Origin of the sequence: Methylobacterium sp. C25 (assembly GCF_021352225.1) — a bacterium.
GTDB lineage: Bacteria > Pseudomonadota > Alphaproteobacteria > Rhizobiales > Beijerinckiaceae > Methylobacterium.
Map to the genome: position 1 here is coordinate 496,451 of NZ_JAAUVI010000002.1, position 112,822 is coordinate 609,272.

The 112,822-nt window shown below is 66.0% G+C and carries 109 protein-coding genes and 1 riboswitch (2 of these 110 cut by a window edge); of the genes, 53 read left to right on the forward strand and 56 right to left on the reverse strand.

Features of this window, described 5'->3' with window-relative positions:
• From cheB to serA, 5 genes are all read left to right on the forward strand, one after another.
• Nucleotides 1-61, forward strand: partial view of a chemotaxis-specific protein-glutamate methyltransferase CheB gene (gene cheB, locus HCU64_RS08690; RefSeq protein ID WP_233383666.1) — the 3' portion only. It extends 992 nt beyond the left edge of the window; only the last 61 of its 1,053 coding nucleotides appear in the window; its start codon lies off the left edge, out of view; the stop codon is at nt 59-61.
• A complete protein-coding gene (locus tag HCU64_RS08695; RefSeq protein ID WP_233383431.1) occupies nt 58-1,782 on the forward strand; it encodes a response regulator in 1,725 nt (574 codons plus the stop codon). Before cheB ends, HCU64_RS08695 begins: the two co-directional genes overlap by 4 nt.
• The gene (locus HCU64_RS08700; protein WP_233383432.1) at nt 1,779-3,644 is read left to right on the forward strand and encodes a response regulator; all 1,866 of its coding nucleotides are present in this window, start codon (nt 1,779-1,781) and stop codon (nt 3,642-3,644) included. Before HCU64_RS08695 ends, HCU64_RS08700 begins: the two co-directional genes overlap by 4 nt.
• 184 nt (nt 3,645-3,828) lie before the next feature.
• Complete coding sequence (locus HCU64_RS08705) at nt 3,829-5,001, forward strand: phosphoserine transaminase (RefSeq protein WP_233383433.1); 1,173 nt, start codon at nt 3,829-3,831, stop codon at nt 4,999-5,001.
• A 201-nt stretch (nt 5,002-5,202) separates the two neighbouring features.
• Nucleotides 5,203-6,795, forward strand: a complete 1,593-nt coding sequence (serA, locus tag HCU64_RS08710; RefSeq protein WP_233383434.1) for a phosphoglycerate dehydrogenase — start codon at nt 5,203-5,205, stop codon at nt 6,793-6,795.
• A gap of 91 nt (nt 6,796-6,886) precedes the next feature.
• Here the strand turns inward: serA and HCU64_RS08715 are convergent, their stop codons facing one another.
• Both HCU64_RS08715 and HCU64_RS08720 read right to left on the reverse strand, forming a co-directional pair.
• Nucleotides 6,887-8,446, reverse strand: coding sequence for a serine hydrolase (locus HCU64_RS08715; RefSeq protein WP_233383435.1), 1,560 nt, complete (start codon nt 8,444-8,446; stop codon nt 6,887-6,889).
• 178 nt (nt 8,447-8,624) lie between these two features.
• On the reverse strand, nt 8,625-8,939 hold the full coding sequence (locus tag HCU64_RS08720) for a DUF2853 family protein (RefSeq protein WP_233383436.1): 315 nt from the start codon (nt 8,937-8,939) through the stop codon (nt 8,625-8,627).
• A 175-nt stretch (nt 8,940-9,114) separates the two neighbouring features.
• On the opposite strand from HCU64_RS08720, the gene mtnA reads away from it, so the two are divergent.
• Both mtnA and HCU64_RS08730 read left to right on the forward strand, forming a co-directional pair.
• Nucleotides 9,115-10,212 (forward strand): S-methyl-5-thioribose-1-phosphate isomerase, encoded by a 1,098-nt coding sequence (gene mtnA, locus HCU64_RS08725; protein ID WP_233383437.1) that lies wholly within the window; start codon nt 9,115-9,117, stop codon nt 10,210-10,212.
• Nucleotides 10,213-10,324: 112 nt separating this feature from the next.
• Nucleotides 10,325-10,618, forward strand: a complete 294-nt coding sequence (locus tag HCU64_RS08730; protein WP_233383438.1) for a hypothetical protein — start codon at nt 10,325-10,327, stop codon at nt 10,616-10,618.
• Nucleotides 10,619-10,718: 100 nt separating this feature from the next.
• Here the strand turns inward: HCU64_RS08730 and HCU64_RS08735 are convergent, their stop codons facing one another.
• The 4 genes from HCU64_RS08735 to HCU64_RS08750 all read right to left on the reverse strand — a co-directional run bounded on the left by HCU64_RS08735 (nt 10,719) and on the right by HCU64_RS08750 (nt 14,044).
• Nucleotides 10,719-12,023, reverse strand: a complete 1,305-nt coding sequence (locus tag HCU64_RS08735) for an MFS transporter (RefSeq protein ID WP_233383439.1) — start codon at nt 12,021-12,023, stop codon at nt 10,719-10,721.
• Between the two features lie 105 nt (nt 12,024-12,128).
• Entirely contained in the window at nt 12,129-12,509 is a 381-nt protein-coding gene (locus HCU64_RS08740; protein WP_233383440.1) for a tautomerase family protein, read from the reverse strand.
• A 50-nt stretch (nt 12,510-12,559) separates the two neighbouring features.
• Nucleotides 12,560-12,922, reverse strand: a complete 363-nt coding sequence (locus HCU64_RS08745) for a MarR family winged helix-turn-helix transcriptional regulator (protein ID WP_233383441.1) — start codon at nt 12,920-12,922, stop codon at nt 12,560-12,562.
• 132 nt (nt 12,923-13,054) lie between these two features.
• A complete protein-coding gene (locus tag HCU64_RS08750) occupies nt 13,055-14,044 on the reverse strand; it encodes a MaoC family dehydratase (RefSeq protein ID WP_233383442.1) in 990 nt (329 codons plus the stop codon).
• 253 nt (nt 14,045-14,297) lie between these two features.
• Here HCU64_RS08750 and HCU64_RS08755 point away from each other — a divergent pair, with 253 nt between their 5' ends.
• Nucleotides 14,298-14,816, forward strand: coding sequence for a septal ring lytic transglycosylase RlpA family protein (locus tag HCU64_RS08755; protein WP_442785930.1), 519 nt, complete (start codon nt 14,298-14,300; stop codon nt 14,814-14,816).
• A 157-nt stretch (nt 14,817-14,973) separates the two neighbouring features.
• Here the strand turns inward: HCU64_RS08755 and ychF are convergent, their stop codons facing one another.
• From ychF to HCU64_RS08770, 3 genes are all read right to left on the reverse strand, one after another.
• On the reverse strand, nt 14,974-16,071 hold the full coding sequence (gene ychF / locus HCU64_RS08760; RefSeq protein WP_233383443.1) for a redox-regulated ATPase YchF: 1,098 nt from the start codon (nt 16,069-16,071) through the stop codon (nt 14,974-14,976).
• A gap of 64 nt (nt 16,072-16,135) precedes the next feature.
• The gene (pth, locus tag HCU64_RS08765; RefSeq protein ID WP_233383444.1) at nt 16,136-16,756 is read right to left on the reverse strand and encodes an aminoacyl-tRNA hydrolase; all 621 of its coding nucleotides are present in this window, start codon (nt 16,754-16,756) and stop codon (nt 16,136-16,138) included.
• A 93-nt stretch (nt 16,757-16,849) separates the two neighbouring features.
• Nucleotides 16,850-17,545, reverse strand: a complete 696-nt coding sequence (locus tag HCU64_RS08770) for a 50S ribosomal protein L25/general stress protein Ctc (RefSeq protein ID WP_233383445.1) — start codon at nt 17,543-17,545, stop codon at nt 16,850-16,852.
• Between the two features lie 373 nt (nt 17,546-17,918).
• Between HCU64_RS08770 and HCU64_RS08775 the strand changes: the two genes are divergently transcribed.
• The gene (locus HCU64_RS08775) at nt 17,919-18,167 is read left to right on the forward strand and encodes a hypothetical protein (RefSeq protein ID WP_233383446.1); all 249 of its coding nucleotides are present in this window, start codon (nt 17,919-17,921) and stop codon (nt 18,165-18,167) included.
• Nucleotides 18,168-18,369: 202 nt separating this feature from the next.
• Complete coding sequence (locus tag HCU64_RS08780) at nt 18,370-19,872, forward strand: phosphomannomutase/phosphoglucomutase (RefSeq protein ID WP_233383447.1); 1,503 nt, start codon at nt 18,370-18,372, stop codon at nt 19,870-19,872.
• Nucleotides 19,873-19,945: 73 nt separating this feature from the next.
• Here the strand turns inward: HCU64_RS08780 and HCU64_RS08785 are convergent, their stop codons facing one another.
• Nucleotides 19,946-20,509 (reverse strand): pilus assembly protein N-terminal domain-containing protein, encoded by a 564-nt coding sequence (locus HCU64_RS08785; RefSeq protein ID WP_233383448.1) that lies wholly within the window; start codon nt 20,507-20,509, stop codon nt 19,946-19,948.
• 455 nt (nt 20,510-20,964) lie between these two features.
• Between HCU64_RS08785 and HCU64_RS08790 the strand changes: the two genes are divergently transcribed.
• Nucleotides 20,965-21,180: a hypothetical protein gene (locus HCU64_RS08790; RefSeq protein ID WP_233383449.1), complete on the forward strand. Its 216-nt coding sequence runs from the start codon at nt 20,965-20,967 to the stop codon at nt 21,178-21,180.
• Nucleotides 21,181-21,184: 4 nt separating this feature from the next.
• On the opposite strand, the gene HCU64_RS08795 is transcribed toward HCU64_RS08790, so the two are convergent.
• A complete protein-coding gene (locus tag HCU64_RS08795; RefSeq protein ID WP_233383450.1) occupies nt 21,185-22,045 on the reverse strand; it encodes a hypothetical protein in 861 nt (286 codons plus the stop codon).
• Nucleotides 22,046-22,136: 91 nt separating this feature from the next.
• A complete protein-coding gene (locus tag HCU64_RS08800) occupies nt 22,137-24,236 on the reverse strand; it encodes a M3 family metallopeptidase (protein WP_233383451.1) in 2,100 nt (699 codons plus the stop codon).
• 604 nt (nt 24,237-24,840) lie between these two features.
• On the opposite strand from HCU64_RS08800, the gene HCU64_RS08805 reads away from it, so the two are divergent.
• Nucleotides 24,841-25,530 (forward strand): extensin-like domain-containing protein, encoded by a 690-nt coding sequence (locus HCU64_RS08805; RefSeq protein ID WP_233383452.1) that lies wholly within the window; start codon nt 24,841-24,843, stop codon nt 25,528-25,530.
• Between the two features lie 120 nt (nt 25,531-25,650).
• Nucleotides 25,651-26,721, forward strand: coding sequence for a L,D-transpeptidase family protein (locus tag HCU64_RS08810; RefSeq protein WP_233383453.1), 1,071 nt, complete (start codon nt 25,651-25,653; stop codon nt 26,719-26,721).
• 95 nt (nt 26,722-26,816) lie between these two features.
• On the opposite strand, the gene HCU64_RS08815 is transcribed toward HCU64_RS08810, so the two are convergent.
• The 3 genes from HCU64_RS08815 to HCU64_RS08825 are packed head-to-tail and all read right to left on the reverse strand — an operon-like array spanning nt 26,817 to nt 29,589.
• A complete protein-coding gene (locus HCU64_RS08815; RefSeq protein WP_233383454.1) occupies nt 26,817-27,536 on the reverse strand; it encodes an ABC transporter permease in 720 nt (239 codons plus the stop codon).
• Entirely contained in the window at nt 27,533-28,714 is a 1,182-nt protein-coding gene (locus HCU64_RS08820; RefSeq protein WP_233383455.1) for an ABC transporter permease subunit, read from the reverse strand. The genes HCU64_RS08815 and HCU64_RS08820 overlap by 4 nt, the downstream gene beginning before the upstream one ends.
• Nucleotides 28,711-29,589, reverse strand: a complete 879-nt coding sequence (locus HCU64_RS08825) for a glycine betaine ABC transporter substrate-binding protein (RefSeq protein WP_233383456.1) — start codon at nt 29,587-29,589, stop codon at nt 28,711-28,713. Before HCU64_RS08825 ends, HCU64_RS08820 begins: the two co-directional genes overlap by 4 nt.
• A gap of 294 nt (nt 29,590-29,883) precedes the next feature.
• Between HCU64_RS08825 and HCU64_RS08830 the strand changes: the two genes are divergently transcribed.
• Nucleotides 29,884-30,273, forward strand: coding sequence for a response regulator (locus tag HCU64_RS08830; RefSeq protein ID WP_233383457.1), 390 nt, complete (start codon nt 29,884-29,886; stop codon nt 30,271-30,273).
• Between the two features lie 4 nt (nt 30,274-30,277).
• On the opposite strand, the gene HCU64_RS08835 is transcribed toward HCU64_RS08830, so the two are convergent.
• Nucleotides 30,278-30,649 (reverse strand): YraN family protein, encoded by a 372-nt coding sequence (locus HCU64_RS08835; protein ID WP_233383458.1) that lies wholly within the window; start codon nt 30,647-30,649, stop codon nt 30,278-30,280.
• Nucleotides 30,636-31,583 carry a 16S rRNA (cytidine(1402)-2'-O)-methyltransferase gene (gene rsmI / locus HCU64_RS08840; RefSeq protein WP_233383459.1) on the reverse strand — a complete coding sequence of 316 codons (948 nt, stop codon included), beginning with the start codon at nt 31,581-31,583 and terminating at the stop codon, nt 30,636-30,638. The genes HCU64_RS08835 and rsmI overlap by 14 nt, the downstream gene beginning before the upstream one ends.
• A 119-nt stretch (nt 31,584-31,702) precedes the next feature.
• On the opposite strand from rsmI, the gene HCU64_RS08845 reads away from it, so the two are divergent.
• On the forward strand, nt 31,703-32,920 hold the full coding sequence (locus HCU64_RS08845) for a penicillin-binding protein activator (protein ID WP_233383460.1): 1,218 nt from the start codon (nt 31,703-31,705) through the stop codon (nt 32,918-32,920).
• 13 nt (nt 32,921-32,933) lie between these two features.
• Here HCU64_RS08845 and HCU64_RS08850 read toward each other — a convergent pair whose 3' ends face one another.
• The 5 genes from HCU64_RS08850 to rph all read right to left on the reverse strand — a co-directional run bounded on the left by HCU64_RS08850 (nt 32,934) and on the right by rph (nt 36,710).
• Entirely contained in the window at nt 32,934-33,695 is a 762-nt protein-coding gene (locus tag HCU64_RS08850; protein WP_233383461.1) for a Crp/Fnr family transcriptional regulator, read from the reverse strand.
• Between the two features lie 186 nt (nt 33,696-33,881).
• Nucleotides 33,882-34,118, reverse strand: coding sequence for a DUF6894 family protein (locus HCU64_RS08855; RefSeq protein ID WP_233383462.1), 237 nt, complete (start codon nt 34,116-34,118; stop codon nt 33,882-33,884).
• Nucleotides 34,119-34,180: 62 nt separating this feature from the next.
• A complete protein-coding gene (gene hemW / locus HCU64_RS08860; protein ID WP_233383463.1) occupies nt 34,181-35,368 on the reverse strand; it encodes a radical SAM family heme chaperone HemW in 1,188 nt (395 codons plus the stop codon).
• The gene (rdgB, locus tag HCU64_RS08865; RefSeq protein WP_233383464.1) at nt 35,365-36,000 is read right to left on the reverse strand and encodes an RdgB/HAM1 family non-canonical purine NTP pyrophosphatase; all 636 of its coding nucleotides are present in this window, start codon (nt 35,998-36,000) and stop codon (nt 35,365-35,367) included. The genes hemW and rdgB overlap by 4 nt, the downstream gene beginning before the upstream one ends.
• The gene (gene rph, locus HCU64_RS08870) at nt 35,997-36,710 is read right to left on the reverse strand and encodes a ribonuclease PH (protein ID WP_233383465.1); all 714 of its coding nucleotides are present in this window, start codon (nt 36,708-36,710) and stop codon (nt 35,997-35,999) included. Before rph ends, rdgB begins: the two co-directional genes overlap by 4 nt.
• 336 nt (nt 36,711-37,046) lie before the next feature.
• On the opposite strand from rph, the gene ssb reads away from it, so the two are divergent.
• The 8 genes from ssb (at nt 37,047) to HCU64_RS08910 (ending at nt 45,838) form a co-directional block, all read left to right on the forward strand.
• Nucleotides 37,047-37,622 carry a single-stranded DNA-binding protein gene (gene ssb, locus HCU64_RS08875; RefSeq protein WP_233383466.1) on the forward strand — a complete coding sequence of 192 codons (576 nt, stop codon included), beginning with the start codon at nt 37,047-37,049 and terminating at the stop codon, nt 37,620-37,622.
• Nucleotides 37,623-37,888: 266 nt separating this feature from the next.
• Entirely contained in the window at nt 37,889-39,577 is a 1,689-nt protein-coding gene (locus HCU64_RS08880) for a methyl-accepting chemotaxis protein (RefSeq protein ID WP_233383467.1), read from the forward strand.
• A 224-nt stretch (nt 39,578-39,801) separates the two neighbouring features.
• A complete protein-coding gene (gene gyrA, locus HCU64_RS08885) occupies nt 39,802-42,561 on the forward strand; it encodes a DNA gyrase subunit A (protein ID WP_233383468.1) in 2,760 nt (919 codons plus the stop codon).
• 175 nt (nt 42,562-42,736) lie between these two features.
• The gene (gene coaD / locus HCU64_RS08890) at nt 42,737-43,237 is read left to right on the forward strand and encodes a pantetheine-phosphate adenylyltransferase (RefSeq protein WP_233383469.1); all 501 of its coding nucleotides are present in this window, start codon (nt 42,737-42,739) and stop codon (nt 43,235-43,237) included.
• Between the two features lie 23 nt (nt 43,238-43,260).
• On the forward strand, nt 43,261-43,803 hold the full coding sequence (locus HCU64_RS08895; RefSeq protein WP_233383470.1) for a peptidylprolyl isomerase: 543 nt from the start codon (nt 43,261-43,263) through the stop codon (nt 43,801-43,803).
• An 8-nt stretch (nt 43,804-43,811) separates the two neighbouring features.
• Nucleotides 43,812-44,285: a hypothetical protein gene (locus HCU64_RS08900; RefSeq protein ID WP_233383471.1), complete on the forward strand. Its 474-nt coding sequence runs from the start codon at nt 43,812-43,814 to the stop codon at nt 44,283-44,285.
• A 278-nt stretch (nt 44,286-44,563) separates the two neighbouring features.
• Complete coding sequence (locus HCU64_RS08905; RefSeq protein ID WP_233383472.1) at nt 44,564-45,025, forward strand: peptidylprolyl isomerase; 462 nt, start codon at nt 44,564-44,566, stop codon at nt 45,023-45,025.
• Nucleotides 45,026-45,097: 72 nt separating this feature from the next.
• Nucleotides 45,098-45,838, forward strand: a complete 741-nt coding sequence (locus HCU64_RS08910) for a spermidine synthase (RefSeq protein WP_233383473.1) — start codon at nt 45,098-45,100, stop codon at nt 45,836-45,838.
• Between the two features lie 148 nt (nt 45,839-45,986).
• Here HCU64_RS08910 and HCU64_RS08915 read toward each other — a convergent pair whose 3' ends face one another.
• Nucleotides 45,987-47,378, reverse strand: a complete 1,392-nt coding sequence (locus tag HCU64_RS08915) for an aminotransferase-like domain-containing protein (protein WP_233383668.1) — start codon at nt 47,376-47,378, stop codon at nt 45,987-45,989.
• Nucleotides 47,379-47,556: 178 nt separating this feature from the next.
• Between HCU64_RS08915 and HCU64_RS08920 the strand changes: the two genes are divergently transcribed.
• Together HCU64_RS08920 and HCU64_RS08925 are read left to right on the forward strand one after the other, a co-directional pair.
• Nucleotides 47,557-47,940 (forward strand): DUF983 domain-containing protein, encoded by a 384-nt coding sequence (locus HCU64_RS08920; protein WP_233383474.1) that lies wholly within the window; start codon nt 47,557-47,559, stop codon nt 47,938-47,940.
• A gap of 83 nt (nt 47,941-48,023) precedes the next feature.
• Nucleotides 48,024-48,548 (forward strand): GlcG/HbpS family heme-binding protein, encoded by a 525-nt coding sequence (locus tag HCU64_RS08925; RefSeq protein WP_233383475.1) that lies wholly within the window; start codon nt 48,024-48,026, stop codon nt 48,546-48,548.
• A gap of 26 nt (nt 48,549-48,574) precedes the next feature.
• On the opposite strand, the gene pncB is transcribed toward HCU64_RS08925, so the two are convergent.
• The gene (pncB, locus tag HCU64_RS08930; protein WP_233383476.1) at nt 48,575-49,867 is read right to left on the reverse strand and encodes a nicotinate phosphoribosyltransferase; all 1,293 of its coding nucleotides are present in this window, start codon (nt 49,865-49,867) and stop codon (nt 48,575-48,577) included.
• A 140-nt stretch (nt 49,868-50,007) separates the two neighbouring features.
• Between pncB and HCU64_RS08935 the strand changes: the two genes are divergently transcribed.
• From HCU64_RS08935 to HCU64_RS08960, 6 genes are all read left to right on the forward strand, one after another.
• On the forward strand, nt 50,008-50,349 hold the full coding sequence (locus HCU64_RS08935) for an ArsR/SmtB family transcription factor (RefSeq protein WP_233383477.1): 342 nt from the start codon (nt 50,008-50,010) through the stop codon (nt 50,347-50,349).
• The gene (locus HCU64_RS08940) at nt 50,349-50,855 is read left to right on the forward strand and encodes an SRPBCC family protein (protein ID WP_233383478.1); all 507 of its coding nucleotides are present in this window, start codon (nt 50,349-50,351) and stop codon (nt 50,853-50,855) included. The genes HCU64_RS08935 and HCU64_RS08940 overlap by 1 nt, the downstream gene beginning before the upstream one ends.
• A gap of 231 nt (nt 50,856-51,086) precedes the next feature.
• Entirely contained in the window at nt 51,087-52,211 is a 1,125-nt protein-coding gene (locus tag HCU64_RS08945) for an Mrp/NBP35 family ATP-binding protein (RefSeq protein ID WP_233383479.1), read from the forward strand.
• A gap of 12 nt (nt 52,212-52,223) precedes the next feature.
• Nucleotides 52,224-52,961 (forward strand): molybdenum cofactor guanylyltransferase, encoded by a 738-nt coding sequence (mobA, locus tag HCU64_RS08950; protein ID WP_233383480.1) that lies wholly within the window; start codon nt 52,224-52,226, stop codon nt 52,959-52,961.
• Nucleotides 52,962-53,138: 177 nt separating this feature from the next.
• Nucleotides 53,139-53,951 (forward strand): inositol monophosphatase family protein, encoded by an 813-nt coding sequence (locus HCU64_RS08955; RefSeq protein ID WP_233383481.1) that lies wholly within the window; start codon nt 53,139-53,141, stop codon nt 53,949-53,951.
• 90 nt (nt 53,952-54,041) lie between these two features.
• On the forward strand, nt 54,042-54,587 hold the full coding sequence (locus HCU64_RS08960; RefSeq protein WP_233383482.1) for an adenine phosphoribosyltransferase: 546 nt from the start codon (nt 54,042-54,044) through the stop codon (nt 54,585-54,587).
• Nucleotides 54,588-54,764: 177 nt separating this feature from the next.
• On the opposite strand, the gene purQ is transcribed toward HCU64_RS08960, so the two are convergent.
• The 5 genes from purQ to guaA form a co-directional block, all read right to left on the reverse strand.
• Nucleotides 54,765-55,445, reverse strand: coding sequence for a phosphoribosylformylglycinamidine synthase subunit PurQ (gene purQ, locus HCU64_RS08965; RefSeq protein ID WP_233383483.1), 681 nt, complete (start codon nt 55,443-55,445; stop codon nt 54,765-54,767).
• Nucleotides 55,445-55,687: a phosphoribosylformylglycinamidine synthase subunit PurS gene (gene purS, locus HCU64_RS08970; protein ID WP_233383484.1), complete on the reverse strand. Its 243-nt coding sequence runs from the start codon at nt 55,685-55,687 to the stop codon at nt 55,445-55,447. Before purS ends, purQ begins: the two co-directional genes overlap by 1 nt.
• 144 nt (nt 55,688-55,831) lie before the next feature.
• On the reverse strand, nt 55,832-55,999 hold the full coding sequence (locus HCU64_RS08975) for a hypothetical protein (RefSeq protein WP_233383485.1): 168 nt from the start codon (nt 55,997-55,999) through the stop codon (nt 55,832-55,834).
• 57 nt (nt 56,000-56,056) lie between these two features.
• Complete coding sequence (locus tag HCU64_RS08980) at nt 56,057-56,473, reverse strand: MAPEG family protein (protein ID WP_233383486.1); 417 nt, start codon at nt 56,471-56,473, stop codon at nt 56,057-56,059.
• Between the two features lie 76 nt (nt 56,474-56,549).
• Nucleotides 56,550-58,121: a glutamine-hydrolyzing GMP synthase gene (gene guaA, locus HCU64_RS08985; RefSeq protein ID WP_233383487.1), complete on the reverse strand. Its 1,572-nt coding sequence runs from the start codon at nt 58,119-58,121 to the stop codon at nt 56,550-56,552.
• 273 nt (nt 58,122-58,394) lie between these two features.
• Here guaA and HCU64_RS08990 point away from each other — a divergent pair, with 273 nt between their 5' ends.
• A complete protein-coding gene (locus HCU64_RS08990) occupies nt 58,395-59,420 on the forward strand; it encodes an alpha/beta fold hydrolase (protein WP_233383488.1) in 1,026 nt (341 codons plus the stop codon).
• Nucleotides 59,421-59,562: 142 nt separating this feature from the next.
• Here HCU64_RS08990 and HCU64_RS08995 read toward each other — a convergent pair whose 3' ends face one another.
• The 6 genes from HCU64_RS08995 to thiO all read right to left on the reverse strand — a co-directional run bounded on the left by HCU64_RS08995 (nt 59,563) and on the right by thiO (nt 64,748).
• Nucleotides 59,563-60,315, reverse strand: a complete 753-nt coding sequence (locus tag HCU64_RS08995) for an AAA family ATPase (RefSeq protein WP_442785931.1) — start codon at nt 60,313-60,315, stop codon at nt 59,563-59,565.
• Between the two features lie 172 nt (nt 60,316-60,487).
• Nucleotides 60,488-61,375 (reverse strand): hypothetical protein, encoded by an 888-nt coding sequence (locus HCU64_RS09000; RefSeq protein ID WP_233383490.1) that lies wholly within the window; start codon nt 61,373-61,375, stop codon nt 60,488-60,490.
• A gap of 348 nt (nt 61,376-61,723) precedes the next feature.
• Entirely contained in the window at nt 61,724-62,491 is a 768-nt protein-coding gene (locus tag HCU64_RS09005) for a thiamine phosphate synthase (protein WP_233383669.1), read from the reverse strand.
• Nucleotides 62,491-63,294 (reverse strand): thiazole synthase, encoded by an 804-nt coding sequence (locus tag HCU64_RS09010; RefSeq protein ID WP_233383491.1) that lies wholly within the window; start codon nt 63,292-63,294, stop codon nt 62,491-62,493. Before HCU64_RS09010 ends, HCU64_RS09005 begins: the two co-directional genes overlap by 1 nt.
• Before the next feature lie 24 nt (nt 63,295-63,318).
• A complete protein-coding gene (gene thiS, locus HCU64_RS09015; protein ID WP_233383492.1) occupies nt 63,319-63,528 on the reverse strand; it encodes a sulfur carrier protein ThiS in 210 nt (69 codons plus the stop codon).
• A complete protein-coding gene (thiO, locus tag HCU64_RS09020) occupies nt 63,525-64,748 on the reverse strand; it encodes a glycine oxidase ThiO (RefSeq protein ID WP_233383493.1) in 1,224 nt (407 codons plus the stop codon). The genes thiS and thiO overlap by 4 nt, the downstream gene beginning before the upstream one ends.
• 63 nt (nt 64,749-64,811) lie before the next feature.
• Nucleotides 64,812-64,932: riboswitch (TPP riboswitch) on the reverse strand.
• Nucleotides 64,933-65,251: 319 nt separating this feature from the next.
• Here thiO and HCU64_RS09025 point away from each other — a divergent pair.
• The gene (locus tag HCU64_RS09025) at nt 65,252-65,644 is read left to right on the forward strand and encodes a retropepsin-like aspartic protease family protein (protein WP_233383494.1); all 393 of its coding nucleotides are present in this window, start codon (nt 65,252-65,254) and stop codon (nt 65,642-65,644) included.
• A gap of 36 nt (nt 65,645-65,680) precedes the next feature.
• On the opposite strand, the gene HCU64_RS09030 is transcribed toward HCU64_RS09025, so the two are convergent.
• From HCU64_RS09030 to dnaG, 3 genes are all read right to left on the reverse strand, one after another.
• A complete protein-coding gene (locus HCU64_RS09030; RefSeq protein WP_233383495.1) occupies nt 65,681-67,012 on the reverse strand; it encodes an adenylate/guanylate cyclase domain-containing protein in 1,332 nt (443 codons plus the stop codon).
• 401 nt (nt 67,013-67,413) lie between these two features.
• Nucleotides 67,414-69,426, reverse strand: coding sequence for an RNA polymerase sigma factor RpoD (gene rpoD / locus HCU64_RS09035; RefSeq protein ID WP_233383496.1), 2,013 nt, complete (start codon nt 69,424-69,426; stop codon nt 67,414-67,416).
• A gap of 160 nt (nt 69,427-69,586) precedes the next feature.
• Nucleotides 69,587-71,512, reverse strand: a complete 1,926-nt coding sequence (gene dnaG, locus HCU64_RS09040) for a DNA primase (RefSeq protein ID WP_233383670.1) — start codon at nt 71,510-71,512, stop codon at nt 69,587-69,589.
• Nucleotides 71,513-71,839: 327 nt separating this feature from the next.
• Between dnaG and HCU64_RS09045 the strand changes: the two genes are divergently transcribed.
• Nucleotides 71,840-72,112: a PilZ domain-containing protein gene (locus HCU64_RS09045; RefSeq protein ID WP_233383497.1), complete on the forward strand. Its 273-nt coding sequence runs from the start codon at nt 71,840-71,842 to the stop codon at nt 72,110-72,112.
• On the opposite strand, the gene HCU64_RS09050 is transcribed toward HCU64_RS09045, so the two are convergent.
• From HCU64_RS09050 to HCU64_RS09060, 3 genes are all read right to left on the reverse strand, one after another.
• Nucleotides 72,093-72,473 carry a VOC family protein gene (locus HCU64_RS09050; protein WP_233383498.1) on the reverse strand — a complete coding sequence of 127 codons (381 nt, stop codon included), beginning with the start codon at nt 72,471-72,473 and terminating at the stop codon, nt 72,093-72,095. The genes HCU64_RS09045 and HCU64_RS09050 overlap by 20 nt on opposite strands.
• Before the next feature lie 32 nt (nt 72,474-72,505).
• Entirely contained in the window at nt 72,506-74,272 is a 1,767-nt protein-coding gene (locus HCU64_RS09055) for a peptidase domain-containing ABC transporter (RefSeq protein ID WP_233383499.1), read from the reverse strand.
• Between the two features lie 103 nt (nt 74,273-74,375).
• Nucleotides 74,376-74,840 carry a GatB/YqeY domain-containing protein gene (locus HCU64_RS09060; protein ID WP_233383500.1) on the reverse strand — a complete coding sequence of 155 codons (465 nt, stop codon included), beginning with the start codon at nt 74,838-74,840 and terminating at the stop codon, nt 74,376-74,378.
• A 250-nt stretch (nt 74,841-75,090) separates the two neighbouring features.
• Here HCU64_RS09060 and carA point away from each other — a divergent pair, with 250 nt between their 5' ends.
• Both carA and HCU64_RS09070 read left to right on the forward strand, forming a co-directional pair.
• Nucleotides 75,091-76,320, forward strand: coding sequence for a glutamine-hydrolyzing carbamoyl-phosphate synthase small subunit (carA, locus tag HCU64_RS09065; RefSeq protein ID WP_233383501.1), 1,230 nt, complete (start codon nt 75,091-75,093; stop codon nt 76,318-76,320).
• Between the two features lie 170 nt (nt 76,321-76,490).
• On the forward strand, nt 76,491-76,868 hold the full coding sequence (locus HCU64_RS09070; protein WP_233383502.1) for a hypothetical protein: 378 nt from the start codon (nt 76,491-76,493) through the stop codon (nt 76,866-76,868).
• 74 nt (nt 76,869-76,942) lie between these two features.
• On the opposite strand, the gene HCU64_RS09075 is transcribed toward HCU64_RS09070, so the two are convergent.
• Complete coding sequence (locus tag HCU64_RS09075; protein WP_233383503.1) at nt 76,943-77,386, reverse strand: pseudoazurin; 444 nt, start codon at nt 77,384-77,386, stop codon at nt 76,943-76,945.
• Between the two features lie 309 nt (nt 77,387-77,695).
• Between HCU64_RS09075 and carB the strand changes: the two genes are divergently transcribed.
• The 7 genes from carB to HCU64_RS09110 all read left to right on the forward strand — a co-directional run bounded on the left by carB (nt 77,696) and on the right by HCU64_RS09110 (nt 85,850).
• Nucleotides 77,696-81,169 carry a carbamoyl-phosphate synthase large subunit gene (carB, locus tag HCU64_RS09080; RefSeq protein WP_233383504.1) on the forward strand — a complete coding sequence of 1,158 codons (3,474 nt, stop codon included), beginning with the start codon at nt 77,696-77,698 and terminating at the stop codon, nt 81,167-81,169.
• A 126-nt stretch (nt 81,170-81,295) separates the two neighbouring features.
• Nucleotides 81,296-81,772: a transcription elongation factor GreA gene (gene greA, locus HCU64_RS09085; protein ID WP_233383671.1), complete on the forward strand. Its 477-nt coding sequence runs from the start codon at nt 81,296-81,298 to the stop codon at nt 81,770-81,772.
• Between the two features lies 1 nt (nt 81,773).
• Nucleotides 81,774-82,295, forward strand: a complete 522-nt coding sequence (locus tag HCU64_RS09090; RefSeq protein WP_233383505.1) for a hypothetical protein — start codon at nt 81,774-81,776, stop codon at nt 82,293-82,295.
• 27 nt (nt 82,296-82,322) lie between these two features.
• The gene (locus HCU64_RS09095) at nt 82,323-83,339 is read left to right on the forward strand and encodes a mitochondrial fission ELM1 family protein (protein ID WP_233383506.1); all 1,017 of its coding nucleotides are present in this window, start codon (nt 82,323-82,325) and stop codon (nt 83,337-83,339) included.
• Nucleotides 83,340-83,394: 55 nt separating this feature from the next.
• Nucleotides 83,395-84,372 carry a thioredoxin-disulfide reductase gene (gene trxB / locus HCU64_RS09100; protein WP_233383507.1) on the forward strand — a complete coding sequence of 326 codons (978 nt, stop codon included), beginning with the start codon at nt 83,395-83,397 and terminating at the stop codon, nt 84,370-84,372.
• Between the two features lie 255 nt (nt 84,373-84,627).
• Nucleotides 84,628-85,518, forward strand: a complete 891-nt coding sequence (locus HCU64_RS09105; RefSeq protein ID WP_233383508.1) for a LysR family transcriptional regulator — start codon at nt 84,628-84,630, stop codon at nt 85,516-85,518.
• Nucleotides 85,519-85,583: 65 nt separating this feature from the next.
• The gene (locus HCU64_RS09110; RefSeq protein ID WP_233383509.1) at nt 85,584-85,850 is read left to right on the forward strand and encodes a YARHG domain-containing protein; all 267 of its coding nucleotides are present in this window, start codon (nt 85,584-85,586) and stop codon (nt 85,848-85,850) included.
• A 7-nt stretch (nt 85,851-85,857) separates the two neighbouring features.
• On the opposite strand, the gene HCU64_RS09115 is transcribed toward HCU64_RS09110, so the two are convergent.
• The 3 genes from HCU64_RS09115 to HCU64_RS09125 form a co-directional block, all read right to left on the reverse strand.
• The gene (locus HCU64_RS09115) at nt 85,858-87,564 is read right to left on the reverse strand and encodes an AMP-binding protein (RefSeq protein WP_233383510.1); all 1,707 of its coding nucleotides are present in this window, start codon (nt 87,562-87,564) and stop codon (nt 85,858-85,860) included.
• Nucleotides 87,565-87,648: 84 nt separating this feature from the next.
• Nucleotides 87,649-88,350, reverse strand: a complete 702-nt coding sequence (locus tag HCU64_RS09120) for a hypothetical protein (RefSeq protein ID WP_233383511.1) — start codon at nt 88,348-88,350, stop codon at nt 87,649-87,651.
• Complete coding sequence (locus HCU64_RS09125; RefSeq protein WP_233383512.1) at nt 88,347-89,843, reverse strand: leucyl aminopeptidase; 1,497 nt, start codon at nt 89,841-89,843, stop codon at nt 88,347-88,349. Before HCU64_RS09125 ends, HCU64_RS09120 begins: the two co-directional genes overlap by 4 nt.
• A 208-nt stretch (nt 89,844-90,051) precedes the next feature.
• On the opposite strand from HCU64_RS09125, the gene lptF reads away from it, so the two are divergent.
• The 6 genes from lptF to HCU64_RS09155 all read left to right on the forward strand — a co-directional run bounded on the left by lptF (nt 90,052) and on the right by HCU64_RS09155 (nt 97,679).
• Entirely contained in the window at nt 90,052-91,221 is a 1,170-nt protein-coding gene (gene lptF / locus HCU64_RS09130) for an LPS export ABC transporter permease LptF (protein WP_233383513.1), read from the forward strand.
• A gap of 8 nt (nt 91,222-91,229) precedes the next feature.
• A complete protein-coding gene (lptG, locus tag HCU64_RS09135) occupies nt 91,230-92,318 on the forward strand; it encodes an LPS export ABC transporter permease LptG (RefSeq protein ID WP_233383672.1) in 1,089 nt (362 codons plus the stop codon).
• Nucleotides 92,319-92,373: 55 nt separating this feature from the next.
• Nucleotides 92,374-94,968 carry an LPS-assembly protein LptD gene (locus HCU64_RS09140; protein ID WP_233383514.1) on the forward strand — a complete coding sequence of 865 codons (2,595 nt, stop codon included), beginning with the start codon at nt 92,374-92,376 and terminating at the stop codon, nt 94,966-94,968.
• 27 nt (nt 94,969-94,995) lie between these two features.
• Nucleotides 94,996-96,012 carry a 4-hydroxythreonine-4-phosphate dehydrogenase PdxA gene (pdxA, locus tag HCU64_RS09145; RefSeq protein WP_233383673.1) on the forward strand — a complete coding sequence of 339 codons (1,017 nt, stop codon included), beginning with the start codon at nt 94,996-94,998 and terminating at the stop codon, nt 96,010-96,012.
• Nucleotides 96,009-96,869, forward strand: coding sequence for a 16S rRNA (adenine(1518)-N(6)/adenine(1519)-N(6))-dimethyltransferase RsmA (gene rsmA / locus HCU64_RS09150; protein WP_233383515.1), 861 nt, complete (start codon nt 96,009-96,011; stop codon nt 96,867-96,869). The genes pdxA and rsmA overlap by 4 nt, the downstream gene beginning before the upstream one ends.
• 411 nt (nt 96,870-97,280) lie before the next feature.
• Nucleotides 97,281-97,679, forward strand: a complete 399-nt coding sequence (locus HCU64_RS09155) for a hypothetical protein (protein ID WP_233383516.1) — start codon at nt 97,281-97,283, stop codon at nt 97,677-97,679.
• Between the two features lie 59 nt (nt 97,680-97,738).
• Here the strand turns inward: HCU64_RS09155 and HCU64_RS09160 are convergent, their stop codons facing one another.
• The 3 genes from HCU64_RS09160 to HCU64_RS09170 all read right to left on the reverse strand — a co-directional run bounded on the left by HCU64_RS09160 (nt 97,739) and on the right by HCU64_RS09170 (nt 101,633).
• Nucleotides 97,739-98,101: an STAS/SEC14 domain-containing protein gene (locus HCU64_RS09160; protein ID WP_233383517.1), complete on the reverse strand. Its 363-nt coding sequence runs from the start codon at nt 98,099-98,101 to the stop codon at nt 97,739-97,741.
• A gap of 59 nt (nt 98,102-98,160) precedes the next feature.
• Nucleotides 98,161-100,353 (reverse strand): primosomal protein N', encoded by a 2,193-nt coding sequence (locus HCU64_RS09165; protein WP_233383518.1) that lies wholly within the window; start codon nt 100,351-100,353, stop codon nt 98,161-98,163.
• Between the two features lie 107 nt (nt 100,354-100,460).
• Nucleotides 100,461-101,633 carry an MFS transporter gene (locus HCU64_RS09170; protein WP_233383519.1) on the reverse strand — a complete coding sequence of 391 codons (1,173 nt, stop codon included), beginning with the start codon at nt 101,631-101,633 and terminating at the stop codon, nt 100,461-100,463.
• A 215-nt stretch (nt 101,634-101,848) separates the two neighbouring features.
• Between HCU64_RS09170 and HCU64_RS09175 the strand changes: the two genes are divergently transcribed.
• The 3 genes from HCU64_RS09175 (at nt 101,849) to HCU64_RS09185 (ending at nt 104,251) form a co-directional block, all read left to right on the forward strand.
• The gene (locus HCU64_RS09175) at nt 101,849-102,478 is read left to right on the forward strand and encodes a DUF7379 domain-containing protein (RefSeq protein ID WP_233383520.1); all 630 of its coding nucleotides are present in this window, start codon (nt 101,849-101,851) and stop codon (nt 102,476-102,478) included.
• 150 nt (nt 102,479-102,628) lie between these two features.
• Complete coding sequence (locus HCU64_RS09180; RefSeq protein WP_233383521.1) at nt 102,629-103,783, forward strand: complex I NDUFA9 subunit family protein; 1,155 nt, start codon at nt 102,629-102,631, stop codon at nt 103,781-103,783.
• Between the two features lie 42 nt (nt 103,784-103,825).
• Nucleotides 103,826-104,251, forward strand: coding sequence for a cupin domain-containing protein (locus HCU64_RS09185; protein ID WP_233383522.1), 426 nt, complete (start codon nt 103,826-103,828; stop codon nt 104,249-104,251).
• Between the two features lie 42 nt (nt 104,252-104,293).
• Here HCU64_RS09185 and HCU64_RS09190 read toward each other — a convergent pair whose 3' ends face one another.
• Nucleotides 104,294-104,923: a Crp/Fnr family transcriptional regulator gene (locus tag HCU64_RS09190; RefSeq protein ID WP_233383523.1), complete on the reverse strand. Its 630-nt coding sequence runs from the start codon at nt 104,921-104,923 to the stop codon at nt 104,294-104,296.
• A gap of 91 nt (nt 104,924-105,014) precedes the next feature.
• Nucleotides 105,015-106,331: a flavin monoamine oxidase family protein gene (locus HCU64_RS09195; protein ID WP_233383674.1), complete on the reverse strand. Its 1,317-nt coding sequence runs from the start codon at nt 106,329-106,331 to the stop codon at nt 105,015-105,017.
• Nucleotides 106,332-106,459: 128 nt separating this feature from the next.
• Between HCU64_RS09195 and HCU64_RS09200 the strand changes: the two genes are divergently transcribed.
• Entirely contained in the window at nt 106,460-106,567 is a 108-nt protein-coding gene (locus HCU64_RS09200) for a DUF2380 domain-containing protein (protein WP_233383524.1), read from the forward strand.
• Nucleotides 106,568-107,088: 521 nt separating this feature from the next.
• Here HCU64_RS09200 and gatB read toward each other — a convergent pair.
• From gatB to HCU64_RS09230, 6 genes are all read right to left on the reverse strand, one after another.
• Complete coding sequence (gatB, locus tag HCU64_RS09205; protein ID WP_233383525.1) at nt 107,089-108,561, reverse strand: Asp-tRNA(Asn)/Glu-tRNA(Gln) amidotransferase subunit GatB; 1,473 nt, start codon at nt 108,559-108,561, stop codon at nt 107,089-107,091.
• A gap of 147 nt (nt 108,562-108,708) precedes the next feature.
• Nucleotides 108,709-110,106, reverse strand: a complete 1,398-nt coding sequence (locus HCU64_RS09210) for a GntP family permease (protein WP_233383526.1) — start codon at nt 110,104-110,106, stop codon at nt 108,709-108,711.
• A gap of 147 nt (nt 110,107-110,253) precedes the next feature.
• Nucleotides 110,254-110,745: a GNAT family N-acetyltransferase gene (locus HCU64_RS09215; RefSeq protein ID WP_233383527.1), complete on the reverse strand. Its 492-nt coding sequence runs from the start codon at nt 110,743-110,745 to the stop codon at nt 110,254-110,256.
• Nucleotides 110,738-111,715, reverse strand: a complete 978-nt coding sequence (locus tag HCU64_RS09220) for a DUF6925 family protein (RefSeq protein ID WP_233383528.1) — start codon at nt 111,713-111,715, stop codon at nt 110,738-110,740. The genes HCU64_RS09215 and HCU64_RS09220 overlap by 8 nt, the downstream gene beginning before the upstream one ends.
• Nucleotides 111,712-112,512, reverse strand: a complete 801-nt coding sequence (locus tag HCU64_RS09225) for an ABC transporter ATP-binding protein (protein WP_233383529.1) — start codon at nt 112,510-112,512, stop codon at nt 111,712-111,714. The genes HCU64_RS09220 and HCU64_RS09225 overlap by 4 nt, the downstream gene beginning before the upstream one ends.
• Nucleotides 112,512-112,822 carry the 3' end of a FecCD family ABC transporter permease gene (locus tag HCU64_RS09230; protein WP_233383530.1) on the reverse strand. It continues 715 nt past the right edge of the window, so only the last 311 of its 1,026 coding nucleotides appear in the window; its start codon lies beyond the right edge, outside the window — the gene reads right to left on this strand; its stop codon occupies nt 112,512-112,514. Before HCU64_RS09230 ends, HCU64_RS09225 begins: the two co-directional genes overlap by 1 nt.

Genomic DNA, 112,822 nt, shown 5'->3' on the forward strand with positions numbered 1-112,822 from the left:
GCCCCTCGACGAGATCGCGCAGCAGGTCCTGCGGCTCTCTCTGTCCGAGGCTGGGCCATGAGCGCCGCGGTGACCGCGGCGAAAGCGCCGGCGCATCTCCTCCTCGTCGAGGATTCGGAGACGCAGGCGCTCGAACTTCGGCTATTGCTCGAAGCGAACGGCTTTGCTGTCGAGCGCTGTGCGACGGCGGAAGCGGCACTCGAACGACTCAATGAGGGCCTGCCTGATCTCGTGGTCGCCGATTACCACCTGCCTGGCATGAACGGAGACGAGTTCACTCGGCAGATGCGCCTGTCTCTGCGCACCCGCGCGCTGCCAGTGCTGATGCTGACGGGCGCCCAGGATGGCGAGCGCCAGGGGCTAGAGAGCGGAGCCGACGCCTATATTGCGAAGTCGACCGACCGGGATCTCTTGGTCCTACGGATCCGAGCGCTGCTGCGCGAGCGCAAGGCGAGCGTTCATTCCGAAGCGGCCGGCGGCTCGGCGTTTCGGCGCGGGCGCATCCTCGTCATCGACGGCAGCGCAACCTACCGTACTTTTTTCGCCGGCCTCCTCAGCCAGGACGGCCACGCCGTCGAGACCGCCGCGAGCCGCGAGGCGGCACTAATCGCCCTCGACACACCGGGTGCAGCCTTCGACTGCGTCACCGTCGATCTGAACGGCCACACCTACGATGGCCGCGCGCTCTGTCGTGAGATCGCCGAGCGCCGTCACGCGGCGTCCGATGCCAGCGGCCATCAAGCCTTCCATCTCGTTTGCGTCGCCGGGAATGCTCCTGACAAGGAACTGCTTGTCGAAGCCTTCTCGGCAGGTGCCGACGACATCGTCGTCAAAACGGATGGCGAACTCCTGGCCATGCGTGTGCGCGGGCTCGTACGTCGCCGTTTGCTGGAAGAGGATAACCAGCGGGTATCGGGCGCCTTTGGCGCACGCGAGCGAGCTTTGGAACGTGCGCGTGCCGAAGCGGAGGCGGCAGAAGCGCGCGCGGCGCTTGCCGATGCGCTGGAACAGGCCAACCGCGATCTCGCAGACGCCAACCGCCGGCTCACCGACGCGCAGGCCAAGCTCGTCCAGGCTGCCAAAATGGCCTCTCTCGGCGAACTCGTCGCCGGGATCGCCCATGAGATCAACAACCCGTTGGCTTTCATCCTGGCTCACCAGGGCACAGTGGAACGCGTGCTTGGGGAGGTGCCGGAGCCGAGCGGTGACACTGGCCGGCGCGCCCTAGCCAAGGCGCGCGACCGCGTCGGCTCCATGCGGATCGGGCTCACCCGAATCCAGGATCTCGTATTGAACCTGCGCAAGTTCTCGCGGCTCGACGAAGGAGAGCGCGCGCTCGTCGATGTGCCTGAGGCCATCGAGACTGTGCTGGCGTTGCTTCAGCACAAGCTTGGCGACCGCATCACCGTGACGTGCGATTTCTCCGGGCGCCAACAGATGCACTGCACGCCGGCGCTGCTGAACCAGGTGGTGATGAACATCCTCGGCAATGCCGCCGATGCGATTCCCGGCGAGGGGACCATCTCGGTCTCAACCGTTGCCGAGCCAGACACGGACTTGATCCGGATCAGCGATACCGGCCCCGGCATCCCAGAGGAGTTGCGTGAGCGGATCTTCGAGCCGTTCTTCACGACGAAGCCCGTAGGCTCGGGGACGGGACTAGGCCTGGCGATTGCGTACTCGGTCGTACAAGCGCATAGCGGCACCCTCAGCGTGGAGGTGGCCCAGGGAGGCGGAGCCTGCTTCGTGATCGGCATTCCACGGCAGGCGGAACGGGCATGAGCCTTAAGGGCACGATCCTGGCCGTTGATGACGAGCCGGACATCCTGGTCGCCATCGAAGATCTCTTCGAGGACGAGTACCGAGTCCTGACCTGCTCAAAGCCGAGCGACGCGCTGGACTTGCTTCGCGCCGAACCGGATCTCGCAGTGATTATCTCGGATCAGCGCATGCCGGGCATGACCGGCGACGCGCTTCTGGCAGAGGCGCGCGCCTTCCACGATGCGCAGGCGATCCTGCTCAGCGGCTACGCCGACATGTCGGCGGTGATCGCCGCCCTGAACAAGGGCGGCATCATCGGCTACGTGACGAAGCCCTGGGATGCCGTCCTGCTGCGTGCCACGGTGCGCAACGCCTACGAGCGTCATCGCCTCGCCCGGGATCTCGCAACCGAGCGAGCGCTCTTACGCGGGCTCCTCAACCATTCCGGGGACGCGATCTCGTTCAAGGATGCCGAGGGCCGGCTCGTTCGGCTCAATGCCCTCAAGGCCGCGCAGCTCGGGCAGGAGGCCGCGGACTGCATCGGCTATCCGGAGCGGGAGTTTCGCGACGAGGCGAGCGGGAAGGCCGTCGAGCGCGCGGACGCCGCGGCCATCGCGAGCGCAGCACCGTCCGAAGTAATCGTGTCGGAGGGTCCCGTCGGGGTCGAGCGCTGGTCGAACATCACGCGCGTGCCGATCCGCGGAAATTCCGGGGCGGTCGAGCATTTGGCGACGATCGAGCGAGACATCACCGAGCAGAAGGTGTTGGAGGCACGGCTGCGCCAGTCCGACAAGATGCAGGCGCTGGGTACCCTGGCCGGCGGGATCGCTCACGATTTCAACAACTTGCTCACCGCGATCCTCGGCAGCCTGGAACTGGCCGGCCCAAAAATCGCAGATCAGCCGCGTGTCAAACGGCTGATCGACAACGCCACAGGTGCGGCCCAGCGTGGCTCGGCCCTGACAAAGCGGCTGCTCAGTTTCAGCCGGTCGGGCGAATTGCGCCTGCGCAATGTGGACGTGAACGCGCTGATCGAGGGGATGAGCGATCTGTTCGGGCGGAGCCTCGGCGGTCTCGTCAGCGTCAGAACGAGTCTGCAGGCGGGTCTACCTCAAGCCTGTGTCGACCCCGATCAGCTTGAACTCGCGATCCTGAACCTCTGCATCAACGCCCGCGACGCAATGCCGGATGGAGGCACGATCACCCTCACGACACGCGCCGAGTCGATCCGGGGAGATACGGATCTTCGGGACGGCGACTACGCGATTCTCACGGTTGCAGATGAGGGGACGGGTATTCCGCCGGAGTTGCTGGAGCGGGTTTGCGAGCCGTTTTTCACCACCAAGGCCGTGGGCCAAGGGACCGGGCTCGGCCTCGCCATGGTTTTCGGCCTCGCGCAGCAGGCGAAGGGCCTTCTGCGGATCACCAGCGAGGTTGGAATCGGCACTCGGGTCGAACTGGCGTTGCCGCAATCGGGCGAGCCAGCAACGGGCGACGTTGCCGCGGCGGCCGGCGGTGGTCCAGCCCTGGCGGCCGGCCCCGCTCGCATTTTGGTGGTCGACGACGACGAGGACGTTCGGCATGTCACCGCTTCGTTCCTCAGCGGGTTCGGCTACGACGAGACGGAGGCGTCGGACGGCGCCTCAGCGCTTGCGATGATGGAACGCGCCGAGTTTGACTTGGTCGTCGCTGACCTGGCTATGCCAGGCATGAGCGGGATCGAGTTCGCGGCGGAGGTCCGCCAGCGCTTCTCTGACATCCCGGTGTTGATCCTGACCGGGCATGCCGAGGCGATGCCGATCCCGGATGATCTGCCCGTCCTGGCAAAGCCGTTCGACTCGGCCGACCTCGCGCGCTGCGTCTCGACATTGCTGTCCGCCTGACCGCGAGGACGCTGTACGGTCCGCCAGTAACAGGGGCGACTGCAGGGAACAGCCGTGGCGCGCTCGGCGGCACAGCCGCCGAATATTTGAAGGCCCATCTTGCTTTTCAGCAAGAACTCGATCATCCCCGCCAGCGGGACACCTCCCCCCAACGGGAGGCGCCCATCTGTAAGGATGGATTGACATGATAGATCGGCCCAACACGCGCCCGCGCGTGCCTAATTTCTCGTCTGGACCTACGGCCAAGCGCCCTGGCTGGACACTCGCCGCGCTAGACGGCGCCGCCCTCGGGCGCTCCCACAGATCCGCTCCCGGCAAGGCCAAGCTCCGCGAGGCCATCGAGCTGACGCGCGAGGTTCTGCGCGTGCCGGCCGATTACCGCATCGGCATCGTGCCCGCCTCGGATACCGGCGCCATGGAAATGGCGATGTGGTCGATGCTCGGCCCGAAGCCGGTCGAGGTCATGGCCTGGGATTCCTTCGGGGCCGAGTGGGTCACCGACACGCTCAAGCAGCTCAAGATCGACCCGATCGTGCGCACGACGGAGCACGGCGTTCTGCCGGCCCTCGACGCGATCGATACGCGGCACAACGACATCGTCTTCACCTGGAACGGCACCACGGCCGGCGTGCGCATCCCGCACAGCGACTGGATCGCCGACGACCGCGAGGGCGTCACGATCTGCGACGCCACCTCCGCAGCTTTCGCGATGCCACTGCCGTGGGACAAGCTCGATGTCGTCACCTATTCCTGGCAGAAGGTGATGGGCGGCGAGGCCGCGCACGGCATGCTGATCCTCTCGCCCCGCGCCGTGGCGCGCATCGAGAGCCACGTTCCGGCTTGGCCGCTGCCGAAGATCTTCCGCATGACCAAGGGCGGAAAGCTGATCGAAGGCATCTTCCAGGGCGACACCATCAACACGCCCTCGATGCTCGCGGTCGAGGACTATCTCGACACGCTGAGATGGGGCCAGTCGATCGGCGGGCTCGACGCGCTGCATGCGCGCGCCGACGCCAACGCCAAGGTGCTCCACGACTGGGTCGCCCGGACCCCTTGGATCGGCCACCTCGCCATGGACCCGGCGACCTACACCAACACGGGCGTCTGCCTCGTGATCTCCGACCCCGAGGTTCTCGCCCAGGGTGATGCGGTGGTGGCGAAGGTCGCCAAGGGCATCGTCGACCGGCTCGACAAGGAAGGCGTCGCCTACGATCTCGGCGCCTACCGGGATGCGCCTCCCGGCCTGCGCATCTGGTGCGGTGCGACCGTCGAGGCCTCCGACCTCGAGGCGCTGACGCCGTGGCTCGACTGGGCGTTCTTCGAAGAGAAGAAGGCTTTGGCTGCCGCTGCGGCATAGCTCGACGTGCTCAACCCTCTCCCCTCTGCGGGAGAGGGTGCCTCGCGGATGCGAGGCGGGAGAGGGGAGCGCCCTCTCCGGAAATGTCGCACCCCTCTCCCGACCCTCGCTGACGCGAGGGCCACCCTCTCCCGCGGAGGGGAGAGGGTTCGCGCGGGTGCGTCTCGCTACATCCCCTTTCCCTTCGAGCCGGAGGCCATCATGCCCGCTCCCAAAGTTCTGATTTCCGACGCCCTATCGGAAGCCGCCGTCCAGATCTTCCGTGATCGGGGCATCGAGGTCGATTTCCAGCCGAACCTCGGCAAGGACAAGGAAGGCCTCGCCGCCATCATCGCCAACTATGACGGCCTCGCCATCCGCTCGAACACCAAGGCGACGGCCAAGCTCCTCGCCGAGGCGAAGAACCTCAAGGTGATCGGCCGTGCCGGCATCGGCGTCGACAATGTCGACGTTCCGGCGGCGACCGCCAAGGGCGTGATCGTGATGAACACGCCGTTCGGCAACTCGATCACCACCGCCGAACACGCCATCGCCATGATGTTCGCGCTGGCCCGCCAGATCCCGCAGGCAGACGTCTCCACCCAGGCCGGCAAGTGGGAGAAGAACCGCTTCATGGGTATCGAGCTGACGGCCAAGACACTCGGCGTCATCGGCTGCGGCAATATCGGCGCGAACGTCGCCGAGCGGGCCATCGGCCTGAAGCTGAAGGTGATCGCCTACGATCCCTTCCTGTCCCCCGAGCGGGCGCTAGCCCTCGGCGTCGAGAAGGTCGAGCTCGACCAACTGCTCGCGCGGGCCGACATCATCACGCTGCACGTGCCGATGACGGACAAGACCCGCAACGTCCTCTCGGAGGAAAACCTTGCCAAGACGAAGCGCGGCGTGCGGATCGTCAACTGCGCCCGTGGCGGACTCGTCGACGAGCAGGCCTTGCGCGCAGCCCTCGACTCCGGCCACGTTGCCGGTGCGGCCTTCGACGTGTTCGTGACGGAGCCGGCGACGGAGAACCCGCTCTTCGGGCACCCGAACGTCATCTGCACGCCGCATCTCGGCGCCTCGACCTCTGAGGCGCAGGAAAACGTGGCGCTACAGGTCGCCGAGCAGATGTCGGACTACCTGCTCTCCGGCGCCATCTCCAATGCGGTCAACTTCCCGTCAATCTCGGCGGAGGAAGCACCGCGCCTCAAGCCCTTCGTGGCCCTCGCCGAAAAGCTCGGCTCGTTCCTCGGCCAGCTCACCGAAGCGCCGATCAAGGGCATCCGCATCACGTACGAGGGCGCGGTCGCCGACATGAACACCCGCGCGCTCACCTCCGCCGCCGTGACAGGCGTGTTGCGGCCGTTCCTGCAGGACGTGAACATGGTCTCCGCGCCGGTCATCGCGAAGGATCGTGGCATCGTCATCGACGAGGTGAAGCGAGAGGGCGGTGTCAGCGATTACGAATCGCTCATCCGCATCACGGTCGACGCCGAGGACATGCCGCGGGATGCTGCTGGCACTGTTTTCCACGACGGTAAGCCGCGCATCGTCGAGATCCGCAGCATCGAAATGGACGCCGCACTCGCCCCGCACATGCTCTACGTGCGCAATCATGACCGGCCGGGCTTCATCGGCGCGTTCGGCAGCGTACTCGGCGAGGCTGGCGTCAACATCGGCACGTTCAGCCTCGGCCGCGATGTGGAAGGCGGGAACGCCATCGCTTTCGTCGCCGTGGACGCTCCGGTGCCGGGAGACGTTCTGCGCCGCATCGAGGCGATCCCACAGGTGAAGCGGGTACGGCCGGTCAACTTCTGAAGCCGCGGCCAGACCGATCAGTCGCCAAGGACACTCGGCTCGCCTGAGCCGGGTGTCTGCCGTCATTGACGGCCGCGCTTCCGCGCGAAGACTATTCCTTCTGACGATCGAGCGTACCGAGACCATAGGCGTTCATCGCTTCCACGGTCATCGCGCTGGCGTTGCCATCGCTGCCGATGGTGAAGCGGATCGCGGACGGTCGGTTTGGAGCCTCCGCATCCGGAAAGGCGAGGAACAGATCCCGATCGAAATGGCGCAGCGGATAGGTGCGCGCACCATCGGGCCCGATCGTCAGCGTCAGGCCACCGTTCACCTCGGCCACGATCGCTTGCCCGACGAAAGCATTGGCGTACCGGCCGCTATAGGATGCGAGCGTCAGGGATGCCGTCGCGCCGGCCGGAGGCTGGGCGTACGTGGCCTTGGCCTCGGCGATCGCTGGCCCGAACATGGCCGTGTACACGTCGCCCCAATCCTTCACCCAATCCCGGCCCACCGTCCCGTCGAAGACGAGGTCGGCGAAGCTGTCCGCCAATCCCTCCGGCACGCCCGACGGAAAGGCGTTCGTCAGGAGAACGATGCCGAACCTCGGCTTCGGATGGATCGAGACCAGCGTTTGCGCTCCGACACTGAAGGCGCCGGCATGGCCCCAAGTGAGCCCATGGCGGCCGAATTCGACGTTCCAGCCCAGCCCGTAGAACGAGGCGCCTCCGCTGACGGGATTGGTACCTCGTGACGTCAACGGCACATGGGTATCGTCAAGCGCAGACGCGGCGATGAGTTGCTTGCCATCGAAGCGTCCGTTGCCGATTTCGAGTTGCAGCCACTGGGCGAGATCACGCGCGTTGGCGCTGATGCCTCCGGCCGGCGCCTGCGGATCTGGATTGCGCTGGACCCGCGCAACCCATGCCCCCGCGGCTCGGACGTGCAAAGCGGCTCGATTGGTGCGTGTCAGGAAGTCCGCGTGGGTCGTACTCGTGGAGGCCATGCCGAGCGGGCCAAAGAGCTTCTCCCGGGCCACAATGTCCCAGGGTTTGCCAGTCGGCTTCGCGGCGGCGACGGCACCCTCCGTCAGGCCGAAGTTGCTGTAGGAATAGCCTGCGCGGAAGCTGGATGACGGTGGGACGAGGCGCAATCGGTGCAGGATCTCGGCCTGGGCGTAACCGATATCTTCGAGATCGTTCCCGGCGATGCCCGGTAGGCCGCTGCGGTGATTGAACAGATCCCGCACGGTCACCTGGGAGGTCGGATAGGCGTCGTGGAGCTGAAACCCAGGATCGAGATCCGAAACGCGCGAGTCCCAACCGACCACGCCTTCGCTCACCAGAGCCGCCACCACAGTTGCGGAAATCGGCTTCGACAGGGAAGCGATCTGAAAGACCGTCTCGGCGTCGACGAGATCGGGTTTGCCCACTTCCCTGCGGCCGAAACCCTTCAGGAAGAGCGTTCGGTCCTCGAACGCCACCGCAATTGCGAGTCCCGGGACGAGGCCAGCATCGATGACCTGCCTCGCCAACGCTTCGAGTTTCGGCAACGCCAACTCGATCTGAGCCTGCGTGACGGTCTGCGCTGCTGCAGCACGCGCTTCTATGACTGCAAAGCCGAGCAGAAGGCATGCAAACTTGAAGCCTCTGCTCGAACGAGATCGCGACATCGCACCACCGCTTCGATCTCGGTCGGCCGCAGTCAGAGCGGGGCTGTGCACCGGCCTTAACAATCGATGTTGCCGGCATGAGGCCGACGGCTCCATGCGAAGCAGCCTCATCCGACGCCGACGGCTCGATGGACTGCCTCGCTGAGTTTCCCATCGTCGCCGAAACGACTTGGGTCCTTCAAGCGAAGGTATCGAGCTTCCCGTGATGCTCGGCGAGAAGGTAATAGAAGGTCAGCCGCGACTTGCTGCGCGAGCCCTTCATCTTCTCCGCGACGGCCTTGATCGAAGCATCGAGGTCCGGGCCGGACAGGCCGAGTTTTTTCTCCAGGAAGTTCTTGCGCACCGTCTCCAGTTCCGCCTTGTCGGAGGCTGCGACATAGCGGGAATCGGCTTTCGACAGGACGAGACGATAGGTCTTGGCGAGGCCTTCGACCGCCTTCTCGTTGACAGGTGCCTTGGCGTATTTCTTCACGTCCTCGAGATGATCCGACATGGCGAAACTCCCCTTCGACCGTTGGTGGTCATCAGCAGAATGCCGCAATTTGACGTAAAGCGGCACGGGTATGCGTGACCGTCCACAGTCAAGCGGGCGGCTGAACAGTATCATAGGGCACGGATCGGTCGCGGTAACGCCGCTCCACCGTAAATAGCGCAAGGTGTATCGAGGCATGAAGATCAACGGCCGGCACTACCGCACCATCTTCCCTGATGCCGATGGCAGCACCGTCCAGGTGATCGACCAGACCCGCCTGCCCTTCGCCTTCGAGTTGCAGCGCCTAGCTACCGTAGACGATGCCGCGCGGGCGATCCGCACCATGGTGGTGCGCGGAGCGCCACTCATCGGTGTCACCGCCGCCTACGGGCTGGCTCTGGCCATGCGCGAGGATTCCTCGTCCGAGAGCATCGAGCGAGCGGTCAAAGCGCTCGCCGCAACCCGCCCGACTGCGATCAACCTGCGCTGGGCCCTCGATCGGGCGGCGACGCTGCTGCGCGCGGCACCTCCGGCTGAGCGCGAAGCCCTGGCCTTCACCGAAGCCGCCCGAATCGCCGACGAGGACGTCGCGAACTGCCGCTCCATCGGCGAGCACGGTGCCCGCATCCTCTCCGAGATCGCCGAACGCAAGAGCGGCCCGGTGAACGTGCTGACCCATTGCAATGCCGGCTGGCTTGCGACCGTTGACTGGGGCACCGCGCTGGCGCCGATCTACGTGGCGCATGATGCCGGCGTTCCGGTCCACGTTTGGGTAGACGAGACCCGGCCCCGCAACCAGGGCGCTGCGCTGACCGCCTTCGAGCTCAATGCCCACGGCGTGCCGCATACAGTCATCGCCGATAATGCGGGCGGCCACCTCATGCAGCACGATCAGGTCGACATCTGCATCGTCGGCTCGGATCGCACAACGGCGAGCGGAGATGTCTGCAACAAGATCGGTACCTACCTGAAAGCACTCTCCGCACACGACAATCACGTGCCGTTCTATGCCGCCCTGCCCTTCTCGACGATTGACTGGACTCTGAATGACGGCGTCGAAGAGATCCCGATCGAGGAGCGGGACGGCCGCGAGGTCACGCATCTCATCGGCCGTACCGACGAAGGCGACTTCGCAACCGTGCAGGTGGTTTCGCCGGGCAGCCCCGTGGCCAACCCTGCCTTCGACGTGACCCCGGCAAGGCTCGTTACCGGGATCATCACCGAGCGCGGTGTGGCAGAGCCGAGCGCGGAAGGACTGCTAAGCCTGTATCCGGAGCGCCGGCGAGCGGCCTGATCAGGTCTCGTCTAAGTTCGGTGCGATAGATCACATTCATCGTGCCCGTCGTTTGCCATCACCGCGGCAACGCCGGCTCCAGAGTCGGCCTCCACTGCGGACGGTGCCGACGATGCACATCCTGACACCACGCGGCCGGGCAAGTGCCCGGTCGGCCACCCTCACCTTCGGATCGGTCGCCGGGAGCATCTGGCTGATCAGCCTCGTCGCGGCGATGCTGGTTAAATCGAGTCCTGCCGGGCGCTCCCTAACCCTGGATCTTGCCGGCGTCACAACAGTGCTGATGGTGGTCTTCGTCCTGCCGGCCATGCTTTGCGCCTGGCGCGGCTGGTGGTCCGGTGTAGCGCTCTCGCTATTTGGCGTAATGCTCGCAGTGGCGGGTCTGATAGCCTTCGCAAGCACTTGATCGGGTACCAGAAGGCCGGGATCAGACGGTGGCGCGCTCGGGCGACGTAGACATCGTAGCCCTCCAGGCCCGATCGCAGTCTTTGCTGCGGCGCCGGCGCCTATGCCCCGGCCGCCTGTGGGGAGGCGGGGATCGGCTCGTCGGCTGCGTGCGGACCTCCGACGAACATCGCCATCAGCGCCGCGACGAGGCAGAGCAAGCCGGCCGCGACGAAGGCCGCAAAATAGTCCCCAGAATTGGTGCGTACCACCCCCGCGAGTGAGGCCGCTGCCGCTGCGCCGATCTGGTGCACCGCGGCGATCCAGCCAAACATCAGTGCAGCATTCTCTTCGCCGAAGGCGCGTCCCGCGAGGCTCACCGTCGGCGGCACGGTCGCGATCCAGTCCAGGCCATAGAACACCGCGAAAAGCGACAGCCCGTAAAAGCTGATGTCGAAGGAATAGGGCAGGAAGATCAGCGAGAGCCCGCGCAGGGCATAATACCAGGCGAGCAACTTCCGACCGTCAAAACGGTCGGTAAGCCAGCCCGACGCGGTGGTGCCGACGAGATCACACAAACCCATCAAAGCCAAGAGACCGGCAGCGGTGACCTCCGGGATACCGTGGTCGATGCAGGCGGGGATCAAATGCGTGCCGACGAGCCCGTTCGTGGAGGCACCACAGATGAAGAACGTGCCGGAGAGCAGCCAAAAATCCTTTGAGCGCAGGCCCGTGGCGAGCCCCTGGAGTGCACGCCGCGCCGGGTTCACGCCGTCCGCCAGCCTGGGCTTGACCTCGGCCTCCCCGTAACGAGGCAGGCCGAAATCGGATGGACGGTCGCGCAGCAGCAGGGCAACGAGCGGCACCAGAGCCAAGGCTGCAGCGGCAACGGCGAGCGAGACGGCGCGCCAGCCCTGGCTCACGGCGAGGCTCGCCAGCATCGGCAAGAAGACGAGCTGCCCCGTTGCGCTGCTCGCGGTCAGCAGGCCGAGTACGAGCCCGCGATGGCGGAAGAACCAGCGGTTCGCCACGGTCGCGCCGAGTACGTTGGCGACCATTCCCGAGCCCGAACCGACCACGATCCCCCATAGCAACAGCATCTGCCACGGCGCGCTCATCCAGGCAGTGGAAGCTGTGCCCGCGGCGAGCACGAGCAGCGCAGCGCAGACGGAGCGGCGCAGGCCGAAGCGTTCGATGATGGCCACCGCGAAGGGCCCGATCATGCCGTAGAGGAAGATGTTGACGGCGATCGCCACGCTGATCGTCGCGGCTGACCAGCCGAACTCGCGCTCCCACGGCACGATCATGATGCCGGGCGTCGCGCGGACGCCGGCCCCGACCAGCAGCACAACGAATGTGACTGCAGCCACAACCCATGCATAGTGAATGCGGGTTGTGCTGATCGGCTTGGTCGAGCGTGCAGACATGGCTTCCTGAGTGGCAAGGCCGGCCGTGGGGATGTTTGTCGGCAGATTGCCAGCGTCATTCCGGTTCTCGCCTTGCGGCGAACCTCAGAATGACGCTGGCATCGGCTAGGCGTATTGCGCCTCGCCGTTCCCGAAGGACCAGTTCTCTTTCGAGACCTCCACGAGGCTGATGAACACGTCCTCGCGGCGCAGACCCAGCCGATCGTGCAGGCCATCGGCGACCTGTCTGTAGAAGGCCTGCTTCTTCTCGAGGGTGCGCCCCGCATTCAGAGTCAGCTGAATCACGACGCAGTCGGGCGTCCGCTGGATGCCGAGATAGGTCGGGTCGATGATCAGGTCGGCAGCTGGATGCTCGGTGATGACCTGGAAGCGATCATCCTTCGGCGCGCCGAGCGCCGAGACGATTGCCTCGTAGACAACGTCACCAATGGTACGGCGGTACTCGACGGACTTACCTTCGATGAGGTCGATGCGAGCCAGGGGCATTGATCTCTCCTTACGGGTACATACCCGTTCTTGCACAAATGGACTGACAATCACGTCCGCTGAAGCGCGGTCAGGTTCTCAGCGATTGTATCGAAGGCGGCCGGTCCCATCGCTTCGGACAATTGAGCCTGAGCCTCGCGCCAATATGGCAGGGCTTTCTCGATGGCTGAGGTGCCAATCTCGGTCAGGTGCACGATGCGTTCGCGCTGGTCGGTCTCTCCTACGTCCAGCCGGACGAGGCCACGCCGCTCCAAGGGATCGAGATTCCGACCCATGGTCGAACGGTCGAGAGCCGTCTCCGCGGCCAACCGCGTCACCGAGACCGGGCCTAGCCGCGAAAGCGTCCGCAGCACCGAGAATTGAGTGATCCGCAGATCGACCGGCTTGAGCGCTTCGTCATAGGTCGCGGTCACCGAGCGGGTGATGCGGCGGAGCGTGCTGCAAAGGCATGGCTTGTCGGATGACATTATGCGGGTATATACGCATGTATTGGTGAAAGCCAAGGGCCTTCTTCGTCAGCTGTCGTACGATGCTCGGCGATGAACTCAGGCGGACCACTGCCAGAAGACGGATCCGGTAAATTCGAAGACCGGCTCGCCCCTCTGGTTCTCGGCCGTGTTGTGATGATGCGCGAGTCCCCAGCCCGGCCGCGACGTGGAGGCACGGGCGCCGACGAGCTTCGTAGCGTAACGCAGCGTATCGCCGGCATAGACCGGCCGTAGCCAGCGCATGTTCTTAAAGCCCGGAGAAGGGCCAAGTTGAGGCACCGGACCGTGCTTCGCGGTCAGCACCATGTCGCGGGCCCATGTCGCATGCAGCCGCTTCATCCAGACGGCGGCCGTGTGCCAGCCGGATGCACAGAGGCCGCCGAAATGGCTCGCCCGCGCCGCCTCGGCATCGGTATGAAACGCCTGAGGGTCGTAGACTTTGGCAAAGGCAATGATCGCCTCGGGCTCGAAGCGGTATTGGCCTAAATCGCGCGACGCTCCGATCTCCGCCTCGCCGAGAAATGGTAGTAACGAGGCGTCATCGCCTTCCAGCAAAGGCTCGGAAGGCTCCTCAAAGGTGACGCTGCGCGGCGCGGGCGTGTGGCCGCGCCGCGCGAACATCGCCCCGAAGGCCTGCGTCATTACCGGCTCGCCCTCGCCGTCGGTTATCGTCAGCTTGAACCGGGCAAAGCCGCGGTCGGGCTTCGAGCTGGAAGGGCGCACCTCCTCGACGCGTATCGTGGCAATGAGGACGTCGCCGGGCAGCACGGGCTTGAGCCAGCGCAATTCGTCGATGCCCGGCGAGCCCATTGAGCTCGAATTCAGCATAAGCCCTTCGGCCAGCAGACGCATGCCGTAAGATGCGGTCTGCCAGCCGGAGCCGATCAGCGTGCCGACGAAGGTCTTTTTGGCGGCTTCTTCGTCTAGGTGAAAAGGCTGCGGATCGAAGTCTCTGGCGAAGGCGACCATGGCCTCGCGCGTGGCTGTGATAGGGCCGCCGGTGAATTCCTGGCCGGGTTCGAGGTCTTCGAAATGATGGAAGTGCATCGCGGGCCGGATCGTGGATGGGATCGACGTCCCGGCTAGCACGCGCCGATGCCACCCTGCCACTCTCCGAAAGCGCCGACTGCCCTGTGCGCGAGGCAGATCAACTCATTACACCGATAAACAGTGCAAATTGACCCCTAGCGCAGCGAACAGTTTCTATTTCTGCATCCACAAGATTTAACGCACATATCGGAACAAATTTGCAATTTATCCATTCGCCGAATTGTTCGATGATTTGAGGACACGTGCAGTGATGAAGTTTGCGCGGGTACGCATCTTTGAAAGCTTGACCTTTGGAACAGCAATACTCGTTTCGCTGTCGATCGCGCCAACCGCCTCCGCACAGACGGCTGCCAACACGCAGCGTCCGCCTACATTCGCATTTCCAGAAGTGCAGTCGATGATTCCGTCAGGTGAACCTAAGGCGATGGGCTCAACCAAGACTAAGGCAACGTTGACGGCAGCATCACACGGTCGAGGGCGTCAAATCAGCAGCGGGCGTGCCACGTATTACGAGCATCCCGGCCGAACGGCGAGCGGCGAACCTTACAACCCGAATGGACTGACTGCGGCCCACCACTCCTTGCCGTTCGGCACCAGGATCCGGGTCGTCAACAAGAGCAACGGTCGGGCGGTCGTCGTGCGGATCACCGATCGCACCAACCAGAAAACCAATGCGACGCGGCCGTATGTGATCGATCTCTCACGCCGAAGTGCCCATGCCATTGGCATCACCAGCGTAGGAATGGTTGCACTGTATCAAGCTGAGTAGCGTTCTACCGAAGATGCCGCCCAGGTGGTCGGAAATGGCATCAGCGCTCGCCACGCTCGGATACGGATGCTGACCGGTTCCCTGAAGTCGGCGAATACGGGCGGTCTCTGACGGTCACGCGTTGCTGACCGTCAGAGACCGCCTGCTGAGTTCCACCTCAATTGGCGAAGCGGAAATGCAGCACGTCGCCGTCCTGCACGACGTATTCCTTGCCCTCCAGCCGCAGCTTGCCGGCATCGCGGGCGCCGGCCTCGCCATTGAGGCTCGTGTAGTCCTTGAAGGCGATCGTCTCGGCCCGGATGAAACCCTTCTCGAAATCCGAGTGGATCACGCCGGCGGCGCCTGGGGCACGGGTGCCCTTGGTAATGGTCCAGGCGCGGGCCTCCTTCGGGCCGGCGGTGAAATAGGTGATCAGGCCGAGGAGGTCGTAGCCGGCGCGGATCACGCGGTTCAGCCCCGGCTCCGTGAGGCCGACCGCTTCCAGGAAGTCACCCTGGTCGGCCTTCGCCATGACCGCGATCTCGCTCTCGATCTTGGCGGAGACGACGACGGCCACGGCATTCTCGGCCTTGGCGCGCACGAACACTTTCTCGGAATAGCCGTTGCCCTTGTCGGCATCGCCCTCGTCGACGTTGCAGACGTAGAGCACGGGCTTGGCCGTCAACAGTCCGAGTTGTCGAAACAGGAACTCTTCCTCTGGCTTGCGCTCGACCACTCGCGCCGGCTTGCCATCGCGCAGCAACGGCAGCGTGCGATTGACGAGGTCGAGGAATTCCTTGGCTTCTTTGTCGTTGCCACGGGCGCGCTTCTCGAGGGCAACGATGCGCTTCTCGAGGCTCTCGAGATCCGCGAGCATGAGCTCGGTCTCGATGGTCTCGATGTCGGCATTCGGATCGACTTTGCCCTCGACATGGGTGACGTCGCCGTCGTCGAAGCAGCGCACGACGTGAGCGATGGCGTCGCATTCGCGGATGTTGGCGAGGAACTGGTTGCCGAGCCCCTCCCCTTTCGAAGCGCCGCGCACGAGACCCGCGATGTCGACGAAGGTCAGCCGCGTCGGGATGATCTCCTTCGAGGTGGCGATCTTGGCAAGGTCATCGAGGCGCGGATCAGGGACCGCCACGTCGCCGACATTCGGCTCGATGGTGCAGAACGGATAATTGGCGGCCTGCGCCGCAGCCGTTTGCGTCAGCGCGTTGAAGAGGGTCGACTTGCCGACGTTCGGCAGGCCGACGATGCCGCATTTGAAGCCCATGGATCACCTGTTCCTGCAGCGAGCGCCGCTTCGGCTGCTCGAAAACGTTCTTTGAGGCGTCAGGTCAACCCTGTGCCTTCGTGTCCTTGCCCGGCGGTTTGGGGTCGGTCCAGCCGCGGCCGACCATGGCGAGGTGGACCTTGTTCTGGAAGCTTTCGTTCTCGCCGGCGGCGACCAGGGGGGCGTTGTCCGCCGCCGCCCGGCAGAGGTCCTCGACCCAGGGCTCTTCGGACTTGCCGAAATCGTTGAGAACGAAGGCTTGGACCAGTGCCTTGTCGCCAGGATGGCCGATGCCGAGCCGCACGCGGCGATACTCGTTTCCGCAGCAGGCCGTGATCGAGCGCAGGCCATTGTGGCCGGCATTGCCGCCGCCCTTCTTCACCCGGAGCTTGGCGGGGGCGAGGTCGAGTTCGTCGTGGAGCACGATCACGTCCTCCAGGGCCACCTTATAGAACCGCTGCGCTTCGCCGACCGAGCGGCCGGATTCGTTCATGAAGGTCTGTGGCTTGAGCAGGATGGCGCGCTCGGTGCCGAGCACCACCTCGGCCGCCTCCCCCTGGAAGCGGCGCCGGAACGGGCTGGCGCGATGCACACGGGCGATCTCATCGACTGCCATGAAGCCGATATTGTGCCGGTTCTTCGCGTAGCGGGCGCCCGGATTGCCCAAGCCAACGATGAGTCGCATGGCCGCCTCGTCGCGATAAAGAAACGGCCCCGGCCGCATGAGCCGGAGCCGATGTGAGCACAGGAGACCGAAGGGGCTGGACGCCCCTTCCGATCACTCCTTGTCGGACTTCTCGTCGTCTTTGGACTCGCCGGCTTCGGCCTCGGCTTCGCCCTTGTCGTCGGCGGACTCGGCAGACTGAGCCTCAGCGAGAGCAGCCTCCTCGGCCTCGACCTCGGCGCCGAGAACGGTCGGCGGCACAATGTTGGCGACCGGCTCGCCGACGTCACCCGTGTAGGTCCCGGCGGGGATCTTGATGTCGGAGACGTGGATCACGTCGCCAACCTCGCGACCGGTCAGATCGACCTCGATGGCCTCGGGAATCTGGTCGGGAGCGACGGTGAGTTCGAGCGTGTGGTGCACGATGTTGAGCGTGCCGCCGGTCTTCTTGATACCGGGCGCCGCATCCTCGTTGAGGAAGTGCACCGGAACCGCGACGGTCACGGTTTGGCCGGCGACGATGCGCAGGAAGTCGACGTGCAGCGGAACGCCGGTCACCGGGTCGAGCTGGAAGTCGCGCGGGATGGCGCGGGTCTTCTTGCCGCCGGCATTGATCTCGAACACGGTGGTCTTGAAACCGCCGGCATAGATCAGGGTGCGGGTGCGAATGAGGTCGATGGCGATCGACTGCGGGGCTTGGCCTCCCCCGTAGATGACGGCGGGAACTTGGCCTTGGCGACGAACGGCCCGGGCGGCCCCCTTGCCGGCCCGGTCGCGTGCCACGGCCTCAAGCGACTTCGGTGCGCTCATGGCGTGATCCTTTTCGATTGCATGATCGGGAACGACAAAGGCCGCCCAAAGCGGACGGCCCGAAATCGAACCCAGTACGCCCCTGCCTCCAAGGGTGTCGGGGGGCGTGGCGAGGCACATACAGGGGGTTGCCCCGGAAGGCAATCCAGAGGGTCGCGCGCGAAGCCGATGAAATCCATTACTCGCGCCGACGGCGAGATTTCTCGCTTCAAGTCGACAAAAATAATTTCTGCGCAATTGGGATTAAAACGCGCGCACCGCCAAAATGAAAATTGCCAAGAAACGTACGAAACCGCACCGTTTTCTCTCGACTTTTATTTGGAACATGTCGCGCAAAACTTGCGTTTCTCGCCCAAATCAAAGGAGGAATACCATGAAACGGATCTCACTCGCCGTCGCGACCTCGCTCGCCTTGATGAGCGTGGCATTTGCCGAGGACAAAGCGGCTCAGCCGAGCACGGGCACCCCGGCCATGAAGGCCGAGGATGGCAAGATGAAGGGGCCGCCGAATGCGGCCGGCTACGAGAAGCGTGAAGGCGACGCTACCGCCACGACTGCCCCATCGGGTGGTGCGGCTGCCGCGAAGGCCACCGGCGAGGACAAGAAGGACGGCAAAAAATAAGTTGAGCCGCAAGTCGATTGTGGTCGAGGCCGCCGGGGAAAGCCGGCGGCCTTTTTCGTATCTGGCACGAATTGCGGCTCGGTCCGGCAGCTCGAAGTGAAATCTTGCTTGGGGAATGGCTGCGCTGGGCAACTTCCCTTGCTGGACCGCCCCCCTAAGTGCAATGACGCCGCCGACCAGCTTGCTTCGATAAAGGCCCGCGATGTTTCCTAAGCCGCACGCCTCTCTCACGCCGAACACCTTCGAGTTCGAGCAACTGCCCCTGGTCAAGCCCACGGGCTTCCGCGAGTACGATGCGCGCTGGCTCTTCCCGAAAGAGATCAACCTGATGGGGGTTCAGGCGCTGGGCCTCGGCATCGGCACTCTGGTCCACGAGATGGGGGTACGCCCGGATATCGTGACGGGCCACGATTTCCGCTCCTATTCCTCCTCGATCAAACTCGCGCTCATCGCCGGCATGCAGGCGGCGGGCTTGCGGGTAAAAGATGTCGGCCTCGCGCTCTCGCCGATGGCCTATTTCGGCCAGTTCGCACTGGACTGCCCTTGCGTGGCGATGGTTACTGCCTCGCACAACGACAATGGCTGGACTGGCGTGAAGATGGGCGCCAACCGCCCGATGACCTTCGGCCCCGAGGAGATGGGCCGGCTCAAAGAGATCGTCACTGGCGGCACTTTCCAGTACCGTGACGGTGGCTCCTATGAGTTCGTTGAAGGCTTCCTCGACACTTACCTCGCCGACCTCAAAAGCCGCGCCAAGCCGATCACCCGCAAACTAAAAGTCGTCGCCGCCTGCGGCAACGGCACGGCCGGAGCCTTCGCGCCTAAGCTCTTGGATTCGCTCGGCGTCGAGGTCGTGCCGCTCGACGTTACGCCCGACTACACCTTCCCGCGCTACAACCCGAACCCCGAAGACATGGAGATGCTCCACGCCATCGCGCACGCGGTGAAGGAGCATGGCGCCGATGTCGGCCTCGGCTTCGATGGTGACGGCGACCGTTGCGGTGTCGTCGACAACGAGGGCGAGGAGATTTTTGCCGACAAGATCGGCGTGATGCTGGCGCGTGATCTGTCGAAGCTGCACCCAGGCGCGACCTTCGTGGTCGATGTGAAGTCGACCGGTCTCTACAACACCGATCCGGAGCTGCAGCAGCAGGCGGTGAAGGCCGATTACTGGAAGACCGGCCATTCCTACATCAAGCGCCGGGTCAACGAGCTCGGCGCGCTGGCCGGCTTCGAGAAGTCCGGTCACTTCTTCTTCAACGAGCCGATCGGCCGCGGCTACGACGACGGCCTGCTCACGGCGATCGCCGTGATAGAGATGCTCGACCGCAATCCCGGAAGTTCGATGGCCGATCTCTATCGGGCGCTGCCAAAGACCTGGGGCTCGCCGACCATGTCGCCGCATTGCGACGATGAGGTGAAATACGGCGTCGTCGAGAAGGTCACTCAGCGCTTCCAGCAGATGAAGGATGCCGGCGAGACCGTCGGTGGCGCCAAGATCACCGACCTCGTCACGGTCAACGGCGTGCGCGTCTCGACGGAGGACGGCACCTGGGGCCTGGTGAGGGCCTCGTCCAACAAGCCGGAGTTGGTGGTGGTGATCGAGAGCCCAGTCTCGGAAGCCCGGCTCCACGAGATGTTCAAGGCCGTCGACGGCATCCTTCGCGAGAACGAAGGCATCGGCGCCTACAACCAGACGATCTAAGGCACGGGACAGTTGGCCGCGTTGCGGCCTCCCCGCTTTGGATTTGCTGCGCTCGCGGCGACGGTCGCGAGCGTTAGCGTCCCGCTGGAGCCTGACTACCGGGGGCGCCGGGCGCGGTCAGGGGGATGGACGCGCCTGAGGCCAGTTGGCTCCTCCTGTCGGCCTGCCCGCTCACCTCGTTGAACCATGGGATGCTGTCGCCAAGAACCGCAGCCGGCTGACAGCGAGGCGCGCAGATGTAGGAGTTGCGGCCTTCGGCTCCGCGCTGCACGGAGACGATCGAAGTCATCGGCGCTTGGACGGTGATGGATGCCTCGGTGATCAGCGTACCCTTCGCGTCGAGCGCGATCAGGTTGGTCGTGCCAAGGCTCTTGCCGGTGAGAATCGCCACACCGCCCGGCCGCGAGGTGACATCGGCGATAGCCGGATTGCCGACGACGACGGTCGCCGTCTGCTCGGGCAGCCGAACCACCTTGGCATTATCGACCATCACGGAGATGACGTCGGAATCAGACAGGCCGCCAGCAGCCTGGCTTGCACCTGCTACCACGAGGCCCGCGACCAGCATGAGCCCGCCGGCCAGCAAGCGGCGGCCGGCGCGCACGCCTCGCAGGGATGAGCTCGGGACACGACGCATGATGCGGAGGCTCTCGCTGGTCTCGACAGGCCGGAGACCCGCCCGGGGCGACATCGTCCAGCGCGCCATCATTCGTCGGGATTGGTGAAGGAAGGGCTAATGGGGGGCATCAGACGCGCCTTCGCGAACCCAACGTCTCGCTTAGTCGCCGCCGAACCAAGGAGCACGATCGATCGTCGATCCGACAGCAGGGCAATTGCTCGCGATCGAGACGGGCGCTTTCTGGGCCGCGAGCAAAAACTTCGGAAACGCTCAGCCTTTGTCGGCTTCACTTGGTCGGCAACGCAGAAGTGCGCATTCGCACCGCAAAAAGAGAACTCGCGATGCAGTGATGAAATTGCGGTTAACAACGAGAACTTCGCGGAACTTTATTCGCGCAATCCCCGTTGCGATCGTACGGCCGAGCTTTTTGCCTGACGGCCGGACTGGCTCGGCCCTTGGGTCGGGAGGCAACGATGCCGCTGTTCGACACTAAGACGCTCGACACCGATTTCGACGGCGCGGCCCTGCTCGCGTCCGTATTATACGCGACGTCCGAGGCGAAGGCAGAGGCCCGTGCACGCGGACTGGAGCGGCTGGCCCGTGCCGGATCGCTCGCCGATGCGCCCGAGTCCGCGCCCCCTCCCCGGGCCGAATGCGCCAGAGCGCAGGCGGCCGATCACATAGCCTGATCGCCTACCAGGTCTGCGGGGTGATGACGCCCTGCTTCGTCACAACGACCCAAACACGGCCGCGGCGCTCGATCGCCTCGACACGCCCGACGCCTGGCACAGTGTCGCCTCGAGCCACTTCGAGCAGTCGGCGCTTACGATCTTCGAGCATGGCGACGCCGTCATAAACGTCGCGCAGTGCCCACGCTTCCACAGTTTCGGTCTTGGGCTTCGTGTCCGCGATGCTGCCAGTCTGAGTCGGCTCGGCCTTCGGCGTCGAGGCTGTTGTGGCCGGGCTGGTCGTCTGCTGGGCTGCAACGGGCTGAGCAGGGCGCTTCTCGATGGCGGCTGCGGGCGCCGCAGCCGATGCTGCCTGCTCCCGCTCGGCGCGGGCGACGCGATCGCCCAGAGCGGCGAGCTTCTTGTCGAGACCCTGCTCAAGGCGCGTTACGCGATCGGTCAGGCTTGGCGCGATGGTCTTGATGTCCGTGCGGGCGGCGGAGGTCGTCTCGCGCAGCGTGCCCAGCGCCGTGGAGAGATGTGCGATCTCTGACTTCAGCCGGCCTGCTTCGGAACGGTTAGCGTCCAGCGCAGCCTCGATGCGGCTGAGTGCGTCGCCCGAGCGCTCGCGTGGCGCTGCCATCATACCGAAGGCGGTTCCGACGACCAGCGCCACCGTCGCGACGGCGGCGAGTCGGCCATCGACGGGTAGGGCCCAGCGTTTCGCAGACGCCACCGGTGGAACCGATGCCGCGGCAGCCGGCGCAGTCGCGGCCTTCCGTTCGGACTTGCCGGCCACGGCGTTCTTGAGAAGTTCCGCGGGCGAAGACTTGGTCGCGCCGGCCGTCTTGTCCTCGACCTTTGCGCTCTCGACCGATCCCGTCATGGCCCAACTTCCTGATTGTCTCAGGAAGCATTGGTTAAGCACGTTTGTTTACTGAAGGGTTACCGACAGTGCCGGGACCAGATTGCCGAGGCTAAGCCGCCCGCACCAATCCTCGCTTCTTGAGGAGCGGTCCAGTGCTCGGCAGGCGTCCGCGAAATGCCGTGTAGGCGTCTCGAGGGTCGCGCAAATTGCCGGCGCCGTAGACGAAACGGCGCAGCCGCGTCGCCGTCTCGGGGTCGAAGATGTCGCCGGCCTCGCGGAAGGCGTCGAACGCATCGGCGTCGAGCACTTCGGACCAGAGATAGCTGTAGTAGCCGGCCGCGTAGCCCTCGCCCGAGAAAATGTGCGCGAAGTGCGGCGAGCGATGCCTCATCGAAATCTCGGCCGGCATAGCGATGCGCTTCAACGCTTCGGCCTCGAAGGCGAGTACGTCGAGTCCGGCCTCGCCGGCCGCCGAGAGGTGCAGCGTCATGTCGACGATGGCTGAGGAGGTATACTCGACCGTGGCGAAGCCCTGGTTGAAGGTACGGGCCGCGAGCAGCCGCGTCAGCAACTCCTCCGGCATCGGCTCGCCGGTTCGGTAGTGGCGAGCATGCTGGCGCAGCACTTCCGGCTGTTCGAGCCAATGCTCGTAGAGCTGCGAGGGCAGCTCTACGAAATCGCCCGAGACGGCAGTGCCGGCGAGAAGCGGATAGGTCACATCGGACAATAGCCCGTGCAAGGCGTGGCCGAACTCGTGGAACAGCGTGCGGGCATCGTCGAAGGAGAGCAGCGTCGGCTCGCCCCGCGGCGCCTTGGCGAAGTTCATCACGTTGACGATGATCGGCTTCACGTCGCCGGAGAGCCGCTCCTGAGAGCGGAAGGCGCTCATCCAGGCACCGCTGCGCTTGGAGGCTCGAGCGAAGTAATCACCGAGGAAAAGGCCGACTTCCGAGCCGTCCGCATTCGTCACCGACCACGCCCGCACGTCGGGATGGTAGCGCGGCAGCTCGCGCACCTCCTCGAAGCGCAAGCCAAAGAGCTGTGAAGCGGTATCGAAGGCCGCCTGGATCATGCCCTCGAGCGGCAAGTACGGCTTGATCTCCGACTCGTCGAGGTCGTGTTCGGCGCGCCGGAGCTTCTCGGCATAGTGGCGCCAGTCATGCGCCTGGATGGCGAAGTTACTGCCCTCGGCCTGCACCAAGGCCTGTAGGCGATCGCGCTCATTTGAGGCGCGCTGCAGGGCTGGTGCCCAGACCTCGCGCAATAGGTCCATGGCGGCGTCGGGTGAGCCCGCCATGGTGTCGTCGAGCTTGAAATGCGCGAAGCTATCAAAGCCGAGCAGTCGCGCCCGTTCAGCTCGGAGCGCTACGATCTCCGCGATGATCGCGCTGTTGTCTGTTTCGCCCCCGGTCTCGCCGCGATGCGTCCAGGCCTGATAGGCGCGCTCGCGCAGGTCGCGACGAGTCGAGAAGACCAGGAAGGGCTCGATCAGTGAGCGCGATAGCGTGATGAGGTGGCCATGCTCGCCGCCGCGCTCGAAGGCGGCCTCGGCAGCCGCCTCTCGTAGAAATGGCGGCAGCCCGGCGAGATCGTCCTCGCCCTTGAGCGGCAGCGTAAAGCCACTCTCGTCAGCCAGGAGGTTCTGGCTGAACCGCGTCCCGAGTTCCGCCATGCGGCTCGCGATCTCGGCGACGCGCTCCTTGGCCTCCGGCCCAAGATCGGCCCCGGCGCGGCGGAAGCGGATGCGATAGCGGTCGAGCACCCGCCGCTCTTCCTCGCCAAGGTTCTCCGCATCCGCATCAACCCGAGAAATGCGCGCCCAGAGATCGGGGTTCAGGTAGACCGCGCTCGAATGGCGCGCGAGCTTCGGCCCTACCTCGCGCTCAATCGCCTGCAAGGCAGGGCTGGTATTGCTGCCAGTGAGATTGAAGAAGGTGGAGGCGACGCGGGTGAGGCCTTTACCGGCGCGTTCCATCGCGCCGATGGTATTGTCGAAGCTCGGCTGCCGCTTGTCTGCAGCGATCGCCGCGATCTCGGCCTGGTGCACGTCCAATGCATGCGCGAAGGCCGAGCTGAAATGCTCCGGTGTGATGCGCTCGAACGGAGCCAACCCGTACGGCGTCGACCATTGCGCTTCGTCGAACGGGTTGGAGCCCGCGCCGTTACCCCCGGATTCGGATAGCTTTTCGCGCAGGGTATCGGCAGTCATCGACTTCCTCGTCTTCGGCAATTCAAGCCATTCCGAAGATAGGTCCGGTGTCTGCGGCGCGCAAAGCCGTCAGCGGTGTCGAAAGGCAACGGCCGTGACGTTTCTGCCCTAGCGGCGCGGGAGGAATGCTCCGCACCGTGCCGCCTCGCGGCCGCGATGGCCGCGCGATGGCCGATAACCGGACTGCACGATGCGCCCGCCCTCGCACCATCCTCGCGACCTGCTTGTGTCTCTGCTGGCAGTAGCCATGCTGACCGCCTCACCGGCGGCCGCAGAGGAAGCACAGCCGCTCCCGACTTGCCGACCGACCGTTGCGGTCCCGCCACCCGAACCGCCGACGCGGCCAGAGGGACTGGCGGCAGAGCGGACGCCGAACCCGCCAATCGCGGCTACTCCACTGCCGCCACAGAGGCCGGCTGAACTCGTCGGGGCGCCTGGGACACCGGCGACGACGGATGAGCCTTCGCAAGGGCCTGCGCAAACTCCGCCAACGCCACCAGCGCGGCCAGCCGACTTGTCGGCGGAGCGAGCACTTCAGTTGAAGGTCGTGCCGCCGACACCGGCGAAGCTTCCAAGCTGCATTCCGACCGTGGAAGGAACTCCCGTGCCACCGGACCGTCCGGCGGGTCTCTCTCAAGACGCTACGCCGGCACCAACACTTCCGCCGCCCGTATCGCCGGAGGAAGCGCCCCTTCCGCCGGCCCGCCCGCCCGAATTATCCGGGGAGGAAGCGGCCAGGCTGGCCGCGGCAGCGCCCGAGGATGCCGAGTGCCTGCATCGCCTCGACGCGCTGGGCGTGACCTATGCCAAACTCACTCCTACCGTGAACGGCCAATGCAGTCTGCCGCATCCGCTCAGCGTTGGCGCGCTCGGGAATGGCATCGACATCGGAGGCTCTACGGTCATGACCTGCCGCCTCGCTGAGGGAATGATGCGATGGACGGCGCAGGTGCAGCAGATCGCCCAGAAGGAACTCGGTGAGACGCTGAAGGGCATAACCCTGGGCGGCACGTATGTTTGCCGTGGGCAGAACCACGGGCTGGAGGCGCAGCTCAGCGAACATTCCTTCGCCAATGCCGCCGACGTGATGAGCTTCACCTTCGCCAAGCGGGCGCCCATCTCGGTCGGCACCTTGCCTGATGGTTCGAAGGAGGCAGCCTTCCTCTCGGCCGTGCGGAAGACAGCCTGCGACGACTTCACCACTGTGCTCGGGCCCGGCTCGGACGAGCATCACGCCAATCACCTGCATCTCGATCAGCGCGAGCGAAAGGCAGGGTACCGGCTCTGTCAGTAGCCGATGGTGAGCGGAACGGCCTTCGCTCGCAGGTATCTGGCGAACTGAAGGAACGGGGCCCGTCGCCCGAAACTTATCGATCGCGGCGACACAGTCCGCCGATGAGGTTCGACGGCAGTCATGAGCGGATATCGGGTGTGCGCCGGCGTCGTCCTGTTGGGGCTGTCGTGTGTCGCAGGCCCTGCCTGGGCAAAGAAGCCCCAGGCACCCGAGCCCGCGCCACTCACGATCGACGCCGTCAACGGTGCGGCTTTCACCGAGCTGAAGCTCGATAAGTCGTCAGTGGCGAAACCTCGGCGCCAAGGCAGGGACGTCCGCCCAGATCCCTTGCTGATAAAGGTTCAGGTGCTGCTCGACCGCGCCCGGTTCTCGCCTGGCGCGATCGATGGGCGCGACGGCGATAGCCTCAGGGGCGCACTCGCAGATTATGCCGCAGCGCAGGGGCTACCGGCTACTGGCAACCTCGACCGTGTGCTGTTCGACAGGCTGCAGGCGACGAGCGCTGATCCGGTCGTAATGCGCTACGTGATCACCGACGACGACGTCCGGGGTCCTTTCGCCAAGATCCCGGCGAAGCTTGAAGAACAGCGCGATCTTAAGGCGATGGACTACACCAATGTCCGCGAGATGTTGGCCGAGCGCTTCCACATGCAGCGGGATCTGCTCTCCGCGCTCAACCCCGGCAAGCCACTCGATCAGCCTGGTATCGAGATCACCGTTGCGGCCGTGCCACCACTTGAACGTGGCAAGCCGAAGGACTCGCCGGCGGCGCCGAAGGTAGCGCGGATCGAGGTCGACAAGCGGGCGCGCAGGGTCCAGGCCTTTGGTGGGGACGGCGCGCTCCTGCGCAGCTATCCCGCTTCGATCGGCAGCGAGGAAAAGCCTGCGCCGACCGGCAGCCTCAAGGCGACACGGGCCGCCTTTGACCCGTGGTACACCTACAACCCAAAATATGCGTTCAAGGGAGTGAAGACCCGTCGCAGCTTCAAGATTGCTCCGGGTCCGAACAACCCGGTGGGTTTGGTCTGGATTGACCTGTCGATCCCCTCCTACGGCATCCACGGCACCCCGGAGCCCGAGAAGGTCGGTAAGACCGAGTCCCACGGCTGCATCCGGTTGACGAACTGGGACGCCCGCGACCTCGCCAGCCACGTCGAAAAAAACGCGAAGGTCGACTTTTTGGAGAAGTAGGGGTCCTCGCCTCGTTCCCCTCGATGTGATGCGGGCAGGGTAATGTCGAGGCCGAGTTTTCGCCAGAAGCCAGCCCAAGAACGAAGCTACGATCGCTATCGACGCAGCAGCGCGACGGCGCCCAGCATCAGGGCATCTCCCAGGAATGCCAGCGCCGCCGTCGCTCCGGCGCCTTGAAGCATGGGCATAAGGTTCTGGTTCTGAAGGCCAGCGACGATCGGCGTACCGAGTGTCGAAGCACCAGCCAGCGCGCCGACGGCAGTCGTGGCGATCGACAAGACCAGGGCAACGCGCAGGGCATCCAGGATGCCGGCGCCGGCCAGGGGCAGTTCGACCTGGGTAAGGACCTGGCGTGATGTCAGGCCGAGCGCAATGCCGGCCTCCCGCGCCTCGGGCGAGACCGCCTCGATCGCACCCACGGTGCTCCGCAGGGTCGGCATGATGCCGTAGGCGACGAGTGCCAGGAGCGTCGGCGGCCCGCCGAAACCGAGTAACGGCAACGCCAGCGCGACGACCACTACGGGCGGCACGGCTTGAGCGACGGCGGCAGCCGCATCGATGGTTCTGCGCAGCCGCTCGGCACGCCTGCGCGTCGCGACCACCCCGAGGCCGACACCGAGACTGCCGACGAGCGCGAGTCCCAGACTAGCCAGTGCGAGGTGGTGGCTGCCGAGTTCGACGAGCCGCGTCGCGCTCAACGGTCGACGAGCCGGTGCGCCTAGCGACATGGCGATTACACTGGCAACGCCAGGGTGGCTGAGCGCGGCCAGAGCGAGGCCGACGAGGAGTGGGCCGAGGGCCGGATGCAGCCTCATCCGCGTAACCGCCGACGCGCCGCATCTTCAACGACGCTCAAACTGCGCTCGATGAGAAGCGAGAGACCGATGACTGGGAGCGTCCCGAGTAAAATCAGATCTGGCGCGAACTGCGCCATGCCGTCGAAGACGATGCCGCCGAGGCCACCGGCCCCGACCAGCGCCCCCAACGTTACCAGCCCGATCGCCTGAACGCTCGCCACGCGCAGCGCTCCGATCAAAATCGGGGCGCCGAGGGGCAGGTGAATGTCGAGCAGGATCTGGCGACGAGTCAGGCCAATCGCCGTCGCTGCGTCACGGGTCGCGGGATCGGCTGCACGCAGCGCGCCCTCGAGCCCGCGCCAGAACGGGAGCAGCAGGTAACAGGCAATGGCGAGGACGGCCGGCCCCGGCCCGATCGCCGAGAGACCGGTCGCGCGCAAGGCGGGCACTGCAGCGAGCATGCCGGAAACCAGTGCAACAAGGCCGCCGAGCAACGCGACCGCCGGCACGACCTGCAGCCCGTTGATGGCGATGTCGACGGCGTATCGGCCGGACCGCCACGCGTAGAGAAGTGCGCATGTCAAAGCCGCAAGCACGACCGCGGCTGCCGACAGTGCGATATGCTGGACGATAGCGGCCTGCACGCTCGCTGCGCGTGCTCGATATTCCACGGCGAGCGAGAGGCTGTCGTAAACCCCGGCACGATAGAGCAGGACGAACGCGATGAGCAGGCTTGCGATGGCCAGCCATCCAGCGCCGCCGATCCGCGCCCGCCCTGCCGCCCAGGTCATGGCGCAAGTCAGCATCAGAAGGCCGGCCCACCCTCCCGAGGCGAGCCGAGCCCGAGTGGCTGGTGGCTGGCCGGCGGTCAGGTCGGTGGCAGCCTGACCAAGTGCCACGGTCAGCCAAACGAGAGCCGTGGCGAAGGTCGCCAGCGCGATCAAGGCGGCGAAGCGCGAGCGGCTCGCTCCAAGGCCGATTGCACCGAACAGACACAGAGCGGCGATCAGCCATCCCGCTGGTCCGAGCGCCGCCGCCGTCAGCGGCGTACCGACGACGAGGCGATTGGCAGCGAGGCGCAGCATCGGCAAGGCGCCCGCGATGCCTGAGAGCGCACCGGCGACGGCGAGCACGTACCACAGTTGCCAAATATCGAAGCCGACGGTCCGATCGATCGCCTTCGCGACAGCGGTCATGGCGCAGCGCCAGCTCCGGCGAGGTAGTTGCGCGCGACGGCGTCGGCCGTCTCGCCCTCAACGGTGATCCGGGCGTTGAGACGGCGAAGGGTGTCCGCGTCGAGCCGGGCGAAGACCAGATCGAGTGCCTCGCGTATCCCGGGGTGCCGGGTCAGGGTCTCGGCGCGGATCACTGGCGCGACCTCGTAGACGATCTGCGCGGCCTTCGGATCGGTCATCACCGCAAGATCCAGGGCGGCGAGCGCACCGTCGGTACCGTAGACCATGCCCGCATTGACCCCGCTGATTCCCTCGGCGGCTGCTCGTGCGGTCACGGCGGTATCGCCGCCCGGCAGGCTGATGATCCGGTTCCTCGGCATCGTGAATCCGTAGGCGGCCTCGAAGGAGGGCAGCGCGGCTGGGCTTTCAACAAATTCCGTCGAGGCTGCCAGGGTGATGAGGTCTTCTCGCACAGCGCTGGCAAAATCCGCCATCGAGCTGAGGCCTCGCTCACGGGCGAGGTTGCCGCGCACGGCGATCAGCCACGTATTGTTGGCCGATGCCGGCTTCAGCCAGACAAGGCCGCGTTCGGCATCGAGCGCTCGGATCCGCTCGTAGCCGCCCTCCCCTGTCTTCCAGACCGCATCGGTGTCCGTACCGGAGAAGAACGCGCCGTTGCCGGTATATTCCGGATAGATGTCGACCTCGCCCGCGAGCAGGGCTGAACGCACGATCAATGTCGGGCCGAGACCGAGCTTGCGTTCGACCGTAAGTCCGAGACCCTCGAGGATCAGGGCGATGAGGCTTCCAGTCAGCGCGCCTTCCGTGTCGCTCTTCGAAGCCACGACGATCGGGCGCGAGCCTCGAGCGAATGACGGGTTGGCACCCGACAGCAAGCTGGCGCAAAGCGCCGTCAGTATCCCGCGCCGTGAGAGGGCTTTTCTCGGTGGGGGGTCTGTTTGCGCTTCAGAAGGTTGCCCGTTTGCAACGAATGTATTGGCGCGTAACATCACCGCTGGCCTCAGTCCCGCCGCGCCCTGTCGAGAGCTTGACACGCCCGACATAACGGGCGACGCCTCAAAGCGTTTCGGGTTCGACCCGGCACGCCTTGCACGACAATCCGATACAAGACCGCCTCCATCGCGGCACCGTTCCGCCAGCGGAACGAATCGAAGGGGACACCATTCGGCGTGAGCGCGGAACCCAACGAGGACATCCTCAAAGGCGCACGGGTGCTAGTTGTCGAGGACGAGGCCGCCATCTCGATGCTGCTCGAGGACATGCTGCTCGATTTCGGCTGCGAGATCGTGGGGCCTGCCGCGCGCCTCGCGACTGCGCTCGACATGGCCCAGCGCGAGACCTTCGCCGTGGCGATCCTCGACGTAAACGTCGCCGGCGAGCCGATCTATCCGGTGGCCGAGGCTATCGTCGAGCGCGACCTCCCGCTGGTCTTCTCCACCGGGTATGGCGGCGCCGGCATCCGCGAGCCATTCCGGGATCGCCCCGTGGTCCAGAAGCCCTTCAGCCAAGCCGATCTCAAGCGGACTCTGATCTCGGCGATCAAGGCCGCAGGCGTCTAGGGGCTCATTCGATCGCGAATGCGTCGACGAGGTGCACCGGCCAAGCCCGGCGCCCTACGAAAACGGCGTCCGCCCGCAGGGTCGCATCCGGTGGCGGGGGATGGCGCGCCAGCCAGACCCGCACCGCTCGCGAAAAGCGCCTACGCTTGTGTGCATCGATGGCGATCTGCGCATCTGCAAGCGCTGCGCGCGCTTTGACCTCGACGAAGACGGTGGTGCGTCCACGGCGCATGATGAGATCAATCTCGCCACCGGCGGCAGCGAAACGTGTCGCCAGCGGGCGATAGCCCTTCAGCATCAGCGCGAGCAGGGCCATGGCCTCGCCGTGGAGGCCGCGCCGGTAGGTCGCGCGGCGGCGCTTTTCAGGCGCGATCATCGTTGCGGCGGGCGAGCACCAGGGCGCGGGCGTAGACAATACGCTTCTTCTGCCCGGTCTCGTCGGCGACGAGAGCCGCAGCGTCCTTGATCGAGTGGCGGGCGAGCGCCGCCTCAATCCGCGCGTCGAGATCGGTGTCAACTTCCTCCACCTGCTCTTCCACGGCCGTGCCGATCACCACCACGACCTCCCCCTTGGGCGAGCCCTCCTCCGCGAAGGTCTCGGCGAGAGAGGCGAGCCTGCCGCGACGGATGGTCTCGAAGAGCTTGGTGAGTTCGCGCGCCACCGCGGCAGGACGGTTGCCGCCCAGGACGGCAGAGGCATCAGCCAGCATTTCCGGCAGTCGGTGGGGGGACTCGAACAGGACCAGCGTGCCCGGTATGCCGGCGAGCGCCTCAAGGCGGTTCCGGCGGGCGCCGGACTTCTGCGGAAGGAAGCCCTCGAAAAAGAAGCGGTCCGTCGGGAGGCCCGCCGCGACGATCGCGGTCATCACTGCCGACGGACCGGGAATCGGCGAGATCGGGATGCCAGCCTCGATGGTGGCCTGAACAAGCTTGTAGCCGGGGTCAGAGACCAGTGGGGTTCCGGCATCCGAGACCAGGGCCAGGGCCTCCCCACTCTGCATGCGCAGGATCATCCGCTCGCGCACCGCCTCGTTCGAATGTTCGTGATAGGCCACGAGCGGCGTTGTGATCCCGTAATGCATCATCAGCGTGCGGGTGACGCGGGTATCCTCGGCGAGCACTGCGTCCGCGGCGGCAAGCGTCTGAAGGGCGCGAAAGGTGACGTCGCGCAGATTCCCGATCGGCGTCGCAACGATGTAGAGGCCCGCTGGCAGAGGCTCTGCTTCTGCCGCGAGGCCGAAGGCCGTGAAGGTCGCGGCAGGTTTGGCGGGGCCGGGCTTTGGCTCACGCTTGTCGATTCGCTGTGTCATGAGAACGACAATGCCATGCTCACGCAGTGTTGCGGACCGTCTCCGACGCCCTGCCCGCATTTACTTTTAGCCGGGCCACCGACATCGTGCGGTCATTCAAGGCTTGGGGAGGCCACTGGATGAGCTGTGACCGCCCGAGGATCGGACGCGCGCATGGCGTTGTGGCCGGCCTCCTCTCCTGGACCCTCGCCGCCTGCGTCGGCGGACCGGATTCGCCCCGTACGCGCTCAGAAGCAGTCGCGCCTCGGGCCGAAACGTCTGCGGCAGAGCCCGCCAAGCAGAGCGCGGGGCAAATCGGCTCGGGCAGCGTCAAAGTCGCGCTCATCGTGCCGCTGACAGGACAGGGAGCGAGCGTCGGCGCCGCACTGCGGAATGCCGCTGAACTCGCCTACGACGACTTCCAAAAGCCTGATCTCAGTATCATCGTGAAGGACGACCACGGCACTCCGGATGGCGCTCGCGAGGCTGCGCAATCGGCGCTAGCGGATGGGGCTGAGGCCGTGCTCGGCCCGCTCTTCGCGGCCAACGTCGCCGCCGTCGGCGCGCCGGTGCGCAACGCGGGCAAGCCGGTGATCGCCTTTTCCACGGATGCGGCCGTGGCGGCGCGAGGCGTCTACCTGATCAGTTTCCTGCCGCAGTCCGAGGTCGACCGCGTGGTTGACGAGGTCGCGGCGGGAGGGCGCCGCTCCTTCGCCGCGCTGATCCCCGAGACCAGCTACGGCAATGCCGTCGAGGCCCAGTTCCGCGAGGCGGTGGCACGCAAGGGCGGCCGTGTCGTCGGGCTGGAGCGTTACGCGCCGGCCGATCCCAGCGCAGCCGTCGAGCGGTTGAGAGGCGTGATCGCGGGGCCGAACGCGCAGGCCGACGCGCTGTTTTTGCCGGGCTCGGCCGACGGCCTCCTCACCATGGCCGCTGCGCTCACCAAAGCGGGATTTTCGCCCTCGCGCGTGCGTCCGGTTGGGACCGCCTTGTGGAACGACCCGAAGATCCTGACGCTGCCCGCCTTCCAAGGAGGAACGTTTGCGGCACCGGAATCCGCCGGCTTTGCCTCGTTCTCCCAACGCTATCAGGCCAAGTACGGGTCTGTACCGCCGCGTGTGGCCTCGCTCGGCTACGATGCTGTCTCGCTCACCGCGGCCCTCAGCCGGCAATACGGAACCCAGCGCTTCACCGATGCGACGCTCACGACGCCATCGGGCTTCACCGGCATAGACGGGACCTTCCGATTCCGGCCCGAGGGCGCGAGCGACCGGGCTTTGGCGGTATATGAGATTCGAAGTGGCGCTGCGGCGGTGGTGAGCCCGGCACCGCGCGCGCTCGGCCCCTCGGGGATCTGACGCCGCTCCGGCATCAGGCCCGCATCAACAGCCTCTCGTACTCAGCCTCGGAGACTCCATAGGCGTCACCGACGAGGTCGAGAAGCTTTTCGCGATTGAGCACGGTGATACGGCCGCGCCGCGCCCGGATCATGCCCTCGCCCTCCAGAAGTTGCGTGGCCATCGTCACGCTCGGTCGACGCACGCCCAGCATCAGCGAGAGAAATTTGTGGGTCAGCGGAAGCTCGTCGCGGCAGAGACGGTCCTGCGTCATCAGGATCCAGCGGGCCAGCCGCGCCTCGATGTTGAGATCCGCGTTGGCATACACGGTCTGACCAACCTGGACGATGAGGCTCTGAGCGAAGCGGCCAAGGACACCGCGAAGCGAAGCACTCTTGTGCATCGCCATGTGGAGGTCCGCGGCGGCTATGCGGAGCGCGCAGCCCTCAGCCTGGACCAGTCCGATGTGCGGGGACTGGTCCGCGCCGAGGACGAGAGGCAAGCCGACAAGCCCCTCGTAGCCGACGATGCCGATTTCGACCCGACCGCCCTCTGTGTTGCTGACATCGGCCACGATCGAGATCAGCCCCTCCTCGATGAAATAGGCGTGCCGGATAGGTGTATGGGCCGCCAGCAGGATCTCGTTCAGCGAGAGCGAGACCCGCTCGAAAGCAGGCGCGAGCAGAGCGAAATCCTCCGGATCCAGGATGCTCAGGAGGCGATTGCGGCTGCTGGAGCGCCCGGGCTCATCGAGGCTTTCACTGCCGCCGAAGCGAAGTATCTGCGTTTCGGTCATTCCGAACTCCATGCGCTGGCGGCGATGTCCATCAGGCGCGAGAAAAAGTTCGGCACTCTCGACAGTTCATGTTCGCCGAGCCTGCTCCGATTGGTGTCGTCAGTCGAAGCGGCACAGGCGCGTGCCGATGCAGAGTTCCGATCACTCAGGAGTGAGGTTGGGCCGGAAACGCATGAAGGCAACGGCTCAGTCCGCCCAACCGCTGCGCAGCGAGAGGGTCGCGTTGAAGAGTACCTTCCTGTCGCCGTCCCTCAGAGTGCCCGTGAAGTCCCTGACATGACCGTCTGGGAGCTCGTCCTTCGCGAGCATTGCCAGGGCCGCAACCAGCTCCTGACGCGCCTCCTCGGCGCTCGGATGCTCGGACCCTTCGTTGTCTTCGAAGCTTCGCACCCCGTCATCGAGCTCAAAGAAAAAAAGCGGCATCGTTTCCTCGAGTCAGTCTGACCTCCAACTCGCTGATGTCAAAAGAGTTTCTGTCTACAGTTTCACACTTGGCCGGATAGCTCCGCCACGAGTGCGTTGAGCACCGGCGCGCCACGCGCCGTCGCCGCGATGTTTCCGGTCCCGGTGATAGTGACGAGGCCGTCGGCGATCAGCGTCTCGAGCCGGTCGCCATCGAGGGCCCGACCCTTCAGCGCGGTGTAGCGCGCTGGATGGATGCCCTCCGCGAGGCGCAGGCCCATCATCAGAAATTCATCGCCCTCGGCATCGGCCGACAGCGCTTCGGTCTCGACAATGCCGTTGCCGTCGCGCTCGACGCGGGCAAGCCACCCCTCGGGCGATTTCTCCGTCACGGTGCCGATGCGGCCCTCCGGCTGGACGAGACGACCATGGGCCCCCGGCCCGATCCCGGCATATTCGCCGTAGCGCCAATAGAGCAGGTTATGCCGCGATTGCGCCCCCCGCCGCGCATGATTTGAGATCTCGTACGCGGGCAAGCCTGCCTTGTCGCAGGCCTCCTGGGTGACGTCGTAAAGGATGCGGGCATCCTCGTCGTCCGGAGGCGCCAGACGGCCAGCCTGGGCGAGGCCGAAGAATGGCGTGCCCGGCTCGATGGTGAGCTGGTAGAGCGAGAGATGCTCGGCGGCATGTGCGATGGCCTCCTCCAGCTCGGCGCGCCATGCTTCCGGGGTTTGGCGAGGCCGTGCGTAGATCAGGTCGAATGAGAACCGCTCGAAATGCGTTGCGGCCATGCGCACCGCCGATAGCGCCTCGTCCACACTGTGCAGGCGGCCGAGAGCCTTGAGGTCTGCGTCGTTCAAGGCCTGCACGCCAAGCGAGACGCGGTTGACTCCTGCCGCGCGGTAGCCGCGGAAGCGTTCCGCCTCCACGCTGGTGGGATTGGCCTCCAACGTCACCTCGACGTCGGGTGCGATGCTCCAGGCTCCGGCCACAGCATCGAGGAGGCCGGCAACCGTCTCGGGCTTCATCAAGGACGGCGTGCCACCACCGAGGAAGATGCTCGACACGGTCCGGCCGGGCGTGCGCGCAGCGGTTTGGGCGATCTCGCTTCGGAAGGCCGCGAGGAAGCGCGCCTCGTCGACGCCGGCATGGCGGACATGGCTGTTGAAGTCGCAATAGGGGCACTTCGAGGCGCAGAACGGCCAATGCAGGTAGATGCCGAAGCCCGCATCGCGGGTCGGGTGGTCTGGTGCCTGCGAGTCGATAGTCATCCCGGTCTGCGCAGGCAGGCTGCGGCGAGCAGCACGAAGGCCCGCGCGCGATGCGAGAGCGCCGCACCGTTCTGCCAATCGACGCCGTGTTTCTCTTCCGAGGACATCTCGCCGAAGGTACGCTCGTGGCCATCCGGCTTGAACATCGGATCGTAGCCGAAGCCGAGCGTACCTCGAGGTTCGACGAGGTCACCGTGGACGCGGCCTTCGAACAGCTCGGTATGGCCGTCGGGCCAAGCGAGGACGAGGGCAGAGACGAAATGCGCGCGGGTCGAGGGCGTGCCGCGCCGTGAGACCTCATCGGCGATCCGGGCCATCGCACCCGAAAAATCCTTGTTCGGACCGGCCCAGCGTGCCGAAAAAATGCCTGGCGCGCCGTCGAGCGCTTCGACGCAAAGGCCGGAATCGTCGGCGAAGGCCGGCAGACCCGAGGCCTGCGCCGCCGCATGAGCCTTGATGGCCGCATTCTCGGCGAACATGGTGCCGGGCTCGTCGGGCTCGGGAAGGTTCAGCTCGCCGGCAGAGACCGCCTCGATGCCGAAGGGCGCCAGGAGTTCGCGCATCTCCACCAGCTTGCCGGCATTGTGGGTCGCGATGACGACCCGGCCCGTGAGGACGCGCGGCGTATTCATGCGATGGTCTGCTTCTGGAGCTCGACCAGTTCGGCGATGCCACCGCGGGCGAGCCGCAGCAGTTCCAGGAACTGGTCTTCGGAGAAGGGCTCGGCCTCGGCCGTGCCCTGCACTTCGACGATGCCGCCCTTGCCGGTCATCACGAAGTTGGCGTCGGTGTCGGCGGCCGAATCCTCGACATATTCGAGGTCGAGCACGGGTGTGCCCTTGTAGATGCCGCACGAAACAGCGGCGACATGGTCGCGCAGCGGATCGACCGAGATGATCGAGCGCTGGCGCATCCAGGAGAAGCAATCGTGCAGGGCGACCCAGGCGCCGGTGATGGCGGCCGTGCGGGTGCCGCCATCGGCCTGGAGCACGTCGCAGTCGATCGAAATCTGCTTCTCGCCGATCGCCGGCAGGTTGGTGACGGCGCGCAAGGAGCGGCCGATCAGGCGCTGGATCTCCTGAGTGCGGCCGGAGGGCTTGCCCGAATTCACCTCGCGCCGCGTGCGCTCATGCGTGGCGCGAGGGAGCATGGAATATTCGGCAGTGACCCAGCCCTTTCCCGAACCGCGCAGCCAGGGTGGGCCGCGCTCTTCGAGGGAGGCCGTGCAGAGCACCTTGGTCTCGCCGAAGGTGACGAGGCAGGAGCCCTCCGCGTAGCGGGCGACTGCCCGCTCGAGCGTGACCTTGCGCATCGCGTCCGGAGCGCGCTTCGAAGGCCGCATCCCGTTCTCCCGTCATTGTGATGAAGGCCGGGCTCATAGGACGAGCCGCCGCGAGCGGCAAGCGGATCGGGTCGCCGAAGCTGCCCGTTTCAGCCGGATTCGCCTGCTGCGCTTCGGGATGATCGTGAGCGCGCCGAACATGATCCGGGTGTGAATCCGCGAGATGATGCGCGCCTCAAGCACTTGCGACAGCGCCGGAACAAAAGCAGAACAAATCCGTTGGCGTTTTCGATGAGCATAACGCGGCGTGGCGGTTGCCGACGGGCTCCGCACGCCCCATGAAAGCCCGGTCGGGCGTGACGTCGGCCCTGTGAGAGTGATCGGAAGGAGAGAGCGATGGCGGGCAGCGTGAACAAGGTCATCCTGGTCGGCAATCTCGGGCGAGACCCGGAGACGCGCCGGCTCGCCTCGGGCGACCCGGTGGTGAACCTGCGCATCGCGACGTCGGAATCGTGGAAGGACAAGATGTCCGGCGAGCGCAAGGAAAAGACCGAGTGGCACTCGGTCGTGATCTACAACGAGAACCTGGCGCGCGTGGCCGAGCAGTACCTGCGCAAGGGCTCGAAGGTGTACATCGAGGGCCAGCTCCAGACCCGGAAATGGGCCGACCAGTCGGGTGTCGAGAAGTACACGACCGAGGTCGTGCTGCAGCGCTTCCGCGGTGAGATGACGATTCTCGACGGCCGCGGCGGCGGCGGTGGCGACTTCGCGGGCGAAGACGAGGGCGGCGGCCAGATCAGCCGTGGCGGTGACCGAGGCGGTGACCGGGGCGGCAGCCGCGGTGGCGATTACGGCGGTGGCGGCGGCGATTACGGTGGCGGCCGTTCCTCCGGCGGCGACCGTCGTCCGTCTGGCGGCGGCGGTGGTGGCGGCAAGCCGAACTACGACCTCGACGACGACATCCCGTTCTAGGGTTTGGAACGAAAAAGCGGCCAGCCTGTAAAGTCGTGAGGCCGGCAGAGGGTGGAGGCGAACAGGTGGGGCGGAGGGTAGTTCTTCTGCAACACCTGCCTTCACCGGTAACTGATCGCATCGGCCTGAACATCAAACCTTAACCACGTGCGGAATACACAATTCCATCGTGTCGGTGATCAGGCCTCGTCAATCGAGGAGCATGTCGCGTTCCAGGTCGCGGCTTGCCTAAACAAACCCGGCACCCTGAGGAGCGCCGGGTTTCGATGTCACGTTTCAGGTTCACCATCAGCCGGCGCTTCGTCGGTGTCGCCATTCTGGCCGGTCTGCTGTCCGCTGCCTGCCTCGGTCTTGCGATGGCCGAGTTCCGAGCCTCGATGATCGCGCAGAAGCGCGAGCAGGTCCGCACTCTCATCGAGACCGCGCTCTCGACGGTTCGCCCGCTCGTGGAGCGCGCGAAGTCCGGGGCGATGAGCGAGGCCGATGCCCAGCACATGGTCAAGGACCTGCTCAACCACACGCGCTTCGAAGGTTCGAACTATATTTTCGTGTACGACTACAGCGGCAATACGCTGGTGCACATCCGCAGCGACTATCTCGGCCGCAACCGCTTCGACAGCAAGGACCCTTCGACAGGGCTCTACATTACCCGCAGGATCATCGAAGCCGCGAAATCCGGCAATCCCTACCTCGAATACTCGAACCCGAAGCCGGGTAGCGATGCTCTGAAACCGAAGATCAGCTACGTTGCCGCCCTTCCCGAATGGAATTGGGCTGTCGGAACCGGCATCTATGTCGACGATATCGATGCCGACATGTCCCAGGCCATCTGGTCGGTCTTGAAGCTCGTCCTGCCGATCGCCCTCGTCTGTCTCGGCGTGGTGGTCTACCTCGCCCGCTCGGTATCGCGTCCGCTCAAGGCGCTGACCGGCTCGATGAACCGCCTCGCCTCGGGCGACCTCGACACGGCGATCGCCGGCAGCGGCCGCAACGACGAGATCGGCGAGATCGCCGGAGCGGTCGCGACGTTCCGCGAGAGCCTGAAGGCGCGAGCCGCGGAGCAGATTGCCCAGGACGCACTGACGCACGAAGAGGGTCAGGCTGCCCGCCGCACGGCCATGGCGAAGATCGCCGAGAGCTTCGAAGCCCGCATCGGCCGGTTGGCCGGCAGCCTGTCTCAGTCGGCCGCTCAGATGGAGACCACGGCGCGTTCCATGTCGGCGGTGGCCGAGCAGACCAGCGCGCGGGCGATCGACGTCGCGGGCTCCGCCGAGCAGACCTCTAGCAACGTCCAGGCCGTCGCCGCGGCCACCGAAGAGCTGACCGCCACGGCGCAGGAGATCGGCAACCGCATTGAGGATTCGTCGCTCATGGCCGGACGCGCGGTGGAGGAGTCCCGCCGCAGCGACACCTCCGTGCAGATGCTCGCTGCCGGTGCCCAGAAGATCGGCGACGTGGTTGCGATGATCTCGGCCATCGCCGGCCAGACCAACCTGCTGGCCCTGAACGCCACCATCGAGGCGGCCCGCGCAGGCGAGGCCGGCCGCGGCTTCGCCGTGGTGGCCTCCGAGGTCAAGGAGTTGGCCGGGCAGACGGCGCGGGCCACGGACGAGATCACGGCTCAGATCGCCCAGATCCAGGAGGCGACCCGCGAAGCTGTCGAAGTGATCCAGGGGATCGGTGGCATGCTCGGCGAGATGCATCATTCCTCGACCTCGATCGCCGCCGCGGTCGAGGAGCAGCAGGCTGCGATGCAGGAGATCGCCCGCAACATCGCTCAGGCCGCGAGCGGCACCAACGTCGTCACCGGCTCCATCGCCCACGTCCAACAGGACGCACGGGGCACTGGTGAGGCTGCCACGAACGTGCTCGCCACGGCGGCCGAGCTGTCGCGCGGCGCCGGCGACCTGCGCCGCGAGGTCGAACGCTTCCTGGCCGAGATGCGCGCTGCTTAAACAGCATCGGCTCGTTCGGTTTTAAGGGCCGGCCACGCTGTGAATGCGTGGCCGGCTCTTCACGTTTTCGGGGACTCCGGGGGCGCCCCGATCGATCCGAGCTAAGATGCTGATTCGGCTTGGAAAGATTTCTCTCGCGCGACGCGCCCGCGCGCTGGCGGAGGCGGGACAAGTCGGGTAAACGGACCGCAACCCCGGTCGAGACGACCCGAGAGAGTTTTTCCTTGGCAGACAACGACAAGCCCGGCGCTGGCGAGCCCCCGACGCCGCCCGCGACCGATATCAAGCCGGTCTCCATCACAGACGAGATGCGCCGATCCTACCTCGATTACGCGATGAGCGTGATCGTGAGCCGGGCGCTGCCGGATGCGCGCGACGGCCTGAAGCCGGTGCACCGCCGCATCCTCTACTCGGCCTACGAGAGCGGCTTCCTGCCCGAACGGCGCTACGTGAAGTCGGCCCGCATCGTCGGCGACGTGATTGGTCAGTACCACCCGCACGGCGACCAATCGATCTACGACGCCTTGGTCCGCATGGCGCAGGACTTCTCGATGCGGCTGATGCTCATCGATGGGCAGGGCAATTTCGGCTCGGTGGACGGCGATCCGCCGGCAGCCATGCGCTACACCGAGTCGCGCCTCGCCAAGCCGGCGACCTCGCTGCTCGCCGACATCGACAAGAACACCGTCGATTTCCAGCCGAACTACGACGACACCCGCGAAGAGCCCTCCGTCCTCCCGGCGCGGTTCCCGAACCTGCTCGTCAACGGTGCAGGCGGCATCGCGGTCGGCATGGCGACGAACATCCCGCCGCACAATCTCGGCGAGCTGATCGATGCCTGCATCGCCCTGATGGACGATCCGGAGATGACGATCGAGGCGCTGACCGAGATCGTACCCGGACCCGACTTCCCCACCGGGGGTTCGATCCTCGGCCGCGCCGGCGTGCGCCAAGCCTATGCCACGGGCCGCGGCTCGATCATCATGCGGGCCAAGTCCGAGGTCGAGGAGCTGCGCAAGGAGCGCGAGGCTCTGATCTTCACCGAGATCCCGTACCAGGTGAACAAGGCGACGCTGATCGAGAAGATCGCCGAGCTGGTGAAGGACAAGCGGATCGAGGGCATCTCGGATCTGCGCGACGAATCCGACCGCGACGGCATGCGCATCGTCGTCGAGATCAAGCGCGACGCGATGGCGGAGGTGGTGCTGAACCAGCTCTACCGCTTCACGCCACTGCAGAGCTCGTTCGGCGCCAACATGGTCGCGCTGAACGGCGGCCGCCCCGAGCTGATGAACCTGAAGGACCTGCTGACGGCCTTCGTGGACTTTCGCGAGGAGGTCGTCTCACGCCGCACCAAGTTCCTGCTCGGCAAGGCCCGCGAGCGCGCCCACGTCTTGTGCGGCCTCGCCATCGCGGTCGCCAATATCGACGAAGTGATCCGGCTGATCCGGACCTCGCCAGATCCGAACACGGCACGCGAGGCCCTGATGGGCCGCGACTGGCCGGCCTTCGACATCGCGCCGCTGATCGCCCTGGTGGACGATCCGCGCCACCGCGTCGCCGATGACGGCAGCTACCGGCTCTCCGAGGTTCAGGCCCGCGCCATCCTCGATCTGCGTCTGCAGCGCCTTACCGCTCTCGGCCGCGACGAGATCGGCGACGAGTTGAAGAAGCTCGCCGAAGAGATCGCCGATTATCTCGACATCCTGCGCTCGCGCGCCCGCATCCAGGCCATCGTCAAGACCGAGCTGGCCGAAGTCCGCGAGGCCTTCGCGACCCCGCGCAAGACCATCATCCTCGACTACGATTCGAACGTCGACGACGAGGACCTGATCCAGCGCGAGGACATGGTCGTCACCGTGTCCCATGCCGGCTACGTCAAGCGCGTGCCGCTGGCGACCTACCGGGCGCAGAGACGCGGCGGCAAGGGCCGCTCCGGCATGTCCACCCGCGACGAGGATTTCGTCACGCGGCTGTTCATCGCCAGCACCCATACGCCGGTGCTGTTCTTCTCCGACCAGGGCCAAGCCTACAAGGAGAAGGTCTGGCGCCTGCCGATCGCAGCGCCGAACGCCAAGGGCAAGGCGCTGGTCAACATCCTGCAGCTCCAGAGCCAGGGCGAGCGCATCACGACGATCATGCCGCTGCCAGAGGATGAGACCACCTGGAACGACTACGACGTGATGTTCGCCACCGCCTCGGGCAACGTCCGCCGCAACAAGCTCTCCGACTTCACCGTGGTGAACCGGAACGGCAAGATCGCCATGAAGCTCGATGAGGGCGACCACATCGTCCATGTCGAGATCTGCAAGCCCGAGCAGAACGTGCTGCTGACGACGGCCAAGGGCCAGTGCATCCGCTTCCCCGTCGAGGACGTCCGCGTCTTCAAGGGCCGCGACTCGACCGGCGTGCGCGGCGTCAACCTCGCGGCGGGCGACGTGGTGATCTCGATGGCGATCCTCAACGCCTTCGAAGCGACTCCAGAAGAGCGTGCGGGCTATCTCAAGATGCGCCGTGCGGTCATCGGCGACAGCGCCGAGGATGCAGCCGAGGCCTCAGAGGCCGCCGACGAGGCCGTGGCGGATGCCGCGATTTCGCTGGAGCGCTACGAGCAGATGGGCGCTGCCGAACAATTCGTGCTGACGCTCTCCGAGCGGGGCTTCGGCAAGCGCTCGTCCTCCTACGAGTACCGGACCTCCGGTCGCGGCGGTAAGGGCATCACCGCCATGCGAGTGAACACCCGCAATGGCGATCTCGTCGCATCCTTCCCCGTGGAGGCCTCCGACCAGATCATGCTCGTCACCAATGCCGGCCAGCTCATCCGCGTGCCGGTAGACGACATCCGCATCGTCGGACGCGCCTCCCAGGGCGTGACGGTGTTCAACACCGACAAGGCCGAGCGCGTCGTCTCCGTCGAGCATATCGAGGGCGAGGAAGGCGGCGAGGTCGAGGTCGAGGACGAGGGCAACGGCGAAGCCGAGTGATGTCCGGCATTCCGGGCGCGCTCTGCGCCCGGACGTTCGGTAGCGACTGATGGCGATCGATCGAGCGATCGTCCCGCTCACGAGACGAGGGGCTCCGATCGGAGCCCCTTTTCGTTTCTGCGGCGAGCTGCCTCGCAGTTCCGTTCGCACGCGAAATGCTCTAACCCGCTGCGCAATGGTCCGCACTGCCCTCTATGCCGGCTCGTTCGATCCGGTCACCAACGGCCACCTCGACGTCGTGCGGCAGGCGAGTCGCCTGTCGCAGCGGCTAGTCCTCGCCATTGGCGTGCATCCGGGCAAGGCGCCGCTCTTCTCGGCGGAGGAGCGCGCGGAGCTTCTGAAAGTAACCTGCGCACCGCTCGCGAAGGCCGAGGGCGCCGAGGTCGAGATCGTCACCTTCGACGACCTCGCCGTTTCCGTCGCCCGCCGCCACAACGCCATCATGTTCATCCGCGGGCTGCGCGACGGCACCGATCTTGATTACGAGATGCAACTCGCCGGCATGAACGCAGCGATGGCGCCCGAGGTGCAGACAGTGTTTTTACCGGCCTCCACCGGCGTGCGCCCGATCACGGCGACGCTCGTTCGGCAGATCGCCGCGATGGGGGGAGACGTCTCGCCCTTCGTTCCCAAGATCGTGGCCGAGCGACTGAAGGCCCGCTTCGCCAAACCTTAGACGACCACGGAGACCACCTGATCATGAACCGCCGGCTCGCCATCCTGACGCTCGCCCTCACCGCGGCGCTCGGGTTCTCCGCCCCCGCATCCGCGGCGGATTCCAACACCGTCTATCTCGAGACCAAAGACGGCCGCGTCACCATCGAGCTGCGTCCCGAGATCGCGCCGAAGCACGTCAAGCAGATCAAGACGCTGGTCGGGAAAGGATTCTACGACGGCCTGAAGTTCCACCGCGTCATGGACGGCTTCATGGCCCAGACCGGCGACCCGAAGGGCAACGGCACCGGCGGCTCGAGCCTGCCGAACATCCCGGCCGAGTTCTCCTCCGCTCCCTTCAAGCGCGGCACGGTCGGCATGGCCCGCTCGGGTGATCCGAACTCGGCCAACTCGCAGTTCTTCATCTGCCTCGGTGACGCGCCATTCCTCAACGGCCAGTACACCGTGGTCGGCGTCGTCACGAGCGGCATGGACGTCGTCGACAAGATCAAGAAGGCCGAGCCCGGCGCCCAGGGCGGCGCGGTGACGAACCCCGACAAGATCGTCACGATGAAGCTCGCGAACTGAGACGTGCAATGCGCCGGCTCGCTGCCCTTGCCGTGATGGCAGTGGCGCTGCCGGCGCCGGCCTTTGCCTACGAGCGGTGGACCCAGCCACCGCTCAGCCTGCCTCAGGGGCTTCGGCACACGGTTCAGGTCCCGATCGATCCCAAGACGAGGGATGGCAAACCGGCCAACACCCTGCGCGAGCTTTTCCCGGCTCTTTCGGCATGCTGGACAGCTCCGGAAGGCCTCGCCAAGTTCGAGCGGACGGAGATCACCGTGCGCTTCAGCCTGCGCCGGGACGGCTCGCTGATCGGCACACCGCAGATCACGTTTTCAAAGACGCCCGCCGACGAGCGCGGCAAGGCCTTGCTGATCGAGGCGAGCCTCTCCGCGATCCGCCATTGCACGCCGGTCCGGGTGACCCCTGCCCTCGGCGGCGCCATTGCCGGTCGGCCGCTTTCCCTGCGCTTCATCTACGAAGGGCCGAAGGGCCAAGGTGTCTGAACGGCCGAGCTTGGAGGCTGGCGAGCGACCAGCTTGCGATCCTTGGCGGAAGGTCTCTCGACCTGGACCTCGTGCCTCTGGTACGGGGAATTGCTCGCCCAACAGATACAGACGGCGCGTAGGTCTGGGGGCCTTGACGCGGCTGGCTTCGCCAAGACCGCATCTTCGAACGCCGCCCACCCAGAATCCGGATCGCTACGATCCAGGGCAGGTTGCCCGATCACTCGGTCGCGCTTGCGCGATCGGTCAGAAACCGAAGAACTCGAGGAGTATCGAGAATGGCAGAGGCCAACGAGACCATCGTCCTGGAGACCACCAAGGGACGCGTCGTGATCGCGCTGCGTCCCGACGTCGCTCCGAACCACGTCGAGCGCATCAAGACGCTGGCTGGCCAGGGCTTCTACGACGGCGTGCCGTTCCACCGCGTGATCGATGGCTTCATGGCCCAGACCGGCGATCCGACCGGCACTGGCTCGGGCGGCTCGGACCTCCCCGACCTCAACGCCGAGTTCAACGCCGAGCCGCATGTGCGCGGCACCTGCTCGATGGCGCGGACCAACTTCCCGCACTCGGCGAACTCGCAGTTCTTCATCTGCTTCGACAATGCCCGCTTCCTCGACAAGCAATACACCGTCTGGGGCAAGGTGATCGAAGGCATGGACGTCGTCGACACCATCAACAAGGGCGAGCCGCCGCGCTCCCCGGACAAGATCGTCAAGGCGAGCGTCGGCACTCCCTGATCGCGTCTCGGACCTTGGCCGTGGCGATCCAGCGTCGCCGCGGCCGATCCGGCGTCCCCAGCGAGCATCCCGATGATCCCCTGGGAGCACCTCGATACCGGTCCCATCCCCGGTGAGGACACCCCGCTTCGGCTGATGCGGCGGGGCGAGGAATATTCGATCTTCATTGGCCCGACCGAGCTGATGGGCACCCGCGTCAGCGCCTCCGAGACGGCGCTCGCCGCGCTGGTCTGCGCCCGGCTCGGGGATCGGCGGCGCGCCCGGATCCTGATCGGCGGCCTCGGCATGGGCTTCACCCTGCGCGCCGCCCTCGATGCGCTCGGGCCGGATGCCGCCATCGTCGTCGCCGAACTCGTCCCGGCCGTCGCCGAATGGGCGCGCGGTCCGCTGGCTCGGATCTTTGCGGGCAGCCTCGACGATCCGCGCGTGGATCTCCGGGTCGACGATGTCGGAGCCCAGATCCGCCTGGTGCCCGGCCAGTACGACGCGATCCTGCTCGACGTGGACAATGGCCCCGAGGGCCTGATGCGGGCGGAGAACGACCGCCTCTACGGCCTGGAAGGCCTTGCCCAGGCCCGCGCGGCGCTTCGCCCCGGCGGCATTCTCGGGATCTGGTCACAGGGGCCGAATGCAGCCTTCACCACCCGTCTCAAGCGTTCAGGCTTTGCCGTCGAGGAAGAGCGGGTGCGGGCGCATGGAAGAGGCGGTCGCAGACACGTCCTGTGGCTCGCGACCCGCCCCATGGGAGGAGCCAGGCCGACACCAGGAATCTCCCGGGGCCGAGGAGCCGCGGACCGAGGCCGCCGCGGCTGACGCGCCTCCCAATTGTGTTTCGGACCCGCCGTGGACCCAGTCCAACCGGACAGGTCGAAACGTTCATCGAACGCCCGGCATCGACAACACGCTTGTCGATCCCAGCTGCCGCATCACGGCGCCAGCCTCTGCTTCGTCGAGTCCTCGATCAAACCACCGTCGAGATACTTCCCGGCGGCTGCGTCAGCAGCATCGCAAGCAGACTGAGCCCATAACGCAGCGTCTCGCGGTCGGGGGCTGCGCCGAGGGAGACACGGATCGCCTCCGGCGCCGGGCCGACGGCGAAGGCGTCGCTCGCGATGACACTGACACCGAGCTGGCGCGCATGCGCTCCCAGTCCGGCCCGCTGCCATGCCTCCGGCAATGTCAGCCAGAGGTGGTGCCCGCTGGATTGGCTCTGGACGGACAGCCCTGCGAACGCTTCCCTGGCGATCGCCTGCCGGAGCCCGTTCTCCGTGCGGATAGCAGAAACGATCTCGTCGAGCTCACCCTGGGCCAACCAGTGCGAGGCAAGCGCAGCCGCAAGTGGCGGCGCCATCATGCTGATGGTGCGCAGTTCGGCCGACAGGCGAACCGCCTCGCCGGTGCCGGGCGCAGCCACGAAGGCGATACGCAGGCTCGGGCTGACGCATTTCGACAGTGTCGCGATGTGCCAAGTGATATCGCCGGCGAGCGCCGCGATCGGAGCGGGGGCATCGAGCGGCAAAGCGCCGTAGGCATCATCCTCGATAATCGCCACACCGTGGGAGCGAGCGACCTCCACGATCTGCTCGCGCCGCCGTGCTGGCAGCGTGGCCGTGGTCGGGTTGTCGAGCGTCGGCACGAGGTAGAGCGCCCGCGGCCCCGCCCGTTGGCAGCATTCGCGGAACGCTTCGGGGATCACGCCGTCCGCGTCACCCGCCACGGCAACGAGCCGCACTCCGCGCCGCTCTGCTGCCATGCGAAGCCCTGGATAGGTCAGCGCGGGAACGCAAAGGCTGTCGCCCGGCTTGAGCGCCACCGCGAGAATGGCAGCAAGCGCCGTCTGAGCGCCGCCCGCGACGACGATCCGCTGCACGGGGACCGGACCCAGCCGCCGGCCGAGCCATTCGGCGGCTGCCGCCCGATCCGACAGGACACCAGCACTGTCCTGATAGTGAAGCCGGTCGAGGAAGCCCGGCGATCCGGCGAGCGCAGCGAGGCCCGCCTGCATCCGTTCGGCGAGACGCGCCTCCGGGGGCTGTGGCGGCATGTTCATGCTGAAGTCGACGCTGGCCGGCGGATACGGCTGGCGCAGACCCGCAGACGGGCGCGCCGATCGCCGGACGAAGCTGCCCCGGCCCACCGTCGCGTCGATCAGGCCGACTCGCCGCGCTTCGTTGAAGGCACGCGTCACCGTCGTGAGGTCGACGTGAAGCTGCTTGGCCAGCACCCGCTGGGGCGGGAGCCGGGCCCCCTCCGCGAGCACGCCGCCGCGCACGTCCCGCGCCAGCGCCTCGACGATGGCGAGGTACTTGGGACCATTCCCGAACCCAATTGTCGGGCTCCATGCCTTCATGATTGCCTCATGCATCCCGCATTGTATGCGCCATGCAAAATTGACCGTTTCACCCTTTCGACGTTCCGGGTAAGTAAAACGGCAGTAAGTTGGACCGCACAATGTATGGATTGCTATACCATACATTGTGCGGTCACAAGCCCGCTGTCCGTCAGCGTGCGATGCGAATGGAGACATGATCATGGACGCGACCCGGCCGGCCGATCGATCGCTCTTATCCGTCGGCTTGCGATGCCGCTGTCCGCGCTGCGGAGAGGGGCACCTGTTCAAGGGGTTCATCACCCTGAAGCCCGCTTGCGAGGTCTGCGGCCTCGAATACGGCTTCGCCGATCCGGCCGACGGCCCGGCGTTCTTCATCATGATGACGATGGCTTTTCCGGTCACTGCCTTCGGGATCTGGCTGGAGCTTGCCTATGACCCGCCGCTCTGGGTGCACGCGGTGGTCACGTTGCCTCTGCTTCTTCTGGCCTGCGTTCCGGTGATCCGGCCGCTGAAGGGCCTGTTCATCGCAAGCCAGTACCGCAACAAGGCCGGCGAGGGACGGCTGGCCATCACGAAAACCTGAGCCACTCCGGATTCTGGTCGCCGCGGCACCGCGTCGCCATAGTTGGACCAGGAGCGGCCCAGAGAGGCCGTATCGGAGGATAGATGATGCGTTTGCCCCCCCTCGTCGCGGTATCCTGCGCTCTCTCGCTCGCGATCCTGCCAGCCGCTGCCCAGCAGCCACCTCCGGCTGCCCCGAACCTTCCCGACAAGGTTCCGTTCGGTGCGCCCTATGGCGCTCCGATCGGGCTGGAACAGGCGCGCAAGATCGTGGCGGCGTCGCTGGCGGAGGGGGAGAAGCGGGGATGGCCGGTCAACATCGCCGTCGTCGACACCCACGGCGAGCTGGTTCATTTCGCCCGCATGGACGGCGCTCAGCTCGCCTCCATCGACATCTCCCAGCGCAAGGCCAGGACGGCCGCGCGCTGGCGGCGAGAGTCGAAGGTCTTCTTCGAGGCCTACAGCAAGGGTCCGCCGATCTATGGCACGCTCGATCCCGGCCTCGCCGCTTCTGCCGGCGGCATCCCGCTGATCGTCGAGGGCAAGCTGATCGGCGCCGTCGGCTGCTCTGGTGGCACCAGCGACCAGGACGTCGTCGTTTGCCAGGCGGGGGTCGATGCGCTGAAGTAGCGACCGGAGCGTGGCGGCCGGCTTGCTCAGACCAGCACGGGTTGCGCCGCCTGCTCACCCACGTTGAAGACACGCTTGTAGCGCTCGACCTCGTTCGCTGGCCCCTGCGCTTTCGACGGGTTGTCGGAGATCTTCACGGTCGGCCGGCCATCTGCCTCGATCACCTTGCAGACGATCGAGATCGGGTCGAGCCGGTCGTCCGGCATGAAGCCGCGAAAATCGTTGGTCAGCAGCGTGCCCCAGCCGTAGCCGATGCGTAGGCGCCCGTGGAAATGCGCGTGGATTCGCTCGATCGCGTCGATGTCGAGGCCGTCGGAGAAAATCGCGAGTTTTTCGCGCGGATCAGAGCTGCGGGACTGCCAGAAACGGATCGCTTCTTCGCCGCCCTCGATCGGATCCTTCGAATCGATCCGGATGCCGGTCCAGGCCGTGAGCCAGTCCGGTGCATCTGCGAGAAAGCCCGTTGTGCCGTAGGTGTCGGGTAGGGCGACCAGCAGGTTGCCCTCGTAATCCTGCTGCCAGTCTGCGAGCACCTCGTAGGGTGCCTTCGCAAGAGCGGCGTCGTCTTCGGCAAGCGCCGCGTAGACCATCGGCAATTCATGGGCGTTGGTGCCGACGGCTTCGACCTCGCGACGCTGGGCGATCAAGCAGTTCGAGGTACCAAGGAATGCCTTGCCCAGGCCTTCCTGCATCGCCTGCACACACCAGTCCTGCCAAAGAAAGCCGTGGCGGCGGCGCGTGCCGAAATCGGCGATGGAGAGGTCGGGCAGCTTTTTCAGCCGCTCGATCTTCTCCCAAACTCGCGTCATGGCGCGGGCGTAGAGCACCTGCAACTCGAACCGGCCCATCCCGTTGAGCGTCGCACGCGAGCGGAGCTCGTTCAGGATGGCAAGAGCCGGCACCTCCCACATGGTCGTCGCGATCCACGGCCCGTGGAAGGTCAGCACGTACTGGCCGTCGTATTTCTCGAGCTGGTAGGGCGGCAGCTGAAACCCTTCGAGCCAGTCCAAAAACTCGGCCGAAAACATCTGGCGCTTGCCGTAGAAGGTGTTTCCGCGGAGCCAAGTGGCCTCGCCGCGCGACAATCTGAGGCCTCGGGCATGGTCGAGCTGAGCGCGCAGCTCGCCCTCGTCGATCTCGTCGGCGATACGGATCGCCGTGCTTCGGTTCTTGATGCCGAAGGTAACGGGCAGGTCGCGGTGGCGGCGAAAAATCGTCTGCGCCATCAGCAACTTGTAGAAGTCGGTGTCGAGCAGCGATCGGACGATCGGGTCGATGCGGAAGTTGTGGTTGTAGACGCGTGTCGCGAGGTCGAGCATCGAGATCGATCGGGCCTTGCACGACCCGGACCGGCCGCCGAGCGCTAAGGCTCATGGACGGCCGAGCGAAGTCAATCCGATCGATCGGTCCGGATCGAGCTTGCGCCAAAACGAATGCATGTTTATGCATATGCATTGTGATGCATTCCAATCTCTTCGAAGCGCTCGCCGACCCGACGCGCCGAGTCATCATCGAGGCGCTGCGCGACGGTGAGCGGCCGGTGAACGACATCGTGCGGCAGGCGGGAATCCACCAATCGGGCGTCTCCCGGCATCTGCGGATTCTCAGCGAGGCCGGCTTCGTCTCGGTGCGGCCTGACGGCCAGCAGCGCCTCTATGCCCTACGGCCCGAGCCGTTTCGCGAACTGGAAACCTGGCTCACCGAGTATCGGCAGCTCTGGGAAGCCCGCCTCGATCGCTTCGGCGCTGCGCTCGAGAAGAGGCGCGGCGAACGCACCACCCCGACAAAGGAGCCACGGTGATGAGTGATACGGATCCGTTCGCGCAGGCCGTGCGAGCCCAGGAGAAGGTGGTCGTCGAGCGCACCTATCCCGCGGCGGCCGAGCAGCTCTGGGAGCTGTGGACGACGAAGGAGGGGTTCGAATCCTGGTGGGGGCCGGAAGGATTTCGCGTGGAGGTCCGTGCCTTGGAGGCACGGCCGGGCGGCGTGCTCGCCTACGACATGATCGCAGACGCGCCGGAGGCGATCGCCGCGATGAAACAGATGGGCCAGCCGGTCTCGCACGACACGAAGGGTCGTTTCGGCGAGTTCAAACCGCACGAGCGGCTGAGCCTCATCCACCTGATCGACTTTATCGCGGGCGTCGCGCCGTACGAGGTCTCGATCGAGGTCGAGTTCCAACCCTTGGGTGACCTGACACGGATGGTGGTGACACTGGAGCACCATCCCGATCCGCATTGGACCAAGATGTCGACGCTGGGCTTCCAGAGCCAGATCACCAAGCTCGACCGTCGCTTCGGGAATTGAGGACCCCGACGACCCGCCTCGTCGTTCCGGCGCTATCGCAATGGGCACATCGAGCGCGTGAGGCGTCTGCCCGGACCGCCCGGCTGGAGGCATGTCTCATCGAGACCCCGCCATCCCGTAGACGCCGATACGGCGCTGCCCGGGCTGGCGTTTCGGGCATATGAGGCTACATGGGCGGTGTATTCAAAGCGTGGACGAAAACGGCCGTCGACCGGCCGCAAGGAGCTGACCTTGGCGATCACCCGTGACGACGTGATCCAGGCCCTGTCGACCGTTGCGGTCGACGGCGGCGGCACGACTTTGCCCGCCTCCGGCCGGCTCTCGCAGGTTGTTGTCGATCCGACGAACCGAGTGATGTTCTCGATCCAGATCGACCCGAGCGAGGCGGAGCGGTTCGAGCGGGTCCGTCGTGAAGCCGAGGGGCGCATCCTCGCCATGCCCGGCGTGTCGGGCGTTTTCGCGAGCCTGACCTCGGAACGCGGCCCGAACGCGCCTCCGCCGCGGCAGCCTGCGCCGGGTGCCGGTGCGCCGCCGGCTCCGCCGCGCACGGGCCCGGCTTTGCCCGGCGTACGGCACATCGTTGCAGTCGCCTCCGGTAAGGGCGGTGTCGGCAAGTCCACGACGGCCTGCAACCTCGCCCTGGCGCTGCACGCTCAAGGGCTGAGGGTCGGTCTGCTCGACGCAGATATCTACGGTCCCTCGGTGCCCAAGCTCTTCGGGATCGAGGGCAAGCCCCGGGTGATCGAGGGCAAGGTTCTCGAGCCGATGCAGGGCTACGGCATCAAGGTGATGTCGATCGGCTTCCTGATCGAGGCGGATTCCGCGATGATCTGGCGCGGTCCCATGGTCCAGTCCGCGATCACGCAGATGCTACGGGACGTCGCATGGGGCGATCTCGACATCCTCGTGGTGGACATGCCCCCGGGCACCGGCGACGCTCAGCTCACCATGGCGCAGTCGACGCCACTCTCCGGCGCCGTCATCGTCTCGACGCCGCAGGACCTCGCGCTGATCGACGCACGGCGTGCCGTGAGCATGTTCAAGAAGGTCTCGGTGCCGATCCTCGGCGTGATCGAGAACATGGCGACCTTCATCTGCCCGCATTGCGGCGGAACCTCCGACATCTTCGGCCATGGCGGTGCACGCACGGAAGCGGCCCGGCTCGAAGTGCCGTTCCTGGGCGAGGTACCGCTGACCATGGTGATCCGCGAAACCTCGGATGCCGGTCGCCCCGTCGTCGCGACGGACCAGGCAGGACCGCAGGCAGAGATCTATCGCGGGATCGCGCGCACGCTCTGGTCCAATCTCGAAGGTGCGCCGGCCGGCCGCGCCGCGCCGCGCATCGTCATCGAATAGCGCTCCGGCGCCATGACGCCGCCGACCCTCGGGCTGATCCTGGCCGGCGGCCTCGCCCGCCGCTTGGGCGGCGTGGATAAGCCGCTGCTGCGGCTCGGCGACCGGACCCTGCTCGACCACATCGTCGAGCGCCTGAAGCCGCAATGCAGCGCCGGGCTCGTGCTCAGCGCCAACGGCGATCCGGCGCGCTTTGCCGGGTTCGACGGCCCGATCCTGCCCGACGGCATCCCCGGACATCCCGGCCCGCTCGCCGGCATTCTCGCCGCGCTCGACTTCGCGGCGGAGCACAGCAGCCGTCATGCGCCTGCCGACCCGACCCTTCATCCGGAGGGGCGACGCGGAAGCGAGCCGACTCCAGGACCGCCTGTGCAGCCGGCGCTGCGTGAGAGAGAGTGTGGGATCGAACGGATCGTCAGCGTGTCAGGAGACGCGCCCTTCATCCCGCTCGATCTCGTCGAACGCCTTCACGCTGCGCTGGACGCAGGCGACAGGCCGATCGCGATCGCCACTTCGGAAAAGCAGCATTACACGGTCGCACTTTGGCCCGTGGCACTCCGAGACGATCTGCGCGCGGCTCTGGTGGAGCGCGACGAGCGCCGCGTCGGGGCCTTCATCGCGCGGCACGGCGCGGCCGTGGTGTCATGGCCGACGGCGCCCTTCGACCCGTTTCTCAACATCAACGAGCCGGCCGATCTGGCGACCGCCGAAGCCGTAATTGCCGATCGAAGGCGCCCCGGCCTGCTCCGATAGCGGTCCCCTCCCCGCGGTCGAACGCAGCCGCGATTTGGCTTTCGCGAGCCTGATGCGCCGACATGCCCGCAGATATTCGCCCGTGCCTATGGCGCTTGGCCGCAACGCGTATAGAACGCCCCCGACAACCCCCGACCGCCATCAGCACGCCGGTATCGGGCCGGACACGGATTCCGCATGATCAATTCCCCCCTCATGACCGTCATGGTCGACGCCGTCCGCAAGGCCGCCCGCGGCCTCAAGCGCGATTTCGGCGAGGTCGAGAACCTTCAGGTCTCGCGCAAAGGTCCCGGCAACTTCGTCTCCGCCGCCGACCGCAAGGCCGAGGAGGTTCTGCGCGATGCCCTCATGAAGGCCCGGCCCGGCTACGGCATGGTGCTGGAGGAGAACGGCACGATCGAGGGAACCGACAAGAGCCACACCTGGCACATCGACCCGCTCGACGGCACCACCAACTTCCTGCACGGCATCCCGCATTTCGCGATTTCGGTCGGTCTGGAGCGAGACGGACTGGTCGTGGCCGGCGTGATCTACGACCCGATCAAGGACGAACTCTTCGTCGCCGAACGCGGCAAGGGCGCCTATCTCAACAACCGCCGCCTGCGCGTCTCCGGCCGCTCTGAGCTCGCCGATGCCCTCGTCGCCTATGGCTCGCCCTATCTCGGCCGCGGCGACCAGCCTCGTCTGCTGAAGGAGGTCGCAGCGGTGATGCAGGTGACAGGGGGCGCGCGTCGCTTCGGCTCGGCCGCCCTCGACCTCGCCTATGTCGCCTGCGGCCGCAACGACCTCTACTGGGAGCGGGACATCCAGTCCTGGGACATCGCGGCCGGCATCATCCTGGTGCGCGAGGCCGGCGGCTTCGTCACCAACGCCGATGGCGGCGCCGAACCCCTCGCAGCCAAGACGGCCGCCAAGTCGGTGGCGGCCGGCAACGAGGCGCTGCATGGCGAGCTGATCAGCATTCTTCGCAAGGCAAATTCACAGGGCTGAACGGCCCCATTCTTGCGGGCAGACTGCTGGCTCTCTGCCTACGCTTCTGCTCTAAACCTCGGTCACGACAGGGACAACGAAGGCCGCTCGATGGAAGCCCGCAAGCACAGCGCTCTCAAGGACTCGATCCGGTCGATCCCGGACTACCCGAAGCCGGGCATCATCTTCCGGGACATCACCACACTGCTCAGCGATCCGCGTTCCTTCCGGCGCGCCGTGGATTCCCTCGTTCACCCTTATGCGGGTGGACAGGTGGATCAGGTGGCTGGCATCGAGGCGCGCGGCTTCATCCTCGGCGGCGCGGTGGCGCACCAGCTCTCTTCGGGCTTCGTGCCGATCCGAAAGAAGGGCAAGCTGCCCCACAAGACTGTCTCGCTGGAATACTCTCTCGAATACGGCACCGACCACATCGAGATCCATGTCGACGCGATCAAGAAGGGCGACCGCGTCCTGCTCGTCGACGATCTCATCGCCACCGGCGGCACCGCGACGGCGGCCGTGAACCTGCTGCGCCAGCTCGGCGCGGAAGTGGTCGCCGCCTGTTTCGTGATCGACCTGCCGGAGATCGGCGGCGCGCAGAAGCTGCGCGACCTCGGCGTCCAAGTGCGCACGTTGGTGGAGTTCGAGGGGCACTAAGGGGCGGCACACCGCAACACCCTCGGCCGTCATTCCGGGGCTCGCTGAAAGCGAGAACCCGGACCCGAAGGGGCGCGCAGAGCGTGCAATCCAGAATCGCTACCGAGCCATGACTTGCCGACTTAGAGGCTCTGGATTCCGGGTTCGCCTGCGGCGCCCCGGAATGACAGTGGTGACTTACGCCGCCAAGCTCTCGAATAGCCCACGGCCGTCGACGCCGCCGAGCATGTCTTCGACGAAGTTCTCGGGGTGGGGCATCATCCCGAGCACGTTGAGTTTTTCGGAATAGATCCCGGCGATGGAGTTCAGCGAGCCGTTGCGGTTCGCATCCTCGGTGAGCTCACCGGCCGCATCGGAATAGCGGAAGGCCACGCGGCCATCGCCCTCGAGCCGCGCCACCGTCTCCGCATCGGCGAAGTAGTTGCCCTCGCCATGCGCGACGCAAACGTCGATCACCTGGCCCTTCGTGTAGGCCGTGGTGAAGCGCGTATCGGCCCGCTCCACGCGCAGCATCTGGCGGTGGCAGATGAAGCGCCGGTTGATGTTGCGCATCAGCACGCCGGGCAGCAGGCCCGACTCGCACAGGATCTGGAAGCCGTTGCAGATCCCGAGCACGAGGCCGCCGCGCGCCGCATGCGCCCGCACGGCATCCATCGCCGCTGCGCGCCCGGCAATGGCGCCACAACGCAGGTAGTCGCCATAGGAGAAGCCGCCGGGCAGCACGGCGAGATCGGTGCCGGCGGGCAGCTCGTGGTCGGCGTGCCAGACCTTCACCACCTCGGCGCCGGCGAGCGTCAACGCGCGGGCCACGTCGGCATCGCGGTTGGAGCCGGGGAAAACGACGATCGCCGCGCGCATCAGGCGATCTCGATCTCGTAGTTTTCGATCACCGTATTCGCTAGCAGCTTCTCGCAAGCCGCCTTCAGCGTGGTCTCGGCCTGCGGCTTGTCGCTGCCCGCGATCTCGACGTCGAAAACCTTGCCCTGGCGGACGCTGCCGACATCCTGGATGCCGAAGGATTGGAGCGCCGACTCGATGGCCTTGCCCTGTGGATCCAGGACGCCGGTCTTCAGGGTGACGACGATGCGGGCCTTGATCATGCGGGCGCTTGGCGGCTTTCGGAAACGGATGCGGTCTCATACGGAAACGGCGCGCCCGCGGATAGACCGATACGGAAATATTCGGAACCCGCGAGCATGCGGCGATCCGCGACGGCGCGAACGCTTCCGCAGCCAGCGCGTCCATCAGCGCTTCACGGCGATCGATGCCTCACGCTCGGCCGCGCTCCAGCAGCTCGGCCCATCCGGGCGTACCCTAGAGGCGTGGCTCACCGTCGCCCGGTCATCACCTTGTCCTGCGCTGCAGAGAGCGCTGACATCGGCATGGCGGTAGAACAGGTCGGGAGGCGTCATCGTGTTCGGGGCGGTTTGAGGCGACGATGCCCGACCGGGTCGTCACGGAATCGCTCGTCAAAGTATCAGGCTGCGATGCACGAAGGGTGCAGCGAGCACGGCGAGCATGCCAAGGGATGCAACGTTCCAGAACACGGAGCGTATAACCGGCACACCTGTGATGTAGAGCAAGGTGTAGACGATCCGGCCGCCGAGATAGGCAATCGATCCCCATTGCGTCAGCGCATCGTGAATGCCGGCCGCATGGGCAATCAGTACCGCGACCGCGAAACACGGAAACGTTTCCATGTAATTGCGGAAGTTGCGGTTGATGCGCCCTGGAATCGGCTTGAGCGGGGGCATTTCGTGATCGCGCGGGCCCGCACCCCAGCGAAGGCCATATTGCACGTTGGCTGCCTGTGCGGCGACGATCAGCTGAAGAAAGCCCCAGACGGTTGCGGCCGCAAGCACTCCCAGTTCAAAGCTGATATCCATTCCATACTCAAAACGCGGTCATCGCTGAAATATTGCCCGAGACAACCTGGCTGAAAATGACCTGCCTCGATTGCTCTCACTCCCACTCGATCGTCCCCGGCGGCTTCGACGTGATATCGTAGGTCACCCGGTTGATGCCCTTCACCTCGTTGATGATGCGCGTCGCCACGCGGCCGAGGAAGGCCATGTCAAAGGGGTAGAAATCGGCGGTCATGCCGTCGATGGAGGTGACGGCGCGGAGCGCACAGACGTGATCGTAGGTGCGGCCGTCGCCCATCACGCCCACCGTCTTCACCGGCAGGATCACGGCGAAGGCCTGCCAGATCGTGTCGTAGAGGCCGGCCTGGCGGATCTCGTCGAGATAGATCGCGTCGGCCTTGCGCAGGGCGTCGAGCTTCTCGCGGGTGATGACGCCGGGGCAGCGGATGGCGAGGCCCGGGCCGGGGAAGGGATGGCGGCCGACGAAGCTCTCGGGAAGGCCGAGTTCCTTGCCGAGCAGGCGCACCTCATCCTTGAACAGCTCGCGCAACGGTTCCACGAGCTTCATGTTCATGCGCTCGGGCAGGCCGCCGACATTGTGGTGGCTCTTGATCGTCACCGAGGGACCGCCGGAGAACGACACGCTCTCGATCACGTCCGGATAGAGCGTGCCCTGGGCGAGGAAGGCCGCGCCGCCGATCTTCTGGGCCTCCTGCTCGAACACGTCGATGAACAGGCGGCCGATCGTCTTGCGCTTCACCTCGGGGTCGTCGACGCCTTCGAGCGCGCTGATGAACAGCTCCTGCGCCTGAACGTGGACGAGCGGGATGTTGTAGTGGTCGCGGAAGAGCCGAACGACCTCGTCGCCCTCGCCGAGCCGCATCAGGCCGTGATCGACGAAGACGCAGGTGAGTTGATCGCCGATCGCCTCATGGATCAGCACGGCCGCCACGGAAGAATCGACGCCGCCGGAGAGGCCGCAGATCACCTTCTCCTTGCCAACCTGCTCGCGGATCTTGGCGATGGCCTCCTCGCGGTAGGCGCCCATGGTCCAGTCGCCGGTGCAGCCGGCGATGTCGCGCACGAAGTTGCGGATCAGCAGCGCGCCATGCGGGGTGTGGTGCACTTCCGGGTGGAACTGCACCGCGTAGTAGTGGCGCGATTCGTCGGCGACGGCGGCAAAGGGCGCGTTCTTCGACAGGGCGATGGTGACGAAGCCCTCAGGCAGCTTGGTCACGCGGTCGCCATGGCTCATCCAGACCGGATATTTTTCGCCGACATGCCAGACGCCGTTGAAGAGCGGTGAGTCCGCCAGAATCTCGACTTCGGCCCGGCCGAATTCGGCATGGTGGCCGCCCTCGACCTGCCCGCCGAGCTGCGCCGCCATGGTCTGCTGGCCGTAGCAGATGCCGAGCACCGGGATGCCGGCATCGAAGATCTTTTGTGGGGCACGCGGCGACAGGTCGGAGGTCACCGATTCCGGGCCGCCAGAGAGGATCACGCCCTTGGGGCGGTGCTCGTCGAAGGCCGCATCCGCCTTCGTGAAGGGCACGATCTCGCAATACACGCCCTCTTCGCGCACCCGGCGCGCGATGAGCTGCGTCACCTGCGAGCCGAAATCGACGATCAGGATCTTGTCGTGATGGGAGGTGTCGAGCAGGGAAGTCATGCGGCCTCGGGCGTGTCGTGGTTCGGGTTAGACGACGGCTCCCGGCCGCGCAACGCGCGCGCGAGCAAGGGCCGCATGCGGCGGTGTGTGCCAGCGCACCTCCGGCCGGCTCCATCCGTGCCGACCACTCCGGCGCTGCTGGACTTCTCGAAATGTTGAACGCTTTCAGGGCCCAGGCCCTGGCTCACCCGGCGATCGAGGGCGTACAGGCGGCGCGTCGTCCAAGCGCTTACCCGGCCTCGTTGGCGCGGCGACCCAATCGAGACGCAGACCATGCTGACACTCAACCGAACCCTCGCATCATCGATCGCCCTCGGCATCAGCCTCGCCGTCGGCGCCCTCGGCGCGGCGCAGGCCGAGACGGCTGCCGCCTACGGCCCGGAGCTGCAGGGCTTCGACTACCCGTTCCCGGTCGAGCGCTTCGAGTTCACCTCCCAGCGCCAGCCGCTGCAGATGGCCTATATCGACGTGCGCCCCGACCATCCGAACGGCCAGACCGCGGTCCTGCTCCACGGCAAGAACTTCTGCGCCGCGACCTGGGATAGCCAAATCCGAGCCCTGTCCGGAGCGGGCTACCGCGTCGTCGCGCCCGACCAGATCGGCTTCTGCAAGTCGAGCAAGCCGGCCGCCTACCAGTTCTCGTTCCGGCAGCTCGCCGAGAACACTCATGCCCTGCTCGACAAGCTCGGCGCAAAGAACCCCATCGTGATCGGGCACTCCACCGGCGGCATGCTGGCCGCGCACTACGCGCTGCTCTACCCGAAGGAGACCTCGCAGCTCGTGCTGGTCAATCCGATCGGGCTCGAGGATTGGAGCGCCAAGGGCGTGCCGCCGATCTCATTGGCGCAGTGGCTCGAGCGCGACCTGAAGACCTCGGCGGACACGATCCGCAACTATGAGAAGGCGACCTACTACGCCGGTCACTGGGAGGAACGTTACGAGCCCTGGGTCCAGATGCTGGCCGGGATGTATCGCGGCCCGGGCAAGGAGCAGGTCGCCTGGAATTCGGCGCTGCTTTACGACATGATCATGACCCAGCCCGTGGTCTACCGCTTCCCGCAGATCACGGTGCCGACGCTGCTCATGATCGGCCAGAAGGACATTACGGCCATTGGCAAGGATCTGGCGCCGGCGGATGTGAAGCCGACGCTCGGCCACTACCCCGAGCTCGGCAAGGCCGCAGCGAAGGCCATTCCCGGATCGCGGCTGGTGGAGTTCCCGGAACTCGGCCACGCACCGCAGATGTCGGACCCCGATGGGTTCAACAAGGCTCTGATCGAGGGGATCGCGAAGCGCTAGCCCTCGGGCCGAAGCCACCCTCGTCATTGCGAGCGTAAGCGAAGCAATCCAGAGCGACACCCGCAAACGTCAGCGTGTCGGCCCTGAATTGCTTCGGCTTCGCCTCGCAATGACGGTTGGAGCGCCCCCGGTCGTCGGCCGCTCAGTCTTCGATCATGGCTTTGATCGTACCGTCGGGATCGCCCACGAATTCGCGCATGATCCGAAAATGTTCGGTGTCCTCCAGCGCGACTGGCTCCAGACCGTATCGGTTCATCCGCAGCAATCGCGCACCCGGATGTGCCATGATGATCGGTGAGTGGGTCACGATCAGCACCTGGCTCTGATGGCCTGCTTCCATCCGGCTCAGGAGCTTGAGAAAATCGAATTGTCGCTTTGGCGACAGAGCGGATTCGGGCTCGTCGAAGATGAAGATGCCGGGCTTCGTGCAGCGTTCCTCGAAGAACCGGATGAAGCCTTCGCCATGCGAATGGGATAGAAAATCAGCCGTGGGGCTGCTCACATCGTCGAGATAGCGGGCTACCGAAAAGAAGCTCTCTGCTCGAAAGAACCAACCGCGCCCAACCTTGGGCAGCCAGCTGGCCTTGAGTGCTCGTGCCAGGTCTCCGCCGCCCACTTCGATCGCGCGAGAATTGTCGACGGCGGCGTAGCCTGGGCCGCCACCGCTTTCGTTGAAGCCGGCCAGTACCGCGATTCCTTCGAGAAGCGTGGATTTACCGACGCCGTTCTCGCCCGCGATGATGGTGATCGGGCGATCGAACACCAACTCGAAGGTGCCGTCCTTGAACAGCGGCAGGCAATAAGGATAGGCCGCGCGATCATCAATCGCATCGGCGTTGAGCCAGACCCGTTTCAAATAAGGGGGCGCCAACGTCGTATGCTGATATCTCGGCAATGGCTTATTCCATTTCTCGGACCCTGCGTTCCGCGGGTCCCATCATGGTCGAAGTCGAAGCACGATCATACGAAGAACACAGGCTCGCAGCGGAGCTATCGATCTCCGCTGCGGATGGTATGGCGGTGGGGCGATTTACGCTCAAATCGCGCGCAAGACTCTTCAGGTCGCTCTATTGCTGAACAGTAAAGCGCTGGCTGAATTCGACGGGGCCGCCGTTATGGCTCACGTCGACACGATACTGGCCCGGGGGCCAGCCTGCATCGGGCTTGCTGAGGCTGGACGAAACCATCGGGCTCGCCCCGAGTGGGATCTGGACGGACGTGATCGCGAAATTGGGCGCCGTGCCCTCCGTCTTCTCCGCGATCCAGGCCGCCGTGAGGCTATCGCCGGCCTTCACGCCGCGGACCGCCAGAGCCAGCAGGATCTTGGGTGCCGTGCGCGCGAACGCCGTTTGAGGCGGAACGTCACCCTCTCCCGGGAACGTCATGGCCTTCTCGATGTGGGTAGACTCGGACTGGCTCGCTGCCGCGACTGCGGCCGGCGGCGGAGCTGCAGCCGCGGCCGTCTTGGCAGGCGCGCTGTCGCAGCGCCGAAGCGACTCGTAGGCTTCGGGGAACCCGCCGAGCTTGAAGTCCGCGTCGGCACCGTCGAGCTTGAGCACCATCGTCTTCGCGGCCAGAAGGTTCGGCACGATGGTGTCCGGGAGCAGAGCCGTCAGGGTCTGGCCATCGCCCGTCCAGGCCGACTTGGCGATGGCGACCTTCTTGTCGAGGACTAGGGGAACCTGCAGTTTCTCGTTCTTGTCCCAGGTCCAATGCTCGTAGACGAAGGTCACGATGGCCTGATCGCCCGCCAGCGCGAAGATCAAGGCATTCTCGGCATTGTCGTCATCGGTGTCTTTGTACGACTTGCTCATCAGGCAGGCCGGGCCCTTCGAGCCGGGCGCCGTACGCTCGATCTCCCAGCCCTTGACCTTCTCGAACGGCGTCTCGCCCGCGGCCAGCACCGGGCCTCCGAGCAGGAGCGTGAAAGCCGTGAGCGTGGCTATGCGTACCATACCGTCCTCCGGGGCGACCCAACGTCGCCATGGCCATCGGCCTGCGCGGACGAACCGGACGCGGAGGCAGTGCGCGCGAAGCTTTGCAATAAGCCATGGGAAATGGCCACGGAATTTCAGGAAAATCTTCGCATTTCAGTAAACGAGGCTGGGGTGACTCGTCCGAGCAATTGAGATGGGCGCCGGGCGCTCGGCCGGATCTGTTTTGATGACTGCTTCACGATTCGACGCTGCAGCTCTCCCATCCACTTCCTCATCCTGAGGTGCGCAGCGAAGCGGAGCCTCGAAGGAGCCCTCCAGCCGGCCGCGCGATCCCTGGAGCCCTCCTTCGAGGCTCCGCTTCGCACCTCAGGATGAGAGGGTTGGGGTGGAGGAAAGACCCGATGCTGCGGCCACGAGGCGGCGTGTTTCGGCGGCGGGATCGTCCGCTCGCATCAACCCGCCCATGATGGCGATGCCGGCCGCGCCAGCCTCGCAGCAGAGGCGCGCCGTGTCGGGGCCAATTCCGCCGAGGGCGACGATGGGAAGGCCGATCGCGGCGCCCTCGCGCAGCGCGTCGAGACCGAGGCTCGGGCCGTAGCCGGGCTTGCTCGCCGTCGCAAAGATCGGGCTGAGGGTGACGTAGTCGGCGCCGGCCTGTGCTGCCGCGCGGACATCGGCGATGTTGTGGGCGGAAAGGCCGACGAGAGCGCCGGGGCGGAGGTTTTGGCGGGCGGCGGCGATGGTCGTGTGCAGAGCCATGGTCTCCGAAGCCACCACTCCGAGATTGTCAGCGAAGCGAAGCAATCCGACCGCTTCCGTCGAGCGCTGCGGTTCCCTGGATTGCTTCGCTTCACTCGCAATGACGGAGTTGGCGAAAGTAGAGCCGCCGAGGTGAACGCCATCGGCGCCGATAGCGGCGGCAAGGCCGATGTCGCCGCCGATGGTCAGGCGGCCTCCGGCCTCGCGAACGATTAGCAACAGCTGAGCGGCCAGGTCGCGTCGTGCCTCCGGCTCTAGATCCTTGTCGCGAAACCAGATCCAGCGGGCGCCCCCGTCGAGTACCGCCCGCACCGTCTCCACGAGCGGCCGGTTTGCGCTATGCCGGTCGGTGACGATGAGCAGCGGCGCGGGGATCAAGAGCCGACGAGACCGAGCTGCGGGCTCGACGGTTCGGCGCGGCCACGGCGCGGGATGCGCCCTGCGAGATGGGCGAGACGGCCGGCCTCGACCGCGTGGCGCATGGCGGCGGCCATGCGGACCGGGTCGTCGGCCTTGGCGACGGCAGTGTTGATCAGGCAGGCGGCGGCCCCGAGCTCCATGGCGATGACGGCATCCGAGGCCGTGCCGATCCCGGCATCGACGATCACCGGCACCTTCGCGCGGCGGCAGATCAGCTCGATATTGGCCGGGTTGGCGACGCCCATGCCGGAGCCGATCAGGGAGCCCATCGGCATCACCGCCGCGCAGCCCATATCGGCGAGGCGCTCGCAGATGACCGGGTCGTCGTTGCAATAGGGCAGTACGGTGAAGCCGTCGTCGATCAGGTGGCGGCAGGCCTCCATCAGCTCGGTGACGTCGGGATAGAGCGTCTCGCGGTCGCCGATCACCTCGACCTTGATCCAGGTGGTGTCGAGCGCCTCTCGGGCAAGCTCGGCGGTCATGATCGCATCGCGGGCCGTCTCGCAGCCGGCGGTGTTGGGCAGGAAGCGCTTGCCCTTGAGCTTCTGGAACGTGTCCGAGCCGTGGCCCTGCAGCGAGACGCGGCGGATGGAGGCGGTGACGACCTCGGCCCCCGAGGCGCGCACAGACTCGGCCATGATGCCCTGGCTCGGATAGCCGGCCGTGCCGATGAATAGGCGCGAGGACAGCTTCACCCCCGCGATCTCGAGGAGGTCGTCGCCGGCTTGCGCGGTGAGCGTGGTGTCGTGGTGGGTCATGGCAAAAAGCCCCGTGTCTCCTGTTCAGCCGCCCTGCATGGCGCGGACGATCTCGATGCGATCGCCCTCGCTCAATGCGGTGCCGGCCCAATCCTTCTTGCGGACGACGCGCCCGTTGAGCGCGATGGCGATGCCCTCGGAGGGCAGCTCGCGCTCCTCCGCCTCGATGGCGAAGAGCGCGGCCACGTCGGAGGCCTCGTGCTCCCAGGGCTCGCCGTTGACGATCAGCCTCATGCCCGTGCTCTCAGTTGCTGGTCTTCTGTGCCTTGCGCGAACCGGCCGAGGCCGAAGCCGCGCGCGTAATCCGGCAGCGAGCCCCGCTCCAGCAGCTCGGCCACGGCGTAGGCCGTCGAGGGCGCAAGCAGGTAGCCGTTGCGGTGATGCCCGGTGGCGACGATGACGCCGTTCGGCAGGACGTCGAGGATCGGCGCGTCGTCGTCCGAGGTCGGGCGATAGCCGCTCCAGACGGCCTCGACCTCCATCTCCTCGACGCCCGGCAGGACCCGGCGCGCCCCTTCGAGCAGCGCGAACAGACCGCCGGCGGTGACGCCCTCACGGAACCCGCAATCCTCCACCGTCGCGCCGACGATCAACGTGCCGTCGGCCTTCGGGGCCATGTGGATCTGCTCGGTCCAGACCATGTTCGACAACGTGCCCGTCCGCCGGGTGGTTTTCAGCGCCAGCGACTGGCCCTTGATCGGCCGGACCGGGAGGCTTTCGGAGCCCGGCAGCAATCCACCCTCCCCGCTCCAGGCGCCGGTGGCGAGGATCACGGTGTCGGCGCGCAGTGTGCCCTGCGGGGTGTCGAGGGAAGCCGTCGAAGTGCTCGATGCAATGATGTGCTTCACCGGAAGCATCTCCAGGATGCGAACGCCGGCGCGCTCGCAGGCAGTAACCAGAGACTGCATCACAAGGCGCGGATCGACCTGAGCATCGAGTGGGCAACGGATGCCGGCGGACACGTTCGGCCGCAGCAGCGGCTCGCGCGCCCGCGCTTCCGGACCCGAAACCCATTCCGCCGCGACGCCGGCCCGGTTCTGGAGTTCGAAGCGAAAACGCAGGCGCTCGACCTCGTCGCGACCGATCGCGAGCACCAGTGTGCCGCCCTCGCGGTAGTCGATCCCGATCCCCGCATCCGCTTGCAATTCATCACGAAATCCCGGCCACCGGCGCAGGCTGTCGAGGGCCAGCGGCAACAGCAGGTCGGAGCCCGGCTCGTGTTCGGCAGCGGGCGCGAGCATGCCCGTCGCGGCTAGGCTCGCGCCCGAGCCGATGCTGTCGCGTTCGAGGACGGTGACCGAGCGGCCAGCCCTGGCCAGACGCCAAGCAATCGACAGGCCGATCAGTCCGCCGCCGACCACAGCGACGTCGCAACGCTCCGGCAACACTGAGGAATTCGCCTGCCGACCAATGCCGCGGCGCAGGCCGATCGGGGAGTTCAGGACAGCCGACACGAGGCCTCCACGGTTACCCGTAAGGATCGTCGCCGCGCTTCGATGAAGCTCAATGAGCGTCTGGTGCCGCCCGCGGTCCAATCCCTACGCCGGTATGAGCCGGATCAGGTTCAAAGGATTTCCGCGCTGCCCTAAGGCGATAGCGGTTTCTCAGCCCCTTGTCGGGGATCTCCCTGGAATGCCCCTGATGTGGGCCGAGACGCGCGCGCGGTCAATCCCCATCATGGTCCGTGCAATTGTCGCGGTGGAACGAACCCTTCGCATACCGCCTCGTGCGATAGCAGGATCAATCACGTGCGACGCCCCGGGGCAAAGAGGGTTTCTTCACGCGCACCGTGTAGCCGTACAACCGTGCACTGGCAGGCACATGGAGCGAGGGGCGGGGTGTGACGGGCCTGGGCAGATGGGTTTTGTGCGCAGTCGCGCTCTGCCTGATCGTTGCTGGTCGGCACGGTTTCACTAAGGGCGCAAACAGTGCCGCTTCGCCTCCCCCGCCGATGGCCATGGCAGTCTCCGCCCCCTCGTCCGGTGCCATCGCGCTTCATGCGGACCGCAGCGGTCACTTCACGACGAGCGCCCTCGTCAACGGTCGCACCGTTTCGATGTTGGTCGACACCGGCGCAACCAGTTGCGCCTTCCGCGAGGAGGAGGCCGAGAGCCTCGGCATCCGTCTCGCCCCCGGCGACTTCACGCAAGTGGTCGGCACGGCCAACGGCACCGTCCGCGTCGCCCCGGTGCGCATCCGCCTTCTACAGATCGGGCCGGTCGCAGTCCGCGACGTCGAGGCCGTGGTGATCCCGCGGGGGCGGCTCAACGCGAACCTGCTTGGCATGTCGTTTCTGTCGCGACTGCGCGAGTTCAACGTGGCTGGGACGCGCATCACCCTGCGTGGGTGACGGGGGCCGTGCTCATCGTCGGGGCTAAGACGAACGTCAGTCTGCAGTCTGCGCGGCGAGAACCGCAGCCGCGCTCGTCTCGGATGCCCGGCTCGTAGGCATACAGGCGGCTGCCCTCGCGCGTCCCGGGCGATAGACCTCCATCGGCTCGGGAAAGCCGTCGAGAGGGTGCACACCGAGCGACTCGGGGTCACCCCAGAGAAAGTCGACGAACGGCTTCGACATGAGCAGCGGCTCGCCGAGCGTCCGATTGAGCCGCGCAAGACGGCTGGCAAGATTCACGTCCCGGCCAATCACCGTGAAGTCGAGTCGGGTGCCGGAGCCGACATTGCCGTAGGCCGCCTCGCCGTGATGAAGCGCAATACCGGCAGCGACGGGCTTGTCGCCGAAACGGCCGACCGCATTGGCCTCCGCGAGCGCGCCGAGGGACGCGAGGGCTGCCGTAAGGGCCCCCTTCGCCGCCCCGCCGAGGTCGTCGCCGGGCTCGCGGAAGATCGCGAGCAGGCCGTCGCCGAGATATTTCAGTACCTCGCCGCCCTCTCGCTCGATGGCGGGAACCAGACAGTCGAAAAAGTGATTCAGCAGCTCGACCGCCTCCTCGGGCGTCAGGTCGGCCGAGAGCCGGGTGTAATCGCGCATGTCCGCGAAGAGGATCGCCGAGCGGATGCGCTTCACCTGGCCCCTGCGGATGTCTCCCGACAGGATCGCGCGATGCGGCTCGTCGCCGACATAGATGCGCAAGACCTGATCGAGCTGCTTGTTGACGATCCGCATCTCCATCACCGCGGCCAGCGCCGGCATGATGAAGCGCAAGATCGCGATGTCCTCGTCCGCAAAACCATCCTTCGCACGCGTGGCGAAGGTGATGCCGTTATGGGTACCGTTGGTGAAGAAGACCGGCACTACGACATAGGCAACAAACCCTTCGGCCTTGAGCTCGGGAACGATCGAGAACAGGTCGTCGGGGGTCTCCGTGAGATCGAGGATCAGCCACTCGCCGCTCTGGTGAACCGCGTAGAACGGGCTCGCGTGATAGGCCTCATGCGAGGCTTCGCCGTGCGGAAACAGGCGAACCGTCGTGCCCGTCTCATGAGTCCAGACCCGTCCCACGCCCGAATATTCCGAATGCAGGGTATCGATCGCCGTCGAGGCGCGATCGACAGGCACGCCGATGTCGATCAAGCGCTGCGCCAATCCGGCCAGGAGGTCGCTTGCATTTTCCAGCCGCGCGCCCTCACCCAGCAACCAGTCGCGGATGCCCACGCTCGGCTGAATCGCACCGAACGGCACGTCCTGCGCCTCGGAGCCGTCGGCGAAGGCGGTGGGCGCCAATTCTTTCAGCGGCTGCGTGGCGTCCTCGTCGAGCATATGGCCAAGGTGGGTACGCCCTAGGGCAAAGCAAGGTTTGCCGGCTGGACGAAATCGGTTCCGAATGGGTAGCGGCGGCCGGTCAGGATCGACCGCCACACCGCCGCGATGGGCGGAGCAGCATAGACCGAAAAGCCGTGCGCTTCGAACCTATCTTCGCTCGGATGCGCGACGAAGTTACGGTGCCGGAAAACTGCGGACTTTCAGGGCTGCAACTGGTTCTCACATTCGCAAAAGGTGTGTGCAAGCGGCCAGCCAGAAACATTCTTCGGGAAACTGGAGTTCGCGGTCGCGGATCAACAGTCGGATTGTATCAGCTGCACGCCGCGCGGTGGCGGCAAAACGAAAAAGCCCCTCCCCTTGCGACAGGGAGGGGCTTTTGATTGAGCCGATAGACCGGATCAGTTGTCGAGGAAGCTCCGAAGCTTCCGAGACCTGCTCGGGTGCTTCAGCTTGCGCAAGGCCTTCGCCTCGATCTGACGAATGCGCTCGCGGGTCACCGAGAATTGCTGGCCAACCTCTTCGAGGGTGTGATCGGTGTTCATGCCGATGCCGAAACGCATGCGCAGCACGCGCTCCTCGCGCGGAGTGAGCGAGGCGAGCACGCGCGTCGTGGTCTCGCGCAGGTTCGACTGGATCGCCGCGTCGATCGGCAGGACGACGTTCTTGTCCTCGATGAAGTCGCCGAGGTGCGAATCCTCCTCGTCGCCGATCGGCGTTTCGAGGGAGATCGGCTCCTTGGCGATCTTGAGGACCTTGCGAACCTTCTCCAGCGGCATGGCCAGCTTCTCGGCCAGCTCCTCCGGGGTCGGCTCACGGCCGATCTCGTGGAGCATCTGGCGCGAGGTGCGCACGATCTTATTGATCGTCTCGATCATGTGGACCGGGATGCGGATGGTCCGCGCCTGGTCGGCGATCGAGCGGGTGATCGCCTGGCGAATCCACCATGTCGCGTAGGTCGAGAACTTGTAGCCGCGGCGGTACTCGAACTTATCGACCGCCTTCATCAGACCGATATTGCCCTCCTGGATGAGGTCCAGGAACTGCAGGCCGCGGTTGGTGTACTTCTTGGCGATCGAGATCACGAGGCGGAGGTTCGCCTCGATCATCTCCTTCTTGGCCTGACGGGCTTCGCGCTCGCCCTTCTGGACCATGTTGACGATCTTGCGATACTCGCCGATCTGCAGGCCCGTCTCGGAGGCGAGCGTCAGGATCTGCTCACGCAGGTCCGCGACCTGCCGGCCGCCCTTCTCGACGAAGTTCTTCCAGCCCTTGCCGCCGAGGGTGCCGACGCGCTCCATCCAGTTCGGGTCGAGCTCCCAGCCCTGGTAGTGGCGCAGGAACTCGTCGCGGGCGACGCCGTGGTTCTCGGCAGCCCGCATCAGGCGACCCTCATGCGAGATGAGGCGCTTGTTGATGTCGTAGAGCTGCTCGACCAGCGCCTCGATGCGGTTGGCGTTGAGCGAGAGCGACTTCACGTCGGTGACGACGATGTCCTTCAGCTCGGCCTGCTTCTTGTCCTGAGCGGAGGTGTTCGCCTCACCGGCGGCCTGGCGCTCGTTCGCCTCGTTCTGGAGCTTGCGCAGCTTGCGGTAATTACCGGCGATAGCGTCGAAGGTTTCGAGGACACGCGGCTTGATCTCCGCTTCCATCGCGGCGAGCGACACGTTGTTCTCCATGTCGTCTTCGTCGTCGCCGCCCTCGGGCGGGTTCGGACCTTCGCTGTCGCCGTCGCCGTCCCCCTCTTCGGCTTCCTCGCCCTCGGCCACCTGTGGGGCCGTCTTGGCATCCGGGCCGGCATACGTGGCTTCGAGGTCGATGATGTCGCGCAGCAACACCTTCCCGTCGATCAGCTCGTCGCGCCAGATGATGATCGCCTGGAAGGTCAGCGGACTCTCGCAGAGGCCCGCGATCATCGCCTCGCGGCCGGCCTCGATGCGCTTGGCGATCGCGATTTCGCCCTCGCGCGACAGCAGCTCCACGGAGCCCATCTCGCGCAGGTACATGCGCACGGGATCATCCGTGCGGTCGGTCGGCTCCTTGGTCGTGGTCGTCGCAACGGCAACAGCACGCGTCGGCCCAGCCTCTGCGACTTCGCCGCCCTCGGATGCCTCCTCGTCTTCCGCGGCCTCGCCATTCGGCTTCTTCTCAGCCGTGGTCTCCTCGGTTTCCTCGCTCTCGATCACACGGATGCCCATGTCGTCGAGCTGAGCCAGGACGTCCTCGATCTGGTCGCCATCGACCTGACCGTCGGGGAGTACCTCGTTGACCTCTTCGTAGGTCACATACCCGCGCTTCTTCGCGAGCTTGACCATGCGCTTGACGGCGGCATCGGTCAGATCAAGGAGGGGACCATCACTCTGTTGCTCTTGAGCGACGTCGGTGTCGTCCCGCTCTGTTGCCTTCGTTGCCATGCTCAGCCTATGTTTTCGTGGCAGCCGCACCGGATGCGATCGGTCGCATGCCCCGGTTGAAAGCCGCAATTCAGATGCCGGTCGTCACCAGCGAATGACCTCGGTCTACGCACCCCTGCTTGACCGACCGTTAACCATGCGCAGCGATTTGCATCGCGCATCACAGCGTAGAATTTTCGTCCGTTTCCGGATCCTCCGCCTCGGCATCCGCGCTGGCGATTACCGCCAACCTTTCCTTGACGTCACATAGCCAAGCGAAATTGGCCTCGGATGGGTCGTCGGCAAGGGCACGTTCCGCTTGGCGGAGTTCGCTATTTAGCGTTCCGGCCTTGCGGTGCAAGATCACGGCTTGACGGAGAGTCGATTCAAGACGTGCAGGATCTGCATGCGGATCGAGCGCCCATCGATCTCCGGGCCTGACGAGAGCCGCTAGCCGAGCCGCGGCTTCGGTGAGCCCGGACCGTTCCAAACGCGAGGCCATCACCTCGGAACCGGTGGCGGCACCCTCGGCAACATGGTCGAGCAAAGCCGAACGCAGGGCCTGCGCGTCGGGATTGTCAAGCTCCAGCTCCGAGAGATCCTCCTCCTCGATAGCCAAAAGCTCGGTGTGGACAAGTAGGCTCGAGACCATCATCGCCTCGCGCTCGCGGAACGCGCTGCCCTGCGGCGGGGGCGTGGCGCTAGAGAGAAGCGGGCTGAATTTGAAATCGATCCGCGGCGATAGCGGCGGATCGCCTGGACGCGGGCGTCGACGCGTCGACTCGCCGTTTGCCCTGCCCGGCTGCGCAGCACCTCGGTAGTCTCCGCGTCCGCCTCGAGGGCCGGACATTTCCCGCAGGCGGTTCTCGATGTCGTCGCGATAGAACCTGCGGACGGTCTCGTCGCGGATGCCCGAAACAGCCTCGCGCAAGGTGCGGGCGAGCCCGGCCCTGCGCTCGGGCGTATCGAGCGGCGCCGACTCGGTCTCGCGAGCCCAAAGGACTTCGACGAGGGGGCGCGCTCCTTCGAGAACGGCGTCGATCGCACCGGCCCCGCCGGAGCGCAGCAGGTCGTCCGGGTCCTGGCCCTGCGGCAGCATCGCGAAGCGCAACGACTTGCCCGGCTCCAGCATCGGCAGCGCCACATCGAGCGCCCGGAAGGCCGCTTTCTGGCCAGCCTTGTCGCCGTCGAAGCACAGGATGGGCTCGTCGGCATGACGCCAGAGCAGCGCGAGTTGGTCCTCTGTGAGCGCCGTGCCGAGGGAAGCGACGCTCTCGGCATGACCGGCCAGCGTCATTGCGATGACGTCGATGTAGCCCTCGACGGCGATGATGGCGCTGCGCTCGTGCGCAGCCTTGCGCGCGGCATGCAGGTTGTAGAGGCCTCGCCCCTTGTGGAAGAGCGGCGTCTCCGGCGAGTTCAGGTACTTCGCCTTCGCATCCGCCTGCATGGCGCGGCCACCGAAAGCGATGACGCGGCCGCGAATGTCGGTGATCGGAAACATCACCCGGTCGCGGAATTTATCGTATGGTACCGCGACGCTGTCGCTGGTGGTGAGCAGGCCGAGTTCGAGCATCAGCGCCTTGTCGACGCCTTTGCCCGCGAGATGGTCACGCAGCGCGTAACGGTCACCCGTCGCGTAGCCGAGGCGGAACTGGCGGCGTACGCCCTCCCCCAGGGCCCGACGGTCGAGATAGTCGCGGGCCTGCGCGCCCCGCTGCCCTTTGAGCTGCTCCTCGAAATAGACGGCGGCGAGCTCCATTACTTCGAGCGCGCCCTTGCGCTGCTCCTCCGCGCGCTCGGTCTCGGCCGAGGGTTTTGGGAGGACCACGCCCGCCTCTCCCGCCAGCCGCTCGACGGCCTCGGGAAAGCTCAGGCCCTCGGTCTCCATCAAGAAGCGGAAAACGTCGCCGTGCTTTCCGGAGGAGAAGCAGTGATAGAACTGCTTCTGATCGTTCACATAGAAAGACGGTGTTTTCTCCGAGTTGAACGGCGACAGCCCGCGCCATTCGCGGCCGGCCTTCTTCAGGCGGACACGACGGCCGACTATGTCCGAGGCCGGGAGCCGCGCGCGGATCTCTTCCAGGATGTGGGGCGGATAACGCAACGGGGTCCGGTCGCGAATGTCGTGGCGGTCGTCGAAGCCGATATTGTACCGCATCGACCCCGCCCGAGTCTCAGCGCTTCCTGACCATCTCGACCGTCGGACCGAGTCGCCTTCCAACGCAGCCCGCGATCCACAGCCGATCCACAAAGGCCTCTGCGGAGTAAGCCGGACGCAAGACACGATCGATGGTCACTGCGCGATGGGCCCTGGGAGGGCGTGGCCGAGACCGGCTCGTCGACGTGAGCAAAACGAACCTAGAGTATCCGCCGAACGATTTGTTAAGACGGGGCTGCAACCGTCAAGGCTTCCGTATCCCGGGTCTCTGCCATGACCGACAATCGCCGATTGGAGCCGCGAAAGAACGCGTTCCTATTCGGTTCGATCCTGTTCGATGATCGCTCGCCGGAAATCGATTGCCTCGTCTGGGACGAATCTCCGAGCGGCGCGATGATCGAAATCACCGGCCCCGCGCCGATTCCCGATCAGTTCAACCTCGCGATCGGGCCACACCGCCGACCTCTCACCTGTACGGTGGTTCGCCGCGACGGCCGCCGGCTCGGGGTTGTGTTCGGGGACGCGTTCAGTCCGACGCCTGTGTGAAGTACCAGGGGTGCCGGTCTAGATCCCAGACCGTGTAAGTCAGCCCATAGCCGTGGTCGGCGAGCGGCTGTGAGATCTCGGCGCCCGCCGCCTCGGCACGGGCGTGATGCGCCCGAACGTCGGGCACGTAGACGAAGATGCCGGCCGTGGCCTTGGTCTCCTCGCTGGGCGCGACCATCCGCCAGGCATCGCTGCCCTGCCCCATCATGATGCGCTGCCCGTCGAGCAGCATCGAGGCGTGCATGCCGCCGCTGGGCGTCGGATGCCGGCTTTCCTCCTGGAATCCGAAGACGCGGCTCAGCCAGTCGAGCGCAGCCGGGACGTCTTGGTAGAACAGGTAGGGAATGATCTCGGTACCCATCGCCGTCTCCTCGTGATCGATCCGGTTTCCGATCACGCCGGCTCGGCGACGAGCGAGCGTGTGTAATCGGCCCAGAGCGCAGCATAGACCGGGCAATCCTGCAGCAGCATGTCATGGCGGTCCGATCCCACGAGGCGGCCGCCATCGAGAACCAGGATGAGGTCGGCGTTCCGTATCGCCGCCAGATGGTGGGACACGATCAGCAGCAGCCGGTCCCTGCCCCAGGTCGCGAGCCGCCGCTCCAGCGCCACCGCGGCTTCGGCATCGAGAAAGGCGGCCGGCTCGTCGAGAAGAGCGATGCGTGGGTCGCGCACCACGGCGCGTGCGATCGACAGCCGCTGACGCTGCCCGCCGGAGAGGGTCCTGCCGTTTTCCGTGAGCTCTGCGTCGAGGCCTCCGGTCAGCCCGTCGACGAAATCGAGCGCGCCGGCGAAGGCCAGGGCCTCGCGCAGAGTGGCGTCATCGCTCGTCCGTCCATGCGCGAGATTGTCTCGGATGGTGCCCGAGAACAGCAGGCTGTCCTGATCGACCGTGCCGATCCGCCGGCGAAGCCATCGCGGATCGTAGTCGCGCAGATCCTGGCCGCCGATCGCGACCCGACCTGTGTAGCCGCGCTGAAGGCCGAGCAGGACGCGAATCAGGGTCGACTTGCCCGAGCCGTTTCGGCCGACGAGGGCGACGACACCGTGCTCCGGCAGGTCGAGGCTCACGCCATCGAGCGCCGGCTTGTTGCCGCCGGGATAGGTCAGCGAGACGTCACGGACCGAGATGCCCCCCGGTCCGATGCTGCGCAAAGGCGGCTGTCGAGCCGGCCGCTCGCGAGGAAGAGCCAGGAATTCGGAGATCTTGCGAACGGCCGTGTCCACCTCCTGCCAGAGGCGGACCAGATCGCCGCTGGCGAGGATCGGCCCGGCCACGCGCACTGCGAGGATCTGCAGGGCCAACAATTCTCCGACCGTCAGATGGCCGAGATAGAGACGCCAGCACCCGACGCCGATGACCACGAGAGTGATGCCTCGCCAAGCGATCTGCGCCCTGAGCAGATACTGCCGGCTGATCTCCATCACGCCGGTGAGTTGGGAGAGCATGGTGCGCGTGAGCGTGTCCCAGCGCCGCAGCCGCGCATTCTCCAGGGCGAGCGCCTTGATCGTCGGCAGGCCGCTCACCGTCTCCGACAGGACGTTGTTTCGCTTGCCCATCGTTCCGTAGAGGGCAGCCGAGGCCTTTCCCGCCTCGCTCATGCGATTGCGCGCGATCAGCGTCAGCGGCGGCATGACCAGCGTCAGCACCGTGCCGACCACGACATCGTAGTAGAAGGTCAGCCCGAGCGAGACGATCGCGCCGCCCGTGTCGAGGAACAGCATCGGCACGCGGTTCAGGACGAAATCGCGAACCTTGGTCGCCTGCTCGAAATGGTTGATGGCCTCACCGGGCCGGAACTGCTCGCCGTCGACGCGCACGCGCATCAGATGCGTGAAGATCCGGCGAGAGATCCGCTTGTCGAGAAAGGTCGCGAGCGCGATGACGAGCCACTGGCGAACATGAGCGAACGCCGCTTCGAGGACCACGGCAGCCACGGCGATAAGGGCGAGGCCGGCGAGATGCGGCGTCGCGTGGCCGGCGACGATCTCGTCGACGCCCTTCTGAGTGGCGATCGGAAAGATCAGGCCCGCTGCATAGCCCGCGGCCGTCACTGCGATCAGTCCGATGGATTGGCGCCGACGCAGGAGCAGGCAATGCCCGATCCAGCGCCAGCCGAAAGGCGTCCCCTCGTGCCGCCGCTCGATCGAACCGGACATCGCGAACTCCGAGTCTGCATCGCACGGCGACTCGACGCGCGGCGAGGGTTATGGAGTGCGCGGATATCCCATGCGGATCAACCTGGGATTGATCGGCTCGCCGTCACTTCGCGGCGAGCGCTTCCTTCACCAGGCCGCTGGCCTTTCCGAAATCCATCCGGCCGGCATACTTGCCCTTCAGCGCGGCGATGACCTTGCCCATGTCCTTCGGCTCGGCAGCGCCCGTCTCGGCGACGGCGGCCTGAATGGCAGCGCGCGTCTCGGCCTCGTCCATCTGCTGCGGCAGGAAATTCGCGATGATCGCGGCCTCGGCGCGCTCGGATGCGGCGAGTTCGGGCCGGCCGCCCTGCTCGTAGACCCCAGCCGCCTCGTTGCGCTGCTTGATCATCTTCTGCAGCAGCGAAAGGATCTCGGCCTCATCGATCTGACCGGTGCCGGAGCCCGTGACGCGCGCCTCGATGTCCTTGTCCTTGAGGGCGGCCTGGATCATGCGGACGGTCGAGAGCTTTTCCTTCTCGCCGGCCTTCATGGCGGCTTTCATCTCGGCGGTGATGCGCTCGCGCAGCATGGCGGCTTCCTGACGGTTGGAACTTCCAAGCGGCGCTGCCTATACGGTCCGACGCTCCTCCGCCAGCGTGTCGGGCGCCCGGAGCTTCCGAGCTGCGTGCTCCAGCGCCTCGTTCAAACGCGATGTTGAGCCCTGCGCCCTGCCACGTTGCTCCCGCGCGCCCGGATCGCTATGTGCAACGCAATCGCTCGCCGCACGCGTGCGCCCCGTGCGCGCCGGAATGCGGCTGAGAGCCATCCGGATCCGATCGATGCTGCCAGACGCCGCCGCTTCCGCGCGCCCCGCACCCGAGCCCTGGAGCGAGCCGCTCATCACAGCGCTGCTCGTGCTCGCCGACGGGACGATTCTCGAAGGCTTCGGCATCGGCCAGGAGGGCGTCGCAGATGGCGAGGTCTGCTTTAATACGGCGATGACCGGCTACCAGGAGATCCTGACGGATCCGTCCTATGCCGGCCAGATCGTCACCTTCACATTCCCGCATATCGGCAATGTCGGCACGAACGACGAGGATCTCGAAAGCCTCGATGCTGCTCCGGCCTCCGGCGTGCGTGGGGCAGTGATCGCCTCGGCCGTGACGCAGCCTTCGAGCTGGCGCTCGTCCTCGCATATCGACGGTTGGCTGAAGGCGCGGGGCATCGTCGGCATCACTGGAATCGACACCCGCGCGCTCACCGCGCTGATCCGCGACCACGGCATGCCGAACGCGGTCATCGCCAACGATCCCGCAGGCCGGTTCGACCGCGAGGCCCTGAAGGCGCGTGCTGCGGCGCTTGCACCGATGGAAGGTCTCGATCTTGTCCCGCCCGTCACCAGCCGCGAGCGCTCGACCTGGGGTGAGACCACCTGGACGGTGAAGGGCGGCTACGGCAGCCGCTCGGCCGGCGATGGCTACCGCGTCGTCGCGATCGATTACGGGGTGAAGCGTAACATCCTGCGCCTGCTCGCTCAGGCCGGCTGCGACGTCACCGTGGTCCCTGCCACCACTCCCGCCGCCGACATTCTGGCTCTAAAGCCCGACGGTGTCTTTCTCTCGAATGGCCCCGGCGATCCCGCTGCGACCGGCACTTATGCGGTGCCGGTGATCCGCGAATTGCTCGAGAAGCGCGTGCCGACCTTCGGCATCTGCCTCGGCCATCAACTCATGGGCCTAGCCCTCGGCGGTCGCACCGTGAAGATGGGCCAGGGCCACCACGGCGCGAACCATCCGGTGAAGGACCACACCACCGGCAAGGTCGAGATCGTCTCGATGAACCACGGCTTCGCGGTCGATCCGAAGAGCCTGCCGAACACCGCGGTCGAGACCCACGTCTCGCTCTTCGACGGCTCGAATTGCGGCCTATCGCTGACCGACCGCCCCGCCTTTTCGGTCCAGCATCACCCCGAGGCGTCGCCCGGGCCGCGCGACAGCCATTACCTGTTCGACCGCTTCGTCAGCCTCATGCGCGACAACCGGTCCGAGGCAGCCGGAAAGGCCCCGTGACGTTTTGGCCACGCGCTCGCCGCGCAATGCGGCGGGTCGCATGGGGCACGGTCTCGGCACCGTCCGGCCATAAAAAATCCCAGCTTGAACGGCACTCGATCTCCATCGCAGCCGGCACGTGAAACCTCGCGGAATCACTCCCGGCCACCTTCGGTTCGATGGGGTTTTGGATGACGCTCGACGACGCGCGTGACGACTTCTCGCGGTTGCATCGGCACTTTACGCTGCATCTCGGCGTCGCCGTCGGGTTGGCTTGGCTCACTGCTTCCTATGCCGCGTTCTATGCACCGTGGGTACGCAACATCCGCGCGCTCATCGACCCGTCGGCCGGCACGGCGCGCGTCGAGAGCACCTTATCCTATCTGTTCGTCATGCCTGCGGTTCTGTTGCTCGCTTGGCTCTCGGTCTATTTCGGCCGCGAGACGATGCGTCGCTTCCAGACCCTGCCGAACCAGGCGCATGAATTCGCCGCTGCTGCGGTCGTCGCCTTTGGTGTGTTCTATCTCTCGATCGACCGGGCCATCGCCGCGCTGCACGCCGCGTTCTGAGACCTTCGCATTCTGGCTATCTAGCCGGGCCGAGAAATCGGCCCGGCTTTTTGCTGTCCGGCTTCCGCTTAATCCTACTTCGCGGCGGCCTGGGTGAAGAGTGGCTCAAAGCGCTGCTTGGCCATCTTGTTCTGCTCGAGGCCCTTAGCCTTCTCGAGGTTCTCCAGGTTCGAGCCGACCACGACCATTGCCACCATGCCCATGATGTAATGCGGCGAGCACTTGAAGCCGTAGACACCCTCCTTGTCGAAGGTGACAGTCTCGTCCTTGCCGAGAGCGCCCTTGACGGGGACAGCCCCCTCCGGTGCCATGTTCTTTATCGTCTCGACGTTGTGGCCCTTGTCGGTCGCCACGAACTTCACCGTGTCGCCGACAGCGACCTTCGTGAAGGGCGGATCGAAGACCATCATCCCGCCTGGGCCATTGTTGAGCATCTTCACCGTGAACTCGGCGGCGTGAGCCGACGCGCAGGTCGCGGCGAGCATGGCGGCCGCGAGAAGCGTTCTTGAGGGCGTCATCCTTTTCCTCATAATAATTCTGAAATTGACCGGCGATTTGACCCGGTAAGTCTACCTATGTGCTTTCGAAAATTTGATCAAACAGCGATGACAACTTGATAAATTGAATAATTATACTCTTTCATACGGCCATGCAGCGGACGCTGGACTCAGCGGTTCCTTGCCCTTTCAAACCCTTGCCGCTGCGTGTAAACGCGGGGCCTAACGATCATTCCTGAGCCAGCCGGCCTCGAACTTCGCCGCTCCGTCGGCGGCGCGCGAGGGCGGATGCGCGCGGTTTGACGACCCGCACACGACCCAAGGCGAACGATGCCGAAGCGCACCGACATTTCCTCGATTCTGATCATCGGTGCGGGGCCCATCATCATCGGGCAGGCCTGCGAGTTCGACTACTCAGGTACCCAGGCCTGCAAGGCGCTCCGTGAGGAGGGCTATCGCATCGTCCTGGTGAACTCGAACCCGGCGACGATCATGACCGATCCGGACATGGCGGACGCCACCTATGTCGAGCCGATCACACCAGAGATCGTCGCCAAGATCATCGAGAAGGAGCGCCCCGACGCCCTGCTGCCGACCATGGGCGGCCAGACCGCGTTGAACTGCGCCCTGTCGCTGAAGCGCATGGGCGTGCTCGAAAAATTCGGCGTTCAGATGATCGGCGCGACGGCGGAAGCCATCGACAAAGCCGAAGACCGCAACCTCTTCCGCGAGGCCATGACCAAGATCAGCCTGGAGACGCCGAAATCGGCCCTGGCCAACGCCTCGGCCGCCAAGAAGGCCGACCGCGACCGTTACATCGCCGAGGTCGCCCGCATCGAGGCTGCAAACGCCGATGAAGCCACGCGCAAGGCAGCTCTCGCCGAGTTCGAGCGGCAGTGGAATGGCGGCGAGAGCGAGCGTCGCCGCCGCTACATCGAGCATGCGCTCGGTCAGGGCCTGATCGCGCTCGCCGAGATCGGGCTGCCGGCGATCATCCGTCCGTCCTTCACCATGGGCGGCACCGGCGGCGGCATCGCCTACAACCGCGAAGAATTCCTCGACATCGTCGAGCGCGGCGTCGACGCCTCGCCAACCAACGAGGTCCTGATCGAGGAGAGCGTGCTCGGCTGGAAGGAATACGAGATGGAGGTCGTCCGCGATAAGGCGGATAACTGCATCATCGTCTGCTCCATCGAGAACATCGACCCAATGGGCGTCCATACGGGCGACTCGATCACCGTCGCGCCCGCCCTGACGCTCACCGACAAGGAATATCAGGTGATGCGCGACGCCTCACTCGCGGTACTCCGCGAGATCGGCGTCGAGACCGGCGGCTCGAACGTGCAGTTCGCGATTAACCCCGAGAACGGGCGCATGATCGTGATCGAGATGAACCCGCGCGTGTCGCGTTCCTCCGCGCTTGCCTCCAAGGCGACGGGCTTCCCGATCGCCAAGGTCGCGGCCAAGCTCGCCGTCGGCTACACCCTCGACGAGATCGCCAACGACATCACCGGCGGCGCGACCCCGGCCTCGTTCGAGCCGACGATCGACTACGTCGTCACCAAGATCCCCCGCTTCGCCTTCGAGAAGTTCCCGGGCGCCGAGCCGACGCTCACCACCGCCATGAAGTCGGTGGGGGAGGCCATGGCCATCGGCCGCTGCTTCGCGGAGTCGCTGCAGAAGGCACTGCGCTCACTGGAGACGGGCCTGACCGGTCTCGACGAGATCGAGATCGAAGGCCTCGGCAAGGGCGACGACCACAACGCCATCAAGGCCGCCATCGGCATCCCGACGCCGGACCGGCTCCTCAAGGTAGGCCAAGCCCTGCGGTTCGGCATCAGCCACGACGAGATCTTCGCCTCGTGCAAGATCGATCCATGGTTCCTCGAGCAACTTCAGGCGATCATCGACCTCGAAGCCCGCGTGAAGGCGCATGGCCTCCCGACGACTCCGGCCGCGTTCCGCCAGCTCAAGGCTGCCGGCTTCTCCGATGCACGTCTCGCCGTGTTGACCGGGACTGAAGAGGAAGCGGTCCGCGCCAAGCGCCGCGCGCTGAATGTACGACCGGTCTTCAAGCGGATCGACACCTGCGCCGCCGAGTTCAAGGCCCCGACGGCCTACATGTACTCGACCTACGTCGCCCCGTTCGCGGGCACCGTCGCCGACGAGGCGCTGCCGAGCGACAAGAAGAAGATCATCATCCTGGGTGGCGGCCCGAACCGGATCGGTCAGGGCATCGAGTTCGACTATTGCTGCTGCCACGCCTGCTTCGCGCTCACTGACGCGGGCTACGAGACCATCATGGTCAACTGCAATCCGGAGACGGTGTCGACCGACTACGACACCTCGGACCGGCTGTATTTCGAGCCGCTCACTGCCGAGGACGTGCTGGAGATCATCGAGACCGAGCGTCAAGCCGGCACGCTGCACGGCGTGATCGTCCAGTTCGGCGGTCAGACGCCCCTCAAGCTCGCTCGCGCGCTCGAGGCCGCCGGCGTGCCGATCCTCGGCACCTCACCGGACGCGATCGACCTCGCCGAGGACCGCGACCAGTTCAAGCGGCTGCTCGACAAGCTCGGCATGAAGCAGCCGAAGAACGGCATCGCTTACTCGGTGGAGCAGAGCCGGCTGATCGCCTCGGAACTCGGTTTGCCCTTCGTGGTCCGCCCCTCCTACGTGCTCGGCGGCCGCGCGATGGCGATCATCCGCGACGAGGCACAGTTCGCCGACTATCTCCTCGGCACGCTGCCGAGCCTGATCCCGTCCGACATCAAGGCGCGCTATCCGAACGACAAGACCGGGCAGATCAACACGGTGCTCGGCCGCAACCCGCTGTTGTTCGACCGATATCTGTCGGATGCTGTCGAGGTCGACGTCGACGCCGTCTGCGATGGTGAGGACGTCTTCATCGCCGGCATCATGGAGCACATCGAGGAGGCGGGCATCCATTCGGGCGATTCCGCCTGCTCGCTGCCGCCGCGTTCGCTCTCGCCGGAAATTCTCGCGGAGTTGGAGCGGCAGACCAAGGCCATGGCGCTGGCGCTCAAGGTCGGCGGCCTGATGAACGTCCAGTACGCGATCAAGGACGGCACGATCTACGTGCTCGAGGTCAACCCGCGCGCCTCGCGCACGGTCCCCTTCGTCGCCAAGGTCATCGGCGAGCCGATCGCCAAGATCGCCGCGCGGATCATGGCCGGCGAGCGCTTGTCGAGTTTCGGTCTTCGGCCGAAGCACCTCGACCACATTGCCGTCAAGGAAGCGGTCTTTCCCTTCGCACGCTTCCCCGGCGTGGATGTGCTGCTTGGCCCGGAGATGCGTTCGACGGGCGAGGTTATCGGTCTCGATGCCGGCTTCGGCGTGGCCTTCGCCAAGAGTCAGCTCGGCTCTGGTACGGCCGTGCCGACGGCGGGCGTGGTGTTCGTTTCGGTACGTGACGACGACAAGGAGCGGATCCTGCCTGCGGTGCGCAAGCTTCACGAACTCGGCTTCGGCGTTCTGGCGACGGGTGGGACCCAGCGTTATCTCGCCGAGAACGGCATCCCGGCCGAGCGGGTGAACAAGGTGCTCGAAGGCCGTCCTCACATTGTCGACGCGATCAAGAACGGCGATGTGCAACTCGTCTTCAACACTACGGAAGGCGCAGGAGCACTCTCGGACTCGCGCTCGCTCCGGCGGACGGCCCTCTTGCATAAAGTGCCGTACTACACCACTCTCGCCGGTGCGATGGCGGCGGCTGAGGGAATCAAAGCCTATCTTGAGGGTGATCTTCAGGTTCGCGCATTGCAGGAATATTTCGCGGCCTGAGCCGCGATAGCGGCAGATGCATTGAGGTCCGGCTGCTTTTTGGCGGTCCGGAGGTTTCGTAGTTTGGCCCGGAGGGAGTTCCCGCTCCCGACCGGGCCTCTTCAATTGCGGCGTGAGACGATGGCGATAGACAAGGTTCCGGTCACGGTGCGTGGCTTCGCAGCCATGGAAGAGGAGCTGAAGCATCGCCAGCAGGTAGAGCGCCCCCGTATCGTCGCGGCGATCTCCGAGGCGCGCGCCCATGGCGACCTTTCCGAGAACGCCGAATACCACGCCGCCAAGGAAGCCCAGTCTCACAACGAGGGCCGCGTGCTCGAACTCGAGAGCATGATCGCTCGCGCCGAGATCATCGACGTCTCGAAGCTTTCCGGTGACCGGATCAAGTTCGGTGCCACGGTGAAGCTCGTCGACGACGATACCGAGGAAGAGAAGAGCTACCAGATCGTCGGCGAGCCCGAGGCCGACGTCCATGCCGGCCGTGTCTCGATCTCTTCGCCGATCGCCCGTGCGCTGATCGGAAAGGGCGTCGGCGACACCGTCGAGGTGACCACGCCGAGCGGCGGAAAATCCTACGAAGTGCTCGAGATCAAGTACGGCGGCTGACGTGGCACGGAACTCGATCGCAGGTCGGATCGCCGTCGCTGCGCTGCTCTGTCTGGCGCTCGCGCAAGCGAGCGTCACGGAGGCCGCCTCCGGGTTCGGCCGCTTCTCTTCCGTTCAGGTCGATGTGCGGCCGTTCCTGGCAGAAGGCGGCGGCGCGCAGGCGGAGGCCTTGCGCGGGGATCTCACCGTCGCGCTGAGGCAGAGCTTCGCCGGCCGCATCGGTGGTCGCGGGCCGAGCCTCGTCGTGGTGGTTCGCAGCCTCTCGCTCAATCCCTATGCCGGCAGCGGCAATAGCGGTCGCGGCGGTTTCGGCGGCGGCGGCGGCGGGGCCAACGACTATCTCGACGGCGAGGCGCTGCTCGTCGCCGCGAACGGGAAGGTTCTCGCTCGGCATCCGCAACTCGCCGTGCTTCCGTCGAGTTCGGGCGGCGCTTGGTATGATCCTGCGTCGGAGCGCCGCCGCGTTACCGCCATCGCCGAGCAGTACGCTCAATGGCTCGTTCGCGCCCTTCCGGCCGAGTGACCGGTCGAGCGTGTCGAGGGCGTATCGGTGAGTGAGTCGATCCCGGATCTGTCACGATGCTCGACCTGGATCGTCACTGACGGCAAGGCCGGTGACGAAAATCAGTGCCTCGGCATCGCCGAGTATCTGAAGCTGCCTTACGAGTTGCGCCGCATTCCCCATCGTCCGTTCAACTGGACGGCACCCTGGGGCCCGCTCGATCCTCGGGACGCGCCGGGACGCAAGGGTGGCACGCTGGCCGGTTCCCTGCCGGATATCGTGATCGCATCCGGCCGGCGCGCCGTCCCCTACATGCGGGCCATTCGAAAGGCGTCGGGCTTCCGAACCTTCGCGACCTTTCTCAAGGACCCGCGCACCGGCCATGAAGCCGCGGATTTCATCTGGGTGCCGGATTTCGACGACCTGCGCGGCCCGAACGTGTTCACGACGCTCACGGCCCCGCACCAGGTGTCGCGAGAGCGGTTGCAGGCGGCGCGCGCCGTGCCCGATCCGCGTCTGGCCGCCCTGTCCTGGCCAAGGGTCGCCGTCCTGGTGGGGGGCAACAGCCGGCATCTTAGTTATCGCCCGGCCGACATGAAGCGGCTGGTGAAGCACCTCGGCACCCTCGCTGATAGCGGCTCTTCGCTGATGCTGACGGTGTCGCGCCGTACGCCGGATGAGCTGCGGGTGGCTCTGGAGAAGCTGGTCTCCGAGAAGGGTGGCTTCTACTGGGATGGGAGCGGCACCAATCCTTACGTCGCCATGCTCGCCTTGGCCGATCAGGTCGTCGTCACCTCGGATTCCGCCAACATGGTCGGCGAAGCCGCGAGCACGGGCGTGCCGCTTCTTCTGTTCGACCTGCCGAAGACCTACATTCGGCATCGGCGGATGTTCGCTGGGCTTGCCATGGCCGGTGCCCTGAAGACATTCGTCGGCCGGCTGGAAGCACTGCAATACGCCCCCATCGATGCCACGCCGGACATCGCGAATGCGATGGCAAAAGCATTTGTCGAGCATCGGCAACGGATTGCAGCAGCGGGCGGCTCAGCGCGAGATCGGCTTTAAGCCCTTTCACGCGGTGCCGGAGCGAGCCGGCGGCGCGGACCAGGAGACGGACGACATGGCTCATACGCATGCGAAGCTCGTGATCATCGGCTCGGGGCCGGCCGGCTATACGGCGGCGATCTACGCCGCGCGCGCGCTAGTCGAGCCGCTGCTGATCTCCGGGTTCCAGCCGGGCGGACAGCTCATGATCACGACGGATGTCGAGAACTATCCGGGCTTTGCCGACGCGATCCAGGGTCCTTGGCTCATGGAGCAGATGCGGCTGCAGGCCGAGCATGTCGGCACCAGGATCGTGTCGGAGTACATCACCGAGGTCGATCTTAAGAGCCGCCCGTTCAGGCTGACGGCCGATTCCGGCGAGACCTATTCCTGCGATGCTTTGATCATCGCCACCGGTGCCCAGGCCAAGTGGCTCGGCATTCCCTCGGAAACGAAGTTTCAGGGCTTCGGCGTCTCAGCCTGCGCGACCTGCGACGGCTTCTTCTTCCGGGGCAAGGAGGTCACCGTGGTCGGCGGCGGCAACACCGCGGTCGAGGAGGCGCTCTACCTCGCGAATGTCGCGAGCAAGGTGACCGTCGTCCACCGCCGTGGCGAGTTCCGAGCCGAGCGCATCCTGCGCGAGCGGCTGTCCAAGCATCCGAACGTCGAAGTGATCTGGCATCACAGCGTCGAGGAGATCTGCGGCAGGACCGAGCCGGCGCCGTCCGTCACGCACCTGCGCCTCAAGGATGCGCGCACCGGTGAGATCCGGGAGCACGCCACCGAGGGCGTCTTCATCGCCATCGGCCACCAGCCGGCGACCGCGATATTCGAGGGGCAATTGCCGACGCGCCATGGCGGCTATCTCACCGTGAAGCCCGGAACGACCGAGACCGAGATCCCCGGTGTCTTCGCGGCGGGCGACGTCGCCGACGACGTCTACCGTCAGGCGGTGACGGCCGCGGGCATGGGCTGCATGGCCGCGCTCGAGGCCGAGAAGTACCTCGCGAACCTCGAAGTCGGCGAGAATCCAACCCAGGCGGCGGCCGAATAATCCTCGGTTGCAGGTCATCGTCTGTTAAGATGTTGACACGCGGACATTCGCAACCAATTCGCAAGTCAGACATCCTAAGCTATGCAGCGACGGTAGAAGCCGGTAGCGCAGGGTTCCGTTTGGCGAAGGTGTAACCGAACCCTCGGTGCACGTGTCGCGAGGGATCGGGGGCTTGCCGGACAACGCTGGGGGCGATGATCCGCACGGCTGGGGCCGGACGGGGCGTGCCCCGGTAAGCGTACGGGAGGCACGGCCGTGGACTGGGACAAGATCCGGATATTCCTCAACGTCGCGGAGGCCGGCAGCTTCACGCGCGCTGGCGACGACATCGGCCTGAGCCAATCGGCCGTGAGCCGTCAGATCAGCGCGCTGGAGCGCGAGCTGAAGGCACCCCTGTTCCACCGGCATGCTCGCGGCCTGATCCTGACCGAGCAGGGCGACCTCCTGTTCCGTGCCGCGCGGGACATGAAGCTTCGGCTGGAGAACACCCAAGCCCGCCTCGTCGAGACCAGCGAGCGTCCGTCGGGCGACCTGCGCGTCACCACGACAGTCGGCCTCGGCACCTCTTGGCTCGCCCAGCGCGTTTCCGAGTTTCTCGATCTCTACCCGGAGGTGCGCATCGAGCTCATCCTCACCAACGAGGAGCTCGATCTCGCGATGCGCGAAGCCGACATCGCAATCCGTATGCGGCGCCCCGCTCAGCCAGACCTCATCCAACGGCGGCTGTTCACGGTGCATTACCACGCCTTCGCCAGCGAAGATTACATCAAGCGCTTCGGGGAGCCGAAGACGCTCGATGACCTCGACGAGCACCGTCTGGTTTCGTTCGGCGGCAACGAGCCATCCTATCTGCTCGCGACGCATTACCTCGCCAGCATCGGGCGCGAGGGCCGCGAACGGCGGCCGATCAGCTTCACGGTCAATAACGTTGCGGCTCTGCACGAGGCCATGCGCTCGGGCGCCGGCATCGGAATCCTCCCGGACTACGCCATCGATGGGAATCAGAGCCTCGTCCAGGTCATGCGCGACAGCGAGATGCCGAGTATGGAGAGCTACCTCGTCTATGCCGAGGAGATGCGCTCCGTCGCGCGTGTCCAGGCCTTCCGGGATTTCCTCGTGACCAAGGCGCAGCGCTGGGCGTTCTGAGCCGCCCAAGCTCGACAGTCCGTCCGTGACGTGATCGATAGGCCCTCCTTCTGGGAGGATATTCGATGCGATTCCTGATTGCGGCCAGTGTTCTCGCCTTGTCGGCCGGTGCTTTCGAAGCGCGCGCCGGTGGCTGCGAGGATGCCTGGTATCAGCGCAATTCGATCTACAAGCAGGCCGGCTACTGCTTCCGGACGCCGCGTGCGATCCGCGCCTTCGGCAATGCCGGCTGCAGCTACGATGCCGTCGAGGACGTGCCGCTCTCGGCCCGCCAGCGCGCCGAAGTCGCCCAGCTCAGGGCCTACGAGCAGTCCTACGGCTGCCCGCAATAGTCGGGGCTTACGCCGGGTCCTGATCGCGCAGGGCTCGGCGCAGCACCTTGCCGACATTGGTCTTCGGCAGGCTGTCGTGGAAGACGATGCGGCGCGGCACCTTGTAGCCCGTGAGCTGCTCGCGAGCATGCGCTTTCAGGACATCGGGCGCGACACCTTCTCCCTTGATGACGACGTGCGCGACGACGATCTCGCCGTCGTCGCAACGGGCGCCGACCACCGCGCATTCGAGCACGGACGGGTGCTTGGCCAGAACGTCCTCGACCTCATTCGGGTAGACGTTGAAGCCTGACACGAGGATCATGTCCTTCATCCGGTCGACGATGCGGATTGAACCGGTCTCGGACATCGTCGCCACGTCGCCGGTGCGGAAGAACCCGTCTGCCGTCATAGCGTGACGGGTCTCGTCCGGCCGGTTCCAGTAACCCGCCATGACCTGCGGGCCGCGGACGCAGAGTTCGCCCGCCTCGCCGTATGGCAGGTCGCGGCCCTCCGCATCCCGGATGGCGACCTCCGTCGATGACACCGGATAGCCGATCGATCCCGACCATTCCTTCAGGTCGACGGGATTGACCGAGACCACGGGCGAGGTTTCCGAGAGGCCGTAACCCTCGATCAGCGCCTTGCCCGTCGCCGCCTTCCACTTGGCGGCCACCGCTGCCTGGACCGCCATGCCGCCGGCGATGTGGTAGCCATCGGCTCGCGAGAAATCGACCGTGTGCAGCTTCGGGTGGTTCAGGAGCAGGTTGAACAGCGTGTTCACACCCGACAGATGCGTGAACTTGCTGGAGGCCAGCGTCTTCACGAAGCCGTCGACGTCTCGCGGATTGGCGATCAGCAGGCAGCAGCCGCCGATCTTCAGGAAGAAGAAGAAGCAGGCCGTCAGCGCGAAGATGTGGTAGAGTGGCAGAGCCGTGACCATGGTTCGCAGCTCGCCATCGTCTCCCGAGACTTGGAACCAGATCCGGCTCTGCTCGACATTGGCGACGATGTTGCGGTGGGTCAGCATCGCTGCCTTGGCGATACCCGTCGTGCCCCCGGTGTATTGCAGGAAGGCGAGATCGTCCGGCGTCACCGCGATGCGGTGGCGCGGGAGCTTGCTGCCGCCCTTCAGCACCGCCAGAAACCGTGTCGCCTTGGCGGGCGGCAGCTGGAAGGACGGCACGGCTCGTTTGACATAGCGCGAGGCGAAGTCGATCACCTTGCCCTTGAGGCCGAGGCCGTCGCCAGGCCCGACGAGGACGATGCGCTCCAGCCTCGGCAGCTTCGGCAACGCCTCCGCGACCGTATGGGCGAAGTTCTCCAGCACGAACAGGACCTTGGCGCCAGAATCCTCGAGCTGCCCGATCAGTTCGCGCGGAGTGTAGAGCGGGTTGACGTTCACGGCGGTGCAGCCGGCGATGAGGGCACCGAGCAGGGCCGCCGGATAGGCGGCGACGTTCGGCATCATCAGCGCGACGCGGTCGCCCTTGGCGAGACCTTGAGAACCGAGCCAGGACGAGACCGCTTCCGCCGAGGCGCCGAGTTCGCGATAGCTCACGCTCTTTCCGAAGCTTATCAGCGCAGGCCGATCGGCAAAGGCGGCGATGCTGCGATCGACGAGATCGACGAGCGTTCCGAGCCGCTCGACCTCGATCTCGGCCGGCACCGCGGGCGGATAAGCCGCCAGCCAAGGGCGCGCGGCGAAACGATCTCCGGCCACTGGGTCGGCCATGGTGTTCTCCCTGCGCCGAGCCTTGTCGCGGCTCGTACGGCTGCCCGCCTTGCTCTCTGGCTTAGCGGGATCGGCTGCGAACGATCAACCCGCCGCTCGCGTCGACGGGTCAGCCCGCACAGCCGAGATGAGCACGTGGGGCAGGAAGGCGGCCAGGAGACAGATGGCGACGAGCACGGTATCGCCCGCGTCGAGCGGGCGGCGCGGCCATGGCCCAAGGCCGATCGTGCGCGCGAAGCCGAGCACGGCCAGGGCGTACCAAAGCGCCACGAAGCGCGAGAGAAGCCCGGCAAGGCCTCTCCCGAAACGGCGCAGCCGGGCCGCATGCTCCCGTGCCGGTTGTCCGGCGATCAGCACGCCGAGCCCCATGGCAAGGCCGAAGGCGGAGGCGGCGACGGCAGCGCCGAGCGCATATGCAGCCATCATCGGAATTTGGTTGAGGAAGGCCATGCCGCCGGTCATGAAGCCACCGCGCAGGACGAGGCCGCCGAAGGTGGGGTGCATGCTGAGGGCGAGCACCAACCCGAGGCCGATGAACGCCCCGAGCACACGCCTCAGGGACGACGACGGACCCGGCGCGAGAGCCACCGCGATCACACGCACGAGGGCGTAGACGATCGCAAAGGCGAAGAGCGGGTAATGGTCGAGAAAGAAGCCGTAAAAGCGACTCTCAATCTCGGCCGGGACCGGCGTACTCTGGTCGAATCCGGTGACGAAAACAGCGCTCAGCGCGGCGAGCGCCGCGATGAGCGGCGCTGACGCGACGAGGATCGCCGACGGCCTCACGCTTCGTATGTATCACGTACGAGGCGATCAAGCAGGCGCACGCCCCAGCCCGCACCCCAGCTCCGGTTGATCTCGCTCGGGGTCGAACTCATGCCGACGCCGGCAATGTCGAGATGCGCCCAGGGCGTCTCGCCGACATAGCGTTTGATGAAGGACGCGGCGGTGGCGGCGCCGCCATGACGGCCGCCGGTGTTCTTCATGTCGGCGAACTTCGAGTCGATGGCCTTGTCGTAGGCCGGGATCAGCGGCATCCGCCAAACCTTCTCGCCGGCAGCCTCACCGGCGGCGGTGATCGCGGCGGAGAGTTCGTCGTCGTTCGAGAAAAGGCCGGCGATGTCCTGGCCGAGCGCCACGATGATCGCGCCGGTAAGCGTCGCCAGATCGATGATCGCCTTCGGCTTGTAGGCCTGATTCACGTGCCAGATCACGTCGGCGAGGACGAGCCGGCCCTCGGCGTCGGTGTTGATGACCTCGATGGTCTGGCCGGACATCGAGGTGACGATGTCGGAGGGGCGATAGGAATTGCCGTCCGGCATGTTCTCGACAATGCCGATGGCGCCGACGACGTTCACCTTGGCGCCGCGTGCGGCGAGCGCGTGGATGGTACCGACCACAGCGGCCGACCCGCCCATATCGCCCTTCATGTCCTCCATGCCACCGGCCGACTTGATCGAGACGCCACCGGAATCGAACACCACGCCCTTGCCGATCAGCGCCAGCGGCGGCTCGGCTTTGTCGGCCGCGCCGTTCCAGCGCATCACAGCGATGCGCGGCTCGCGGGCCGAGCCTTGGGCCACCGCGAGGAGGGCGCCCATGCCCAATTCGCGCATCTTGGCGACATCAAGGATTTCAACCTCGACTCCGAGCTTGGTCAGCTCCGAAGCGCGGCGGGCATATTCCTCGGGAAAGAGCACGTTCGGCGGCTCGTTGACGAGGTTGCGAGCGAGGATGACGCCGTCGGCAACGGCGCGGGCGCTATCGGCGGCCTTCTCGGCGGCGCCAGGATCGGCGCTCAGCACGGTGAGCTGCGTCGTCCGGTCGTCCTCGGCCTCCGGCTTCTTCTTGGTCTTGTAGCGATCGAAGCTGTAGCTGCGCAGGCGCGCGCCCAGCGTGAAATCGGCGACATCCCGGGCCGAGGCCTCGGTGCCGGGCCAGTCAAGGGCGACGCGGGCCGTTCGGCCGCCGATCTTGCCCGTCGTGAAACCGCCCAGCGTGACGTAGTCGATCTTCGCGCGGTCCTTCTCTGAGCCGAGACCGATGACGACCAGCCTGTCCGCCTCGACGCCGGCCGGCGCGGGCAGCGTCATCGCGCTCTGCGACTTGCCCTTGAAGCGCTCGCTCGCCGCGGCGCGCGCAACCAGCTCGACACCCGCTGTTCCGAGCAGTTCCGATGCAGCCGGCGAGAGGGCGAGGTCGTCGCCAACGAAGACGACAAGGTCGCCGGAGCCCTTCGACGACAGGGGTTGAAAGGCGATTCCGATACCATCCGCCATCTTATAAGCTTTCCGACCCTCTTGCGTTCGGGCTGTCGTCGCCCGATCACGAGCGGCGCCCTCGGCCTTGTGTACCCTGTGAGGCGCAGAACGCAACGCGACGGAGGAGCGCCGTGAAACGGCCCAACTCAGGGTGTCTGAGCCGTCGGTTCCGGGTCGGGCGGGCCATCGGAAAACCCTCGGCGGGAACGGCTTGGCGCGACGGGCGATGACCCATATCGAGCGTTACATCTTCAGGATCACACTCGGTGCCTTCCTCGCCTGCCTGATCGGTCTCACGGGTACGATCTGGGTGACGCAGGCCCTGCGCGAGTTAGATCTTGTTACGGCAAAGGGGCAGACGCTCCTGATCTTCCTGCTGATCACCGGCTTGTCGCTTCCGACGCTGATCACCGTGATCGCCCCGGTCGCCCTGTTCATCGCGGTGATCTACGCCTTGAACAAGCTCAACGGCGACTCCGAGCTGATCGTGATGTCGGCCGCCGGCATGGCGCCCCGGCAGATCCTCAAGCCGTTCTTCACGCTGGCCATGGCAGTGAGCGTGATGGTCGCGTTCCTCACCATTCAGGTGATGCCCTCTTCCTTCCAGGAGCTGCGCGACGTGCTCACCCGCGTGCGCGGTGATTTTGTCGCGAACGTCGTGAAAGAAGGCCAGTTCACCTCGCTCGACAGCGGCATCACCTTCCACTTTCGCGAGCGCGGTCGCGATGGCTCGCTCAACGGCCTGTTCATCCAGGACAAGCGCGAGGCGGGAAAGACCGTGGTCTACATCGCCGAGAAGGGCGTGGTCACCGACTATGACGGGCAGACCTACCTGACGCTCACCAATGGCAGCGTGCACCGCCAGCAGAAGAACTCGCGCGATTCTTCGATCGTCACCTTCGAGCGCTACGCCGTCGACCTCGCCGCCTTCGCCCCGCCGGACGGAGAGGTCATCTACAAGCCGCGCGAGCGCTCGACCTCGCAGCTGCTTTTCCCGGACACCTCTGAGAACCTCTACAAGCTACAGAAGGGCCGTTTCCGGGCCGAATTGCACGACCGGCTATCCGCCTGGCTGTACCCGTTGGCACTCGCCCTGATCGCGTTCGCAGCGCTCGGAGATCCACGCACCACGCGCCAGGGCCGGGGCCTGGCGATGGCCGGCGCAGTCACTGCCGTGGTTGCCTTCCGCATCGGTGGCTTCGCGGCTTCGAGTGCCGCCGTGCGCAGCCAGGGCGCCGTCGTCGCGATCTACGCCGTTCCGCTTCTGGCTGCCGGCCTGTCCTGCCTGCTGATTTTTCAGGGCGCTCGGGTCCGTGCCTTCAATGCCTCTCTCGGCCGCTTCGCGAAGCACCGGCTCGCCGGCCTCGTGCGGCGACCTCGTCTCGGCACGGGCTGATCGCCGTGCTGCTGATCGGGCCTACACTGGGGCGTTATTTCGCTCTGCGCTTCGTGCGCACCATCCTCGGTGTGTTCGTCACCGTTTTCGCGCTCGTCTACACGCTCGATTTCGTCGAGTTGCTGCGGCGCGCCGGCGACGCCGAGGGCGCATCACCCGGCTTGATGGCGAAGCTCGCCTTCTATCGCACGCCGGCCGTGGCTGAAGGCGTTTTGCCCTTCGCCGTCTTGTTCGGATCGATGGCGGCCTTGCTCCAGCTCTCGCGCAAGCTGGAGCTTGTGGTGGCGCGAGCAGCCGGTATCTCGGCCTGGCAGTTCCTGCAGCCTGGACTGTTCGTCGCGCTCGGGATCGGCGCGGTGTCGATCGGAATCTACAACCCGATCTCCGCCGTGATGAAGCAGCGCTCCACCGAGATCGAGGCCAAGATCTTCGCCAAGTCGACGAAGGCGGGGTCGGGCAAGGATCTCTGGCTGCGTCAGCGTGGCCTCGATGGCGAGGCGATCATTCGCGCGGAGACTGCAGTGGAGGGCACGACGACCCTGGCCGGAGTCTCGATCTTCACGTTCAGCAACACCGGCATCTTCGAGACTCACATCGAGGCGGCCCGCGCGATCCTGCACGATGGGTACTGGGAATTGCAGGACGTGCGGCTGCTCGCCAAGGACGAGCCTCCGGAGAGCTTCGACACCTACCTCATCGCGTCGAGTCTCGACCCGGGGCAGGTGCGGCAACGCTTCACCCCCCCGGAATCTGTGCCCTTCTGGCAACTGCAGGAGACCATCGCACGCACCGAACGGTCCGGTTTGGACGCCACGCGATACCGACTCCAGTACGATGTCCTGACCGCTCGGCCGCTGCTGTTTTTGGCCATGGTGCTAGTCGCAGCAACGGTTTCCTTAAGGTTCTTCCGCTTTGGTGGAGTGGGAAAACTGGTGCTCGGCGGGGTGGCTGCGGGCTTCCTTCTCTACGTGGTCCGGCAGGTCACGGAGGGGTTGGGAGCCTCGGGTTTGATCACTCCGCCAGTGGCGGCGTGGTTCCCGGCCGTGGTAGGGAGTTTGCTCGGTACGCTCACGCTTCTCTACCAGGAAGACGGCTAGGCCCGGCTTCAGGAGCAAGACGCAGTGACGACCGGGAAAAGGTTTTGGAGACCCGTTGCGTAAGGTCGCCGACATCACGGTCCAGGCCGGCTTGGCCCTGCTTCTGCTCTCGGCTGCGATCACCGCCGGGGCATCGCAGGCGCTTGCCCAAAGCGCGTTCGAGGACAAGCTCGCCGCAGCCTCGAAGCCGAAGGGTAACGAGCGCCTGCTCGTCGAGGCCGCCGAGCTGATCTACGACAACGACCACAACACCGTGACCGCACGGGGCAATGCGGAGCTGCATTACGGCAACCGAACGCTCCAGGCCGACCGCGTCCGCTACGACCGCACCACCAGCCGAGTCTTCGCCGAAGGCAACGTACGCCTCACCGACGGGACCGGCTCGGTCGTCACCGGCGAGCGGATGGAGCTGACGGACGACTTCAAGAACGGCTTCATCGACAGCCTGCGCATCCAGACGACGGTCCAGTCCAAGGGTCAGCCGGTGCGCACCCGCATCTCGGCGCCTCGCGCCGAGCGGATCGACGGCGAGCAGACCAGCTTCGATTACGCGACCTACACGGCCTGCGAGCCCTGTAAGGACCATCCCGAGAGACCGCCGCTCTGGCAGATCAAGGCTGCCAAGATCATCCAGAACAGCGAGACGCACACGATCTACTACGAGGACTCGACCCTCGAGATCGGCGGAATCCCGATCGCCTACCTGCCGTATTTCGAGTCGGCCGACCCGTCGGTGAAGCGTAAGACCGGCTTCCTGACGCCCCGCTTCATCACGTCGACGGCGCTCGGAACCGGCGTCGGCACGCCGTATTTCATCAATCTCGACCCGAGCTACGACCTGACGATCACGCCGACCTTCGTCAGCCGCCAGGGCCTGCTCGGACAGGCCGAGTACCGCCAGCGCTTCGACAACGGCCAATTCAGCATCCGCCTGTCCGGCATCTCGCAGACGACGCCGAGCGCGTTCCTGCCCGGACCGCTCGGCGCGGCCGACCGAGACCTCCGCGGCTCCGTCGAGTCGAAGGGCCGCTTCTACATCAACGACCGTTGGCGGATGGGCTGGGACCTCGTCGGCGTGACCGACAAGTGGTTCCTGGACAACTATCGCATCCGCAACCAGAACGTGACGGCCGACTACTTCCGTGAGGCGGTGTCGACGGCCTACCTGATCGGCCAGGGCGACCGCTCCTGGTTCGAGGCTCGCGGCTACTACTTCAAGTCCCTGTCGAGCTTCGACTGGCAGAAGGAGCAGCCGGTCGTCGCCCCGGTGATCGACTACGACAAGCGCATCAACGGCCCCGGCCTGCTCGGCGGTGAGGTTCGCCTGCAGACGAACCTCACCAGCATGACCCGCGACGCCACGGACTTCCAGGGCATCCCGCGCACAACCGCCTATGTGTTCACGCCGAGCGTCGGCGGGGTGAACTACCCGCTCTACGAAACCTGCAGCACCTTCACGCGCAGCACCTGCCTCGTGCGCGGCCTCGCCGGGACGGATACTCGCCTATCGGCTCAGGCCTCCTGGCGGCGGACCTTCATCGACGATTTCGGAATGGCGTGGACGCCGTTCACCTACTTGCGGGCAGACTCGTTCTTCGACAGCCCGAGCCTGTCGGGCTACCAGAACGCCAACGTCAGCAGCATCGCCTCGGTCAATGACGGAGCGGTCAGCCGGGTGATGCCGGCAATCGGCATCGACTGGCGCTATCCGTTCGTTTCCGATTTCGGCGCGCTCGGCGTCCATACCATCGAGCCGATCGCCCAGGTGATCGTGCGGCCGAGCGAGACCCGTATCGGCCGCCTGCCGAACGAGGATGCGCAGAGCCTCGTCTTCGACGACACCTCGCTGTTCGAATGGGACAAGTTCTCGGGCTACGACCGCGTCGAGGGCGGCGTGCGCGCCAATGTTGGCGGACAATACTCGGTGGTCACGCCCTCCGGCTGGTACGCAAACCTGATGGCCGGCGAGTCGATCGCCATCGCCGGCGTCAATTCGTTCCGGCGCGGCGACATCGCCAATGTCGGCCTCGATTCGGGCCTGGAGAACCAGTATTCCGACTTCGTCGGCCGGGCTCAGGTCTCGCCCAACAAGAACATCACCTTCATCGCGCGCACCCGTCTCGCGCAGAACGACTTCAGCCTGAACCGCTTCGAGGCCGGTGTCATTGCGCGCTTCGCGCCGTTCCTGCCGCTCGATACCTCGGTGTTCTACTCCTATTACGGCGCACAGCCGGCGCTCGGCTTCGACCATCGCCGCGAAGGCATCACAGCCTCCGCGACGTATCACATCACGCCGAACTGGTTCGTCTCAGGCTCGGTGCTGTTCGACCTGACCCGCTACCTCGACAACCGCGACCTCTACAACGACGCCCTGACGGCGTATCTCGCCAATCCCATCGGCGCGCCGCCGGTCTACTCGCCCGGTGATCGCTTCTTCTCGACTGGTTTGAGCGTCGGCGCCGGCTATCAGGACGAGTGCACCACGGTCTCGCTGAACTACATCAACTCGCCGATCGCTACGGCGCTCGGCACTCGCGAGAAAAATCAGACCGTGCTGCTGCGCATCGAGCTGAAGACGCTCGGCGAAGCGGACCTGAAGCAAAACGTCAACACGGTCACCACCGCCGACGGCATCTCCGCGGTGCGCTGAGCGCGAGATTGCTGTAGGCGTCGCCGGATCATGACCGACGATACGCCGCTGGCGCTCACCCTTGGCGATCCGGCCGGGATCGGCCCCGAGATCGCCCTCGCAGCCTGGCGCGCGAGGGTCGAACGGGACGTCCCGCCCTTCCTGCTGATCGGCGACCCCGAATTCCTGGAGGCCGCCGCGCACCGGCTCGGGTTGCTCGTGCCGGTTGCCGAAGTTGATCCCGAATACGCCGTCGAGGTGTTTCCGCGCGCCCTGCCCGTCTGGCCACTGCCGAGCGGTACCAAGGTAGCGGCCTCGCCCGGTTTGCCGGATTCCGCGAATGCCGGGGCGACGATCGAGTCGATCACCGCTGCCGTCGATCTGGTGCGGAGAGGGCGTGCCTCGGCCGTCGTGACCAATCCGATCGCCAAATTCGTCCTGACCCAGGTGGGCTTCGCACATCCGGGACACACCGAGTTCCTGGCCGCCCTCGCCACGGAGCCGGGGCGCGACGTGCCCCTACCGGTCATGATGCTGTGGAGCGAGACGCTCTCCGTCGTGCCGGTCACGATCCACGTTGCCTTGCGCCGCGTCCCGGAACTGCTGACGCAGGATCTCGTCGAGCGTACCGCGCGGGTCGTCCATGCCGGGCTGCGCGAGCGCTTCGGCCTGACAAGTCCCCGGCTCGTGCTCGCCGGCCTGAATCCGCATGCCGGCGAGGCCGGCACCATGGGCACCGAGGACCGCGACGTCCTCGCCCCCGCAGTAGCAAAGCTGCGCTCCGAGGGGATCGACATCCGCGGCCCGCTGCCTGCCGACACCCTTTTTCACGAGCGAGCCAGAGCGGCCTACGACGTCGCGCTGACGCCGACCCACGACCAAGCGCTGATCCCGATCAAGACGCTGGCCTTCGACGACGGCGTCAACGTCACGCTCGGACTGCCATTCGTCCGGACTTCACCGGACCACGGCACGGCCTTCGACATTGCCGGACAGGGTATCGCGCGCGCCGACAGTCTAATCGCCGCCCTGCGCCTCGCTCACCGCCTCACGGCACGGCCATGAGCGAGTTCGCCTCCGACGGCCTGCCGCCTCTGCGTGAGGTGGTGAGACGGCACGGCCTCGAGCCCAAGAAGGCACTCGGCCAGAACTTCCTGTTCGACCTCAACCTGACCGGCCGGATCGCCCGTGCGGCCGGACCGCTCGACGGCGTTACCGTGGTGGAGGTCGGCCCAGGGCCCGGCGGCCTGACGCGCGCCTTGCTGGCCGCAGGCGCAGGCAAGGTCGTCGCGATCGAGCGCGATCCTCGCGCCCTGCCGGCTCTGGCCGAGATTGCCGCCCATTATCCCGGCCGGCTCGAGGTGGTCGACGCCGACGCCGTCGGATTCGATCCGCGCCCGCTGATCGGACAGGGTCCGGCGCGCATCGTGGCGAACCTTCCCTACAATGTCGGCACTCCCCTCCTCACCGACTGGCTGACGGAGGCGGATTGGCCGCCCTGGTGGGACCGCGCCGTTTTGATGTTCCAGCGCGAGGTCGCCGAGCGCATCGTGGCCGATACCGATGACCGGGCAAATTACGGGCGGCTCGGCGTGCTCTGCGGCTGGCGAGCCCAGGCGACGATCCTGTTCGACGTGGCGGCTTCCGCCTTCGTGCCACCGCCGAAGGTCACATCGAGCGTGGTGTCGGTGATCCCGCGGGCCGAACCGATGCCCTGTTCGGTGAAGACGCTGGAGACGGTGACCCGCGCCGCCTTCGGTCAGCGTCGCAAGATGCTCCGCCAGAGCCTCAAGGCAGCGACGCCAGATCCGATCAGCCTCCTGACCGCCGCAGGCCTGCCGGAGACGGCGCGCGCAGAGGAGGTGCCGGTCGAAGGTTTTGTCGCCCTGGCCCGTCTTCTGGCAGCCTCTGCACGAGAGTGAGCCGGCGGGATTAAGGCCGATAGCCCGGCCGTTGACCTCAATGCGCCGTCCTCCAAGGAGCGCGAGACCTCTCAACCCCGCCCGGCTCGTCCGGCGCGGGTTTTTTTTGCTGCCATGCCGGACAGCGCGGCCCGCCATTCGCGAGAAAGAAACGGCGACCGAATTCTTCTCAAATGAATATGATTGGACTTATCAACATAACGAAGATGAGACCCGGGAACTCAAGAAGAGACGCGCATGTTGTAGAATACATGATCTAAACTTGGCCGTATCCGAACGATCTTCTATGGCTCAGCTTCTAGGCGTCACAATCTCGCCGCTTCGTCAGGTATGTTGCGTTCATTCTCAATACTCACTGGTTCGAGGCAGCGAACTGCTTCGGGTCGCCCGACCCTCTCGGATGGATGACGCATGTCGAAGCTCGCTCTCACGCTCGCCCTCGCCGCCGGCCTGACCTCGCATCTCGCTCTGCCGGCGGGCGCGCGTGACGCCAACTTCGACGGTACCTGGTCGGTTGAGCTGGTGACGGAGAGCGGCGCGCTCTGTGACGCGCGCTACAGCTACTCGCTTTCGGTGATCGACGGGCAGGTCCGGCCGATCTCGAAGGCGGCGAGCAGCGGAGCCACGGTCACCGGCCGGGTTGGCAAGGACGGTGCGGTCGGGCTCAACGTCGCGACCAGCGCAGCCAGCGGCTCCGCCTCCGGCCGGCTGCAGACGCAAAGCGGCTCGGGCTCCTGGAAGGTCTCTTCGCTCTGCTCCGGCCGCTGGACGGCGCACCGTCACACCACGCGGACCGCGCAGGCAGACTGATTGTCCTTCAGCGACGGGCCGGGTAAGCGGCCCGCCGTCATTGGGAAGCTGCCTTGCTCTCAGGCGGCAGCGTTGAGCCAGGCGCGCGCCTCGTCGATCTTGGCGCGTTCGAACACCTTGATCTGGGTCGGCGAGACGAAGCTGAAGGTCTCGGCGACCATCTTCAGCCATTGCGCATCGGTCACCAGCGCGACGTGGCTCACGCCCTTCATCATCGAGATACCGAAGCGCGGGTCCTTGAAGAAGGCCGCCGGCTCCATGCCCTCGAAGGTGCGAATATCCTCCAGAAGCTTGAGCTTCGTGCCGGTATCCAAGTCGGCCTTCATCGCCGCCATGACGGTGTTCATCTCCTCGTCGGTGATTTTCCCATCGACGACGATCTCGGCGAAACTGGATTTGGGCTTTTTCTCGTAGGTCAGCACGGTCTTCGAGCTCCTCGCGATACGCAGTCTGCGTGTGAAGGCAGGAACGCTGCCAAACCCTAGAGGAAGCTCTGCGGATCCACGTCGATGGTGACTTTGGTATTGCCGCGCGGCTTCGGGCTCCTGGCAAGCCAATCGCGCAGATAGCTCTGGATGTCGATTCCCCGGTCGGTTTTTACCAGCAGCCGGAAGCGGTAGCGTCCGCGCACCAGCGCGAGCGGCGCCTCCGCTGGACCGAGCACCATGATCCCGGCCGGTGGATCGGCGACTCGGGCCATAGCTTGGCCATGCGCTTCGGCCACCTCGCGCTCGGCGGCCGAGACGATCAGCGCCGCGAGTCGGCCGAAGGGCGGCAGACCGGCCGCCTCGCGCGCAGAAATCTCCTCCTCGTAGAACCGCTCGGCCTCGCCGGAGAGCAGGGCCGCGATCACCGGATGATCGGGCTGGTAGGTCTGCACCAGGGCACGCCCCGGCCGCTCGCCGCGCCCGGCGCGGCCGGTAACCTGCTGGAGAAGCTGGAAGGTGCGCTCCGCCGCGCGCGGGTCGCCGGAGGTCAGGCCGATATCCGCATCGAGCACGCCGACCAGCGTCAGGTGCGGGAAGTTGTGCCCCTTGGCGACCAGCTGGGTGCCGATGACGATGTCGCATTCACCCGCCGCGACCGCTTCGAGCTCCTGACGCAGCCGCTCGGTACCTCCGGGAAAGTCACTCGACAGCACGATGATGCGCTTGTCGGGAAACAGCTCCGCGGCCTCCTCGGCGATCCGCTCGACACCGGGGCCGCACGGCGTGAGATGGTCGAAGGTACCGCACTCAACGCAGGCCTCCGGCTTCCGCTCGGTGTAACCACAATGGTGGCAGACCAGCGCCTTGCGGAACCGGTGCTCCACCAGCCAAGTCGAGCAATTGCGGCACTGGTAGCGATGGCCGCAGGCGCTGCAGAGTGTGAGGGGGGCGTAGCCGCGCCGATTGAGGAAAAGCAGGGCCTGCTCGCCATCCGCAACCGTCTTCTTCACCGCCGCGACCAGCGGAGGCGACAGGAATCGGCCGCGCTCAGGTTTGTCCAGGCGCATGTCGATGGCTGTGATGTCGGGCAGCCGCCGGCCGCCGAAACGCTCAGGCAGCACGATATGGCCGTAACGCCCACGCTGGGCGTTCACCCGCGATTCGATCGACGGCGTTGCCGAGGCCAGTACCACCGGGCAGCCTTCGAGCCGCCCGCGCACCACTGCCATGTCGCGGGCGTGGTAATGGACGCCATCCTCCTGCTTGTAAGCGGTCTCGTGCTCTTCATCGACGACGATGAGGCCGAGATTGGCGAAAGGCAGGAACAGCGCCGAACGCGCGCCGACCACTACGGACACGTCGCCCTTCGCGACTGCGGCCCGCAGCCGCTCCCGGCGCTTGCCGCCCACCCCCGAGTGCCAGGTCGCCGGCCGCACCCCGAAACGCGCGGCGAACCGGTCGAGGAACTGTGCCGTCAGCGCGATCTCGGGCATGAGCACGAGCGCCTGCCGGCCGCGCCGCACGCATTCTGCGACGGCCTCGAAATAGACCTCGGTCTTGCCGGAGCCGGTGACGCCTTCGAGGAGGATCGTGTCACCCAAGCCTCTCCCTTCTGCCGGAGAGGGTGCGGGGTCGAAGGCCGCGATCAATTGTCTTGCTGCCGCGTCCTGCGCCTCCGACAACGGCGTCTCGCGCGGAAAATCCGGGTCCGGCGGTAGCGCCACCGGCTCGGGCAGCAGGGCCACCGTCTCCAGGGCGCCGTCGTCGACCAGCCCATCAACCACGCTCAGCGAGACGCCTGCCTCCTTGGCCAGCGCACTCTTGCCGCGGACGCCGCCATCAGCAGCAACGGCGAGCACTTTGGTACGGGCAGCAGTGGCCCGGGCAGGAGAATTGCCAGCGGCTCGCACGCCGACTCGCGCGACCTCGGTGCGCGCTGTCTCGTCGGGTAGGCGCAGGGCCATGGCCAGCGCCGAGCCCTTCGGAGCGAGCGTGTAGCGCGCCAGCCAGTCGACGAGGCGCCGCAGCGGTTCAGATAGCGGGGGCGCCTCGATAGCCCCGCTCACCGGGCGTAGATTGCTCCCCGAGGCCCGATCCTCCACGCCCCAGACCACACCGACGGTCTCCCGCGGACCCAGCGGGATCTGCACGACATCGCCGTTTTTTAACGTGAGACCCACCGGCACCGCATAGCTATAGGCGGTGTCGAGCGCCAAAGGGATCAGGATATCGGCGATCTGAGGCATGTAACCTGACGAGGCGACTGCAGGCTCGCGGCTTTTTGTTCTACATTTGTACCGGTCCGCTGTCGATCAAGACCCGTCGATGCGGCCAGCAGCCCGGCAGCGCTATGTCATTTCCCGCCACGAAGCGACAGCGCGATCGGAACGGCAGCGAGGCTGAGCGCGCTCATCGCCCAGAAGGCGCGGATGCCGACCAGACCGTAGAGTTGGCCAGCGGCGAGCGTCAGCAGCGCCGAGGCGAGGCCGAGGCCGAGCGCGCCGTAGACACCGAGCGCCGTCGCCCGCAACCCGTCCGGTACAGAGCGCTCGATCAGTGCGAGACAAGCGAGATGCAGGGCGGCGAAGGTCAGCCCATGCAGGACCTGGATGGCCGCGAGCGCCGGCAGCCAGGTTGTTGCGCCCTGGACGGCCCAGCGCAGGGCTCCTGCGATGGCCGCGAGGGCGATCGCGCCCGGTGATCCGATCCACGATAGGAGCCGCGGACCGAGCCAGAGGAAAACCAGAACCTCTGCAGCAACCGATTCCGACCAGAGAAGGCCAGCGGTGCCGGCAGAGATCCCCGCCTCTCGCCAGACGATGACGGTAAAGGCATCGTGCATGGCGTGCGCGCCGATGACGAGTGCGGCGGCAAGAACCACGCGGCGAAAGGCCGGAATGGCCGCGAGCGCACCAAATCCGATCTGCGGAGACATCCTCCAATCACCCGCCTTTTCCCGAGGTGGGAGGCGAAGTCGAAGCGCGAAAACGGCCGCCGCAGCGAATGCTGTGCCGCATGCCCAGATCCCTGCCGAGTTGCCCCAGATGCCGACGAGAAATCCGGTCAGGATCGTTGCCGCGATGAAGGCGGCGGAGCCGGCGGCGCGGACCCAGCCATACTCGAAAATCCGCCCACTCCCCGCCGCCGCCAGAGCCAGGGCGTCGGCGATGGGAGCAAGCGGCGCGGTCCAAATCGACTGGACGATGCCGATGACGATGATCGGCCAGAGGCCGTGCCCGGCCAGCAGAGCGAGGTTGGAGATCCCGGCGAGAGCGAGACACGCCGCAAGCAGCGCCTGTGCGCGGCCAGTCCAGTCCGCGATGCGCCCGGCGACGGGGCCGACCGCAAGGCGGGTCAGGGTCGCGGCAGCGAGAAAGGTCGTGATCTCCTGCGGCGACAATCCGCGCTCAGCGAGGTAAGCCGGCAAGAATGGAGACAGGGCGCCATAGCCGCCATAGAGCGCGGCGAACAAGGCCAGGTAGCTCGTCAGAAAGCTGCTCTTGCCTCTCGCGCCAGACGTCGTCATTCCATCTCGATTTGACTGGTCTAACTCTTTGAATCGATCGCGATTTCCGTGTTCTGGCCGCATCGGTCAAAACACGGCATGATCTAGGATGAGGTGATGATCGGCTGCACCCTGTCCCGTCCCGAATCGAGGGCGCGATGATCGGACAATGTGGAGTAGCGCCTCCGCGGGACGGAGTCGTTCTGCTCCATGGTACCGCGCGGCGCGCCTCCTCCATGCGAAGCCTCGAACGCGCCTTTGCTGCGGCCGGCTACGCCACGCTGAACATCGACTATCCGGCACGGCAGGCCGCGCTCGGCACCATTGCCGGGATCATCCGTTCCGACATCGCCACCTTCTCGGCGCGTGTCGCGCAAGTCCACTTCGTCACGCATTCGATGGGCGGGCTCGTCGCGCGTGCACTGATCACTCGGCATCGACCAGCCAAACTGGGCCGCGTCGTAATGCTGGGGCCGCCGAACGGAGGCAGCGAGGTGGCGGACGCGCTGCGTCACTCCCGTCTCTACCGCCGGTTCTTCGGACCCGCCGGCGCTCAGTTGGCGACACAACGGAGCGAGACACTGACGCGGCTGGTGGGACCGGTCGACTACCCGCTCGGAATCATCGCAGCCGACCGCAGCCTCTACCCTCTCGAATCCTGGCTGCTGCTGCCGGGTCCGAATGACGGGCGCGTCACCGTCGCCCGCACTCGCGTCGACGGCATGAGCGCGCATCTGACCCTCCACACCACTCACATCACGATGATGTGGAACCATCGCGTCATCCGGGAGGCGCTGCATTTCGTGCGCGAAGGCCGCTTCGCCAGCGATCGCGCGTTTTCGCGTGAGGAAGCCGCTCCCCGCTGAACCGAAACTGTTCTAAGAAGCGGCCTGCCGAGGCTGCGGCCCACGGGTTATCTCGTGATGGGCCATCTCGGTTCCGTGTGTTGCGCGCCCCCGCCGCCGCCAAAACGGTGGTCGTCCCGTCGGGATGCGCTTGAGACAGGTTCTTCGGCGATGAGCATCGATCCCCCGACCCGCCCGCAAGATCAGCTCGTGACTGTGTTCGGCGGCTCCGGCTTCCTCGGCCGGCACGTGGTGCGCGCCCTGGCGAAACGCGGCTATCGCATCCGGGTCGCCGTGCGCCGGCCGGATCTCGCGCTGTTCCTGCAGCCGCTCGGTTGGGTCGGCCAGATCGTCGCCGTGCAGGCGAACCTGCGCAATCACGACTCGATCCGCCGCGCCGTCGAAGGATCCGACGTCGTCATCAACCTCGTCGGCATCCTTCAGGAGACCGGAAGCCAGCGCTTCTCCCGGCTTCAGACCGAGGGCGCCGGCGAGATCGCGCGCGCCGCGGCGAATGTCGGCGCGCGGGTTGTTCACGTCTCCGCCCTCGGTGCCGATGCGGCATCCGAGTCACTCTATGCCGCCTCGAAGGCGCTCGGTGAGGCAGAGGTGCTGAAGGCACGGCCAGATGCGGTGATCTTCCGGCCGTCGCTGCAATTCGGCCCCGGCGACAGCTTCTTCAATCGGTTCGCGACACTGGCGACCATGCTTCCTGTGCTGCCGCTCGTCGGTGGCCTGACGAAATTCCAGCCTGTCTTCGTCGGCGACGTCGCCGAGGCGATCGCGCGGGCCGTCGACGGCAAGGCGGAAGGCGGCAAGGTCTACGAGCTGGGCGGCCCCGAGGTCAGCACGCTGGAATACTTCGTGCGCTACATGCTCGAGGTGACGATGCGCCATCGCGTCGTCGTCGACCTCCCATGGCCACTCGCCCGTCTACAGGCTCGAGCGCTCGAGTTGGTCAACACGGCGACGCTCGGCCTTCTGCCCGATTACCTCAAGCTGACTCGCGACCAGGTGATCATGCTGCAGACCGACAATGTCGTCTCGGAGGCGGCGAAAACAGAAGGCCGCACCATCGAGGGACTTGGCATTTCACCGACAGCTGCCGAAGCCGTGGTGCCGGGCTATCTCTGGACGTACCGCAAGCACGGCCAGTTCGCACAGGGCCGCGGCACCGAGAGCGAGGAAGCCATTCCCGATCTGCTCGCGTCGCAGCCGACCGGCGCTCAATCCGCACATCACCCGCGCACGGCGAGCGGGCCTGCAATCGGACAGGGGTCGGCGCCGGCCGGTGCCATGGGCAAGCGCTGGGGAACGCGCAACTGAGCTTGGGCTCAGCCGGCGGAAGCGAGAGAGCCAGGGAGTCAGATGATGTCGAGCGAAGCGTCCGTCGTGGATCACGCGGTGTTCGACGTGGCTGAATATGCCGCCCGGCTCCCCGAGACCTCGGACACGATGGTCGCCGACCATCGCTTCACCGACGACGAGGCGGCGAGTGCCCGCGTGTTTCGCGTGTACAAGCCGACGCCGCCGCACACCCACTCCACCTGCGACGAGTATCTCTACTCGCTGTCGGGCCGTTGCCTGATGAAGTTCGGAGACGAGGCGCCGGTGGAAGTCGGGCCAGGCAAACTCGTGGTGTTCAAGCGGGGCGTCGTCCACTCGGTGCCGGAGATCCTCGAAGAGCCGATGGTATTCCTCTCGGTGGACACGCCTCGCCGCGCTCCGCGCGACATCCGCTTCATCAAAGAAGGTACCGGCACGCCCGACAGCTTCATGCGGCAGAAGGACTGAGGCCGCCCATCGTCGGTGAGCCGACGGCCGCGAAGGCTCAGTTCAGACGACTTCGGCCGCAGCTGGCGATGGCGCGGCTGTTGGCCGCCCGGCATGTTGAAAGAGCCGCTCGCTGGTCAGCTTGAGGAAATAGAATCCGAATTCCGGGTTCTGGTAGTAGAGCTGCTTCACTTCCGAATATGCTAGGCAGAGCGCGTGCCCGCTCTCGATGCAGACCAGCGAGCCGGTGCGGCGATTGTCCGGCGCGAGCATGCCGAGTTCGCCGACGACGTCGCCCGCACCGAGCTCGATGTCGTGCTCCGGGATACGGAAACGCCCGCTCTCGATCGTGAACATCTCCGAGGCTTCGTCTCCCAACCGAAAGATCACCTGCCCCGCCTTGAACTGACGTGCCTTGCCGAACGGCTTGAGCCAGTCGAGCGAGAGATCGCCGGAAGCGGCCTTCTCGACGTCCTTCACGAGACGAACCATCTGGAACAGCCGCCAGGCGTTGAATGGAATCTGGATCATTTCAGTCAGCACTACGGGCATGCTGTTGATCATCAGACCGTAGGTGATGACCACGCAGCTCGCCGTGAGCGCCACGATGCGCAGCGGTATCATCGTACTCATCGCCGACGAGGCGACAGTGAGCACGGTGCCGGCATAGCCGATCGCCTCGACCCAGTTCATGCATCCCCCTGCGATCCGGTATCGTCGAGCCCGCTCGAACCGCCGGTCCCGTCACCCTGACTGCGCAATGCGGCACGGCTCAGGCGTGGCGTTACCCAAACCGTTCGATGACTTCATCGGCCGCCCGCGCCCCTTCCGCGTAGGCGCCACCCGCCGTGCCCCATTGCTCGCGCGACAAGGCCTCGCCCGCAAACCAGAGTCTCTCGTCGACCGGCGCCTTCAGCGCAACCCGCGCTGGGGCGTGGCCTGGAGGCACGACAGCCCACGAGCCAAGCGACCGGGCATCCCGCCGCCATTCGGTCACGGCAGGGATGGCGAGGTCGTCGATGGCGCGATAGCCAAAATGCTCGGCGAGCACGGCACGCACGAGATGACGGGCTGCGTTGGCCGGAGCCAGCTTGGCATCGAGCCCTTCGGCCATAGCAGCATCCATCTCGAAGAAGTGAAAGGGTGACCCTCCGATCCGTGTCAGCATGCCGGGTGGGCGGTGTCGTCCGCCGATGACACTCGCAAGCCGATCGCGGCCCTGAAAGGGGGCCGACGGCCAGTGCAGCACGGCGTGTTCGTAGGTGCCGGAGATAAATCCGTCGATCGCCGAGCGGATGGCAGGAGGCAGGGCCGGCGTGAAGCGGATACTGGATTGCAGCACCATGATCGGCACCGTGACGATCACGGCCTTTGCCGAGAGTGAGGCGCCGTCCGCAGTTCCGACCTTCACGCCGTCCGCCGAGCGATCGATGCGGGTAACCGGCATCCGCAGGACGATCGGCAGGTCTTGCGACAGCCGCGCGAGGTAGGCGCCATACCCACCGTCGACGAAGAAGTTTTCGCCGTATTCGAGGCTCGGCCAGTCGTGCAGCGAGACCTCATCGAGCGGGCGGCCGGAGACCAGCGCGTGGACCAGTTCGATCCGGTCACGCCATGGCCCAAGCCCGACGGGAACGAGCGAGCCCACCGCGCAATCCTCGCTCGTCTTGGATGCCCCGAGCGTCATCGCGCGGTCGGCGAGATCGAAGGCGCTGGAGAAGGCGCGCCGCTCGGCCGGCCGCGCGCGACGGCGGCCGATGACGAGGTGCCCGTTCTGCGGCGCCTTGCGCAGGGGCTCGCCGCGCGCCCGGCCCAGCGCGACCAGCGGGTTGACCGGGCCCGCATGAAGCCAATGGGCACCGAGGTCGATCGGATGGCCGCGCAGGCTCGTGGTGACAGCCCGGCCGCCGACGCGGTCGCGTGCTTCGAGGACCGCGACGGATAGCCCGGCCTCGATGAGCCTGCGCGCCGCGCCGATGCCCGCCGCACCGGCCCCGACGACGATGACGTTTGGCGAGGTCGGCAACGGCGCAAAGCGCGGCATTACCGTCGAGCGGAAGCGGGCATGCGCAGGCGGAACGGCAAGGCGGTCGGGCGTCATGGCGCTGTGCTCGCAGATCCGCGCCACATCGTCACCGGGTACTCCGCGACGCATCTCGGTCCTGTTACATGGGCCGCAGAGGTCGGTCTTCGCATCCGCGCGGAGGAGCCTGACGACACCAGTCAGAAATGCGGCCGGATGGGAAGGCTTTCAGTGTCGATCTACGCGGTAACACCGACGAGTCCTTCGATCGTGGGATCAAATACCTCGTCAAGAATCAACTCCTCGACCGATGATGTTTTCATGGCGACGAGCGACTTTCTCGCCCCGGTGCTGCGGTGCGGTAAGCATTTGAACGTGCACACCAGTCGCCGGAACAAGCATTGTTGCGGTCGAATTCGACCAAGCTTGTGCGCGTTTTCGGCTTGACGAGAGGCGAACACAGTCGCAGTCTCCACAAGTGCTTCGAAAGGGAAGCACTGACAGCTCGGAGAGACAGCGATCATTTTATCGTTGTTGCGAAGAGTATTGGCTGAAGGAGACAGGAATGACTCCACCCCAGCGGAAAGCCGCTTAGACGACCTCAGGTTCGGTTTGGCCTGAGATTGAGCGGCGCGTTACGAGCCACCGGACGGAAGCGGCCCCAGGGGCGCAGAAGCGACCTGTATAGGTACGACTTCGAACACGCATCAGCCCCACCTAGAGCCGCTTCCGCCGCGGTTCCTCCTCGGCGAAGACGATCGCGAGCGTAGCTGCCCAGCGCCCCGGCCTCCGGACGGCGGGCGCATTTCGCATGATGACTGTCGGCGAACGGGACCTAGTCGATCCCGAGCTTCGCCTTCAGCAGGGCATTGACCGAAGCCGGGTTGGCCTTGCCGCCAGTGGCCTTCATGGTCTGCCCCACGAACCAGCCGAGCAGCGTCGGCTTCTCCTTGGCCTGGGCGACCTTGTCTGGATTCTTGGCGATGATCTCGTCGATCGCCGCCTCGATGGCGCCGGTGTCGGTGACCTGCTTCATGCCGCGCTGCTCGACGATCTCGCGCGGGCTGCCACCCTCGGACCAGACGATCTCGAACAGGTCTTTGGCAATCTTGCCGGAAATCACGCCTTCGCCGATCAGATCGACGATCCCGCCGAGTTGCTCGGCCGAGACCGGCGTGTCCTCGATGCCTTTGCCTTCCTTGTTCAGGCGGCCGAACAGCTCGTTGATCACCCAGTTCGCAGCGGCCTTGCCATCGCGCCCTCGCGCCACGGCCTCGAAATAGTCGGCCGAGGAGCGTTCGGCGACGAGCACGCCGGCATCGTAGGCGCTGAGCCCGAAATCGGCGATGAAGCGCGCCTTCTTGGCGTCCGGCAGTTCGGGCAGGCCCTCGGCCAGCCCGTCGACGAAGGCCTGGTCGAATTCGAGCGGAAGCAGGTCCGGGTCGGGGAAGTAGCGGTAGTCGTGCGCCTCTTCCTTCGAGCGCATGGAGCGGGTCTCGCCCTTGTTCGGGTCGTAGAGCCGGGTCTCCTGGTCGATCGTGCCGCCATCCTCGATGATCGCGATCTGGCGGCGAGCCTCGGTCTCGATGGCCTGGCCGATGAAGCGGATCGAGTTGACGTTCTTGATCTCGCAGCGCGTGCCGAGCGGGTCGCCGGGCTTGCGCACCGAGACGTTCACGTCGGCGCGCAGGTTGCCCTTCTCCATGTCGCCGTCGCAGGTGCCGAGATAGCGCAGGATGGTGCGCAGCTTGGTCACGTAGGCCCGCGCCTCCTCGGAGGAGCGCAGGTCAGGCTGCGAGACGATCTCCATCAGCGCGACGCCGGAACGGTTGAGGTCGACGAAGCTCTTGGTCGGGTCCTGGTCGTGCAGCGACTTGCCGGCATCCTGCTCCAGGTGAAGGCGCTCGATGCCAACCGTGATCGACTCGCCATCCGCGAGATCGACGAGCACCTCGCCCTCGCCGACGATGGGGTCCTTGTACTGCGAGATCTGATAGCCCTGCGGCAGATCCGGATAGAAGTAGTTTTTCCTGTCGAAGACAGAGCGGTGATTGATCTTGGCCTTGAGCCCGAGACCGGTGCGCACAGCCTGCGCCACGCATTCCTCGTTGATCACCGGCAGCATGCCGGGCATCGCCGCATCCACCAGCGAGACGTGGTCGTTCGGCTCACCGCCGAACTCGGTGGAGGCGCCGGAAAACAGCTTGGAGCGGCTAGTGACCTGGGCATGGATCTCCATGCCGATCACGACCTCCCAGTCGTGCAGGCCGCCCTTGATGAGCTTTTTCGGGGAAACGGGGGCGTTCATGACGTCTCGAACTCTCGGCGCGGACGATCAATCCGCGATCTTCGGCGTGTGTAGGAAGGGCGAGGCTCGCCGGTCAAGGCAATGGGCGTCCTCACCACCGTCATTCCGGGGCCGCGAAGCGGAACCCGGAATGACGGCAACTCGTCGTCACACCAATCCCGTCGCGTAATAGACGCCGATCACGAAAAACACCGCCAGCGTCTTGATGCAGGTGATGGCGAAGATGTCGCCGTAGGATTGCCGGTGCGTCAGCCCGGTCACGGCGAGCAGCGTGATCACCGCGCCGTTATGCGGCAGCGTGTCCATGCCGCCGCTGGCCATGGAGGCGACGCGGTGCATCACCTCCAGCGGAATCCCGGAGGCCTGCGCCGCCTGGACGAAGCGCTCGCCGAGCGCGGCCAGCGCGATCGAGAGGCCGCCCGAGGCCGAGCCCGTGACGCCGGCGAGCACGTTCACCGTCACCGCCTCGTTCACCAGAGGGTTCGGGATCGCGGAGAGCGCATCCGAGATCACCTTGAAGCCCGGCAGCGCCGCGATCACCGCGCCGAAGCCGTATTCGGTGGCGGTGTTCATGCCGGCGAGCAGCGAGCCGGCCACCGCCGCCTTGGAGCCCTCGGAGAACCGGCTCGCGAGGTTGCGGAAGCCGAGCAGCACCGTGGCGAGGATGCCGAGGATCAGCGCGCCTTCCACGGCCCAGATCGCGGCGACCGCCTTCACCTGAACCGTCACGGGATGGGCGACCATGTCCGGATTGAGCGCTGCCGAGGCCTCCGTGCCGTAGGAGGCGGTGATCCAGGAGAGCAGCAGCTTGTTGCCGATGCCGACGATGAAGAGTGGCAACAGCGCGATGGCGGGATGGATCGTGATCTTGTCCTCGCTCGCGACCGGCTCCTCGGCATGGTCGGCCCCGTAGCCCTCGCCGGCGGCGGCAGCCCGGCGGCGACGGAATTCGAGCCAGGCGACGCCGAGCGTGAAGACGAAGATCGAGCCGATGATGCCGAGCCAGGGCGCGGCGTAGGCGTCGGTCTTGAAGAAGCTCGTCGGGATGATGTTCTGGATCTGCGGGGTGCCCGGCAGGGTGTCCATGGTGAAGGTGAAGGCGCCGAGCGCGATCGTGCCGGGGATCAGGCGCTTGGGAATGTCGCTGCGCCGAAACAGCTCGGCCGCGAAGGGATAGACAGCAAACACCGCCACGAAGAGCGAGACGCCGCCATAGGTCAGGATCGCGCCGACGAGGACGATGGCGGCCACCGCCCTGCCCTGCCCGAGCAAACCCGTCACCGCGCCGACGATGGAGCGGGCGAAGCCCGAGATCTCGATGAGCTTTCCGAAGACGGCGCCGAGCAGGAAGAGCGGAAAGTACAGCTTCAGGAAGCCGACCATCTTCTCCATGAACAGGCCGGAGAAGATCGTCGGCACGGCGGCCGGGTCGGTGACGAGCACCGCAGCCATGGCCGCGATCGGCGCGAACAGGATGACGGAGAAGCCGCGATAGGCGACCGCCATCAGGAAGAACAGCGCCGCGAGGCAGACCACGAAGCTCATCGGCACTCCTTGGAATGGCAGGATAATGCTGTCGAAGCTGGACGCGGCGGGAGTCAAGCGATGGCCGCACGCCCGCGAAGAATTGATGGCGAGCTAGCCGCGCCGCACGCAACGGCGATGACAAGAGGCCATATTTCGAAACCAACCTCAGAGCATCCGGTGCATCACCAAGGCATCGACCAGCCCCAGGCGGGGATGGCGGAACGCTTCGGGAAGGCGGCCCACCTCAGCGAAGCCGAACGAGCGCCACAGGGCGATTGCACGCTCGTTGCTCGCCACCACGAAGTTGAACTGCATCGCCGTGAAACCGGCCTCGCGCGCCACATCGAACGAGCGCTTGGCCATGGCACGCGCGACCCCGCGGCCCGTGGCGTCGGCATGGGTCGCGTAGCCTGCATTCGCGACATGGGCGCCGCCTCCGAGCTGGTTCGGTCGAATGTAGCAGGTGCCGAGCACGCGACCGCCGCTCTCGGCCACGAGCACGCGATGAGCGGGGGCCATCCAGTAATCGAGGATGGCGTCGCCGCTCCAATCACTCGGTAGGGTATAGGTCTCGCCGGCGCGAACAATCGGCTCGAGGATCGAGAGGATCGCGCCGCGATCGGCTGGCGTAGCCGGGCGGACGTTCAGGTCACTCACAGGCACCCGGATCCTCTTCGTCCGCCTCGATCTCCATGATCTCGCCGCGTCGATAGCGCGCCTGGTTCTCGGCCACACGCCGCGCCGCCTGCAGATGACGGCCCCGGCCGACCTCGTCCGGGTTGCCGCCTTCGGCGACATGGCGCTTGGCTGCGACGAGGTCGGGATTCCCCCAGCGGTCGAGGAGTGCCTGGAAGGCATCCACGCGCTCCTGCCGGAACGGGATGCGCTGACCGAGCGCGTCCTTGTAGGGATGCGCCGGGTGCATCGCGGCGAAGGGCACGAAACCTTCCGGGATCGGTGTGGTGGCCGCATGCGTCCGTCCGCCCTTGAGCAGCTGCGGCATCACATGGGTATGCGGCCCCTCGGGGCTCTTGCCGTCCGCAGGAGGGATCGGCTGGAAGACCTCGACGCGGCCGGCGCGGCCGACGAAGACCCGGTTGGGGCTCAGCTCGACGAGGCGCGGCCCGATCGGATTGGCATGGTCGAAGATCGGCTTGCCGGAGCCGGCGCGCAGGCAGGCGATCACCTCCGGATCGGCCGAGCGGACGCAGGCATCGACGGCGAGCAGATCGAGGCCGAGATCGAACAGGATCGCATCGCGGTCCTCGTCGCGGGCGGCATCCCTGTCGGGTCCGAGCTCGGTGACGACGCTTCGCCGCGTCATCGCGCAGGCCTCCTCCGGCAGGCAGAAGGCGACCGCGTGGTTCCAGCCGGAATTGATCGCGGTCTCGTAGGCCACCGGGCGCAAGCCTGGGATAGGCGTGAAAGCGACGGCGCCGCGCGAGGTATAGGCGCCGAGCCGGCCGTCGGTCAGCTCGGTGACGGTCTCGTCGGCGTCGCGCATGAACTCGGCGATGGCACCGAAGCTGCCGACGCTCCAGGCCGTCTCCGGATCGGCGAGGCTGGTGCGCAGCAGGGCCTCGACGGCGCGCACGTCGTCCATCTCCTCCGCGGTGGCGATCGTCATGGGCGTGTCCCTCCCTGTTCCGTCCCTGCGCGCGTCCAGGGCAGGATATAGGCCCCGCCATCGGCATGGCGGCCCCTCTGAGCGGTGACGCCGAAGACCGAGCGCAGCAATCCATCGTCCAATGCGGCGACGGGGGCGGCATCGGCGACGATGCGACCCTGCGCCATCACGACGAGCCGGTCGCAGAAGCGCGCGGCGAGGGTCAGGTCGTGCAGCACGGCGATTACGCCGGCACCGCCATGGCTGACCTTGCGAAGCAGCGCCATCGCGTCGAGCTGATGGGCCGGGTCGAGGGCCGTGATCGGCTCGTCCGCGAGGAGCATCTCGGCCTCGACGCTGAGCGCACGGGCCAGCAACACCCTCATGCGCTCGCCGGAGGAGAGTGTCGGCTCGGTCCGCGCGGCGAGATGCGCAACCTCCGTCAGGGCCATCGCGCGGGCAATCGCCGCATGATCGGCGGCGCTTTCGGCGGCGAACGCACTGCGATGGGGCAACCGGCCGAGGGCGACGATCTCGCGCACACTCATCGGCCAGCCTATGCCGGCGCCCTGGAAGAAAGCCGCGACGCGCCGGGCTCGCTCGTCACGCGTTACGCTGGTGATCGGCCTGCCATCGATCGTGACCTGGCCGGCATCGGGCTCGATCAGCCCAGCGAGCACGCGCAGCAAGGTGGTCTTGCCCGCTCCGTTAGGCCCGACGAGGCCGACGAACTCGCCGCGCTCCACGGTGAGGCCGACCCGGTCCAGGATCATGCGGCCGCCGAGGCGAATGACCGCATCCTCCACCGCGAGGCGCATCAGCCCCTCCCCCGGTGGTGAAACAGCAGGCCAATGAGAAATGGCGCACCGACGAGGGCCGTCACGACACCGAGCTTCAGCTCCGGCCGCGTCGGCAGCAGCCGCACCGCGATGTCGGCGAGGAGCACGAGCGCGGCACCCGCGAAGCCGCTCGGCAGCAGGCTGGCCGAAGGCCGCGCTCCAACCAGCGGGCGCATCAGATGCGGCACCACGAGCCCAACGAAGCCGATCGCCCCGCTAACTGCGACACCGCTGCCGACTGCGAGTGCAGCCCCCGTCACGATGCGCAACCGCACGGAGACAAGATTGA

Coding starts and splice junctions, on each gene's coding strand:
- HCU64_RS09155 (WP_233383516.1), top strand. CDS start 97,281: ATGTCGAAGCTCGCTCTCACGCTCGCCCTCGCCGCCGGCCTGACCTCG.
- coaD (WP_233383469.1), top strand. CDS start 42,737: ATGGTCCGCACTGCCCTCTATGCCGGCTCGTTCGATCCGGTCACCAAC.
- HCU64_RS09225 (WP_233383529.1), bottom strand. CDS start 112,512: ATGCGCCTCGCGGTGGAGGATGCGGTCATTCGCCTCGGCGGCCGCATG.
- HCU64_RS09115 (WP_233383510.1), bottom strand. CDS start 87,564: ATGGCCGACCCAGTGGCCGGAGATCGTTTCGCCGCGCGCCCTTGGCTG.
- HCU64_RS08785 (WP_233383448.1), bottom strand. CDS start 20,509: ATGCGTCGTGTCCCGAGCTCATCCCTGCGAGGCGTGCGCGCCGGCCGC.
- HCU64_RS09185 (WP_233383522.1), top strand. CDS start 103,826: ATGATGTCGAGCGAAGCGTCCGTCGTGGATCACGCGGTGTTCGACGTG.
- HCU64_RS08775 (WP_233383446.1), top strand. CDS start 17,919: ATGAAACGGATCTCACTCGCCGTCGCGACCTCGCTCGCCTTGATGAGC.
- HCU64_RS09125 (WP_233383512.1), bottom strand. CDS start 89,843: ATGGCGGATGGTATCGGAATCGCCTTTCAACCCCTGTCGTCGAAGGGC.
- mobA (WP_233383480.1), top strand. CDS start 52,224: ATGACGCCGCCGACCCTCGGGCTGATCCTGGCCGGCGGCCTCGCCCGC.
- HCU64_RS08855 (WP_233383462.1), bottom strand. CDS start 34,118: ATGCCGCTTTTTTTCTTTGAGCTCGATGACGGGGTGCGAAGCTTCGAA.
- carA (WP_233383501.1), top strand. CDS start 75,091: ATGCTGCCAGACGCCGCCGCTTCCGCGCGCCCCGCACCCGAGCCCTGG.
- trxB (WP_233383507.1), top strand. CDS start 83,395: ATGGCTCATACGCATGCGAAGCTCGTGATCATCGGCTCGGGGCCGGCC.
- HCU64_RS09200 (WP_233383524.1), top strand. CDS start 106,460: ATGCGGCCGGATGGGAAGGCTTTCAGTGTCGATCTACGCGGTAACACC.
- HCU64_RS08960 (WP_233383482.1), top strand. CDS start 54,042: ATGGAAGCCCGCAAGCACAGCGCTCTCAAGGACTCGATCCGGTCGATC.
- HCU64_RS09070 (WP_233383502.1), top strand. CDS start 76,491: ATGACGCTCGACGACGCGCGTGACGACTTCTCGCGGTTGCATCGGCAC.
- HCU64_RS08695 (WP_233383431.1), top strand. CDS start 58: ATGAGCGCCGCGGTGACCGCGGCGAAAGCGCCGGCGCATCTCCTCCTC.
- HCU64_RS08730 (WP_233383438.1), top strand. CDS start 10,325: ATGCACATCCTGACACCACGCGGCCGGGCAAGTGCCCGGTCGGCCACC.
- mtnA (WP_233383437.1), top strand. CDS start 9,115: ATGAAGATCAACGGCCGGCACTACCGCACCATCTTCCCTGATGCCGAT.
- HCU64_RS08835 (WP_233383458.1), bottom strand. CDS start 30,649: ATGATCGCGCCTGAAAAGCGCCGCCGCGCGACCTACCGGCGCGGCCTC.
- HCU64_RS08810 (WP_233383453.1), top strand. CDS start 25,651: ATGAGCGGATATCGGGTGTGCGCCGGCGTCGTCCTGTTGGGGCTGTCG.
- HCU64_RS08705 (WP_233383433.1), top strand. CDS start 3,829: ATGATAGATCGGCCCAACACGCGCCCGCGCGTGCCTAATTTCTCGTCT.
- rsmA (WP_233383515.1), top strand. CDS start 96,009: ATGAGCGAGTTCGCCTCCGACGGCCTGCCGCCTCTGCGTGAGGTGGTG.
- gatB (WP_233383525.1), bottom strand. CDS start 108,561: ATGAACGCCCCCGTTTCCCCGAAAAAGCTCATCAAGGGCGGCCTGCAC.
- HCU64_RS08920 (WP_233383474.1), top strand. CDS start 47,557: ATGGACGCGACCCGGCCGGCCGATCGATCGCTCTTATCCGTCGGCTTG.
- HCU64_RS08990 (WP_233383488.1), top strand. CDS start 58,395: ATGCTGACACTCAACCGAACCCTCGCATCATCGATCGCCCTCGGCATC.
- HCU64_RS08905 (WP_233383472.1), top strand. CDS start 44,564: ATGGCAGAGGCCAACGAGACCATCGTCCTGGAGACCACCAAGGGACGC.
- HCU64_RS09030 (WP_233383495.1), bottom strand. CDS start 67,012: ATGCTCGACGAGGACGCCACGCAGCCGCTGAAAGAATTGGCGCCCACC.
- pth (WP_233383444.1), bottom strand. CDS start 16,756: ATGCGACTCATCGTTGGCTTGGGCAATCCGGGCGCCCGCTACGCGAAG.
- HCU64_RS08880 (WP_233383467.1), top strand. CDS start 37,889: ATGTCACGTTTCAGGTTCACCATCAGCCGGCGCTTCGTCGGTGTCGCC.
- HCU64_RS08955 (WP_233383481.1), top strand. CDS start 53,139: ATGATCAATTCCCCCCTCATGACCGTCATGGTCGACGCCGTCCGCAAG.
- HCU64_RS09055 (WP_233383499.1), bottom strand. CDS start 74,272: ATGTCCGGTTCGATCGAGCGGCGGCACGAGGGGACGCCTTTCGGCTGG.
- HCU64_RS08850 (WP_233383461.1), bottom strand. CDS start 33,695: ATGACCGAAACGCAGATACTTCGCTTCGGCGGCAGTGAAAGCCTCGAT.
- HCU64_RS08735 (WP_233383439.1), bottom strand. CDS start 12,023: ATGTCTGCACGCTCGACCAAGCCGATCAGCACAACCCGCATTCACTAT.
- HCU64_RS08845 (WP_233383460.1), top strand. CDS start 31,703: ATGAGCTGTGACCGCCCGAGGATCGGACGCGCGCATGGCGTTGTGGCC.
- HCU64_RS09050 (WP_233383498.1), bottom strand. CDS start 72,473: ATGGGTACCGAGATCATTCCCTACCTGTTCTACCAAGACGTCCCGGCT.
- HCU64_RS08980 (WP_233383486.1), bottom strand. CDS start 56,473: ATGGATATCAGCTTTGAACTGGGAGTGCTTGCGGCCGCAACCGTCTGG.
- HCU64_RS08975 (WP_233383485.1), bottom strand. CDS start 55,999: ATGACGCCTCCCGACCTGTTCTACCGCCATGCCGATGTCAGCGCTCTC.
- HCU64_RS09175 (WP_233383520.1), top strand. CDS start 101,849: ATGCGAAGCCTCGAACGCGCCTTTGCTGCGGCCGGCTACGCCACGCTG.
- HCU64_RS09000 (WP_233383490.1), bottom strand. CDS start 61,375: ATGGTACGCATAGCCACGCTCACGGCTTTCACGCTCCTGCTCGGAGGC.
- HCU64_RS09195 (WP_233383674.1), bottom strand. CDS start 106,331: ATGACGCCCGACCGCCTTGCCGTTCCGCCTGCGCATGCCCGCTTCCGC.
- HCU64_RS08940 (WP_233383478.1), top strand. CDS start 50,349: ATGAGTGATACGGATCCGTTCGCGCAGGCCGTGCGAGCCCAGGAGAAG.
- HCU64_RS08900 (WP_233383471.1), top strand. CDS start 43,812: ATGCGCCGGCTCGCTGCCCTTGCCGTGATGGCAGTGGCGCTGCCGGCG.
- HCU64_RS09180 (WP_233383521.1), top strand. CDS start 102,629: ATGAGCATCGATCCCCCGACCCGCCCGCAAGATCAGCTCGTGACTGTG.
- HCU64_RS08935 (WP_233383477.1), top strand. CDS start 50,008: ATGCATTCCAATCTCTTCGAAGCGCTCGCCGACCCGACGCGCCGAGTC.
- HCU64_RS08800 (WP_233383451.1), bottom strand. CDS start 24,236: ATGACTGCCGATACCCTGCGCGAAAAGCTATCCGAATCCGGGGGTAAC.
- HCU64_RS08895 (WP_233383470.1), top strand. CDS start 43,261: ATGAACCGCCGGCTCGCCATCCTGACGCTCGCCCTCACCGCGGCGCTC.
- HCU64_RS09010 (WP_233383491.1), bottom strand. CDS start 63,294: ATGACCCACCACGACACCACGCTCACCGCGCAAGCCGGCGACGACCTC.
- HCU64_RS09190 (WP_233383523.1), bottom strand. CDS start 104,923: ATGAACTGGGTCGAGGCGATCGGCTATGCCGGCACCGTGCTCACTGTC.
- HCU64_RS09220 (WP_233383528.1), bottom strand. CDS start 111,715: ATGACGATCGCCACCGCGGAGGAGATGGACGACGTGCGCGCCGTCGAG.
- HCU64_RS08720 (WP_233383436.1), bottom strand. CDS start 8,939: ATGTCGGATCATCTCGAGGACGTGAAGAAATACGCCAAGGCACCTGTC.
- HCU64_RS09110 (WP_233383509.1), top strand. CDS start 85,584: ATGCGATTCCTGATTGCGGCCAGTGTTCTCGCCTTGTCGGCCGGTGCT.
- HCU64_RS09170 (WP_233383519.1), bottom strand. CDS start 101,633: ATGACGACGTCTGGCGCGAGAGGCAAGAGCAGCTTTCTGACGAGCTAC.
- rsmI (WP_233383459.1), bottom strand. CDS start 31,583: ATGACACAGCGAATCGACAAGCGTGAGCCAAAGCCCGGCCCCGCCAAA.
- rpoD (WP_233383496.1), bottom strand. CDS start 69,426: ATGGCAACGAAGGCAACAGAGCGGGACGACACCGACGTCGCTCAAGAG.
- HCU64_RS09060 (WP_233383500.1), bottom strand. CDS start 74,840: ATGCTGCGCGAGCGCATCACCGCCGAGATGAAAGCCGCCATGAAGGCC.
- purQ (WP_233383483.1), bottom strand. CDS start 55,445: ATGCGCGCGGCGATCGTCGTTTTCCCCGGCTCCAACCGCGATGCCGAC.
- carB (WP_233383504.1), top strand. CDS start 77,696: ATGCCGAAGCGCACCGACATTTCCTCGATTCTGATCATCGGTGCGGGG.
- HCU64_RS08750 (WP_233383442.1), bottom strand. CDS start 14,044: ATGCACTTCCATCATTTCGAAGACCTCGAACCCGGCCAGGAATTCACC.
- serA (WP_233383434.1), top strand. CDS start 5,203: ATGCCCGCTCCCAAAGTTCTGATTTCCGACGCCCTATCGGAAGCCGCC.
- HCU64_RS08715 (WP_233383435.1), bottom strand. CDS start 8,446: ATGTCGCGATCTCGTTCGAGCAGAGGCTTCAAGTTTGCATGCCTTCTG.
- lptF (WP_233383513.1), top strand. CDS start 90,052: ATGACCCATATCGAGCGTTACATCTTCAGGATCACACTCGGTGCCTTC.
- HCU64_RS08770 (WP_233383445.1), bottom strand. CDS start 17,545: ATGAGCGCACCGAAGTCGCTTGAGGCCGTGGCACGCGACCGGGCCGGC.
- HCU64_RS09045 (WP_233383497.1), top strand. CDS start 71,840: ATGACCGACAATCGCCGATTGGAGCCGCGAAAGAACGCGTTCCTATTC.
- HCU64_RS09165 (WP_233383518.1), bottom strand. CDS start 100,353: ATGCCTCAGATCGCCGATATCCTGATCCCTTTGGCGCTCGACACCGCC.
- HCU64_RS08755 (WP_442785930.1), top strand. CDS start 14,298: ATGAAGTTTGCGCGGGTACGCATCTTTGAAAGCTTGACCTTTGGAACA.
- HCU64_RS08925 (WP_233383475.1), top strand. CDS start 48,024: ATGATGCGTTTGCCCCCCCTCGTCGCGGTATCCTGCGCTCTCTCGCTC.
- rdgB (WP_233383464.1), bottom strand. CDS start 36,000: ATGAATACGCCGCGCGTCCTCACGGGCCGGGTCGTCATCGCGACCCAC.
- rph (WP_233383465.1), bottom strand. CDS start 36,710: ATGCGGCCTTCGAAGCGCGCTCCGGACGCGATGCGCAAGGTCACGCTC.
- thiS (WP_233383492.1), bottom strand. CDS start 63,528: ATGAGGCTGATCGTCAACGGCGAGCCCTGGGAGCACGAGGCCTCCGAC.
- HCU64_RS09210 (WP_233383526.1), bottom strand. CDS start 110,106: ATGAGCTTCGTGGTCTGCCTCGCGGCGCTGTTCTTCCTGATGGCGGTC.
- HCU64_RS09075 (WP_233383503.1), bottom strand. CDS start 77,386: ATGACGCCCTCAAGAACGCTTCTCGCGGCCGCCATGCTCGCCGCGACC.
- HCU64_RS08700 (WP_233383432.1), top strand. CDS start 1,779: ATGAGCCTTAAGGGCACGATCCTGGCCGTTGATGACGAGCCGGACATC.
- ssb (WP_233383466.1), top strand. CDS start 37,047: ATGGCGGGCAGCGTGAACAAGGTCATCCTGGTCGGCAATCTCGGGCGA.
- HCU64_RS08815 (WP_233383454.1), bottom strand. CDS start 27,536: ATGAGGCTGCATCCGGCCCTCGGCCCACTCCTCGTCGGCCTCGCTCTG.
- guaA (WP_233383487.1), bottom strand. CDS start 58,121: ATGACTTCCCTGCTCGACACCTCCCATCACGACAAGATCCTGATCGTC.
- HCU64_RS09025 (WP_233383494.1), top strand. CDS start 65,252: ATGGCAGTCTCCGCCCCCTCGTCCGGTGCCATCGCGCTTCATGCGGAC.
- ychF (WP_233383443.1), bottom strand. CDS start 16,071: ATGGGCTTCAAATGCGGCATCGTCGGCCTGCCGAACGTCGGCAAGTCG.
- HCU64_RS08910 (WP_233383473.1), top strand. CDS start 45,098: ATGATCCCCTGGGAGCACCTCGATACCGGTCCCATCCCCGGTGAGGAC.
- HCU64_RS08820 (WP_233383455.1), bottom strand. CDS start 28,714: ATGACCGCTGTCGCGAAGGCGATCGATCGGACCGTCGGCTTCGATATT.
- HCU64_RS08740 (WP_233383440.1), bottom strand. CDS start 12,509: ATGCCCCTGGCTCGCATCGACCTCATCGAAGGTAAGTCCGTCGAGTAC.
- HCU64_RS08780 (WP_233383447.1), top strand. CDS start 18,370: ATGTTTCCTAAGCCGCACGCCTCTCTCACGCCGAACACCTTCGAGTTC.
- HCU64_RS08790 (WP_233383449.1), top strand. CDS start 20,965: ATGCCGCTGTTCGACACTAAGACGCTCGACACCGATTTCGACGGCGCG.
- pncB (WP_233383476.1), bottom strand. CDS start 49,867: ATGCTCGACCTCGCGACACGCGTCTACAACCACAACTTCCGCATCGAC.
- hemW (WP_233383463.1), bottom strand. CDS start 35,368: ATGACTATCGACTCGCAGGCACCAGACCACCCGACCCGCGATGCGGGC.
- HCU64_RS08795 (WP_233383450.1), bottom strand. CDS start 22,045: ATGACGGGATCGGTCGAGAGCGCAAAGGTCGAGGACAAGACGGCCGGC.
- purS (WP_233383484.1), bottom strand. CDS start 55,687: ATGATCAAGGCCCGCATCGTCGTCACCCTGAAGACCGGCGTCCTGGAT.